Origin of the sequence: Pseudomonas sp. SWRI154 (genome assembly GCF_014268645.1) — a bacterium.
Taxonomy (GTDB): domain Bacteria; phylum Pseudomonadota; class Gammaproteobacteria; order Pseudomonadales; family Pseudomonadaceae; genus Aquipseudomonas; species Aquipseudomonas marvdashtae.
This window is the reverse complement of record NZ_JABWQW010000002.1, coordinates 1-112,790: the sequence shown is the minus strand read 5'-3', so window position 1 is coordinate 112,790 and position 112,790 is coordinate 1. Positions and strand designations below refer to the sequence as shown.

At 61.0% G+C, this 112,790-nt stretch carries 111 protein-coding genes (1 of these 111 running past the window's edge); 59 read left to right on the top strand and 52 right to left on the bottom strand.

Annotated features, from left to right (window positions below; genetic code table 11):
* The 4 genes in view from HU806_RS02510 to HU806_RS02495 are tightly spaced (at most 7 nt apart) and all read right to left on the bottom strand, a layout consistent with a single transcriptional unit that may run on beyond the window.
* Nucleotides 1–162, bottom strand: the 5' portion of a protein-coding gene (locus HU806_RS02510; protein ID WP_186609746.1) for a (2Fe-2S)-binding protein. Its footprint begins 129 nt before the window's first position; the window shows 162 of its 291 coding nt (coding positions 1–162); its start codon is at nt 160–162; the stop codon falls past the left edge of the window.
* Between the two features lie 7 nt (nt 163–169).
* Complete coding sequence (locus tag HU806_RS02505) at nt 170–964, bottom strand: ABC transporter permease (protein ID WP_186609745.1); 795 nt, start codon at nt 962–964, stop codon at nt 170–172.
* A gap of 6 nt (nt 965–970) precedes the next feature.
* Nucleotides 971–1,840 (bottom strand): ABC transporter permease, encoded by an 870-nt coding sequence (locus HU806_RS02500; RefSeq protein WP_186609744.1) that lies wholly within the window; start codon nt 1,838–1,840, stop codon nt 971–973.
* Entirely contained in the window at nt 1,837–2,862 is a 1,026-nt protein-coding gene (locus tag HU806_RS02495) for an ABC transporter ATP-binding protein (RefSeq protein WP_186609743.1), read from the bottom strand. Before HU806_RS02495 ends, HU806_RS02500 begins: the two co-directional genes overlap by 4 nt.
* A gap of 243 nt (nt 2,863–3,105) precedes the next feature.
* On the opposite strand from HU806_RS02495, the gene HU806_RS02490 reads away from it, so the two are divergent.
* Complete coding sequence (locus tag HU806_RS02490) at nt 3,106–3,942, top strand: IclR family transcriptional regulator (RefSeq protein WP_186609742.1); 837 nt, start codon at nt 3,106–3,108, stop codon at nt 3,940–3,942.
* 15 nt (nt 3,943–3,957) lie between these two features.
* Here HU806_RS02490 and HU806_RS02485 read toward each other — a convergent pair whose 3' ends face one another.
* Nucleotides 3,958–4,710, bottom strand: coding sequence for an anti-sigma factor family protein (locus HU806_RS02485; protein WP_186609741.1), 753 nt, complete (start codon nt 4,708–4,710; stop codon nt 3,958–3,960).
* Nucleotides 4,707–5,213, bottom strand: a complete 507-nt coding sequence (locus HU806_RS02480) for a sigma-70 family RNA polymerase sigma factor (protein WP_186609740.1) — start codon at nt 5,211–5,213, stop codon at nt 4,707–4,709. The genes HU806_RS02485 and HU806_RS02480 overlap by 4 nt, the downstream gene beginning before the upstream one ends.
* 167 nt (nt 5,214–5,380) lie before the next feature.
* Between HU806_RS02480 and HU806_RS02475 the strand changes: the two genes are divergently transcribed.
* Nucleotides 5,381–6,463 (top strand): catalase family peroxidase, encoded by a 1,083-nt coding sequence (locus HU806_RS02475; protein WP_186609739.1) that lies wholly within the window; start codon nt 5,381–5,383, stop codon nt 6,461–6,463.
* Complete coding sequence (locus tag HU806_RS02470; protein WP_186609738.1) at nt 6,460–6,996, top strand: cytochrome b; 537 nt, start codon at nt 6,460–6,462, stop codon at nt 6,994–6,996. Before HU806_RS02475 ends, HU806_RS02470 begins: the two co-directional genes overlap by 4 nt.
* Before the next feature lie 48 nt (nt 6,997–7,044).
* Here the strand turns inward: HU806_RS02470 and HU806_RS02465 are convergent, their stop codons facing one another.
* Together HU806_RS02465 and HU806_RS02460 are read right to left on the bottom strand one after the other, a co-directional pair.
* Entirely contained in the window at nt 7,045–8,196 is a 1,152-nt protein-coding gene (locus HU806_RS02465) for a M14-type cytosolic carboxypeptidase (protein ID WP_186609737.1), read from the bottom strand.
* Between the two features lie 489 nt (nt 8,197–8,685).
* On the bottom strand, nt 8,686–9,027 hold the full coding sequence (locus tag HU806_RS02460) for a DUF6124 family protein (protein WP_186609736.1): 342 nt from the start codon (nt 9,025–9,027) through the stop codon (nt 8,686–8,688).
* 128 nt (nt 9,028–9,155) lie between these two features.
* On the opposite strand from HU806_RS02460, the gene HU806_RS02455 reads away from it, so the two are divergent.
* Nucleotides 9,156–9,803, top strand: coding sequence for a LexA family protein (locus HU806_RS02455; protein ID WP_186609735.1), 648 nt, complete (start codon nt 9,156–9,158; stop codon nt 9,801–9,803).
* A 28-nt stretch (nt 9,804–9,831) separates the two neighbouring features.
* On the opposite strand, the gene HU806_RS02450 is transcribed toward HU806_RS02455, so the two are convergent.
* The 7 genes from HU806_RS02450 to HU806_RS02420 form a co-directional block, all read right to left on the bottom strand.
* Complete coding sequence (locus HU806_RS02450; RefSeq protein WP_186609734.1) at nt 9,832–11,787, bottom strand: acetyl-CoA carboxylase biotin carboxylase subunit; 1,956 nt, start codon at nt 11,785–11,787, stop codon at nt 9,832–9,834.
* Nucleotides 11,787–12,602 (bottom strand): gamma-carboxygeranoyl-CoA hydratase, encoded by an 816-nt coding sequence (locus HU806_RS02445; RefSeq protein WP_186609733.1) that lies wholly within the window; start codon nt 12,600–12,602, stop codon nt 11,787–11,789. Before HU806_RS02445 ends, HU806_RS02450 begins: the two co-directional genes overlap by 1 nt.
* Before the next feature lie 14 nt (nt 12,603–12,616).
* Nucleotides 12,617–14,224, bottom strand: a complete 1,608-nt coding sequence (locus HU806_RS02440) for a carboxyl transferase domain-containing protein (protein ID WP_186609732.1) — start codon at nt 14,222–14,224, stop codon at nt 12,617–12,619.
* Nucleotides 14,225–14,235: 11 nt separating this feature from the next.
* Nucleotides 14,236–15,399 carry an isovaleryl-CoA dehydrogenase gene (locus HU806_RS02435; RefSeq protein WP_186609731.1) on the bottom strand — a complete coding sequence of 388 codons (1,164 nt, stop codon included), beginning with the start codon at nt 15,397–15,399 and terminating at the stop codon, nt 14,236–14,238.
* A 757-nt stretch (nt 15,400–16,156) separates the two neighbouring features.
* On the bottom strand, nt 16,157–17,056 hold the full coding sequence (locus HU806_RS02430) for a hydroxymethylglutaryl-CoA lyase (protein ID WP_186609730.1): 900 nt from the start codon (nt 17,054–17,056) through the stop codon (nt 16,157–16,159).
* A 57-nt stretch (nt 17,057–17,113) separates the two neighbouring features.
* Nucleotides 17,114–17,515 carry a MerR family transcriptional regulator gene (locus tag HU806_RS02425; RefSeq protein ID WP_186609729.1) on the bottom strand — a complete coding sequence of 134 codons (402 nt, stop codon included), beginning with the start codon at nt 17,513–17,515 and terminating at the stop codon, nt 17,114–17,116.
* 102 nt (nt 17,516–17,617) lie between these two features.
* A complete protein-coding gene (locus HU806_RS02420) occupies nt 17,618–18,550 on the bottom strand; it encodes a LysR family transcriptional regulator (RefSeq protein ID WP_186609728.1) in 933 nt (310 codons plus the stop codon).
* 178 nt (nt 18,551–18,728) lie between these two features.
* On the opposite strand from HU806_RS02420, the gene HU806_RS02415 reads away from it, so the two are divergent.
* Nucleotides 18,729–19,958 (top strand): acyl-CoA dehydrogenase, encoded by a 1,230-nt coding sequence (locus HU806_RS02415; protein ID WP_186609727.1) that lies wholly within the window; start codon nt 18,729–18,731, stop codon nt 19,956–19,958.
* An 80-nt stretch (nt 19,959–20,038) separates the two neighbouring features.
* Here HU806_RS02415 and HU806_RS02410 read toward each other — a convergent pair whose 3' ends face one another.
* The 6 genes from HU806_RS02410 to HU806_RS02385 all read right to left on the bottom strand — a co-directional run bounded on the left by HU806_RS02410 (nt 20,039) and on the right by HU806_RS02385 (nt 26,179).
* The gene (locus HU806_RS02410; RefSeq protein ID WP_186609726.1) at nt 20,039–20,908 is read right to left on the bottom strand and encodes an oxaloacetate decarboxylase; all 870 of its coding nucleotides are present in this window, start codon (nt 20,906–20,908) and stop codon (nt 20,039–20,041) included.
* 668 nt (nt 20,909–21,576) lie between these two features.
* Nucleotides 21,577–22,236, bottom strand: coding sequence for a transposase (locus tag HU806_RS02405; RefSeq protein ID WP_186609725.1), 660 nt, complete (start codon nt 22,234–22,236; stop codon nt 21,577–21,579).
* On the bottom strand, nt 22,233–23,006 hold the full coding sequence (locus HU806_RS02400; protein ID WP_186609724.1) for a hypothetical protein: 774 nt from the start codon (nt 23,004–23,006) through the stop codon (nt 22,233–22,235). Before HU806_RS02400 ends, HU806_RS02405 begins: the two co-directional genes overlap by 4 nt.
* A 201-nt stretch (nt 23,007–23,207) precedes the next feature.
* On the bottom strand, nt 23,208–24,242 hold the full coding sequence (aruG, locus tag HU806_RS02395) for an arginine N-succinyltransferase subunit beta (RefSeq protein ID WP_186609723.1): 1,035 nt from the start codon (nt 24,240–24,242) through the stop codon (nt 23,208–23,210).
* Nucleotides 24,243–24,303: 61 nt separating this feature from the next.
* Entirely contained in the window at nt 24,304–25,320 is a 1,017-nt protein-coding gene (astA, locus tag HU806_RS02390) for an arginine N-succinyltransferase (protein WP_186609722.1), read from the bottom strand.
* A 106-nt stretch (nt 25,321–25,426) separates the two neighbouring features.
* Nucleotides 25,427–26,179 (bottom strand): N-formylglutamate amidohydrolase, encoded by a 753-nt coding sequence (locus tag HU806_RS02385; protein WP_186609721.1) that lies wholly within the window; start codon nt 26,177–26,179, stop codon nt 25,427–25,429.
* Nucleotides 26,180–26,600: 421 nt separating this feature from the next.
* Here HU806_RS02385 and HU806_RS02380 point away from each other — a divergent pair, with 421 nt between their 5' ends.
* Both HU806_RS02380 and cobF read left to right on the top strand, forming a co-directional pair.
* Nucleotides 26,601–27,179 (top strand): histidine phosphatase family protein, encoded by a 579-nt coding sequence (locus HU806_RS02380; RefSeq protein WP_186609720.1) that lies wholly within the window; start codon nt 26,601–26,603, stop codon nt 27,177–27,179.
* A complete protein-coding gene (gene cobF / locus HU806_RS02375) occupies nt 27,176–27,931 on the top strand; it encodes a precorrin-6A synthase (deacetylating) (protein WP_186609719.1) in 756 nt (251 codons plus the stop codon). The genes HU806_RS02380 and cobF overlap by 4 nt, the downstream gene beginning before the upstream one ends.
* 81 nt (nt 27,932–28,012) lie before the next feature.
* Here cobF and ftrA read toward each other — a convergent pair whose 3' ends face one another.
* Nucleotides 28,013–28,972, bottom strand: coding sequence for a transcriptional regulator FtrA (gene ftrA, locus HU806_RS02370; protein ID WP_186609718.1), 960 nt, complete (start codon nt 28,970–28,972; stop codon nt 28,013–28,015).
* A gap of 101 nt (nt 28,973–29,073) precedes the next feature.
* Here ftrA and HU806_RS02365 point away from each other — a divergent pair, with 101 nt between their 5' ends.
* From HU806_RS02365 to HU806_RS02350, 4 genes are all read left to right on the top strand, one after another.
* A complete protein-coding gene (locus tag HU806_RS02365; protein ID WP_186609717.1) occupies nt 29,074–29,508 on the top strand; it encodes a rhodanese-like domain-containing protein in 435 nt (144 codons plus the stop codon).
* A gap of 252 nt (nt 29,509–29,760) precedes the next feature.
* Nucleotides 29,761–30,540, top strand: coding sequence for an L-arginine-binding protein AotJ (aotJ, locus tag HU806_RS02360; RefSeq protein ID WP_186609716.1), 780 nt, complete (start codon nt 29,761–29,763; stop codon nt 30,538–30,540).
* Nucleotides 30,541–30,644: 104 nt separating this feature from the next.
* Nucleotides 30,645–31,757 carry a M14 family metallopeptidase gene (locus tag HU806_RS02355; RefSeq protein ID WP_186609715.1) on the top strand — a complete coding sequence of 371 codons (1,113 nt, stop codon included), beginning with the start codon at nt 30,645–30,647 and terminating at the stop codon, nt 31,755–31,757.
* A 65-nt stretch (nt 31,758–31,822) separates the two neighbouring features.
* A complete protein-coding gene (locus HU806_RS02350; RefSeq protein ID WP_186609714.1) occupies nt 31,823–32,539 on the top strand; it encodes an alpha/beta hydrolase in 717 nt (238 codons plus the stop codon).
* Between the two features lie 12 nt (nt 32,540–32,551).
* Here the strand turns inward: HU806_RS02350 and HU806_RS02345 are convergent, their stop codons facing one another.
* Nucleotides 32,552–33,139: a DcrB/PsbP domain-containing protein gene (locus HU806_RS02345; RefSeq protein ID WP_186609713.1), complete on the bottom strand. Its 588-nt coding sequence runs from the start codon at nt 33,137–33,139 to the stop codon at nt 32,552–32,554.
* A 116-nt stretch (nt 33,140–33,255) separates the two neighbouring features.
* Entirely contained in the window at nt 33,256–34,191 is a 936-nt protein-coding gene (locus tag HU806_RS02340; RefSeq protein WP_186609712.1) for a LysR family transcriptional regulator, read from the bottom strand.
* 145 nt (nt 34,192–34,336) lie between these two features.
* Here HU806_RS02340 and HU806_RS02335 point away from each other — a divergent pair, with 145 nt between their 5' ends.
* Nucleotides 34,337–34,801 carry a DMT family transporter gene (locus HU806_RS02335; RefSeq protein WP_186609711.1) on the top strand — a complete coding sequence of 155 codons (465 nt, stop codon included), beginning with the start codon at nt 34,337–34,339 and terminating at the stop codon, nt 34,799–34,801.
* A gap of 1 nt (nt 34,802) precedes the next feature.
* The gene (locus tag HU806_RS02330) at nt 34,803–35,255 is read left to right on the top strand and encodes a DMT family transporter (protein WP_186609710.1); all 453 of its coding nucleotides are present in this window, start codon (nt 34,803–34,805) and stop codon (nt 35,253–35,255) included.
* A gap of 5 nt (nt 35,256–35,260) precedes the next feature.
* Here HU806_RS02330 and HU806_RS02325 read toward each other — a convergent pair whose 3' ends face one another.
* Complete coding sequence (locus HU806_RS02325; protein ID WP_186609709.1) at nt 35,261–35,530, bottom strand: hypothetical protein; 270 nt, start codon at nt 35,528–35,530, stop codon at nt 35,261–35,263.
* A gap of 156 nt (nt 35,531–35,686) precedes the next feature.
* Between HU806_RS02325 and selD the strand changes: the two genes are divergently transcribed.
* Complete coding sequence (gene selD, locus HU806_RS02320; RefSeq protein WP_186609708.1) at nt 35,687–36,721, top strand: selenide, water dikinase SelD; 1,035 nt, start codon at nt 35,687–35,689, stop codon at nt 36,719–36,721.
* Nucleotides 36,721–37,824, top strand: a complete 1,104-nt coding sequence (gene mnmH, locus HU806_RS02315; protein ID WP_186609707.1) for a tRNA 2-selenouridine(34) synthase MnmH — start codon at nt 36,721–36,723, stop codon at nt 37,822–37,824. Before selD ends, mnmH begins: the two co-directional genes overlap by 1 nt.
* Before the next feature lie 88 nt (nt 37,825–37,912).
* On the opposite strand, the gene HU806_RS02310 is transcribed toward mnmH, so the two are convergent.
* Nucleotides 37,913–38,587 (bottom strand): histidine phosphatase family protein, encoded by a 675-nt coding sequence (locus HU806_RS02310; protein WP_186609706.1) that lies wholly within the window; start codon nt 38,585–38,587, stop codon nt 37,913–37,915.
* Nucleotides 38,588–38,911: 324 nt separating this feature from the next.
* On the opposite strand from HU806_RS02310, the gene HU806_RS02305 reads away from it, so the two are divergent.
* The 4 genes from HU806_RS02305 to HU806_RS02290 all read left to right on the top strand — a co-directional run bounded on the left by HU806_RS02305 (nt 38,912) and on the right by HU806_RS02290 (nt 42,720).
* Complete coding sequence (locus HU806_RS02305; RefSeq protein ID WP_186609705.1) at nt 38,912–39,610, top strand: glutathione binding-like protein; 699 nt, start codon at nt 38,912–38,914, stop codon at nt 39,608–39,610.
* An 8-nt stretch (nt 39,611–39,618) separates the two neighbouring features.
* Entirely contained in the window at nt 39,619–40,464 is an 846-nt protein-coding gene (locus HU806_RS02300; RefSeq protein ID WP_186609704.1) for a PhzF family protein, read from the top strand.
* A 108-nt stretch (nt 40,465–40,572) separates the two neighbouring features.
* Nucleotides 40,573–41,547, top strand: coding sequence for a porphobilinogen synthase (hemB, locus tag HU806_RS02295; protein WP_186609703.1), 975 nt, complete (start codon nt 40,573–40,575; stop codon nt 41,545–41,547).
* A 78-nt stretch (nt 41,548–41,625) separates the two neighbouring features.
* Nucleotides 41,626–42,720 (top strand): DUF1615 domain-containing protein, encoded by a 1,095-nt coding sequence (locus HU806_RS02290; RefSeq protein WP_186609702.1) that lies wholly within the window; start codon nt 41,626–41,628, stop codon nt 42,718–42,720.
* Nucleotides 42,721–42,957: 237 nt separating this feature from the next.
* On the opposite strand, the gene HU806_RS02285 is transcribed toward HU806_RS02290, so the two are convergent.
* Complete coding sequence (locus tag HU806_RS02285; RefSeq protein WP_186609701.1) at nt 42,958–43,275, bottom strand: hypothetical protein; 318 nt, start codon at nt 43,273–43,275, stop codon at nt 42,958–42,960.
* A gap of 201 nt (nt 43,276–43,476) precedes the next feature.
* Between HU806_RS02285 and HU806_RS02280 the strand changes: the two genes are divergently transcribed.
* On the top strand, nt 43,477–44,106 hold the full coding sequence (locus tag HU806_RS02280; RefSeq protein ID WP_186609700.1) for a glutathione S-transferase family protein: 630 nt from the start codon (nt 43,477–43,479) through the stop codon (nt 44,104–44,106).
* Here the strand turns inward: HU806_RS02280 and HU806_RS02275 are convergent, their stop codons facing one another.
* The 5 genes from HU806_RS02275 to HU806_RS02255 all read right to left on the bottom strand — a co-directional run bounded on the left by HU806_RS02275 (nt 44,107) and on the right by HU806_RS02255 (nt 48,060).
* The gene (locus HU806_RS02275) at nt 44,107–44,643 is read right to left on the bottom strand and encodes a PqiC family protein (RefSeq protein WP_186609699.1); all 537 of its coding nucleotides are present in this window, start codon (nt 44,641–44,643) and stop codon (nt 44,107–44,109) included.
* Nucleotides 44,644–44,660: 17 nt separating this feature from the next.
* Nucleotides 44,661–46,316, bottom strand: a complete 1,656-nt coding sequence (locus HU806_RS02270; protein WP_186609698.1) for a PqiB family protein — start codon at nt 46,314–46,316, stop codon at nt 44,661–44,663.
* Nucleotides 46,297–46,968, bottom strand: a complete 672-nt coding sequence (locus tag HU806_RS02265; protein ID WP_186609697.1) for a paraquat-inducible protein A — start codon at nt 46,966–46,968, stop codon at nt 46,297–46,299. The genes HU806_RS02270 and HU806_RS02265 overlap by 20 nt, the downstream gene beginning before the upstream one ends.
* Complete coding sequence (locus HU806_RS02260; protein ID WP_186609696.1) at nt 46,953–47,549, bottom strand: paraquat-inducible protein A; 597 nt, start codon at nt 47,547–47,549, stop codon at nt 46,953–46,955. Before HU806_RS02260 ends, HU806_RS02265 begins: the two co-directional genes overlap by 16 nt.
* Before the next feature lie 70 nt (nt 47,550–47,619).
* Nucleotides 47,620–48,060, bottom strand: coding sequence for a CBS domain-containing protein (locus tag HU806_RS02255; RefSeq protein ID WP_186609695.1), 441 nt, complete (start codon nt 48,058–48,060; stop codon nt 47,620–47,622).
* A 231-nt stretch (nt 48,061–48,291) separates the two neighbouring features.
* Between HU806_RS02255 and HU806_RS02250 the strand changes: the two genes are divergently transcribed.
* Entirely contained in the window at nt 48,292–50,655 is a 2,364-nt protein-coding gene (locus tag HU806_RS02250; RefSeq protein ID WP_186609694.1) for a DNA polymerase II, read from the top strand.
* Between the two features lie 139 nt (nt 50,656–50,794).
* On the opposite strand, the gene HU806_RS02245 is transcribed toward HU806_RS02250, so the two are convergent.
* Nucleotides 50,795–51,616: an aldo/keto reductase gene (locus HU806_RS02245; RefSeq protein WP_186609693.1), complete on the bottom strand. Its 822-nt coding sequence runs from the start codon at nt 51,614–51,616 to the stop codon at nt 50,795–50,797.
* A 110-nt stretch (nt 51,617–51,726) separates the two neighbouring features.
* Nucleotides 51,727–52,875 carry an aldose epimerase family protein gene (locus HU806_RS02240; RefSeq protein WP_186609692.1) on the bottom strand — a complete coding sequence of 383 codons (1,149 nt, stop codon included), beginning with the start codon at nt 52,873–52,875 and terminating at the stop codon, nt 51,727–51,729.
* Nucleotides 52,876–53,172: 297 nt separating this feature from the next.
* On the opposite strand from HU806_RS02240, the gene HU806_RS02235 reads away from it, so the two are divergent.
* From HU806_RS02235 to HU806_RS02220, 4 genes are all read left to right on the top strand, one after another.
* Nucleotides 53,173–53,922, top strand: coding sequence for a hypothetical protein (locus HU806_RS02235; RefSeq protein ID WP_186609691.1), 750 nt, complete (start codon nt 53,173–53,175; stop codon nt 53,920–53,922).
* 99 nt (nt 53,923–54,021) lie between these two features.
* Nucleotides 54,022–54,807, top strand: a complete 786-nt coding sequence (locus HU806_RS02230) for a sulfite exporter TauE/SafE family protein (RefSeq protein WP_186609690.1) — start codon at nt 54,022–54,024, stop codon at nt 54,805–54,807.
* Nucleotides 54,808–54,875: 68 nt separating this feature from the next.
* Nucleotides 54,876–56,234, top strand: coding sequence for an erythromycin esterase family protein (locus tag HU806_RS02225; protein ID WP_186609689.1), 1,359 nt, complete (start codon nt 54,876–54,878; stop codon nt 56,232–56,234).
* 135 nt (nt 56,235–56,369) lie between these two features.
* Nucleotides 56,370–56,918, top strand: coding sequence for a DUF4174 domain-containing protein (locus tag HU806_RS02220; protein WP_186609688.1), 549 nt, complete (start codon nt 56,370–56,372; stop codon nt 56,916–56,918).
* Nucleotides 56,919–56,954: 36 nt separating this feature from the next.
* Here the strand turns inward: HU806_RS02220 and ampC are convergent, their stop codons facing one another.
* Complete coding sequence (ampC, locus tag HU806_RS02215; RefSeq protein WP_186609938.1) at nt 56,955–58,103, bottom strand: class C beta-lactamase; 1,149 nt, start codon at nt 58,101–58,103, stop codon at nt 56,955–56,957.
* 226 nt (nt 58,104–58,329) lie between these two features.
* Between ampC and HU806_RS02210 the strand changes: the two genes are divergently transcribed.
* Together HU806_RS02210 and HU806_RS02205 are read left to right on the top strand one after the other, a co-directional pair.
* Nucleotides 58,330–59,208, top strand: a complete 879-nt coding sequence (locus HU806_RS02210) for a Dyp-type peroxidase (RefSeq protein ID WP_186609687.1) — start codon at nt 58,330–58,332, stop codon at nt 59,206–59,208.
* 98 nt (nt 59,209–59,306) lie between these two features.
* On the top strand, nt 59,307–60,053 hold the full coding sequence (locus tag HU806_RS02205) for an SDR family oxidoreductase (RefSeq protein WP_186609686.1): 747 nt from the start codon (nt 59,307–59,309) through the stop codon (nt 60,051–60,053).
* Nucleotides 60,054–60,076: 23 nt separating this feature from the next.
* Here the strand turns inward: HU806_RS02205 and mapR are convergent, their stop codons facing one another.
* From mapR to HU806_RS02190, 3 genes are all read right to left on the bottom strand, one after another.
* Entirely contained in the window at nt 60,077–61,486 is a 1,410-nt protein-coding gene (gene mapR, locus HU806_RS02200; RefSeq protein ID WP_186609685.1) for a GntR family transcriptional regulator MpaR, read from the bottom strand.
* A 53-nt stretch (nt 61,487–61,539) separates the two neighbouring features.
* A complete protein-coding gene (gene ccoG / locus HU806_RS02195; RefSeq protein ID WP_186609684.1) occupies nt 61,540–62,952 on the bottom strand; it encodes a cytochrome c oxidase accessory protein CcoG in 1,413 nt (470 codons plus the stop codon).
* 200 nt (nt 62,953–63,152) lie between these two features.
* Nucleotides 63,153–63,389, bottom strand: coding sequence for a DUF3203 family protein (locus HU806_RS02190; RefSeq protein ID WP_186609683.1), 237 nt, complete (start codon nt 63,387–63,389; stop codon nt 63,153–63,155).
* Between the two features lie 134 nt (nt 63,390–63,523).
* Here HU806_RS02190 and HU806_RS02185 point away from each other — a divergent pair, with 134 nt between their 5' ends.
* Complete coding sequence (locus HU806_RS02185; protein WP_186609682.1) at nt 63,524–64,024, top strand: MgtC/SapB family protein; 501 nt, start codon at nt 63,524–63,526, stop codon at nt 64,022–64,024.
* A gap of 68 nt (nt 64,025–64,092) precedes the next feature.
* On the opposite strand, the gene HU806_RS02180 is transcribed toward HU806_RS02185, so the two are convergent.
* Nucleotides 64,093–64,257, bottom strand: coding sequence for a hypothetical protein (locus tag HU806_RS02180; RefSeq protein WP_186609681.1), 165 nt, complete (start codon nt 64,255–64,257; stop codon nt 64,093–64,095).
* Between the two features lie 208 nt (nt 64,258–64,465).
* Here HU806_RS02180 and HU806_RS02175 point away from each other — a divergent pair, with 208 nt between their 5' ends.
* From HU806_RS02175 to glgB, 3 genes are all read left to right on the top strand, one after another.
* Nucleotides 64,466–66,463, top strand: a complete 1,998-nt coding sequence (locus HU806_RS02175) for an alpha-1,4-glucan--maltose-1-phosphate maltosyltransferase (RefSeq protein ID WP_186609680.1) — start codon at nt 64,466–64,468, stop codon at nt 66,461–66,463.
* 191 nt (nt 66,464–66,654) lie between these two features.
* Nucleotides 66,655–69,999 (top strand): maltose alpha-D-glucosyltransferase, encoded by a 3,345-nt coding sequence (treS, locus tag HU806_RS02170; RefSeq protein ID WP_186609679.1) that lies wholly within the window; start codon nt 66,655–66,657, stop codon nt 69,997–69,999.
* Between the two features lie 11 nt (nt 70,000–70,010).
* Nucleotides 70,011–72,245 (top strand): 1,4-alpha-glucan branching protein GlgB, encoded by a 2,235-nt coding sequence (glgB, locus tag HU806_RS02165; RefSeq protein WP_186609678.1) that lies wholly within the window; start codon nt 70,011–70,013, stop codon nt 72,243–72,245.
* A gap of 162 nt (nt 72,246–72,407) precedes the next feature.
* Here the strand turns inward: glgB and gudD are convergent, their stop codons facing one another.
* Both gudD and HU806_RS02155 read right to left on the bottom strand, forming a co-directional pair.
* Nucleotides 72,408–73,751 (bottom strand): glucarate dehydratase, encoded by a 1,344-nt coding sequence (gudD, locus tag HU806_RS02160; RefSeq protein WP_186609677.1) that lies wholly within the window; start codon nt 73,749–73,751, stop codon nt 72,408–72,410.
* A 29-nt stretch (nt 73,752–73,780) separates the two neighbouring features.
* Nucleotides 73,781–75,127, bottom strand: a complete 1,347-nt coding sequence (locus HU806_RS02155; protein ID WP_186609676.1) for an MFS transporter — start codon at nt 75,125–75,127, stop codon at nt 73,781–73,783.
* 335 nt (nt 75,128–75,462) lie between these two features.
* On the opposite strand from HU806_RS02155, the gene HU806_RS02150 reads away from it, so the two are divergent.
* The gene (locus HU806_RS02150) at nt 75,463–76,176 is read left to right on the top strand and encodes a FadR/GntR family transcriptional regulator (protein WP_186609675.1); all 714 of its coding nucleotides are present in this window, start codon (nt 75,463–75,465) and stop codon (nt 76,174–76,176) included.
* Nucleotides 76,177–76,440: 264 nt separating this feature from the next.
* Here HU806_RS02150 and HU806_RS02145 read toward each other — a convergent pair whose 3' ends face one another.
* The 3 genes from HU806_RS02145 to HU806_RS02135 are packed head-to-tail and all read right to left on the bottom strand — an operon-like array spanning nt 76,441 to nt 79,033.
* Complete coding sequence (locus tag HU806_RS02145; protein WP_186609674.1) at nt 76,441–77,622, bottom strand: acetyl-CoA C-acetyltransferase; 1,182 nt, start codon at nt 77,620–77,622, stop codon at nt 76,441–76,443.
* 11 nt (nt 77,623–77,633) lie between these two features.
* A complete protein-coding gene (locus HU806_RS02140; RefSeq protein WP_186609673.1) occupies nt 77,634–78,299 on the bottom strand; it encodes a CoA transferase subunit B in 666 nt (221 codons plus the stop codon).
* Nucleotides 78,300–78,334: 35 nt separating this feature from the next.
* Nucleotides 78,335–79,033 carry a CoA transferase subunit A gene (locus tag HU806_RS02135; RefSeq protein WP_186609672.1) on the bottom strand — a complete coding sequence of 233 codons (699 nt, stop codon included), beginning with the start codon at nt 79,031–79,033 and terminating at the stop codon, nt 78,335–78,337.
* Nucleotides 79,034–79,199: 166 nt separating this feature from the next.
* Here HU806_RS02135 and HU806_RS02130 point away from each other — a divergent pair, with 166 nt between their 5' ends.
* A complete protein-coding gene (locus tag HU806_RS02130; RefSeq protein ID WP_186609671.1) occupies nt 79,200–80,102 on the top strand; it encodes a LysR family transcriptional regulator in 903 nt (300 codons plus the stop codon).
* Nucleotides 80,103–80,116: 14 nt separating this feature from the next.
* Here the strand turns inward: HU806_RS02130 and HU806_RS02125 are convergent, their stop codons facing one another.
* Complete coding sequence (locus tag HU806_RS02125) at nt 80,117–80,944, bottom strand: NAD-dependent protein deacetylase (protein WP_186609670.1); 828 nt, start codon at nt 80,942–80,944, stop codon at nt 80,117–80,119.
* Nucleotides 80,945–81,122: 178 nt separating this feature from the next.
* On the opposite strand from HU806_RS02125, the gene HU806_RS02120 reads away from it, so the two are divergent.
* From HU806_RS02120 to HU806_RS02065, 12 genes are all read left to right on the top strand, one after another.
* Entirely contained in the window at nt 81,123–81,632 is a 510-nt protein-coding gene (locus tag HU806_RS02120; protein ID WP_186609669.1) for a ferritin-like domain-containing protein, read from the top strand.
* A 78-nt stretch (nt 81,633–81,710) separates the two neighbouring features.
* The gene (locus HU806_RS02115; protein ID WP_186609668.1) at nt 81,711–81,980 is read left to right on the top strand and encodes a hypothetical protein; all 270 of its coding nucleotides are present in this window, start codon (nt 81,711–81,713) and stop codon (nt 81,978–81,980) included.
* A gap of 25 nt (nt 81,981–82,005) precedes the next feature.
* Complete coding sequence (locus HU806_RS02110) at nt 82,006–82,254, top strand: metallothionein (protein WP_186609667.1); 249 nt, start codon at nt 82,006–82,008, stop codon at nt 82,252–82,254.
* A 453-nt stretch (nt 82,255–82,707) separates the two neighbouring features.
* On the top strand, nt 82,708–83,085 hold the full coding sequence (locus HU806_RS26785; protein ID WP_186609937.1) for a con-10 family general stress protein: 378 nt from the start codon (nt 82,708–82,710) through the stop codon (nt 83,083–83,085).
* A 267-nt stretch (nt 83,086–83,352) separates the two neighbouring features.
* Nucleotides 83,353–84,234: a manganese catalase family protein gene (locus HU806_RS02100; protein WP_186609666.1), complete on the top strand. Its 882-nt coding sequence runs from the start codon at nt 83,353–83,355 to the stop codon at nt 84,232–84,234.
* Nucleotides 84,235–84,340: 106 nt separating this feature from the next.
* The gene (locus tag HU806_RS02095; RefSeq protein WP_186609665.1) at nt 84,341–85,270 is read left to right on the top strand and encodes a ZIP family metal transporter; all 930 of its coding nucleotides are present in this window, start codon (nt 84,341–84,343) and stop codon (nt 85,268–85,270) included.
* Nucleotides 85,271–85,423: 153 nt separating this feature from the next.
* Nucleotides 85,424–85,924, top strand: coding sequence for a YciE/YciF ferroxidase family protein (locus tag HU806_RS02090; protein ID WP_186609664.1), 501 nt, complete (start codon nt 85,424–85,426; stop codon nt 85,922–85,924).
* Nucleotides 85,925–86,179: 255 nt separating this feature from the next.
* Nucleotides 86,180–86,833: a hypothetical protein gene (locus tag HU806_RS02085; RefSeq protein WP_186609663.1), complete on the top strand. Its 654-nt coding sequence runs from the start codon at nt 86,180–86,182 to the stop codon at nt 86,831–86,833.
* Complete coding sequence (locus tag HU806_RS02080; RefSeq protein ID WP_186609662.1) at nt 86,833–87,264, top strand: phage holin family protein; 432 nt, start codon at nt 86,833–86,835, stop codon at nt 87,262–87,264. The genes HU806_RS02085 and HU806_RS02080 overlap by 1 nt, the downstream gene beginning before the upstream one ends.
* The gene (locus HU806_RS02075; RefSeq protein WP_186609661.1) at nt 87,261–88,070 is read left to right on the top strand and encodes a DUF3618 domain-containing protein; all 810 of its coding nucleotides are present in this window, start codon (nt 87,261–87,263) and stop codon (nt 88,068–88,070) included. Before HU806_RS02080 ends, HU806_RS02075 begins: the two co-directional genes overlap by 4 nt.
* 116 nt (nt 88,071–88,186) lie before the next feature.
* Nucleotides 88,187–89,593, top strand: a complete 1,407-nt coding sequence (locus HU806_RS02070) for a saccharopine dehydrogenase NADP-binding domain-containing protein (RefSeq protein WP_186609660.1) — start codon at nt 88,187–88,189, stop codon at nt 89,591–89,593.
* A gap of 243 nt (nt 89,594–89,836) precedes the next feature.
* Nucleotides 89,837–90,856 (top strand): hypothetical protein, encoded by a 1,020-nt coding sequence (locus tag HU806_RS02065; RefSeq protein WP_186609659.1) that lies wholly within the window; start codon nt 89,837–89,839, stop codon nt 90,854–90,856.
* Between the two features lie 4 nt (nt 90,857–90,860).
* Here HU806_RS02065 and HU806_RS02060 read toward each other — a convergent pair whose 3' ends face one another.
* The gene (locus HU806_RS02060) at nt 90,861–91,055 is read right to left on the bottom strand and encodes a hypothetical protein (protein ID WP_186609658.1); all 195 of its coding nucleotides are present in this window, start codon (nt 91,053–91,055) and stop codon (nt 90,861–90,863) included.
* Between the two features lie 139 nt (nt 91,056–91,194).
* On the opposite strand from HU806_RS02060, the gene glsB reads away from it, so the two are divergent.
* Complete coding sequence (gene glsB, locus HU806_RS02055; protein WP_186609657.1) at nt 91,195–92,103, top strand: glutaminase B; 909 nt, start codon at nt 91,195–91,197, stop codon at nt 92,101–92,103.
* Nucleotides 92,104–92,160: 57 nt separating this feature from the next.
* On the opposite strand, the gene HU806_RS02050 is transcribed toward glsB, so the two are convergent.
* A complete protein-coding gene (locus HU806_RS02050) occupies nt 92,161–92,490 on the bottom strand; it encodes a hypothetical protein (RefSeq protein WP_186609656.1) in 330 nt (109 codons plus the stop codon).
* A gap of 676 nt (nt 92,491–93,166) precedes the next feature.
* Nucleotides 93,167–95,113 (bottom strand): DNA topoisomerase III, encoded by a 1,947-nt coding sequence (locus HU806_RS02045; RefSeq protein WP_186609655.1) that lies wholly within the window; start codon nt 95,111–95,113, stop codon nt 93,167–93,169.
* Nucleotides 95,114–95,354: 241 nt separating this feature from the next.
* Between HU806_RS02045 and HU806_RS02040 the strand changes: the two genes are divergently transcribed.
* From HU806_RS02040 to HU806_RS02025, 4 genes are all read left to right on the top strand, one after another.
* A complete protein-coding gene (locus HU806_RS02040) occupies nt 95,355–95,762 on the top strand; it encodes a response regulator (RefSeq protein WP_186609654.1) in 408 nt (135 codons plus the stop codon).
* Between the two features lie 106 nt (nt 95,763–95,868).
* A complete protein-coding gene (locus HU806_RS02035; RefSeq protein ID WP_186609653.1) occupies nt 95,869–96,390 on the top strand; it encodes a sigma-70 family RNA polymerase sigma factor in 522 nt (173 codons plus the stop codon).
* Complete coding sequence (locus tag HU806_RS02030; RefSeq protein ID WP_186609652.1) at nt 96,387–97,346, top strand: FecR domain-containing protein; 960 nt, start codon at nt 96,387–96,389, stop codon at nt 97,344–97,346. The genes HU806_RS02035 and HU806_RS02030 overlap by 4 nt, the downstream gene beginning before the upstream one ends.
* Nucleotides 97,347–97,446: 100 nt before the next feature.
* On the top strand, nt 97,447–99,924 hold the full coding sequence (locus tag HU806_RS02025) for a TonB-dependent siderophore receptor (protein WP_186609651.1): 2,478 nt from the start codon (nt 97,447–97,449) through the stop codon (nt 99,922–99,924).
* 43 nt (nt 99,925–99,967) lie between these two features.
* Here the strand turns inward: HU806_RS02025 and HU806_RS02020 are convergent, their stop codons facing one another.
* Together HU806_RS02020 and HU806_RS02015 are read right to left on the bottom strand one after the other, a co-directional pair.
* Nucleotides 99,968–101,590, bottom strand: coding sequence for an MFS transporter (locus tag HU806_RS02020; protein WP_186609650.1), 1,623 nt, complete (start codon nt 101,588–101,590; stop codon nt 99,968–99,970).
* Nucleotides 101,591–101,714: 124 nt separating this feature from the next.
* Entirely contained in the window at nt 101,715–103,358 is a 1,644-nt protein-coding gene (locus HU806_RS02015; RefSeq protein WP_186609649.1) for a GMC family oxidoreductase, read from the bottom strand.
* A gap of 131 nt (nt 103,359–103,489) precedes the next feature.
* Here HU806_RS02015 and HU806_RS02010 point away from each other — a divergent pair, with 131 nt between their 5' ends.
* The 9 genes from HU806_RS02010 (at nt 103,490) to HU806_RS01970 (ending at nt 111,655) form a co-directional block, all read left to right on the top strand.
* A complete protein-coding gene (locus tag HU806_RS02010; RefSeq protein WP_186609648.1) occupies nt 103,490–104,374 on the top strand; it encodes a LysR family transcriptional regulator in 885 nt (294 codons plus the stop codon).
* Nucleotides 104,375–104,464: 90 nt separating this feature from the next.
* The gene (locus HU806_RS02005) at nt 104,465–105,211 is read left to right on the top strand and encodes a GntR family transcriptional regulator (protein ID WP_186609647.1); all 747 of its coding nucleotides are present in this window, start codon (nt 104,465–104,467) and stop codon (nt 105,209–105,211) included.
* Nucleotides 105,212–105,213: 2 nt separating this feature from the next.
* Nucleotides 105,214–106,953, top strand: a complete 1,740-nt coding sequence (locus HU806_RS02000; protein ID WP_186609646.1) for a fumarate reductase/succinate dehydrogenase flavoprotein subunit — start codon at nt 105,214–105,216, stop codon at nt 106,951–106,953.
* Between the two features lie 25 nt (nt 106,954–106,978).
* The gene (locus HU806_RS01995; protein WP_003180418.1) at nt 106,979–107,224 is read left to right on the top strand and encodes a 4Fe-4S dicluster domain-containing protein; all 246 of its coding nucleotides are present in this window, start codon (nt 106,979–106,981) and stop codon (nt 107,222–107,224) included.
* A 126-nt stretch (nt 107,225–107,350) separates the two neighbouring features.
* Nucleotides 107,351–108,757: an ABC transporter substrate-binding protein gene (locus HU806_RS01990; protein ID WP_186609645.1), complete on the top strand. Its 1,407-nt coding sequence runs from the start codon at nt 107,351–107,353 to the stop codon at nt 108,755–108,757.
* Between the two features lie 39 nt (nt 108,758–108,796).
* A complete protein-coding gene (locus tag HU806_RS01985) occupies nt 108,797–109,579 on the top strand; it encodes an ABC transporter permease subunit (RefSeq protein ID WP_186609644.1) in 783 nt (260 codons plus the stop codon).
* Nucleotides 109,579–110,427 (top strand): ABC transporter ATP-binding protein, encoded by an 849-nt coding sequence (locus HU806_RS01980; RefSeq protein ID WP_186609643.1) that lies wholly within the window; start codon nt 109,579–109,581, stop codon nt 110,425–110,427. The genes HU806_RS01985 and HU806_RS01980 overlap by 1 nt, the downstream gene beginning before the upstream one ends.
* Complete coding sequence (locus tag HU806_RS01975; RefSeq protein WP_186609640.1) at nt 110,424–111,386, top strand: HEAT repeat domain-containing protein; 963 nt, start codon at nt 110,424–110,426, stop codon at nt 111,384–111,386. Before HU806_RS01980 ends, HU806_RS01975 begins: the two co-directional genes overlap by 4 nt.
* On the top strand, nt 111,383–111,655 hold the full coding sequence (locus tag HU806_RS01970; RefSeq protein ID WP_186609633.1) for a DUF971 domain-containing protein: 273 nt from the start codon (nt 111,383–111,385) through the stop codon (nt 111,653–111,655). Before HU806_RS01975 ends, HU806_RS01970 begins: the two co-directional genes overlap by 4 nt.
* Before the next feature lie 264 nt (nt 111,656–111,919).
* Here HU806_RS01970 and HU806_RS01965 read toward each other — a convergent pair whose 3' ends face one another.
* Together HU806_RS01965 and HU806_RS26420 are read right to left on the bottom strand one after the other, a co-directional pair.
* Entirely contained in the window at nt 111,920–112,336 is a 417-nt protein-coding gene (locus tag HU806_RS01965; protein ID WP_186609631.1) for a hypothetical protein, read from the bottom strand.
* The coding region (locus HU806_RS26420; protein ID WP_238350103.1) for a hypothetical protein at nt 112,333–112,790 on the bottom strand (458 nt) is incomplete at its 5' end. The genes HU806_RS01965 and HU806_RS26420, both read right to left, overlap by 4 nt.

The window sequence follows — 112,790 nt, the reverse complement described above, 5'->3', positions numbered from 1 at the left end:
GGCCCGGGGCTCGGCGCTGAAATCACTGCCGCGCAGGTGTTCGCTGCTGGTCAGCACGGCGGTCAATACCGTATCGCCGAGCAGGCCGCTGGCCGGTTCGCCATCAAGGATGAAGTCCAGGGCCGGGCGGTCGCCTTCGGCCAGTCGTTTCAGCAGCGCCATGGTGCCCTCATTGTTTGCCTACCAGGACCCGGTCCAGGCCGTAGACCCGGTCGAGCAGAATCATGGTCAGCGCGGTTAGCGCAATGACCAGCGCCGACACCGCCGCCATCATCGGGTCGATGGATTCGGTGGCGTAGACGTACATGCGCACCGGCAGGGTTTGGGTGGCCGGCGAGGTGACGAAGATCGACAGCGTGACCTCATCGAAACTGTTGATGAACGCCAGAAGCCAACCGCCAGCCACGCCCGGCAGGATCATCGGCAAAGTAATTTCCCTGAACAGCGTGAAGCGTCCGGCCCCCAGCGATTGCGCCGCCTGTTCGGCGCTACGATCCAAGCCGATGGCGGAGGCCAGCACCAGGCGCAACACATACGGCGTGATCACCAACACATGAGCGAAGATCAACCAGGCGAAGCTGCCGTTCACGCCCATCAATGCGAACAACCGCAGCAGCGCCACGCCCAGCACCAGGTGCGGAATGATGATCGGCGAAAGAAACAAACCGTTGAAAAAATCCCGTCCGGGAAACTCCAGCCGGGTGATCGCCAACGCCGCCGGCACCGCGATCAAGGTCGCCAGCGAGGCTGCGCAGAACGCCAGGATCAGGCTGTTGTAGAAGGCATCGACGAAGTCCGCGCGTTCGAAAACGGCGCGGAACCAGCGCAGGGAAAATTCCGTGGTGGGCAGGCTCAGGGTGTTCTCCGGGGTGAAGGCGACCAGGCAGACCACCACCAGCGGCGCCAGCATGAACATCACCACCAGGGTGTGAAACAACAGGGCGAAAGGACCGTTCCTGGACATGGTGAATTACCCCAATGACTTCTTGTAGCGGCCTTCGATCATGCGGTTCCACGACAACATGATCAGCAGGTTGAGCAGCAGCAGCGCGACGGCAATGGCTGCGCCCATGGGCCAGTTGAGTTCCGACAGGTACTGGTCGTAGATCAACGTGGCGACCATTTTCAAGCGACGTCCGCCGAGCAGGCCCGGGATGGCGAAGGAACTGGCGGCGAGGCCGAACACGATCAGCGTGCCGGACAACACGCCGGGCATGATCTGCGGGAGCACCACTTTGCGGATCACCGTGAACTGGCTGGCACCGAGGGAAAGAGCGGCTTGTTCGGCAGCCGGGTCGAGTTTTTGCAACGAGGTCCAGACCGGAATGATCATGAACGGCAGCATCACGTGCACCAGGGCGATGACCACGGCGAACGGCGTATAAAGAAGCTTCATCGGCGAGCCGCCCAGGGCCTGCAGAGTCTGGTTGACCAGGCCATCGGCACCGAGCAGCAAGCTCCAGCCGAAGGCCCGCACCACCACCGATATCAGCAACGGCGTAAGGATCAGGATCAGGAAAATCGAACGCCAAGGTGTGCCCATGCGGCTGAGGATGTAGGCCTCGGGTACGCCGATCACCACACACAAGACGGTGGTCAGCGCGCTGATCCAGAACGTGCGCAGGAAGATTTCATAGAAATACGGGTCGCCCAGCAGGCTGGTGTAATGCTCGAAGGTGTAGGCCTCGCTGTTGATGCCCGAGCCGTAGTCAAAGACATTGAACGACAACACCAGGGTCAAACCGAGGGGAATCACCAGCAGGCCCAGGTACAAGGCCAAGGCTGGGGCCGACATCAAATAGCCTTGGCGGCCCCGGCGCATCGCGTCGATCAGTTTCATGCCGGCACCTCGTCCACGCTCAGCACCCGCAGCAGCGCAGGATCCCAGTCAAGGCCAACCACGGTGCCCTCGCTCAACGGCGCCGAGCCGTCGTTGCGGCGCACCACGCTGAGCTCGCCCAATGGCGTGGCAACGCTGTACAGCCATTGGCTGCCGAGGAAAAAGCGGCTGGTGAGGGTGCCTTGCAGTCGGCCCGACCCGGGGGCGCACAGGTCGATTTTTTCCGGACGCAGGCTCAGGGTCAGCTCGCCTTGGCCGGTGCTGCTGACCTGCGCGATTGCGGCATTGTCACGCGTACCGGCCAGCAGGTTGGCTTTGCCGACGAACCCGGAGATGAACTCGGTGCGAGGGTGTTCATAAAGGGTATAGGGCGCGTCGATCTGGGTGATGCGCCCAGCCTGCATCACCACGACCCGGTCGCTGATCGACAGCGCCTCAGACTGGTCGTGCGTCACCATCAAGGTGGTAATGCCGACTTCACGCTGGATGCGGCGGATCTCGAACTGCATTTCTTCGCGCAGGTTGGCGTCAAGGTTGGACAGCGGTTCATCGAGCAGCAGTACCGGCGGTTCGATCACCAACGCCCGGGCCAGTGCCACGCGCTGGCGCTGGCCGCCGGAGAGTTCCCTTGGATAGCGCTCGGCGTGCAGGTCCAGGCGCACCAGCTTGAGCACCCGATCGACCCGCGACTGCAATTGGGCACCGGGCACTTTGCGCATGCGCAAGCCGAAGGCGACGTTGTCCTTGACGGTCATGTGGGGAAACAGCGCGTAGCTTTGGAACACCACACCCAGGCCTCGGCTGGCGGGTTTGGCGTGGGTGATATCGCGTCCGTCCAGCAGGATACGACCGCTGCTGGCTTCAACGAAGCCGGCGATCATTTGCAAGGTCGTGGTCTTGCCGCAACCAGAAGGGCCCAACAGCGAAACGAATTCGCCTTTCTCCACCGAGAGGTTGGTGGCCACCACGGCATCCAAGTCGCCGTAACGTTTGCTCAAGTCTTCAAGTTGCACGAAAGCCATGACTGCGCTCCACCTGAGATTGTTATGCGTCGCCGCAAGGCGCGCTTTTTTATGGGCAGATACGAAAGGGTGCTGCGGGGTGCGTTGGCGCTCGACCTCAAGTCGGCTGCCGCTGTTGTTCGAATCGCCCCTGTATGGACGCAGAGTAGGACGAAGACTAGGATGGGCTCAATGGACTATTTCACTGAAGCAATGACTATTTTCATTTTCATTCGGTGAGTAAATTACCTTACGAGAAAATACATGGCTGATTCCACTGAACGGAATAACGAAAAAGGTGAAGTCGGAGTCGGCTCGGTCTCCCGGTTGTTTGCCGTGCTGCGCAGCCTCGGGGAGACCGTTGAAGGCGGGGAGCGGGTGACGCAACTGGCCCAGCGCATTGGCCTGTCACAACCGACCACGCACCGCTTGCTGCGCGGCCTGATGGACGAAGGCATGGTCGAGCAGGATGCGCGCAGCAAACGGTATCGCCTGAGCTTGGACTTCTTCGCCCTGGCGGCCCGTGCGGGCAACACCGGCAACCTGCGCGAACTGGCCAGGCCTGCCATGTTGCGGCTGTCGGCGTCATTGGGGGATTCGCTGTTTCTGCTGGCGCGCTGCGGCTTCGATGCGATTTGCCTGGATCGCAGTGAAGGTCCGTTTCCGATCCGCACCTTCACCGGCGACATCGGCGGTCGAGTGGCCTTGGGCGTGGGCCAAGGCAGCCTGGCGATCCTGGCGTTCCTGCCGGAGGAGGAACGCGAGACGGTGATCCATTACAACCTGCCGCGACTCAAGGATTTTCATCTGTACGACGAAGTCTTCTTGCGCACGGAGGTCGAGAACGTCCGCACGCTGGGTTACGCCGGGCGCAATACCGGCGTGCTGCAGGGCATGGCCGGGGTGGCGGTGCCCATCCTCGATCGTGAAGGCCGGGCCGTTGCAGCGTTGAGTGTGGCGACGATCAGCGACCGGCTCGGGCCGGATCGCCTGCCGACGGTGGTGGAGATGCTCAAGCGCGAAGCCGCCGTGATCGGGCCGCGAATCAACCCCTTCGACCCACTGCTGCGCAGGCCTTCGCAGGTGTTCAGGCAGGGCTAAGTCGCGGTTTTGAAATCAGAAGTCCAGCGTCTGCTTGAGCTTTTGCGCGGCGGGCGTATCGCTGGGGATGACCATCGCGTAGTTGTACCCCGGCCCGGACCAGTATTGCGCCTGCAATTCACCTTCGCGCCGGCTGCCACGGGGCAGCAGGAAGTTTTTCGGGCCCGGTGGGCGCACGTAGAAGCTGATCTTCTGGCCGCTCGGGTCCTGATAAATCACCATGGCCGCCGCGCCTTGTTCGGTGCTGAGCAATCGTCCGCTGACCGGCTTGAAGCCCGCTGCCGAGAGGTCCGGCAGGCGATCGGCCTGGGTGAAGTAACGGTCGAGCCAGCCCTGCATGCTCTGCTCGTCGCCCGTCTGGTAATCGGCTGGGAGGATGCCCAGCTGGGCAATCAACCGGTATGCCTGCAAGGCGTCAGCCATAGGCGCGGCAGCGCTCAGCAGAGTCATTTGCCGTGCCTGCCAGCCACCGAATCCGCCCAGGCCGACGGCCAGCACCAGCACTGCCGCGCTGGCGAGGTGGCGACGGGCGCGATGCCTCAGGCGTTGACGGATGATCGCCGGGTCCAAGTCTGGATTGGGTGGCTGTTGCAAGGCTGCGCTCAGGGTCGCGCGCAAGTGTTGCGCGTCCTGTTGCCAGGCCTGCACGCGCTTGGCGGCAGCGGGGTTTGCGGCTAGGTAGGTTTCCACTCGCCGCTGGTCGTCCGCGTTCAATTGATGATCGATGTAGGCGTGCAGGTCGTTGTCACTGGGAGGCATGCTGATCATTTGAGTATCCGCAGGGCAGGGCGGGCAATTTCGCCTTCGCTGAGTTGATGCAACTTCTGGCGGGCGCGGGACAGGCGCGACATCACGGTGCCGGTCGGCACGCCGAGGATGTCGGCGACTTGCTGGTAGCTCAAGCCTTCCACCGACACCCACAACAGCAGCGCACGCTGTTCGGTGGGCAGTTGATCGAACGCCTGGAGTGACGATTGGGCGATGACGCTGCGTTCGGCCGAAGGATGTGCCTCGTCGCGGCCGGTGAAGAATTCCAGCATGCGCGCGTAACGTCGGGAACGGCGGTGGGCATCGAGGAATTGCCGATAAAGAATCGAAAACAGCCAGGCTCGAAGGTCGCCGTCCGGGCGCTTGTCGGTCCACTTTGACAAGGCCCGTTCCAGGCACGCCTGCACCAGGTCGTCGGCATTGCTGGGATTGCGCGTCAGCGACACGGCAAAGCGTCTCAGCCGTGGGATGAGCAGGCGCAACTGGTCGTCGAGTTCGTTCATGGGCGTGCGGCTTCGTTGGGCAGTCACTGTGTGGGGACTGGAAAGACGATCCAGCGGCGAGATTATTCCAGCGCAGGAAAAATAAATACGGAGCGTGGGAATAAATCCGTCGGGCTTTCGTCTGACGGGTCCTGTCCATAAACGGCCTTGTGCCACGGAGTCTGCAAATGGTTGACCCTTCCTCCGAACCGAGTCGGCCGCCATTGAGCGGCGCCAGCCTGACACTGCGCCTGACGGGCATTGCGCTGGTCGTTGCCGCGCTGGCCGGGGCGTTTGCCTACGTCAATGGCACCCTCGACCCACAACGCCTGACGCCCAAGGCTTTGGTCAACGTCTTGGAAACGAACAATGGGGTTCATCCGGGCTTTAGGCGTAATCACTCCAAAGGCGTCTGTGTCGCGGGTTATTTTGAAAGCAGCAGCGAGACGCGCACTTACTCCAGCGCACGCGTGTTCAACGATGCGCGGACGCCGGTGGTCGGCCGTTTTGCATTGCCCAGCGGTAATCCTTACGCACCGGACGGCAGCGTGCCGATCCGCAGCCTGGCGCTGCGTTTTACCCAGGCCGACGGTCAGCAATGGCGCACGGGTATGAACAGCATGCCGGTGTTCCCGGTGGGAACGCCCCAGGCTTTCTATCAGTTGCAACAGGCTCAATCGCCGGACCCGGCCACTGGGAAACCGAATCCGGCAGCCGTGCCCGCGTTTTTTGCCGCGCACCCTGAGGCGATGCCGTTCCTGCAATGGGTCAAGACCGCGAAACCCTCAGCCAGCTATGCCACCGAAACCTATAACGGCATCAACGCGTTCTATCTGGTCAACCCGAAAGGTGAGCGTCAGGCCGTGCGCTGGGGGGTGGTGCCGGTCAGCCAGGACGCTGCAGATGCGACGCCTCCCCAAGGCACCGATTTCCTGGAACAGGACCTGACGAAACGCTTGGCGGCCGGACCGCTGCGCTGGCAGCTGAACATTACCTTGGCCAACCCGGGCGATCCGGTCAACGACGCCAGCAAGGCCTGGCCCGATGACCGCAAGGTGATCAATGCCGGCACCTTGGTGCTGGAGCGTGCCCAGGCGCAGGACAACGGTGAATGCCGCGACATCAACTACGACCCGTTGATTCTGCCCAAGGGTATCGAAGGCTCTGACGACCCGCTGCTGGCCGCGCGCTCGGCTGCCTATGCCAGTTCTTATCTGCGACGTACCAGCGAAGTCGGCCAACTGCCCGCCGCCCAGGAGTCCCGCCAATGAACGCTCCCCGACATTTCACAGCGCTGGCCCGGCTGCTGCATTGGCTGATGGCCTTGATGATTATCGCGATGCTGTTCATCGGCGCAGGCATGGTTGCCTCGGTGTCCGAGCGCCATGAATGGCTGCTGCAATTGCACAAACCCTTGGGCATCGCGATTCTGCTGTTGGTGGTGGTGCGCCTGGTGGTGCGCTTCACCACACGCACGCCACCGCTTCCGGCTGATCTGCCGGGTTGGCAGGCGTTGGCGGCCAAGGCTTCGCATGTCTTGTTGTACGCGTTGATGCTGATTCTGCCGCTGTTGGGCTGGAGCATGATTTCGGCAGCGGGAGATCCGGTGATGCTCAGCGAATCGCTTCGGCTACCCTCCATCCTGCCAGCGGATGCCCAGACCTTTGCCTTGTTGCGCAAGGCCCATGGTTACCTGGCGTATCTGCTGTTCCTGACGGTGCTGGTGCATCTGGCGGCGGCGCTTTTTCACGGCTGGGTACGCCGGGATGAGGTGTTGGACAGCATGTTGCGCGGCAAGAGCTGACGCATGATCCGTGGCGAGGGGGCCCGCTCCCGCGCCACGGGGATCGAATCAGCGCAATTCGTCGACCATGTCCTCAATTGTGCTCAAGACATCCTTGCCCAGTTGCATCGAGCGCTTGCCGGACCAACCCGTGCGTGGGTTCGGGTGATCGTCGTGGTCCTTGAACGGCATTTCCAAGGTCAGGGACAGGCAGTCATATTCCTGGCCGACGGCATTGCAGGCCAGGGTCATGTTGGCCTGGCCCGGTTCGTCGCGTGTGTAGCCGTAGGTGGTCTGGAAGTCTTTGGTCTGGCGCTTGAGATGGCCGCGAAAGCGTTCTTCGAGTCCGGCGATGCGTGGCGTATAGCCTGGGTTGCCTTCACAACCGGCGGTGAAGACGTGGGGGATTTCTTCATCGCCATGAACGTCGAGGAACAGATCGACGCCGTACTTTTCCATCTGCTGCTGTACAAAAAACACCTCGGGGCTGGTTTCCGGATTGGCGTTCTGCCACGCCCGGTTGAGGTCCTGGCCCTTGGCATTGGTGCGCAGATGACCGTGGAAAGCGCCATCCGGGTTCATGTTCGGCACCAGGTACAAATCGGCCTTGGCCAGCAACCGGTTCAGTTGCGCATCGTCTTGATGCTGGAGGCGTTCGATGACGCCCTCCATGAACCACTCGGCCATGTGCTCGCCGGGATGCTGTTGGGCGATGATCCAGACTTTGCGCCGGCCTTCGGTACCGCTGCCTTTGCGCAGTAATTGAACATCGCGCCCTTCGACGCTTTTACCCGTTGCCAACAGCTCGGTGCCGGCCTTGTGCAGGGCCTGTTCGATCAGCCAGTCGTGACGCCCGCGGCTGTAGGGTTCGAAGTAGGCAAACCAGGCGTGCGGCTGTTCGGCTTCCAAATGGAAGCGCAGGGCGTCGCCCTCGAATTGGGTAGGAATACGGAACCAGTTGACGTGATCGTAGGAAGCGACGGCCTGGTAGCCGGTCCATGCCTGGTTGTAGGCCGATTGACTGGCATTGAGCAGGCGAAAGGAATATTCCTGGCCGACATGCAAGCCGCTGACCTTGAAGTGGAACCACTGGAAATGCGTGCTGCGGGTGTCGGGCCTGATCTTCAGCAGCGATTGCAACGGGTTGCTGATGTCCACGACCTCAATGTTGCCGCTGTCGAAATTGGCGCTGATATCAAACGAGGATTTTGCCACGGTCACGGTTCCTGCAGAGGATGTTCATGGCCGATACTTTACACGCTAGGAAAGGAAAACCGGGACGATTTGCACGTTGGGATGAGGGGGCGTCCTCCCTGGACGCGAAGCCAGATTAGAGAGTCCTTGATTGATTCTCAAGTGCTGCCTGTCGATCGTTAACGCGCATGTGATGCAGGGACTTTTGTTATCGAATATTCATTTGCTATCATCGCCGCCATCGATTTAGCGACATCTGAAGACTTCATTAGCCTGAAGACATAAGCCGAAAAAACGGCAAAAAAAAGACCCGGCAAAAAGCCGGGTCAAAAACCGTGATTAGCCTGATGAGGAGATATTCCAGAAGTCCGACCTAAGGTCTTCTGGCCTATCGACTGATCTCGCGACCAGCTGATGCAATAATAATCATTATCATTTGCAAGTCAAATGATTTTATAGCATCGATTGAAAATTATTTTCCGTGCCCACGTTCGTGGCGCCCGGTCCTGGCGGCACCTAGCGAGTAGGGTAACCGTCCAACGAGCGGTCAAGCATGACCTTGACCAGGTCAATCATATGCACCACCGAAAACGCCAGGTCGCGGCTCGAACCCGTGAGTTGGCGGGCGGATTCGTTGGCAGTGGCGGCGGCGCAGCGCAGTAGGTCGCAGGCATGCACCAAGGCTTCTTCGCCGCTGATGTTACGGTTGACGTCGAAGAAACGATGTTCTTCCTGGGCGTCGGTAATACTCGGTTTCAAGTAGTAATCCAAGGCGCGTTGAGCCGCTGGGCAATCCTGAAAAGAGGGAAATGTACTGTCGGAAGGTATCGTGGGCTCGTTTTTGTTGGGCGTTTCCATGGTGTCAAGTTTCTCCGTGCAGGTTTGAAATCCTGGGCCCAGCTTAGTACGCGACGTAATTGTGACGATAAATTAAATACTACAATTTGTGTTTTGATGGGCGTGGCCATCCACGTATCGTGCCGCTCATGGATAAATGGATAGAGTTGGTCAAGGCCAAGATGAAGGAGCTGCACATCACGCAGGTGGTGCTTGCAGAACGTTTGGGAATGTCCCAGGGCGGCGTCGGCCATTGGCTGACCAAGCGCCGGCAACCCAGTCTTGAGGACATGAACAGGGTGCTACAGGAATTGGGGCTGGAGTTCCTCGAGGTGGCAATGGTCATCCGCGAGCCGGATACCTCCACCGACGAGGGCATGGCCCTGGCGCAAAAGTACAACCCGTACTTCCGCTACCCAGTCAGCGACTGGCGCGACATCACTGTCGTTCGCGAAGGTGATCTGGCTGACTACGGACAGTCCCGCTACGAACTGACGGACTACCATGCCCAAGGCGATGCATTCTGGCTGGTGGTGGTGGGCGACGCGATGACCGCGCCGAGCGGGCTGAGTATTCCCGAGGGCATGTCGATCCTGGTGGACCCGGCCATTGAAGCGGCACCCGGTAAATTGGTCGTCGCTCAATTGCCCGGCAGCAGCGATGCGACCTTTCGTAAATTGATTGAAGAGAGCGGGCAGCGTTATCTGGTTCCGCTCAATCCTACTTACCCGAAGACCCTTTACACCGAGCAATGCCGCATCATCGGCGTGGTCGTGCAAGCCACCATCAGGTTCTGACCGCATCGGCCCGGGAACGGGCCAATGCCTATTCCTCGAGCGCCACCAGCGCGCTGCCTTCGCTGACCATTTCGCCTTCCTGGCAGTACAGCGCCTTGACGATGCCGGCCTTGGGCGCCCGGATGCTGTGCTCCATCTTCATCGCTTCCAGCACTACCAGTTGCGTGCCAGCTTCCACTGCCTGGCCGGCACTCACCAATACCCGAACGATGCTGCCATTCATCGGCGCGACCAGCCCGCCCTGGTGACTGTGGCTTGCTTCGGCCGCGGCCGCGGCCAATGGGTCATAGGCATCGACTCGATGCAAGTCGCCTTTCCACCGCAGGTACAGGCTGTCGCCCTGGCGAATGGCGCGATGGCTGCGACGCAGGCCGTTGTTCTCGATGACCAGATGCTCATTCCTGAGTTCGGCGCAACGGGCGGTCACGTCCAATGTCACGGCGCGATCCTGGCCGTCGCAGCTCAAGTGCAGAGTGATTTCGCCAGGCAGCCCCAGACGCAGCCCGGCCGTATCGGCCCAGGGGGAATTGACATCGTCGGCTCGGACATGTGGCGTCAGGCTCAAGGCGAAGCCCTGGGCCGCTGCGTGCCAGAAGTCGTCGTCCAGTTCGCCAGGCTCTGGCAGTAATTGCGCCTGGTAGCGTGGGATAAATCCGGTGTCTAGCTCCGCCGCCGCGAAAGCGGGGTGACCGATGATGCGACGGAGAAAGCCGATATTGGTTTTCAGCCCGCCAACAGCGAACTCGTCGAGCATCGCCAGCAGCCGCAAGCGCGCCTGTTCGCGGTTCTCGCCCCAGGCGATCAGCTTGCCGAGCATGGGGTCGTAGAACGGCGAAATCTCGTCGCCTTCTTCAATCCCGCTGTCGACCCGTCGGCCTTCTCCTTCGGCGGACTCACGATACAGCGACAAGCGCCCGGCGGCTGGCAGGAAGTCGTTGGTTGGGTCTTCGGCGTACAGCCGTACCTCGATGGCATGGCCGCGCAACGGCACTTGTTCCTGAGTGATGGGCAGCGGCTCACCCTGGGAAACGCGGATTTGCCAGGCCACCAGGTCCAGCCCGGTGATGGCTTCGGTGACGGGGTGCTCGACCTGCAGCCGGGTGTTCATTTCCATGAAGAAAAACTCGCCCCGCGAATCCAGCAGGAACTCCACCGTGCCCGCCCCGACATAGCCGATTGCCTGGGCGGCACGCACGGCGGCTTCGCCCATCGCCCTGCGCGTCTGTGCACTCAGCCCGGGCGCCGGCGCTTCCTCCACGACTTTTTGATGCCGACGCTGGATCGAGCAATCGCGTTCGTTCAGGTACAGGCAGTTGCCGTGCTGGTCGGCGAACACCTGGATCTCCACGTGACGCGGCTTGAGCAGGTATTTTTCCACCAGCATCCGGGAATCGCCGAACGAAGATTGCGCTTCACGCTGGGCTGAGGCCAATGCTTCGGCCAGCTGGCTGACGTCCTCGACGACCTTCATGCCTTTACCGCCGCCGCCTGCGGTAGCCTTGAGCAGTACCGGGTAGCCGATGCGCTCGGCGGCATCGCGGAACGTGTCCAGGTCCTGGGCTTCACCGTGATAACCGGGCACCAGCGGCACGCCAGCGGTTTCCATCAAGGCCTTGGCCGCGGATTTGCTGCCCATGGCGTCGATGGCCGAGGCGGGGGGGCCAAGGAAGATCAGCCCGGCTGCTTCGATAGCCCTGGCAAACCCAGCGTTCTCCGAGAGAAAACCATAGCCTGGATGAATCGCCTGGGCGCCACTGGCCTGGGCCGCGGCGATCAGCTTGTCGATTTGCAGATAGCTGTCGGCGGCCTTGCTGCCACCGAGGTCGACGCGGATGTCAGCTTCGCGGCTATGCCGTGCGTCACGGTCGGTGGCGCTGTGCACAGCGACGGTGGTCAGGCCCATGGTCTTGGCGGTGCGCATGACGCGGCAAGCGATCTCACCGCGGTTGGCGACCAGAAGCGTGGTGAGGACAGGGGCGCTCATCAACGCGGCTCCTTGTTGGTTGACTCGGGTTGCCAGTTCGGCGCGCGCTTTTGCAGGAAGGCTCGCAGGCCCTCCTGGCCTTCGGCGCTGACGCGTATCCGGGCGATGGCGTTTTCGGTGTAGCGTCGCAACGCCGGGGTGAGTGCGCCGTTGCCGACTTCGCGCAACAGTTCCTTGCTGGCGCGCATCGCCGCCGGGCTGTTGAGAAGCAGGTTGTCAATCCATTGCCCGAGCTGACTGTCCAGCGCCTCGGCCGGGTAACTTTCCGACAATAAACCAATCTCCTTCGCACGTTGTCCGCCGAAGCGTTCCGCCGTCAGGGCATAACGCCGTGCCGCCCGTTCGCCGATGGCTTGCACCACGAACGGGCTGATTACCGCAGGCGCCAGGCCAATTCGCACCTCGGACAGGCAGAACTGCGCTTCGTCGGCGCCGATGGCCATGTCGCAGGCGCTGATCAGACCCAGCGCGCCACCAAACGCTGCGCCCTGGACCACGGCGAGCGTCGGAATCTTCAACTTGGCGAGGTTGTACATCAACTCCGCCAGCTCCCGGGCATCGTCGAGATTGGTGTGGTAATCAAGTTCGGCGGACTGTTGCATCCAAGCCAGGTCAGCGCCGGCGCTGAAGTGTTTACCTCGGCCACGGATCAACAGGAAGCGCAGGTTCGAATCGCCGCCGACCTGGTCCAGGGCGAGGATCAACTCACGGATCATTTCGGCGTTGAACGCGTTGTTCTTCGACTCGCGGCTGAGCCACAAGGTGGCGAATCCGCGCGGGTCGGTGTGCAGTTCGAGCGTGTTGTACTGGTTCATGGGTGTTTCCCCGGTTACATCCTGAACACGCCGAAGCGGCTCGGTTCGATGGGTGCGTTCAGCGATGCGGACAAGGCCAGGCCCAGCACATCGCGGGTTTGCGCCGGGTCGATGACGCCGTCGTCCCACAGCCGCGCGCTGGAATAGTAGGGATGTCCTTGTTCTTCGTACTGGTCGAGAATCGGTTGCTTGATCTCGGTTTCCTGGGAGGCGCTGAACGACTGGCCGCTGCGTTCGGCCTGCTCACGCTTGACCTGTACCAGCACGCCGGCCGCCTGTTCGGCGCCCATCACGCCGATTCGTGCGTTCGGCCACATCCACAAAAAGCGCGGATCATAGGCGCGTCCGCACATGCCGTAGTTACCCGCGCCGAAACTGCCACCGATGATCACGGTGAATTTCGGTACCCGGGCACAGGCCACGGCGGTGACCAGTTTGGCACCGTGCTTGGCGATGCCGCCGGCTTCGTATTTCTGCCCGACCATGAAACCGGTGATGTTTTGCAGGAACAGCAACGGTATCCCGCGCTGACAGGCCAGTTCGATGAAGTGCGCGCCTTTCTGCGCAGCCTCGGCGAACAGGATGCCGTTATTGGCCAGGATCGCGATGGGGTAACCGTGCAAGTGGGCGAAGCCGCACACGAGGGTCGTTCCGAACAGTGCCTTGAATTCATCGAACACCGAACCGTCCACCAGTCGCGCGATGATCTCGCGGACATCGAACGGCTGCTTGGCGTCGGCCGATACCACGCCGTACAGCTCGTCGCTCGAATACAGCGGGGCGATGGGCGTGCGTTGCTGCACATCGCCAAGCTTGCGCCAGTTGAGGTTGGCCACGCTGCGGCGGGCCAGTGCCAGGGCGTGTTCGTCGCTGTCGGCGTAATGGTCGGCGACGCCGGAAATCTTGCAGTGCACATCGGCACCGCCCAAGTCCTCGGCGCTGACCACCTCGCCAGTCGCCGCTTTTACCAGCGGTGGGCCGGCAAGAAAGATCGTCGCCTGCTGGCGGACCATGATCGCCTCGTCGGCCATCGCTGGCACGTAGGCGCCACCGGCGGTGCAGGAGCCCATGACCACGGCAATCTGCGGGATGCCTTGGGCACTCATGTTGGCTTGGTTGAAGAAGATCCGGCCAAAATGCTCGCGGTCCGGGAACACTTCGTCCTGGCGTGGCAGGTTGGCGCCGCCGGAGTCAACCAGGTAAATGCACGGCAGGCGATTTTGCTGGGCGATGGTCTGGGCGCGCAGGTGTTTTTTCACCGTCAACGGATAGTAGGAGCCACCTTTGACCGTCGCATCGTTGGCGACAATCATGCATTCGATGCCTTCCACGCGGCCGATGCCGGCGATCACGCCAGCAGCCGGGACGTCTTCGCCATACACCTCGTAGGCCGCCAATGGACTGATTTCGAGAAAGGGTGAACCTGGGTCCAGCAGTCGGTTGATGCGTTCACGCGGCAGTAGCTTGCCCCGTGAGGTATGCCGTTCCTGCGCCTTGGGGCCGCCGCCTTGCTGGACGTGCGTGAGCAAGATGCGCAGCGCCTCGACCTGTCCGAGCATGGCATCGCGGTTGGCGATGAACTCCGGCGAGCGTGGATTGAGCTGAGTGTGCAGCGTGGCCATGGTCAGCTCCGTTAGCGAGTTTCGTTAAACAGTTCGCGGCCGATCAGCATCCGACGAATCTCACTGGTGCCGGCACCGATTTCATACAGCTTGGCGTCACGCAGCAAACGCCCGGCCGGGAATTCGTTGATATAACCGTTACCGCCCAGGATCTGGATCGCGTCGAGGGCCATTTGCGTGGCGCGTTCGGCGCTGTAGAGGATCACCCCGGCGGCGTCCTTGCGGGTGGTTTCACCGCGTTCGCAGGCCTGGGCCACCGCATAGAGATACGCGCGGCTGGCGTTGAGCTGGGTGTACATGTCGGCGACTTTGCCCTGGATCAGCTGGAATTCGCCAATGCTCTGGCCGAACTGCTTGCGGTCATGAATGTAGGGCACGATCAGGTCCATACAGGCCTGCATGATGCCGGTAGGGCCGCCGGAGAGGACCACGCGTTCGTAGTCGAGACCGCTCATGAGGACTTTCACACCGCCGTTGAGCACGCCGAGGATGTTTTCTTCCGGCACCTCGACGTCATCGAAAAACAGCTCGCAGGTGTTGGAGCCACGCATGCCGAGCTTGTCGAATTTGTTGCTTCGGCTGAAGCCTTTCCAATCGCGCTCGACGATGAAGGCGGTAATGCCATGGGCGCCTTTTTCCAGGTCGGTCTTGGCGTAGATCACATAGGTGTTGGCGTCTGGCCCGTTGGTGATCCAGGTCTTGCTGCCGTTGAGCACGTAGCGATCGCCGCGTTTGTCGGCCCGCAGTTTCATCGAGACGACGTCGGAGCCGGCGTTCGGTTCGCTCATCGCCAGTGCGCCGACGTGTTCGCCGCTGATGAGCTTGGGCAGGTATTTTTTCTTCTGCTCATGGTTGCCGTTGCGGTTGATCTGGTTGACGCAAAGGTTGGAGTGAGCGCCATAGGAGAGGGCGACCGAGGCCGAGCCGCGGCTGATTTCTTCCATGGCGACCACATGAGCCAGGTAGCCCAGGCCGGCGCCACCGTATTCTTCCGCTACGGTGATGCCCAGCAGACCCATGTCTCCGAACTTGCGCCACATATCAGCGGGAAACAGATTGTCGATATCGATCTGCGCCGCCCGAGGCGCCAGCTCTGCCTTGACGAAGGCGTGCACTTGATCGCGCAACATGTCGATGGTTTCGCCGAGGGCAAAATTCAGGGATGGGTAGCTCATGGGGCACCTTTTTGGCTTTTTTATCGGCTGTGGTAGGTCGTAGGACCGTTCTCACCTTTACGTTAACGTAAATGTGGGATGAAGAGCTGTCAATGCTCTTTACGTTAACGTCAACTTGAGCCAGATTAGGTGCGCTTGGTTATAGGGGGGAGAAACTTGGGCCTGACCGAAAACGACCGGCTCTTGAATAGGCTGGCTGGCACATCGCAAATCCAAATACGGAAAAGCACAAAGGGGAGCCGAAGCTCCCCTTTAATTTTGTCGTCGCGTGCTCTTTTTTTATTATTGAGGGGCGGCCTGTTGTTGTTTTTGGTAGCCGTGACCCTTTACCGCTGTTTTTGGCGATCCCCATCCGGGATCAAGAGCAAACGTATTTTTTTGAGCGCTGACCTGCTTTTTCGCCTGGCGATCCAACCGATTCGGGAGCTACCTGAAGGTAGTTTTATTGTTCTCTGCCCGGTTGCGGGTTGCTCCTGGAAGCACCCTGAAAAGCACATCTTCTCCAAAAAAATCTGTTAGCTGCGTCTCTGCCGTGTTGTTCTTGTTATGTCAGAGTCGTTTCGTCTTGTTTTTATTGGTGTGTCGCTTTTTTTTTATTTTTGTTGTGCAAGAGATATAGCAGGTGCCGTGCCAACTTTTAAAAATATATGAAAATCAATGGGTTGCAGATTGTCACTGAAAAAGCTGGCGCGACAAACCTGACAAATTGTTTCCGTGTTACTCGTTTCACCCCTGTTACAAGCGGGGCGGTAACACCTCACTGTGCCAGCCGAGCCTTGGCGACACGCGAACCGGTCGGGCGACCTAGCACCTCGCAGATCTGTCGGCCCGCGGCGATCAAGGCGTCCAGGTTGATACCGGTCTCGATGCCCAAGCCATTGAGCAGGTACAGCACGTCTTCCGTCGCTACGTTACCGCTGGCCCCCTTGGCATATGGGCAGCCGCCCAAGCCGGCAATGGAGCTGTCGAACACTGCGATGCCCTCCAGAAGGCTGGCGTAGACGTTGGCCATCGCCTGGCCGTAGGTGTCGTGGAAGTGTCCCGCCAGTTTTTCCCGCGGCACGTGCGCTGAAACCACTTCGAACATCCTGCGCGTTGCGCCAGCGGTACCGGTGCCGATGGTGTCGCCCAGGGACACTTCGTAGCAGCCCATGGCGTATAGCTCCCTGGCAACCCAGGCCACTTGCTCTGGCTTGACTTCGCCCTCGTAAGGACAGCCCAGCACGCACGACACGTAACCGCGCACGCTGATGTCGTTGCGTTTCGCCGCTTCCATGATCGGGGCGAAGCGCTCCAGGCTTTCCTTGATAGAGCAATTGATGTTGCGCTGGGAGAACGCTTCGGACGCCGCGGCGAATACCGCCACTTCCTTGACCCCGGCCGCCAGCGCGTCCTCGAAACCGCGCAGGTTTGGCGCGAGGGCGCCGTAGGTGACACCGGGCTTGCGTTGGATTTGCGCAAACACCTCGGCGGAGCCGGCCATCTGCGGCACCCATTTGGGCGAAACAAAACTGCCGACCTCGATGTAACCAAGGCCGGCAGCGCTCAGTGCATCCACCAGGCGCACCTTGTCGGCGACGCTGATGGGCTGTGCTTCATTCTGCAGCCCGTCGCGAGGGCCGACCTCGATCAGGCGTACAAAGGAGGGAAGGGACATGGCGATTGACCTGTTAGTGAAAGGCGATAGTTCGCTGCGGCAGCGGGCTTGGCGACGTTATTGGACGCTTTCCTCACCCTTGATCGTCTGCTCCAGCGCCTGGATGCAGCGTTCTTCGGCGGTGTCGAGTTCCAGCTTCATCTGTTCGATGTCCAGCAGTTGTTGTTCGAGTTGTTCCCGGCGCTCGACGATTTTCGCCAGCATGCTGTGCAACTGCTTCTGATTGCCGCTGCTGGGATCGTAGAGTTCGATCAACTCACGGCACTCGGCCAGGGAAAAACCGATGCGCTTGCCCCGCAGAATCAGCTTCAGGCTGACTTTATCCCGGGGCGAATAGATGCGCTCCTGGCCACGCCGTTCCGGGCTCAACAGGCCTTGTTCTTCATAGAAGCGGATGGCGCGGGTGGTGATGTCCAATTCGCGGGCGAGGTCGGAGATGCTGTAGGTCTGGCTGCTCATGGAAGCGCTCGAAACAAAAGAGGTTGGCGCTAAGCTAATGGCAGCTTGACGTTCACGTCAAGCTGCGGGGTTTGCTCGCGAACGTTTACGCCGGCTATCGCTTCACACCACTTTGTCGAGCTTCTTCTCATGGGCCGTGACTTGCTGGCACAGTTCGATCATCTGTTCGCGCATCCAACGGTTCGCCGGGTCCTGATCAGTGCTTTCGTGCCAGTAGAGGTGGGTTTCCACCGGCGGTACGTCGTTGACCGGAAGCAGGAAGGCATGCAAGTCGTGACGGCGAGAAAAGCGCTCGGGAACCGTCATGACCATGTCGGTCTGCTGAAGCACTTGGGACGCCATTAGATAATGCTGCGAGCGCAGGGCGATCTTGCGCTGGATGCCCATTTTGCCCAAGGCCAGGTCGACATAGCCCAGACCGTTGCGGCGGCTGGAAATGTGCACATGGGTTTGGGACAGGTAATCGTCGAGGCTGATTTTATCCTTGCCTGCCAACGGGTGCCCCTTGCGCATGGCGCAGACGTAGCGGTCTTCCATCAGCTTGACGTGCCGCACCTGCGGGTCGGTATTGAGCGGCGCGTCGACGGCGAAGTCCAGGCGCCCGGCGGCCAGTTCCTTAGTGGTTTCACGGCGCTTGGAGAGGAAACTTTCGATGGCCACGGTCGGCGCCAGGCGACGCAGGCGCTGGAACAACGGGGGCAGGATCACGCCTTCGGTGAGGTCGGTCATGCTGATGCGGTAGGTCTTGACGGCCTGCAAAGGGTTGAAGATCCGGCTTTCCTGCACCGACACCCGCAGCAGCGACAGGGCGTTGCGCACCGGCCCGATAATGTTCTGCGCCATCGGCGTAGGCACCATGCCTTGGGCGGTGCGTACGAACAGCGGGTCGTTGAAGGTCTCGCGCAAACGCGCCAGGGCATTGGACACGGCCGGCTGAGTGATGCCAACGATCTGCCCGGCGCGGGTCAGGTTGGCTTCGGTGTAGATCGCATCGAAAACAATGAAAAGGTTAAGGTCGACCTTGCTCAGATTCATAGCGCTGCACTCTTATTCTTGGGCTTGTTATGAGGTGCCGGGTGGCAATGCGAATCAGTGAAACATATATCGGTGATGAATGTTAATACACGCCGAGAATAGGTTAGGTAAATTTTCGTAGCTGAACTAGCATCGATTTCATGACCTAAAAACAACCTCTGCCAAGAAGGTGCTGCCCATGGATTTTGCCTATTCCCCCAAGGTTCAGGAACTGCGTGAACGCGTAACGGCGTTCATGGATGCCTATGTCTACCCGGCTGAAGCCGTGTTCGAACGGCAAGTGGCTGAAGGCGACCGTTGGCAGCCCACTGCGATCATGGAGGAACTCAAGGCGAAGGCTCGGGCCGAGGGGCTGTGGAATCTTTTCCTTCCGGAGTCCGAGCTGGGAGCCGGCCTGACCAACCTGGAATACGCGCCGCTGGCGGAGATCATGGGACGTTCGTTGCTGGGGCCGGAGCCGTTCAACTGTTCGGCGCCGGACACCGGCAACATGGAAGTGCTGGTGCGTTATGCCAACGAAGAGCAAAAGCAGCGCTGGCTCGAGCCGCTGCTACGGGGCGAGATTCGTTCGGCCTTTGCCATGACCGAACCGGACGTTGCCTCTTCTGATGCCACCAACATGGCTGCCCGTGCGGAGCGCGACGGCGATCAGTGGGTGATCAATGGCAAGAAGTGGTGGACATCAGGTGCTTGCGATCCGCGCTGTAAAATCCTGATCTTCATGGGCCTGAGCAATCCCGACGCACCGCGTCACGCCCAGCATTCGATGATCCTGGTACCCGTTGATACCCCTGGGGTGAAAATCGTTCGGCCGCTGCCGGTGTTCGGCTATGACGATGCGCCCCACGGTCACGCCGAAGTGCTGTTTGATAACGTGCGGGTGCCGTACGAAAACGTCCTGCTGGGCGAGGGGCGCGGCTTTGAAATCGCCCAAGGTCGCCTGGGCCCGGGTCGGATTCATCACTGCATGCGTTCCATCGGCATGGCCGAACGGGCGTTGGAGTTGATGTGCCAGCGCGCCATCAGTCGTACGGCGTTTGGCAAACCGCTGGCGCGCCTGGGGGGCAACATCGACAAAATTGCCGATTCGCGGATGGAGATCGACATGGCTCGCCTGTTGACCTTGAAGGCGGCTTACATGATGGACACTGCAGGTAATAAAGTGGCGAAGAGCGAAATCGCCCAGATCAAGGTCGTTGCGCCGAACGTCGCCCTGAAGGTAATCGACCGGGCGATCCAGATCCACGGCGGCGCTGGGGTTTCCAACGATTTCCCGTTGGCCTATATGTACGCCATGCAACGCACCCTGCGCCTGGCCGACGGTCCGGATGAAGTCCACCGCGCCGCCATCGGCAAGTTCGAGATCGGCAAGTACGTGCCCAAGGAAATGCTCCGCAGCGGGCAGTGAGGATCACTTCAATCAGCCTACGCCATCATGAGCCTGCTCGTGATGGCGTACTTATATTACCTACCGGTCACTGATCGACCCTACTCCTTGACGCTCATGTATTCCTCGGCCCAGCGGATGTATTCCTCTGGCTGGGTGTAGGTGTGGGTCAGTTCGGTGGCGCTGAGGTCCGAAGCCTGCGTGAAGATCTGCCGCTGTTCCCGCAGGCTGTCATAAGTGGCCTTGATCGCGGCGAAATAGGCGCCGTGGCCATCGATGGTGACGCGTACGCCCAGCTCGGCGAGACGTTTGTCGTCACGCAACAGCGGGTTTCCGTAAGTGACCAGCATCAATGGCACGCTCAGGTTCTCGCTGATCTTTTCCAGGTGTTCGAAGTCCTGCACGCCCACCATGCAAATCCCGTCAGCGCCGGCGCGTTCGTATTGCTGGGTGCGGCTGATGATTTCCTGGACTGGCAGGATCCCGGCGTTGGTGCGGGCGATGATCGCCATTTCCGAATCGACTCTCGCTTCCAGCGCCGCGCGGATCTTGCCGACGCCTTCGGCCACGCTGATCAGGTCAGTGGATTTGCGGCCAAATTGCGCCGGGAGCAAGGTGTCTTCAATCGTCAACGCAGCTACGCCGGCACGTTCAAGCTCGATGATGGTGCGCATCACGTTGAGCGCGTTGCCATAGCCATGGTCGGCGTCGGCAATCACTGGCAGTTGAGCCACGCGACCGATGCGGGTGGCTTGTTCGGCGAACTCGCTGAGGGTGATCAAGGCAAAGTCCGGCGCGCCCAATACCTGCAATGAGGCGACTGAGCCGCCCAGGATACCCACTTCAAAACCCAGGTCGGCGGCAATGCGCGCCGACATCGGATCAAACACCGAGGCGGTGTGGTAGCACGTTTGGGAAGCCAGCAGTTGGCGAAAGTTACGACGCAAATCTTGATGGGAAAGCCTGGACATATGAGTTCCACCAATGGGAATGGAAGGGCTTGAGCAAAGATGTCAACGCCGAATGTCCAAAGGCTATCACGTGGCAGGCGAAAAGATGATGACGAATGCGCATGGGCCATGCTTTTCATTGCACCCAAAAAGGGCCGCAGACCGAGAAGGTCTGCAGCCTGGCAGAATGGTTATATCTACAAGCTACTGATCTTGGGTAGTTGTGCTCAGGATTTGCTTGATCTCATGGATATTCCCAACGTTGAAGCGGAATGACCATTCCGGGAGTTGGCATGGGGCCTCGCTCGATAGTTTTGTCGCAGTATCCACTACCTGAGTCCCTGCGCGTAGCAAAGGAGCTTCATCCCAATTATTCATCTGGTTAGTCATATTTTTTCCTTATCAGACTATCGGGCAGTCGGATGACTGCCCGGGGTTAAGAGCAATGACAGCGTTTCTATAAAAGTGCCATCCTTTGCCCTTGTTTCACGGGGTGTCAGTCTTGGACCGTTGTGCTCCAGAACTTCTTGATTTCATGGATGTTTGCTACGTTAAGGCGAGGTGTGAACCATTCCGCGCAAGGGAGGCTTTCGTGTTGATTGGAGTATCCAACACATTGATACTCGCACGCAGCAGTGGGAGTTCCTCCCAGTTCCTCATCAGGTTTTTCATTTTTACTCCTCTTTTAGTTATAGGGCGGCCAAGGACTGCCCGGGATTGAGCAAAGATAGCGTATCGGTAAATAGCGCTGTCTCTTGCGACGCTATGCCAGGATAAAGCGGTTTGTAATTATCATCGAAACACCAAGCTTCATCGGCTCTGATCGAATGTTCTGGATGAATAAGCAAACTCAACGATGCGGACATTGACCGGGGCGCAATCTGTCTATGAATTTCCCGCAAGGCGGGCATGAATATGACTTCGCCTGGCGCCAGTTTTACGCTTCGCTCGGTGCCTAGTCGTGGCGCCTTACCCATTTGTAGCGGAAGGTCATCAAGAATTTCACGAACAATTGTCGTGTAACCATCTCCGCTATAACCGACCGCATACATGTCGAAATCATGATTGTGGTTGAGGTTGTAAATGAATGTTTCACTCTCGTCATGGGTCTCTACGGGTGCCCAGAATCCCAGGCGGAGAGTGAACTCATCATTGCTGTGCAATACAAACGCATAAGCATTGTAAAGGCTGTTACGAATGGCGAATCCGTCGGCCTGGATCACGGCATGGAGATGTTGACTCAGAATAGAGCGATTCGAGGCCAGTTGGCGCAGGTCTTCAATGACATCGGCTTTGTCGCGCAGCAGATCATATGTTTTTATGCGTTTTATGAAAGTGTCCAGCTTCATGCCGCGGCCTCCAGCGGATGAAGCAAACTGTCGAGGCGCGCACTCTTGTGTTTTTTCAACAGCGCAACGTGCGCCAGCGCCTTGTGCCGGTCGGCCTCATAGAGTATTTGGAAGGCCTTCCATACCACGGCCGGATGATAGTGATAGATCAGTTCCTCGGCAACTTTGACGGCCTCGGGGTCTTGGATTGTTTCGAGCAGCTCGAGGCTGGTCAAGTAACGGGCAGCGCTTTCGTCGTGGGGCAACCAGGCTATTTTGCGCAAGGTAATACGATCGAATACGTTGATGTCCGCAGCTCTGTTTGGCAGATTGATTCGACCTGTCAGCTTGGCCGGCTTAGGGCAGGTTTGTATGTAATCGAATAAGGTATGACGGCCGTCAATTATTAACGGGTTTTTCTTATCGATAATAACCCTGTCGGCTTTTTCGATCCGATGCTCGTTGAGCGTGTATCGCTGGATTTCGAAGGGTCGATCAAGGGCGAATAAAATGCTTTGGCCAGGTACCGAGTACAGCGGTGACGAGCTGGCGTCAAACGTGGCGGATTTGATGCTTATATTACCGATGCTCGTCTGGTGCAGTACCAGGGTTCCGGTATGCGCGTTGGCGATATTCATGATTGTCGCCCGCCGGAATGATTTCCTGGAGAATTCTGGTTTGTCGATCAATTGGGAAATCAATTGCTTTGTTTCTGACGTCATGTCCAATGTTTTGATTTTTTTCGCTATATGCGTTGGCGAAAATTTCTTGGTAATTAAATTTTTTATCATGATCGTTTTCGTTGCAGTGGCTCGGTGTTGGAAAGTATGGAGTTGGGTAGGTAGGAGAGCAACTTTGTAATTGTCGATAAGTATTGCTGGCCGGCTATCGGGGCTCTTTCGGGTATGTAAAGAGTTGTTTTTTATTTGCTTTAATCGCTTCGCCCTCACATTGCGCGAGGGGAGGGAGTGTCAGGACGGGTAACCGGGAAGTTACGCTGCCTCAGTCTGTCGCCTTTGTCTGGGCAAGGCCACGGCGCGAACCGTGTCACCGGGTTGCACTTGCAGGCGTTTGGCGGTGGCGCGGTCGACGAGCAGGCTTTCGCCGTGCTGGTGCGCCCGTGCGCTGGTGATGCGGCAGTTTTCCAGGCGACGGTTATGAATCAGCCAGATCGGAGCCTGTTCGTCGGGCGTGCCGATCATCAAGGACAGCGACCGGCTGTCGCGCACGCTACGGATCGTCGATATCTGCGCCTCGATCACCGGCCCGGCATCGAAAATATCAACGTACCCCTTATGGACGAAACCTTCGGCGTTGAGGATCTTTAGGGCGGGTTCGGTGTCCGGATGCGCCTTGCCTATTACAGCCTGGGCCTGTTTGGTGAGCAGGCAGGTGTACAACGGTTGACGTGGCATCAGCTCGGCGATGAACGATTTGTTGCCCATCCCAGACAACTGATCGGCGCAGCTGAAATCCTTCTTGAAGAAGTGTCGCCCCAGGCTATCCCAAAATGGCGAGCAGCCTTGTTCATCCGCTTGGCCTCGTAACTCGGCGATCAGCTTTTCTCCAAACAACCGGGAAAATTCGGCGACGAAGAGCAGGCGTGCCAGGGACAACAAGCGCCCATTGTGGCCGCGACGCAGCTCTGGATGGAGGAATAACGAGCAGATTTTCGATTGCCCGGTCATTTCATTGTTGAGGAACAACGTGGGGATTTGCCGTTGGATGCCCAGCTCAGGCGCCGAGCTGACCGTTACACCGACGCGATAGTTGTACCAGGGCTCCCGTAGCCCGACGGCGCCAGTCAGTGCGCTGATGCCCACCACTCGACGGTCATCGTCCTCAAGCACGAACAGGTAGTCAGCGTCGGCCCGCTCGACCTGCCCGGCAAAGGTGCGTTGGGCCCAGCGCACGCGGTGTGCCAGGCGCTCCTCATTGGCCGGCAGGCTGGTAAACCCCGGGCCGGCGCAACGGGCCAGTTCCAGCAGGGCGGGGAGGTCGGTCAGGGCAACCGGGCGAACTATCATGACGTGGCTCCTTCATCATTCCGGGCACGGTCTTGGCACGAGGTACGCAATCGAACGCGTTTCATAGGCTGACCACCCGGACCCGATCGCCTTCTGCGATACCCAGCGCTGCCAGCATGTCGGGGGTCAGGGACACCGACTCTTCGGCGTTGACGTCCAGCTCGGCAATGATGGCCCGGTAGTTTCCAAGGCCATCATTGCTGACCAGGTAACGACCGCGGGCATCGATCTGCCGGCTCTGTCGCACGATGGCTGAACGGCTGTGGGTGATTGAGCGAATGTTGTTTATCCGGGCATGCAGCGTCGGCCCGCCGTCAAAGATGTCCACGTAGCTATTCGTTTCGAAACCCTCGCGCTCTAAAATGTCGAAGGCTTCCTGGCCATCGGGATGCACCCGGCCGATGCAGGCCTGCGCCTCTGGCGGCAGCATGGGGACATAGATCGGATACTGGGGCATCAGTTCGGCGAGAAAGGTACGGCTTTGCAGGCCGCACAGACGTTCGGCTTCGGTGTAGGGCAGGTCGAAGAAATGCTGGCCGACGGCGTCCCAGAAGGGCGACTGGCCGTCTTCACTGCTGAAACCGACGATTTCGGTGATTACCGCCTCGGCAAAGCGCTGGGGATGAGCACCGATGAACATCAGCCGGGCCCGGGAGAGCAGCTCCGATTCAGGCGTGCGCACGCGTGCGGCGTCGATGTGGAAACCGCGTAGCAGCGTCTGGCCGTTGAGGTCCTGGCACAACGACAGCGCTGGTACGCCATGCTGGATGTTCAGCTCCCGGGACTCGCTGGAAAACGGCCGGTTGCGCAGGCTGTAGAACGGTTCATTGCAACCGGTAGCGGCGACAATCTCCGAGCAGCCCACCAGGCGGCCTGACGCCAGGTCCTGCAAGACAAAAAAGTAGTTCTCTGCCCCTGGGACCTGCACATCGGCGTCGAAAGAGGCGCACGAAGTGAGGATTCGCTCCCGCAGGCGATCAGTGTCGTCAGGAAGCGAAGTGACACCTACCAGGCTGTCGCGGGCCAGTTGTTGCAACTGCGGCAAATCGCTTAACTGAACTGGACGTAGGGCCAGCATGGATAGCACTCCTGTTCAAAAGAGCCCGCTCTCAGGTGACGGGCTTGACGATCACTGTCGATGTCCACGCGTTGTAGCTTGTAGCCGAAATTTCATCACCGTCGTGTTATAGCAGCGGAGCGAGATAAGCACTCCAGGTCCGCACTGACTCGGGGCTGCGCAACTGGTCATTGCGTACTTCGATCAGCACTGAGTCCAGGCCGCGGCCGTCGCCGTGTACCGGAACTGTCATGTCGCTCAAGGGACTGACTTTGTAGGGCTGGTTACCGGCCGCCCGCAACGAATGTCGCCCGAGCCCGTCGACAATGCGCTGGGCGTAGTCCCTGGCTTCGCCAAACAGCACGCCGGCCTCGAGGGCGCGCGGTTGTCCATAGAAAACCGGTGTAAAACTGTGGATACCCACCACTCGCACGGTGCGGTTTTCGCCCAGGCGTTGGTCGATCAAAGCCCGCAATTGATCATGAAATGGATGGAAGAGACACTGTTGGCGATATTCGCGCGTTGCGTCGTCCAGGGATTGGTTACCGGGAACCTGATAGATCTCGCTTTGTGCCGGAATGCTGTCGGCGACGTGAAGTGGGCGGTTCAGGTCGATCAACAATCGCGAGTAATTAGCGCACAGCAGGGTCGCTCCGAGGGTTTCAGACAGCCGCTCGGCGAGGGCCAAGGCCCCAATGTCCCAGGCAATATGTTCCTGGGCGGCCGTTTCATCCAGGCCCAGGTCGTTCAGCGCGTCTGGGATGAAGCGGCTGGCGTGTTCGCAAACCAGCAGCACGGGGTGCTCAGAGTCTTCCCGGAGCAATCGGAACGCTGGCTTGGTGTACAGACCCCATTCGGTACATTCAATGGATTCACGCATAGTGCTCACAAAGTTTGGCAGGCGACGGTGCCTGGGCCAAGGCCAGCTTCTGGGCCTTCAAGGCGAAACGGGTTTGCACCAACGGGCCAGGCACGGATCGATGATCGGGTCTCTGAAGAGAGGAACCATGCTCCTTGCCTGGGATAGATACTGAGTTCTTCCGTAACTTGGAAAATAGTATTTGGTTAGCAAGGGGCGCATGTCCAGAGGTTTTTATGATCCGTTTAAAAAGCCCTGAAATTATCCAGAAGCCTTGTAGGGCAAGGGCCTGGCTCGAGTAATCGAGGTATGTCAGGCATTGCTCCTGCCTGTGTAGGAGAAGACGCCTTTTGTCTTGAATAATTGATTTCATATAAGGTGCTGTACAAGAAAGCAGGGGACTCTCCCGGTCATCAACTACCAAAATGCCTGAGTATCCAGCGTGCAAGCAACCCGCCTGACCTTGATGTGCCATGCGCGCACCGCCGCCCAGAAACAAGCACGCTTCGGGCTGGATGAGCCGTTGGATGTGGCCTGGCTGGCGAAGCGTGCTGAGATAGGACGTGAATACCGGAACGTCCGCGGTCTGCTGTGCGGGCCGGAGCTGCGCACGCGCCAGACCGCCGCGTTGTTGGACAACCAGCCGCGGCTGGTACAAGCGTTGGCCGATTGTGACTTCGGTCGCTGGCGGGGATTGTCTGTCGATGAATTGCTCCAGACTGAGCCGCAACAGCTTCAAGCCTGGCGCGACGATCCGGATGCCGCGCCGCATGGTGGTGAATCCGTCTCTCGCTTGTGTCGCCGTGTCGGCGACTGGCTGGCCTCCCTGGAAAATACACCGGGCCACTGGCTGGCCGTCACCCATCCGTTCGTAATCCGTGCGGCCTTGATCAATGTCCTCGGATGTCCTGTCGCCATGGTCAACCGGATCGACATTGAACCGCTTTCTGTCATCGACCTGCGGTTCAATCACGTCTGGCGGTTACGCGCTCAGGGGCCAGCCAGAGAGGTGCTGGAATGAAGAAATTATCAGTGATCGGCATCGGCGCTGGCGATCCGGACCACCTGACGATGCAGGCGGTGAAGGCCTTGAACCGGGTGGATGTGTTTTTCCTGATGGGCAAGGGACCCGCCAAGGACAAGCTGCTGGACCTGCGGCGTGACATTTGCCGACGCTACATCGTCGACCACCCCTACCGTTTCGTCGAAACCCATAGCCCTGAGCGCCAGCGCAATGACTTGGACTATACGATCAGCGTCGAGGAACTGAATCGTGCGAAGCAGGACACCTTCGAAAGATTGATCAATGAAGAGTTGTCTGACGGAGAGCGCGGCGGTTTCCTGGTGTGGGGCGATCCGGCGCTGTACGACAGTACCCTGCGTATATTGCAGGCGATCCTTGACTCGGGACGTTGTGTTTTTGAATACGACGTGATCCCTGGCATCACCAGCGTCCAGGCCCTCGCAGCACGACACAAGGTGCCGTTGAATGACATTGGTGGCTCGCTGGAAATCACCACGGGCCGCCGGCTGGCGGCGGGGCAACTGGGCGATGCGGGCAGCGTGGTGGTGATGCTTGACGCCGAGGATGCGTATCGCCAGGTGAGCGATCCCGATACCCATATTTACTGGGGCGCCTACGTGGGAACGCCGGATGAGCGACTCATCGCCGGCCGGCTGGGCGACGTGGCCGATGACATCGAACGCACCCGCAAGGCGGCGCGCCAGGTCAATGGCTGGATCATGGATACTTATTTGTTGCGCAAGCGTTGATAGCGTTGGCGACTCGATCGAACCGTGGCGAGGGAGCTTGCTCCCGCTGGGTTGCGCAGCAACCCCGATGGATAGATGCGCTCAACCACGCCCAAACCGCTCCCGATACACCGATGGCGCCAGCCCCACCACACTGCGAAACGCCACGCGGAAGCTTTCCACCGAACGGTAGCCGCACACCTGCGCGATGATGTCGGTGTTGTCCTCGGTACTTTCCAACAACTCCCGGGCCCGCGCCAGGCGTTCATGTTGCAGCCAAGCCTTGGGGGACAGGCCACAGGCCTCGGTGAAGCGGCGCAGGAAGGTCCGTTCGCTCATGGCCGCATGGCTGGCCAGTTCGCGCACGCCCAGCGGTTCATGCAGACGTTCGCGAGCCCACTGCATGACCCCGGACAGGTCGCTGCGCGGTGTTCGGCTGACCGGCGAGGGAATGAATTGCGCCTGGCCGCCCGTGCGCTGCGTTGCCATGACCAGTCGACGCGCCACGGCGTTGGCGACTTGGGTTCCGAAATCACGTGCCACCAGATGCAGGCAGGCATCGATGCCTGCCGCGCTGCCAGCCGAGGTGATGACCTGGCCCGAATCGACGTAAAGCACATCGGGGTCTACAGCAATGGCCGGGTAGTGTTCGGCGAGTTCGTCGGTGTGGCGCCAGTGCGTCGTGGCACCCAAGCCATCGAGCAGTCCGGTGGCCGCCAGGACGAAAGCGCCGGAGCAGATCGACAGCAAGCGGGCACCGCGGGCGTGGGCGCGACGCAGGGCCTGGAGCAGGGCATCGGACGGTGGATCGCTGCGGCTGCGCCAGCCCGGCACGATAATGGTCCGGGCCGTGTCGAGCAGCTCCATGCCGCCATCGGCCAATACCTGGAAGCCGCCCATGGCGCGCAACGGCCCGTCATCGACGGCGACGATGCGGTGCTCATACCAGGGGAAATCGAACTCGGGCCGTGCCAGTCCGAAAATTTCCACGGCGACGCCAAATTCGAAGGTGCACAAGCCGTCATAAGCGAGGATTGCAACCAGGCCGGGGGTGGGCTGCATTGGCGGAAAATTCCCACAGAGTGTCGTGTGCGCCACTGTAGCGGTTCGCTTCGGGTGGATAAAGTCTCTTACAGCCCTTTCTGTCCCAGGAGACAACACCGATGACCAGTCCCGTGCGCGAAGTACCTGCTGCCCCGTCCGATCTTGCCCTGCAACATTTCAGTCGTCGCTTGATGTTCGAAACCGATTGTTCCGACGTGCATGCCAGCCAAGCGGCAGGCGATGCCGATTTTGTGCTGGTGGATGTGCGTGGCCCGCTGGCCTACGAACGCGGGCACGTGCCAGGGGCGATCAATCTGCCAACCCGTACGCTCACCGCCCAGGCGCTAGCCGCTTATTCCAAGGCCACGTTGTTCGTGGTCTATTGCGCCGGGCCGCATTGCAACGGTGCCAACAAGGCTGCGGTGCGCCTGGCGACCCTGGGCTATCCGGTCAAGGAAATGATCGGTGGCGTCATGGGTTGGCTCGATGAGGGTTTTCGCCTGACCGGCTCGGTGGAGCGCGTGGCGGAGAAGGCCATCAGCTGCGATTGCTGAGACTTTTTACAAGCAAGGTCATCCTGTGGGGAGGGAGCATGCTCCCCCGCCACAGGCGCTTATCTGACAGGATTTTCCTAGATCCCATCGTCCTCAGCCAAGCCTGAGGATTTTTATAATTATTTGTCGCCTCAATATAATTCCCCGCCTGAGCGCCCCTCTAGACTCCGCCCACTTCGGTTTTTCGTTGACCGAACGCTGTTTCCGAACCTGCCAATAACATCAAGAAAACCTGCGCACTCAGGAGCAAAAATGAAGAAGCTAGTCATGTTCGGTGCCCTGGCACTGTCCGTGTTGTCCCTTTCGGCCGTGGCCGAAGACGCCAAGCCGATCCGCCTCGGGATCGAGGCAGGCTATCCGCCCTTTTCGATGAAGACCCCCGACGGCAAGCTGGCCGGCTTCGATGTTGATATCGGCGAGGCGCTGTGTGAGCAGATGAAAGTCAAATGCACCTGGGTCGAGCAAGAGTTCGACGGGTTGATTCCAGCGTTGAAGGTCAAGAAGATCGACGCCATCCTGTCGTCGATGACCATCACCGACGACCGCAAGAAAAACGTCGACTTCACTATCAAGTACTACCATACCCCGGCGCGTTTCGTGATGAAGGAAGGCACCGACGTCAAGGATCCGCTGACCGAGCTCAAAGGCAAGAAAGTCGGTGTGCTGCGCGCCAGTACCCATGACCGCTTCGCTACCGAAGTGCTGGTGCCGGCGGGGATCAACCTGGTGCGCTACAGCTCCCAGCAGGAAGCGAACCTGGACATGGTCGCCGGTCGCCTCGACGCCATGCTGGCCGACTCGGTCAATCTCGACGAAGGTTTCCTGAAAACCGACGCCGGCAAGGGCTTTGCCTTCGTCGGGCCGACCTATGAAGATGCCAAATACTTCGGCGGCGGCGCTGGCATTGCGGTGCGTAAGGGCGATAAGGCCCTGGCCGAGAAATTCAACGCCGCCATCAGCGAAATCCGCGCCAACGGCACCTACAAGAAAGTGCAGGACAAATACTTCGCCTTTGACGTCTACGGGCATTAATCGCTGAAGCAACCAGGTGGCCCGCCGTTGACCCGGCCGGCCACCTTTTTCATGGGCGATTGTTTTACCCTGCGCCTGTCGAAAACCGATATCCGGGAGAGACTATGCAACGCATCGACCATATCCTGCCATGGAGCCATTTAGGCACGGAGCGCCGGCTCAGTGTGTTTCGTTACGGCCACGGTCCGCGCAAGGCATACATCCAGGCCAGTTTGCACGCCGATGAATTGCCGGGCATGCGCACGGCCTGGGAGTTGAAACAGCGACTCAACGACCTTGAAACCCAAGGGCTGCTCAAGGGCGTCATCGAGCTGGTGCCGGTGGCCAATCCCATCGGCCTTGACCAGCACCTGCAGAGTGCCCACATGGGGCGCTTCGAACTGGGCAGCGGCAAGAACTTCAACCGTTCCTTCGCAGAACTCAGCGCCCCGGTGGCGGAGCGCATCGGGAACCGGCTGGGGGATGATCCCGCTGCCAATATCACCTTGATCCGCCAGACGATGGTCGAGGTCCTCGATGACTTGCCCGCGGCGCCTTCGCAACTCGAAGGGCTGCATCGGCTGTTGCTTCGCCATGCCTGCGACGCCGACGTCACGCTGGACCTTCATTGTGATTTCGAGGCCGCGATCCATCTCTATGCCTTGCCGCAACAATGGCCGCAATGGCGCTCACTGGCTGCGCGGCTGAAGGCCAGGGTGGCGTTGTTATGCGAAGATTCCGGTGGCAGCTCGTTCGACGAGTCCTGTTCCACGCCCTGGTTGCGCCTGGCGAGGACTTTCCCGAATGCGGCCATCCCGGCGGCCAACCTGGCGACGACGTTGGAACTGGGCAGCATGAGCGACACCCGGGTCGACCAGGCCCAGGCCAATTGCGAAGCCATCCTTGAATTCCTGGCTGAACAGGGCTTTATCGGCGGCGACTGGCCGGCTGCGCCAGCGCAATGCTGTGAAGGTTTCCCGTTCGAGGGCACCCAGTACCTGTTCGCGCCGCATCATGGCGTGGTGAGTTTCCTGCGCGAGGCGGGGGAGTGGGTTGAACGCGGCGATCCGCTGTTTGAAGTGGTCGACCCGTTGAATGACCAGGTAACCGTTGTTCGAGCCGGGACCAGCGGGGTACTGTTTGCCCTGGATCGCGGACGCTACACCCAGCCGGGCATCTGGCAGGCAAAAATCGCCGGGCGCGAGCCGATTCGCGCGGGCAAATTGATCAACGACTGAGAAGTGCTGTCTACCTCACCGCACGGGTCGTTTGCGTGCGGTTATCACTCGATGGAGGAAGACAGATGCTCAAAGCGTTCGCCCTGTTCATGCTGCTGGTATCCGCCGGCGTGCAGGCCCAACCTGCGCTGCACACGGACTTGCCGCTCAATTACCTGGCTCGCGCCGATGAGCAGGCCAGGAACCGGCCGCTGGTGATTTTCCTGCACGGTTCGGGCAGCAACGAAGAAGACCTGCTGTCGCTCGCGGACGAGTTGCCCAAGCACTACAACTACCTCTCGGTAAGGGCACCCAAGTCCATGGGACCGGGGCGCTACCAGTGGTTTGCCAAGAAAGGCGAGGGCGCCTATGACGGTGACACGTCAGACCTGAAGGCCAGCGGCCAGATGCTGTTGGATTTCATCGAAAAGGCCCGGGCCAAGTACCCGACCGATGCGAGCAATGTGTACCTGGTGGGTTTCAGCCAGGGCGCGATGATGAGTTATGAAGTGGCGCTGCGACACCCCGAAGCCGTCGGCGGCATCGCCGCGATGGGTGGGCGCGTCCTGCCGGCGCTGCGGGCTGAATTGACGCCAGACGAATCGCGGCGGGTGCTGGCGGTGTTCATCGGCCACGGCACGGCGGACCCGATCATTCCCTATCATGACGGCACCGACGCCGACACGTTTCTCAAGACCCTGGCTCTTGAACCTGAATTTCACGCCTATCCGGGCCTCGGCCACAACATCAGCGCGCTGGAAGTGAAGGATCTGCGGGCCTGGTTGGAGCGGCTTAACCCATGAGCGTCAGCCCCGTCACTTTCCGCTGACGATCTGCTTCACCAGAGCCTCGTGACCGGCGCTATCGCTGGCCCTGGAAATGACCTGCACCACCGCCATGCGCGTACCGGAGGCGCCCAGCAAGGTCGTGTCGAGGGTTGGCCCGCCGCCCTGGATGGCGCGGGTGTCGAGCTGGCGCAGGCCCAGGCCGGAGGTCTTTTGGGTCAGGCTTTTTTCGCTCAGTATCTTGACGTCGGCCAGCGTCTTGTTTTTCTGGGCGGCGAAATCGGCCATGGAGGTGTCGAGGAACGGACCGTCATTATCCTTCACCGTTGTGCCATTGATCAGGGCGTTCTCGGCGATGATCACCACCGTTCGGGTGGTGGCGTTGCTGTACATCGTACCGGTCGCTCCGGCGGTGCCCTGGGCCGCGTCACCGGCGGACAGGGGGGTGGCGATGAAACCCTTGGGCAAGGTGAAGCTGAATTTGCCGCCGAGCATCGAAACCTTCTGGGCCGGTGCCTGCGCCGCGGCTTTGGGCTGAGCGGCCAGGGCAGGCAATACGACCAGGCTGGCGATCGCCGTCAGCAACAGGGTGGCGGCTTGTTTACGCAGCGATGACATTGAAACTCTCCACGGATGGTCGCGCTTGAGGGCCGATCATCCCATGGGCGTTGCCTCGGGTTCCAGCGCAAGACCGATTCCAATCGGGTCAAGTTCGATGGCGCCGCATGCAATCTTCAAGAACGATCCCAATACGGCACTTCGCCGAAACACTCCAGGAAAAAGTCGATCACCGTACGGACCTTTACCGACAGGCGCCGGCTGCCGGGCCAGAGAATGGCGATCTGCTGGGGTTCGAGGCTGTTGGACGTTTCGTAATCCGCCAAGACCGGCACCAACGTGCCGTTGCGCACGGCTTCGCCGATCAGCCACGACGGAAACATCACCAGGCCAAGGCCTTGCTCGGCGGCCTGGGTCAAGGTGTCGGCGTGGTTGCCAGTGATCGGCCCCCTGACGCTATAGGGCGTCCAGGCTTGACCCGGCTTGCGGAAAAACCAACGTTGTTGACCGGCCACGCCTTTATAGGCAAGGCATTGGTGAGCGGCGAGGTCCTGAGGCTTACGCGGCGTGCCGTGGCGGGCCAGGTAGGCGGGGCTGGCGGCAATCTGGAAACGGTGCGGCGCGACAATCCGCGCCTGCATGCCGGAGTCATGCAGCGGGCCGATGCGAAAGAGCAGGTCGGCACCTTCCTGCAGTGGGTCGATGTAACTGTCGGTCTGTTGGATATCCAGTTGCAGCTTGCGATAGCGTTCGCACAATTGGCCCAGCCATGGCGTCAGGTGACGCTGGCCAAACACCACGGGAGCGTTGATCCGCACCAGGCCCGCGGGTTCGCTGTGCTGTTCTTGCAGGGCCTGTTCAGCTTCCTCCAATTGGACCAGCACCAGTCGCGCATGATGCCCAAGCAGGCGACCGGCTTCGGTGGGCGTGACCGCACGGGTATGGCGATACAGCAGCTGCTGGTTCAGCGCCTGTTCCATCAGCTGGATCTGCCGGGAAATCGATGAGGGGGTCAGTCCTTCGCGCCGCGCCACTTCCGAAAAACTGCCGTGATCGAGCACCGCGACGAACAATCGTAGCGCCTTGAAACCCAATTCGTTGAGGCCGTGCATGAGAAATGTCCGCTGTGCGTGTTGCGCAAAAGTGTTGTCGCAATGCTCCCATTTATCGCACAACGGTGCCAGCCGATAATAGCCGTCATCTCGTTTCCAGGCAGGTCATCCAATGCAATCAACATCCACCAACGGGGCCGCGTCCATGACCACGGCCACACGACCACCAGCGTTCCTGCGCTGGCTATTGCTGCCGCTGGTCATCCTCGCAGGCATGGGCTTGTCGGTAGAGGCCGGGCTGTTGGGACCGCTCGGTGCCCAGGTCGGTCATTTATGGGCAACGCTGAGCATTTTTGGCGTCGGCTCGGCGCTGTTGTTCCTGCTGTTGCTGTTCAGCGGTCCGCAACAAGGGCCGGCGCTGAACGAGCTTGCGCGCTGGCAACTGATCGGCGGCTTGTTGGGGCCGATCTATGTAGTTGTGCTGACACTGGCCACCCCGCATATCGGCGTCGCCATGACCATGATCGCGATTCTCTCCGGCCAAGTCGGCAAGAGCGTGCTGATTGACCATTTCGGTTGGTTCGGCGCGAGCCGAAAGCGGGTCAATGGCGAGCGCTGGCTGGCGTTGGCGTTGATTGTCGTGGCCCTTGTCCTGATTGCCCGAGGTTGATATGAGCGCATTCTTTTTATTGTTGTTGGTGGTCGCCGCCGGTGCGGTGTTGAGTGTGCAAGCGGCGGTCAATGGGCGCCTGGGCCAGACGGTGGGCGTGTTGCGCAGTAGCCTGCTGACCTTCGTCGTGGGCACCGTGGTCACGGGTCTGCTGATCGTCTTTTTCGAACCGGCTCATGCGGTCAGCCTGCTGGACGTGCCCAAATGGCAACTGGGCGGTGCATTGTTCGGCGTCGTCTACATGATTGTCATGGTCGGGGCCGTGCCGCGCATCGGTACGGCGGTGGCGACGGTGGCAGTCATCACCGGGCAACTGGGCATGGGCATGCTGATCGACAACTTTGGCTGGCTGGGCAACCCGGCCATCGAGCTGTCCGCCAGCCGCCTCTTGGCGATGGCCTGCCTGGCACTGGCGCTGGTGTTCATGTATCGCAGCAATACGCGGCGCACCTGAACGGTTCAGTCGGGTTCGACGTCCAGTTGCAGGCTGTCATCGGCCAAGCGCTCGGTACGTCGGACAATGCCGCTGACGCGTCGGCCTTCAGCGCTGAACACCACGATCTGGGCTTTTGCCAGGTCCTCCGGCAGCGGTGGGCGCACATGCAGGGCAAACCACGGCGGCTCACCGTCATCGAGGCGCTTGACGTCGAACTGACAGTCGACGCTTTTGGTCTCGCGGCCGAACAGCGTATCGAGACCGTAATCAAGGTGGTTGCTGGCGGTTGGCATCGGCAATCTCCCGAGTTGAGTGTCTGGCTCTAATCAAGTGAGTCCTCCAGCGGCGGAAAAATTCCGTTGGATGGCCGGCGATCGATCGCGACGCGGGCGGTGAACGGTTGGCGTTGCTGTTAGAATCGCCCACCTTGACTTACGAGAGGTATGCCCATGAGCGAGCCGATTCGCCTGACTCAGTACAGCCACGGTGCCGGTTGCGGCTGCAAGATCTCGCCTCAGGTCCTGGAGGTGATTCTGGCCGGCAGCGGTGCGCAGAACCTTGACCCGCAGCTATGGGTCGGCAACGCCTCCCGTGACGATGCGGCGGTCTATGCCATCGACGAGGAGCGCGGCGTGGTCTCGACGACCGACTTCTTCATGCCCATCGTCGACGATCCGTTCGACTTCGGTCGCATCGCCGCCACCAATGCCATCAGCGACATCTATGCCATGGGCGGTGATCCGCTGATGGCCATCGCCATTCTCGGTTGGCCGGTCAATGTCCTGGCCCCGGAAATCGCCAGGGAGGTGATTCGTGGCGGTCGGTCGGTGTGTGACGAGGCGGGCATTCCCTTGGCCGGTGGACATTCGATTGACGCGCCGGAGCCGATGTTCGGCCTGGCGGTCACTGGCCTGGTGCAAAAGCGCCACATGAAACGCAACGATACCGCCACCGCCGGTTGCCTGCTGTACCTGACCAAACCCTTGGGCATCGGCATCCTCACGACCGCGGAAAAGAAAGGCAAGTTGCGCGCTGCCGACATTGGCCTGGCCCGGGACTGGATGTGCACCCTCAACAAACCCGGCAGCCGTTTCGGCAAGCTCGACGGCGTGACGGCGATGACCGATGTCACCGGTTTCGGCTTGCTCGGGCATTTGGTGGAAATGGCTGACGGCAGCCAGCTCACCGCCCGCATTCGCTATGACGCGGTGCCGCGCTTGCCGGGCGTTGAGTATTATCTCGATCAGGGCTGCGTGCCGGGCGGCACGCTGCGCAACTACGACAGCTACGCCAGCAAGGTCGGACGTGTCCAGGAACTGCACAAGCGCGTGCTGTGCGACCCGCAGACCAGTGGCGGCCTGCTGGTCGCCGTCACTCCCGAGGGCAACGAACAGTTCCTCGCGGTTGCCGCCGAACTGGGCCTTGCGCTGGCGCCGATCGGTGAGCTGGTCGAGCGACAGAGCTACGCGGTCGAGGTGTCTTGATGCCCAACGACATTACCGATTACCGCGACATCTTTCTCAACGATCGTCCGATGATGGACACCCGCGCGCCCATCGAATTTCACAAGGGCGCGTTCCCCGGCGTGATCAATCTGCCCTTGATGACCGACATCGAGCGGCAACGCGTCGGCACCTGTTACAAACAGCAGGGCCAACAGGCCGCTATTGTCTTGGGCCACCAATTGGTATCCGGTGAAACCAAGGCCCAGCGCATCCAGGCCTGGGCAGATTTCGCCCGGTCCCATCCCGATGGAGTGTTGTATTGCTTCCGTGGAGGCTTGCGTTCGCAAATCGTCCAGCAATGGCTCAAGGACGAGGCGGGCATCGACTATCCCAGGGTCGGCGGCGGCTACAAGGCCATGCGCACATTCCTGCTTGAAACTGTCGAGCAGGCCGCTGCCCAGTGCGACCTGGTCCTGCTGGGCGGCATGACCGGCACCGGCAAGACCGAAGTGCTGGCCCGACTGGACAATGCCCTTGACCTGGAAGGCTATGCCAATCATCGCGGTTCAAGTTTCGGCAAGCGCGCCACCGGACAGCCATCCAACATCGATTTCGAGAACCTGTTGGCGGTGGATGTGCTGAAAAAGCGTGCCGCCGGCATCGAACAATTCGTATTGGAAGATGAAAGCCGCATGGTGGGTAGTTGTGCCGTCCCATTACCTTTGTACCAGCGCATGCAGCAAGTGCCGATGGTTTGGCTTGAAGACAGCCTGGAGCGGCGGGTCGAGCGGATCCTGCGCGACTACGTGGTCAACCTGTGCGCCGAATTTATCGATGTGCATGGCGATGAAGGGTTCTCGCTGTTTGCCGAACGGCTGCTCGCGAGCCTGGACAATATTCACACGCGCCTGGGTGGCGATCGTCACCGGCGATTGATGGACATCATGGAAGCAGCCCTGGCCGAGCAGGCCAGTACCGGCGCCGTCGACTTGCATCGCGGCTGGATCGAAGGCCTGCTGCGTGAGTATTACGACCCGATGTATGTGTTCCAGCGGGAGAAGAAGGGCGGGCGAATCGAATTTGCCGGAGAGCACGCGGCGGTACTGGCGTATTTGCACGAGCGCGCTGCTCGGCAAGGGTGAACTCGACGCTCATCATCCCCGCCGAGCCGAAGCAGGCGCTGGCGGGCTCGTTCCCACGGGTGCTTTGCCCCTGGAAGCGGCCATCAGGTCAGGTCGGGCAAGTCTCTCGCCCGTTGTCCAGCCCTTGCTTGTAGCTTTGGCTGGTGAGGCTGGCCTTGCCGTTGTGCCAGGTCAGGGTCAGCACATACAGCGAATCGAAATCACTCGATGCCCAGTCATCGGTGATTGTCTGGCGCTTGCCCATCGCTTCACCCGCGACCTTATTGATCAGTTCCGGCAGGTAGCCGTGGGACCAGGCGGTATAGATGGTGGAGTTGTGGTACTTGTCATGCAGCAGCTCGTCAGCCAGGTCGCTGGTGTCGTTGGCCGAATATTCGATGTTCACCGGCAACCCGAGCTTGATGGCGCTGGGGCTGATGGTCATCAGCGGGCGAATATAGCTGTAGGAATTATCCAGCTCACCCTCTTCGACGTTTCGAGTCGGGTTGGCCGCGAACACATAGTCGGCCTTGCCGAATTTTTCCGGCAGCAGGGTCGCCAGGTCGATGGCCCGGTTCAGCCCCTGGCAATTGAGCTGGCCGAGCCCGCCGGCGGGTTTTTCGGCATGACGCAGGAACACCAGGGTCTGGATGCCGTCTGCGGGCTGGGCGCGGCTCACGCTGGACTCCAGCGACAGCACCAGGCCACAGGCCACAAGCAACGTCGGCAGCATCAGCCACGAACGGCGTTTGAGGTAACCGGTGAATCTCTGTGGGGTCATCATGGAATAGTGTCTTCGGTCTTCTCGATTCAGGCTGACAAACCTCGGCACCGCGAAGCTTGTGGCTCGGGTGTTTTCCATGTCGTTACGCCGCTTCGATTCCTCGGGGCATTTCTCTGAGTCCCTTTCTGCCCTTTGGTTCGACCCTGGCCGGCGCCATGCACTGTAGCGGCGTCCTTCCGGCAGGTGGGGCGAATGTTAGCGACAGGATGTTGCGGTTTTAAGAACAGGCAGTCCGGTCCCTTTCAGGGGACCATGATTGAGGCACCAAAACCCCACCAGCTGATTTATGCTCCAGTTTTCTGGCTGACACTTGGAATCCACCTCATGCCCGACCTGACCCCGTTTCCCATCACCCAAAAATGGCCCGCCCAGTACCCGGAGTGGATCCAGCTCTACTCGCTGCCGACCCCCAACGGGGTGAAGGTCTCGATCATGCTGGAAGAGACCGGCCTGCCCTACGAGCCGCACAAGGTCGACTTTGCCAGCAACGACCAGCTGTCCCCCGAATTCCTGTCGTTGAACCCCAACAACAAGATCCCGGCCATCCTCGACCCACATGGGCCAGGGGATCAGCCGCTGGCGTTGTTCGAGTCAGGAGCGATCCTGGTTTACCTCGCTGACAAGAGCGGCCAACTGCTGGCCCAGGAGTCGGCGGCGCGCTACGAGACGATTCAGTGGCTGATGTTTCAGATGGGCGGTATCGGTCCGATGTTCGGCCAGTTGGGTTTCTTCAACAAATTCGCCGGCAAGGACTACGAAGATAAGCGTCCCCGTGATCGTTACGTCGAGGAAAGCAAGCGCCTGCTCAAGGTGCTCGACGGGCGCCTGCAAGGGCGGGATTGGATCATGGGCGAGCGTTACACCATCGCCGATATCGCGACATTCCCATGGGTGCGCAACCTGATCGGCTTTTACGAGGCCGGTGATCTGGTGGGCATCCACGATTTCCCCAACGTGACTCGGGTGTTGCAGCGGTTCCTGGCGCGCCCGGCGGTGGCGCGCGGCTTGAAGATTCCGGAGTGATGCCGCCGATGACCCGCCGATTCGATTTCAAGCAGTTGGACGTCTTCAGCGAGACGCCGCTCAAGGGCAATCCGCTGGCGGTGGTACTGGGGGCCGACGGCCTCACCGATGAGCGCATGAGCGCCTTCGCCAACTGGACAAACCTCAGCGAGACCACGTTCCTGCTGGCGCCCCGGCACCCGGAAGCCGATTACCGGGTGCGTATATTCACTACCGCGACCGAGTTGCCATTCGCTGGACATCCGACCCTTGGCAGCTGCCATGCATGGCTGGAGGCCGGAGGGGTTCCGAAAGGGCAGGAGATCGTGCAGGAGTGTGGCGTTGGGCTGGTGAGAATCCGCCGCAGCGATTACGGGCTGGCGTTCCTGGCGCCGCCCTTGGTCAAGTCCGGCCCGCTGGAAGCCGGATTGGCGGAACGGGTGCGCAACGGGCTTGGCCTGGCGGCCGAGGCGATTGTCGCCGCGCAATGGGTCGATAACGGCGCCGGCTGGCTGGCCTTGATGCTCAAGGACCGCCAGCAAGTCTTGGCATTGAAACCCGATTATCATCAATTGCTGGATTTGGCCGTGGGGGTGATCGCGCCTTGGAACCCTGCCGTGGATGGCCATGCCGCGCAGTTCGAAGTGCGCGGTTTCATTGCCGGTGACGGAATGCCGGAGGATCCAGCGACGGGCAGCCTGAACGCCGGGCTCGCCCAATGGATGCTGGGCGAGGGTTTGGCGCCGTCCTCCTATGTGGTCAGCCAGGGGCTGACCATGGGCCGGGCCGGGCGGATTAATGTCGAGCAGATTGGCGATGAAGTCTGGATTGGTGGCGCGGTGGTGACGTGCATCAATGGCTCGCTGACGTTGTAAGCGGATTATTGCGGCGCGGGTAATACTCTGTTCTGTTGTCGGCGTTTGTGCCCTGCCGGGTCAGGGCATAAGCTTTGCCTCGCGAACAATCGTCTACCCAGGAGTCCCATGTCCAGCCAGTTCCCCGAAGCGCGTCCACGCCGTCTGCGCCGCAACGCCAGCTTGCGCAGCTTGTTCCAGGAAACCGAGTTCACCTTGAACGACCTGGTGCTGCCTATATTTGTCGAAGAAGAAATCAGTGACTTCGTGCCGATCAAGAGCATGCCGGGCGTGGTGCGCATTCCTGAATCCAAGCTGGCCGGTGAGATTGAGCGGTACGCCCGCGCTGGCATCAAGTCGGTGATGACGTTTGGCGTTTCCCATCACTTGGACAGCGACGGTAGCGACACGTGGAGCGAGCGTGGCCTGGTCTCGCGCATGGCCGGAATCTGCAAGGATGCCGTGCCGGAAATGGTCGTGATGTCCGATACCTGCTTCTGTGAATACACTGATCATGGTCACTGCGGCGTCCTGCACGGCCACGAAGTGGATAACGATCGGACCCTGGTCAACCTCGGCAAGCAAGCCGTGGCGGCTGCACGCGCGGGTGCCGATGTCATTGCGCCGTCGGCGGCCATGGACGGGCAAGTCCAGGCCATCCGCAAGGCTTTGGATGACGCGGGTTTCAGCCAGACGGCAATCATGGCCTACTCGACCAAATTCGCCTCGGCATTGTACGGCCCGTTTCGCGAAGCAGGCGGCAGCGCCTTGAAAGGCGACCGCAAAAGTTATCAGATGAACCCGATGAACCGTCGCGAGGCGCTGCGCGAGTCATTGCTTGATGAGCAAGAGGGCGCCGACGCACTGATGGTCAAGCCGGCCGGTGCCTACCTCGATATCATCCGCGACATTCGCCAGGCTTCGAACCTGCCGTTGTCTGCTTACCAGGTCAGCGGCGAATACGCGATGATCAAGTTCGCCGCCCAGGCTGGCGCCATCGACGAGGCCCGCGTGGTACGGGAAAGCCTTGGCGCGATCAAGCGTGCCGGAGCAGACCTGATTTTTACCTATTTTGCGATGGACCTGGCGTTGAGCGGGATCTGACCGACACCGCGTCCCATTGGATTTCTGCTGGCTTTTGATCGTATGGTTGCTCCCGAACACTGGATCTGACGGAGCACCATGCAATTCACTCGATTGATGATCAGTCTCACCGCACTGCTGGTACTGGCTGGCTGCGGCAGCCGGCAGGTCCAGGAGCCTGAGCGCCAGCCAGCCGAAGTCAAGGCGCAGATCGTTCGGCTATTGCCGGCCAAGACCGTTGATCGGGAAGGCTGGGCCACGGACATCTATGTGGCGTTTTCGGCACAGCAGATCCCGGCCACGACGCAAAATATCTGTTCGGTGCTTGCCGTGACCGAACAGGAATCAACCTTCCAGGCCGACCCGGCAGTGCCGGGACTGGGCAAGATTGCCCGTCAGGAAATCGACCGTCGCGCGGCGAAAGTACACATTCCTGGCCTGCTGGTCAGCGGCGCGCTCCAGGTGCGCTCGCCTAATGGAAAAAGCTACAGCGATCGACTCAATGCGGCGCGAAGCGAGAAAGAACTCAGCGCGATTTTTGACGACTTCATCAGCATGGTGCCGCTGGGCAAGACGCTGTTCGACGGCTTCAATCCGGTTCACACGGGCGGGCCGATGCAAGTCAGCATTGCGTTCGCCCAGGCCAACGCGCGCGATTATCCCTATACGGTGGATGGCTCGATTCGTCGCGAAGTGTTCAGTCGTCGCGGCGGGATGTATTTCGGTATCGCGCATTTATTGGGGTATCCCGTCAGCTACACCGAGCCGTTGTACCGCTTCGCTGATTTCAACGCCGGGTGGTACGCCAGCCGCAACGCGGCTTTCCAGCACGCCGTGAGTCGCGCTTCGGGCATTTCCTTGGCCTTGGACGGTGATTTGATCCTCCCCGATTCGATCATGCCCGGCAGTACGGAGCTGGCGGTGCGCACGTTGGGCAAGTCGTTGGGGATGCGCAACCCGACCATTCGTAATCAATTGGAGTTGGGTGACAGCCTGGCGTTCGAGGACAGCAAACTCTACAAGGGGGTGTTCGAATTGGCGGAAAAGGCTGAGGGCAAGCCGCTGCCCAGGGCGATATTGCCGGGCATTGTGCTCAAGAGCCCGAAGATTACGCGCAAGCTGACCACCGCCTGGTTTGCCAAACGAGTGGACGAACGTTACCAGCGGTGCATGGCGCGGTCTGCGGGTCGCTAACAGGATGCGTACGAAAAAGCCCGGCGGATAAGGCCCAATGCGGTTCATCTAAGAAGAATGACGACCCGTGGCGAGGGAGCTTGCTCCCGCTCGGCTGCGAAGCAGTCGTAAACCGGCGGATGCGGGGTGTCTGATGTTCCGCATTGGGCAGGTTTTAGGGCCGCTTCGCGGCCCAGCGGGAGCAAGCTCCCTCGCCACGGATTGTGTTGAGAACAACATCTGAGATTTCCTGGCGACTCATGCGTGGTTCTGAGCCAGACGGTCGGAGCCACCTTCGGCAACACGGTTTTCGATCAGGCGATCGGAGCCACCTTCAGCGACGCGGCGTTCCAGCAGACGATCGGAGCCACCTTCGGCAACACGGTTTTCGATCAGGCGGTCGGAGCCACCTTCAGCGATGCGGCGTTCCAGCAGGCGATCGGCACCGCCTTCGGCAACACGATTTTCGATCAGGCGGTCGGAGCCACCTTCGGCAACGATCGGGTGGGAGGAGGCGGCGAATACGTTGGCTGCCAGAACCGAGAAAGCGACGCTGAGAATGATTTGGCGTTTCATGGTGGTGTGCTCCGGGGTTGCAGTTATTGGGTGTGGGCTCATTGTTGCGCCGGGCACTGATCGTGAGAACTTCATTGACGTGATGGTGAACATCGACGGCGCTGATAGCTGGTTGGTTGGTTGGTTGTCGGTCAGGTTGATGGAACACGGATAGGCAAGCGGGGCTCTACCGGCAGAACCCCTTCGCAGGAGGCAAACGACATGTATCAGTTATTCGGCCACAGCCAGTCCGGTTCCTCGGCCGTGGAGATTGCCCTGGCTTTGTGTGGCGTGCCTTACCGCCGGGTGGACACCTATTCGACCGAGGACGACGAGGCGGCAAAAGAGCTCGAGGCATTAAATCCCCAGAAGCAGGTCCCGACCCTGCAACTGGCGGACGGCTCGGTGCTGACCGAGGCGGCAGCGATTCTGATTCACCTGGGCTTGTCCTTTCCAGAATCGAAACTGCTCCCGGAAGACCCGGTCCGTCGCGCGCAAGTCATCCGTGGCCTGGTGTATATCGCCGCCAATTGCTACACGCCCATCGGCATCATCGATTTTCCGCAACGCTGGTTGCCTGACGGCGACGAGGCTACCCAAGAGCGGCTGGTGGCGGGCACGAAACAACGCTTGTATCGCAATTGGGCGCTGTTTGCCGACCAGTTCCCGGCGACCCCTTTCCTTTGTGGGGCCGAGCCCGGGGCGCTGGATATCCTGGCGGCGGTGATCACCAAGTGGGTCGACACGCGCGAAGCGATGCTCAGCGCTCGTCCTGAGTTCTATGGCTTGCTGGAGCGCATCGACCACCATCCGCGGATCGCACCAGTGCTGTCATTGCATTGGCCGCAGTGATCAAGGGCATGCGTTACCAGAAGCGGCTTGCCTGACAAGGGCGACGAATTGCCGGACGTTGTTCTGGTGGCCCTTCACCAAGTCGTCAATACTGCCCGTCGCCGGTGTCTGCAGGCTGCTGCGGCAGGTGAGGGTACGGACGTCGTCGTCAAGGTTGCGCAAACGCCATTGCACGTCCATGCGGGCATAGCGCCCGGGGATCGAGTCGAAGCGTTGTACGTCTACCCGCAACAGCCGCTTCGGCGCCCCGGGGTTGCTCAGTTGTTCGTCAAGGCTGCTGCGAAGCTCATCTGCCAGGCTGGAACCCCACCATTCGGTTTCGAGGATGGCCAACCCGCTGTCGCCTTGGCGGATGACCATTTGGGTGCGATCCACCTGAGGAGGAACGCTGACGTGCTCGATCTGGATGTCCTCGCTGGCGTGGGCCAGGCCACCCGGTTGGACCGGGCTCAGGGTGTGATAGTGAATAGGGTCGCTGCGGCAGGCACCGAGCAGCAACGCCAAGGCAATCAACGAGCATTTCAGCGTCAGCGGCATCAAGCGTGCTCCTGTGATCATTCTTTCACCGGAAAGGTTAGATTCTGCGCCGGAGCGTCTTTCGGACGACCGCGCAGCAGCGATTCAGGGTGACGGCTCAGGTAGTCGGACAGCTCGCGCAGCGATCGTGACATCCGGCCCAAGTCGTCGAGGGTCTCGGTCAACTGTTCACGCTGGGGGGAGTCCTCCGCCAGGGTCGAGTTGGCCGATTGCAAGGTCTTGCTCACGTCCTGCAAGGTGTTTTGCACGCCCGGAAGGGTCTTGTTGTTGAATTGCGACAAACCTTTGCGCAGCTCCACGAGGTTACCGTCCAGGTTGCTGGCGATGCTTTCCAGCGGCAGCTTGTTGATTCGCTCGACCACCGTCTGGAGTTGTTCCTGCAACTGCTGGAGACTGCCGGGAATGGTCGGGATCCGGAGCGGCCGGGCGGAGGAGTCGAAGGCGACTTTTTCAGCCTTGGGGTAAAAATCCAGCGAAATGTACAACTGCCCGGTCAGCAGGTTGCCGCTGCGAGCCTGGGCGCGCAGGCCCCGTTCAACGAAACTGCCGACCAGGCGGGCAGCGGCGGCTTCGTCTTCCGGATCGTGGTTGAGCGACTTGAGCAGTTTTTCATGGGCCTTGCCGAGCAATTGTGGGTAGATCACGATTCCCACGTTGACGGGGAACGTGCGCTGTTTCTCGTCGAAGTCCAGGTTCATGGCGACCACCCGGCCAATCTCGATCCCAAGGAACTCCACCGGTGCGCCGACGCGCAAGCCACGCAAGGCCTGGTCAAAGCGCAGGGCCAGGTATTGCGCCTTGCCACTGGGTGGCGCCAGGGCGCTCTCCTGGTCGGCGAACAGCTCGAAGTTCTTGTTTTCGGCAGCGGGTATATCGTTGGGGCTGTATTCCGGCGCCCGGAAGGCAATGCCGCCAACCAGCAAGGCGGAAAGGGACTCGGTCTTGACCGCGAAACCATTGGCGCCGACGTTGACGTCCACGCCGCTGACGTTCCAGAACCGGGTGTTCTCGGTGACGTAGGTATCGTTTGGCGCGTTGATGAACACTTCGATGTTGACGCCTTTGCCATCGGCGTCGAGTGCGTAGGACACCACTTGGCCCACTGGAATCTTGCGCAGGTACACCGGCGAGCCGATGTCCAGCGAGCCGAGGTCCTGGGAGTGCAGGGTAAAGCGCTTGCCCGGTTCGCCGTAGGTGATCGGCGGCGGCGCCTCCAGGCCGGTGAAGGCTTTGGCGCGCACCTTCGAATGCCCGGCGTCGGCACCGATGAAATCCCCCGAGAGCAAGGTGTCGATCCCGGAAATCCCGCCCGCGCCGATGCGCGGCCTCACCACCCAGAACACCGAGTCTTCATGAGTAAAGGTGTCGGCAGTCTTGGCCAGCTTGACCGTGGCGGTGACGTTCTTCTGATCATTGCTCAGTTGCACGTCGGTAACCTGGCCAATCACCACGTTGCGGTATTTGACCGGGGTCTTGTTGGCGGTCAGGCCTTCGCCTGTCTTGAAGGTGATGGTGATGGTCGGCCCTTCCTGCAGCCAGTTGTGAACCACCAGGGACACGCCCACCAGTACCGCGATGATCGGCACGATCCACACCAGCGAGACCGACCAACGACGGGTGGTGACATGGGCACGGCCCGGTGCGGGCTGTCCGTCAGTGGCTTGCGACTTCATCCATGAGCTCCTCGGAGGGTTGGGTATCCCAGATCAGCCGTGGGTCGAAACTCATGGCCGACAGCATGGTAAACAGCACCACGAGGCCGAAGAACAGAATCCCCGGTCGTGGTTCGATGTCGCTCAGGGCCTGGAATTTGACCAGCGCCGCCACCAGGGCCACGACCAGCACGTCAAGCATCGACCAGTAGCCGATGACTTCGACCAGCCGGTACAACTTGGCACGCTGCACCTGCGCCCAGGTACTGCGCCGTTGCACGGTCACCAGCAGCAACGTCAGCACGACGAACTTGATGCCCGGCACCGCAATGCTGGCGATGAAGATGATCAGCGCGATGTCCCAGGCACCACTGTGCCAGAACTCGAGGACACCGCTGATGATCGTGCTGTCCGCGCCGTCACCGAGCATTTGGGTATTCATGACCGGGAGCAGGTTGGCCGGGATGTAGAACACCAGCGCCGCGAGCATGTAGGCCCAGGTGCGGGTGAGGGTATCGGGTTTGCGCCGGTGCAGGGCGGCATCGCAGCGCGGGCAGGTCTCGGGTTCGTCCGTCATGTCGCAGGCCAGGCCACAGCTATGGCACAGGCACAGGTTCAAATCCCTGGCTCGGGGCGGGTTCTCTCGCAGTGTAGCGTTCACTGGCTGTCCCAAAGGTCGCGGATATCACGACCGGCAATACGGATCATCAGCAGGCTCAAGGCGGCGAGGGCGAACAGGCCGATGCCCGGCAGCACGTCGAGCAACCCGGCAAGCTTGATGACCGCTACCAGCGCACCCAGCAGGCACACCTCCAGCATGCTCCACGGTCGCAGGGTTTCCAGGCTGCGCATGCACAGGTTGAAGGCCGGTGCCCGTCGATTGGCATGGGCGTAGCCCAATACCCATAGCAAAAGCGCAAGTTGGAGGGCGGGAGCAATGATGATCGCGACCGCAGCCACCAGGGCGATGAAGGTGATGGGGCCCTGGCTCAGGGCCAAGACGGAATCCCACAACGTAGCGCTGTTGCTCAGGCCCTGGAGCCGGATGCTCATCACCGGATACACGTTGGCGAAGGCCCACAGCACCGCCGCAGTGATGCTCAAGGCCAGGCGCTGTTCGATGGTCAGGCCGTTGTAGCGCTGGATCACCGCGTGGCATTGCACGCACGTGGCTTTTTGATGCGGGACCAGCGCAACAGGCTCGTACACCGCATCGCAATGCTCACAAATGATCAGTCGGTCGGTAACGGCCATGGGGATGCTCGGCAGGGACAACTCCTTCAATATAGAAGTGAGTTGGAAATGAGCAACCCGTCCGTGCCGATCATTCGCCGCGAATGTATTGCTCCAGTTGTCTGATCAGGTCCGCCTGCTCGGCAATGGCTTCCTTGACCAGGTCACCGATGGATAACAGGCCGACCAGCTTGCCATCCTCCACCACCGGCAAATGCCGCAGGTGCTTATCGGTCATGATGCCCAGGCAAGTCTCGACGGTTTGGTGAGGATCGATGGTAATGACCGGCGAAACCATGATGTCACTGACTTTCGTGCCCACCGAGGAGCGGCCATGCAAGACCATTTTGCGTGCGTAGTCGCGCTCGCTGATGATGCCCAGCACTTCGTCGTTTTTTACCACCAGCAGGGCGCCGACGTTTTTTTCCGCCATGCGCATCAGCGCCTGCAGCACCATGTCGTCCGGTGAAATGGTATGCACTTGCTGGTTCTTCTCGTCTTTTATCTTGAGCAACTGCGCGACGGTTTTCATGGGTGGCCTCGGGTAGCGTTTTTGCGGGTGGTTCAAGAATCGTAGACCCAACGGCGCAGAGCAAGCGATAAAGCGGCAGTCAGCCGTCCAAAAGCGTCATGACCAATGAAAATTCACTGATTTGATGTTGCGCGCTGTTGTGGCTCTCTCGCCACAAAAGCAGTTCCAGAGCAGGTGAAGTCCTCAGGTCACAGGTAGAATGAGTGACACGTAAAATCTGAGGTTTCAGCGGTGGATCTACAGCAGGGCTTCGTCCTGACCCGGCATTGGCGCGATACCCCGGCGGGCACTGAAGTCGAGTTCTGGCTGGCCACCGACGCCGGCCCCCGCCGTGTGCGCCTGCCGGTGCAGCCGTCGGTGGCGTTCGTGCCGCAGGTCCAGCGTGGACAGGTCGAGGCGCTGCTGCAGGGCGAGAAGGATGTCGAGTTGCGTCCCCTGGAGCTGCTGGATTTCGAGCATCGCCCGGTGCTGGGGCTGTATTGCCGGCAACATGCGCAACTGATGCGCCTGGACACCACGTTGCGCCGCGCCGGCGTCGAGGTGTTCGAAGCTGACATCCGGCCGCCGGAGCGTTACCTGATGGAGCGCTTCATCACCGCGCCGGTCTGGTTCGGCGGCACGCCGGCCGCGGATGGCCTGCTGGTCGACGCCCAGATGAAACCGGCGCCTGAGTACCGTCCACCGTTGCGACTGGTGTCCCTGGACATCGAAACCACCGCCCAGGGTGATCTCTATTCCATCGCCCTGGAAGGTTGCGGCGAGCGCCAGGTGTATATGCTCGGGCCGCCCAACGGCGACGACAGCGCTGTGGATTTCCAGCTCGAATATTGCGAATCCCGCACGTTGCTGCTGAAGAAACTCAACGAATGGTTCGCTCGCTTCGACCCCGATGCGATCATCGGCTGGAACCTGGTGCAGTTCGATTTGCGCGTGCTGCATGAACACGCCCGCCGGCTGGCGGTGCCGCTGCGCCTGGGGCGTGGTGGCGAAGAAATGCAATGGCGTGAGCACGGCGCGCGCAACAACCATTTCTTCGCCTCGGCGGCCGGGCGGTTGATCATCGACGGGATCGAGTCCTTGCGTTCGGCTACTTGGAGCTTTCCCTCGTTCAGCCTGGAAAACGTCGCCCAGACGCTGCTCGGCGAAGGCAAGTCCATCGACAACCCCTACCAGCGCATGGACGAGATCAACCGCATGTTCGCCGAGGACAAGCCGGCCCTGGCTCGCTACAACCTCAAGGACTGCGAGTTGGTCACGCGGATCTTCGCCAAGACCGAGCTGCTCAAGTTCCTGCTGGAGCGGGCCAGCGTCACCGGCCTGCCGGCGGATCGCAGCGGGGGATCGGTGGCGGCGTTCACGCATTTGTACATGCCGCTGATGCACCGCCAGGGTTTCGTCGCGCCGAACCTCGGCCAGCGTCCGCCCGAGGCGAGCCCTGGCGGGTTTGTCATGGACTCCCAGCCGGGACTCTATGAGTCCGTGCTGGTGCTGGACTACAAGAGCCTGTACCCGTCGATCATCCGCACCTTTCTCATCGACCCGGTGGGCTTGATCGAAGGCCTGCGCCACCCGGACGATGACGAGTCGGTGCCGGGTTTTCGCGGGGCGCGGTTCTCCCGCACCCGCCACTGCCTGCCCGCCATCGTGGCGCGCGTCGCCGAAGGCCGGGAAACGGCCAAGCGCGAACACAACGCGCCGCTGTCCCAGGCGCTGAAAATCATCATGAACGCGTTTTACGGCGTGCTCGGCTCCAGCGGCTGTCGCTTCTTTGATACGCGCCTGGCGTCGTCCATCACCCTGCGCGGACACCAGATCATGCAGCGCACCCGGCAGTTGATCGAAGCCCAGGGACACGTGGTGATCTATGGCGATACCGACTCGACATTCGTCTGGTTGGGCCGGGCTCACGGCCAGGAAGAGGCCGCGCGGATCGGCCGGGACCTGGTGGCTTACGTCAACCAATGGTGGGGCGATCATGTGCGCGACGAGTATGGATTGCAGAGTGCGCTGGAGCTGCAGTTCGAAACCCATTTCAAGCGCTTCCTGATGCCCACGATTCGTGGCACGGAGGAGGGCAGCAAGAAGCGCTACGCCGGCCTGGTGACCCGTGCCGACGGCAGCGACGAAATTATCTACAAGGGCCTGGAAACCGTGCGCACCGACTGGTCGCCCCTGGCCCGGCAGTTCCAGCAGGAGCTGTACGGGCGGATCTTCCATCGCAAGCCCTATCAGGACTACGTGCGCAATTATGTACAGCAGACGCTGGCCGGGGCGTTCGATGATCGACTGGTCTACCGCAAGCGCCTGCGCCGTCCGCTGGATGACTACGAACGCAACGTTCCTCCCCACGTTCGGGCAGCGCGGCTCGCCGATGAGTTCAACGAGCGCCAGGGCCGTCCACGGCAGTATCAGAACGGTGGCTGGATCAGCTACGTGATCACCGTCGCCGGACCTGAACCACTGGAAACCCGTAGTGCGCCAATCGACTACGACCACTACGTGACCAAGCAACTGCAGCCATTGGCGGATGCGATCCTGCCGTTTGTGGACGATGATTTTTCAACGTTGATCGGGGGGCAGATGGGGTTGTTCTGATCGCCATTGCTGGCTGCAGGGATGCTTTTGTGGCGAGGGAGCTTGCTCCCGCTGGGCTGCGCAGCGGCCCCTTTTGCGATCGTTTCGCGATCGAGCGGGAGCAAGCTCCCTCGCCACGAGAGCTTCGATTGCGTCAGGACTAAACCATCGCCAACCGCTGCTTGCCCTGTGGCTGCGGGAACATCAGGTCCAACGCCGCCAAATCCTGGGGCTCAAGCTGCAGGTTCGCTGCTTCGACGTTCAGGCGCACATGTTCAGGTTGCACGGCCTTGGGGATGGCGATGACATTGTCCTGGCGCAAGAGCCAGGCCAGGGCGATCTGCGCCGGCGTCGCGCGGTGGCGCTCGGCGATCTGTTGCAGGGTGTGATCCTTCAGCAAATGTCCACCCTGGCCGACCGGGCAGTAAGCCATGACCGGCATGTGCTGCTGTTGGCACCAGGGCAGCAGGTCGAATTCGATACCGCGTTCTTGCAGGTTGTACAGCACTTGATTGGTGGCGCAGGCCGGCGAGGCCAACTCCTCTAGGTCAGCGACGTCAAAGTTCGACACGCCCCAGCGCCCGATCTTGCCTTCTTCGCGCAGGCGTTCAAACGCTTCGACGGTTTCTTCCAACGGGTACTGGCCGCGCCAGTGCAGCAGATACAGGTCGATGTAATCGGTGTCGAGCCGCCGTAGGCTGCGCTCGCAGGCCAACGGAATGCCTTTACGACTGGCGTTGTGCGGATAGACCTTACTCACCAGGAACACCTGGTCGCGCAGCCCGGTGATCGCTTCGCCAACGACGTGTTCGGCGCCGCCCTCGGCGTACATTTCCGCCGTATCAATCAGCGTCATGCCCAGTTCGATGCCCAAGCGCAGGGCGGCCACTTCCTTCTTGTGATGGGACGCCTCCTCACCCAGGCGCCAAGTGCCCTGGCCGATTACCGGTACCGAAACGCCGGCCAATTCCACAGTTCTCATGCACGTCTCCTGCTCTGCGGGTCGATAAAGCGTGTGGCAGCAGGATAGACCAGGTGTTCCCATCCTGATCGTTCCCGTGTAACGGGCGGGAACGATCAATCGTGGGGAAGTTACTCGGCCGAGAACTTCAGCACCATGGCCTGGGTGTAGGTCTGCCCCGGGTCAAGTCGCGTTGAAGGGAAGGCCGGCTGGTTGGGCGAGTCCGGGTAATGCTGGGTCTCGAGAGTGAACGCACCCCAGTGCGAATAGACCTTGCCTTGCTTGCCCTTGACCGTGCCATCGAGGAAGTTGCTGGTATAGAACTGCACGCCGGGTTCGCTGGTATAGAGCTGCAAGCGCCGTCCGGACTGCGGATCCTGGACATCGGCGGCGAGTTTGCTCACGTCACCCTTGGCGTCGAGCACCCAGTTGAAATCGAAGCCGCCCTGTTTCGGCTCGGCAAATTTGAGCTGAGGGTGATCGGCCTTGATATGCGTGCCAATGGCAGTGGGCTTGGTGAAGTCCATCGGCGTCCCGGCCACAGGCGCCAGCTCGCCAGTGGGGATGAGCTTGGCCGTCACCGGCGTATAACGGGACGCGTGCAGGGTCGCGACTTGCTTGAGGATGTCGCCGTTGCCCGCGCCAGCCAGGTTGAAATAGCTGTGGTTGGTCAGGTTCAGCACCGTCGGTTTGTCGGTGGTGGCCTTGTAGTCGATGCGCAGTTCGTTCTTGTCGTTGAGGCTGTAGGTAACGTCCGTCTTCAGGTTGCCGGGAAAACCCATTTCGCCGTCCGCCGATACATACGTCAGGGTCACGCCCACCGAATCCTTGTCATTGCTCGGCTCGGCTTTCCATACCCGTTTGTCGAACCCTTGAGGTCCGCCGTGCAAGGAGTTGTCCTTATCGTTCTGCGGTACTTGGTAACGCTTGCCGTCCAGCTCGAAGGCGCCGCCGGCCAGGCGATTGCCGAAGCGGCCGATGGTCGCGCCGAAATACACATTGCCGTTTTTCTGGTAGCCCTGAACATCGTCGAAGCCCAGCACGATGTCGGCGGTCATGCCGTTTTTGTCCGGCACGACCAGCGATTGCAGGATCCCGCCGTAGGTGATGACGGTAGCCTCCATGCCATGGCTGTTGCGCAGAATATATTTTTCAACCGCGGTGCCGTCGTTGGTCTTGCCGAACGCAACGCGTTCGTTGGTCAGGCCCGCGGCCTGGGATGAGGTGGCGATCATCAGAGAGACTCCGAGGGCCGTGAGCAGATATTTGGATTCAAGCATGGTGTGACCTTCCTTCCTGTTGTTTTGTTGTTGTTTTAACGCGGGTCGAGTCCGTTACTTGGTCGGACAGCGATGAAGGTTTTTCTGTTCAGTAGTCTTTCTATTTGAGGCTTGCGAAGGGATTTATAGCCATAAATACAGAATTATCAATTAAAAAGTAAGACTAATTGAGCGAGACGAGCCTGGCCCGAGCGTGAGATTTGCTGGCGACCACTGCACTTTTGGGACTTTTGCCGCTCTATCCATGGCCAGGAAGCGGCGACCCCCACCGTTTCCCCATGCCCAGACCGAGATTCAATGGCCGGTGTTTTCCCTTTCGAAATGGTATTGCCACGGCGCTGCGGCTTGCTGCTGGCAGGGCTTTTGTTGCTGCTCAGCGGCGGCTGCAGTCAGCAGCAGGGCCAGGACATGGTCAATCAGTTCAGCAACGCCCGGCCCCAGGAATTCTTGCAGACCAGTGTCGACCGCATGGCCACGCTCTCGATGCATGACAACCTGGAAAGTCTGTACCTGCTGATGCACAAGCTTTACCTGCGCAACCCTGAAGAGCTGCGTAAGTCGGGCTTCCTGGATGCGCGTATCGCCGTCAAGCAGGTGCGCCAGGCCATCGAGCAGCAACAACCTTTGCCAACCCTGGGCAACAAGAAGGATCTCGCCGCCCTGAGCTACGCCATGAGCCCGGAGTTTCTCGGCGATCGGGTCGGTGCGTTCATCTATGCCATCGGCAGCATGCTGGTGACGGCCCATGGCAATCGGCTCGAGTTCTATATGACCGATACCATTGACCCGCGCTTCGTCAGCAACGCGGCGCGCAATATCGAGAAAGCCACGTGGTTGCTGGGCCAACGACAGAACAAGGACGGCACGCCGATGTTGTTTTCCAATGAGATTTCGGAGGAGGGCAGTAACCTGAGCTTCGCCGTCGAGTTCGGGAAAATAGTCGCGCGGCTGGACCTGCTGACACAGATGCTCGACGAGCGCTACCGGCGCATAGGGCTCAATTACGCGCAGAGCTTGCTGTTCCTCAATTTCCTGCCGGTCCAGTAGTAATGGAATAAAGATAGATCACATCGATATAGGGAGTTATAAGAAAAATCGCTATGCTCGCGGCCAGATTTTTCACGCGGTCGCGCTGAGACGGGTTTGATGGATTTCGGTAATGTCGGTTTAGTCGTAGCGGGCCTGGTGGTCGGTTTCATCGTTGGAATGACCGGCGTGGGTGGCGGATCGCTGATGACCCCCATCCTGTTGTGGTTTGGTATCAACCCGGCGACGGCGGTGGGTACGGACCTGCTGTACGCGGCGATCACCAAGTCCGGCGGCGTCCTTGTCCATGCCAGAAATCGCAATATCGACTGGGCGATTACCGGTTGGCTGACCCTTGGCAGTGTGCCGGCGGTCGGGCTGACCCTGTGGTTTCTCAGCAGCCTGGACGGCTCGCCCGACGCGATGAACGCGGTCATCAAGCAAGCCTTGGGCTTTGTGCTGTTTGCCACCGCCCTGGCGATCCTGTTCAAGAAACGCCTGTTGCAATTCGCCCATGACCGCGCCGGCGGCCATTACAACCCCAGCGGTTCGCGGCTCAACGTACTCACCGTCATCACCGGCCTGGTGTTGGGCACGATGGTCGCGTTGACCTCCATCGGCGCTGGCGCCCTGGGCACCGTCGCGTTGTTTATCCTTTATCCGTTCCTCGTCACCAAGCGCCTGGTGGGCACCGAAATCGCCCACGCGGTGCCGCTGACCCTGGTCGCTGGCCTGGGCCATGCGAGCATGGGCAACATGGACTGGCACATCCTGGGCTTTCTGCTGATCGGTTCGTTGCCGGGCATCTACCTGGGCAGCCACTTGTCGGGACGCATTTCCGACGAACTCCTGCGCCCTTGCCTGGCGGTGATGTTGGCGCTGATCGGCGTCAAACTGGCGTTCTGATTTGCTCGGAGTCATGCGCAAGTCGCCATAGTCATACCTGTAAACCAGGTACTGATGAGGCCACGATCATGAACAGCCCAGCCAGAGATCTGCTGCAACGTCTACGCCGTCGTCGCGCCGAACCGCGCAGCGACATTGCCGACATCTTGCGTCATCACGCCGAGCCGCTGCCCGCCGAGGACAGCCCGGCCTTTGACCAGATGTTCGATCGCTTCGCCGACGCCAAAGTCGTACTGATCGGCGAAGCCAGCCACGGCACCCACGATTTCTACCGCACCCGCGCCGCCATCACCCGGCATCTGATCGAGCATCACGGCTTCGCCATAGTCGCCGTCGAGGCCGACTGGCCCGACGCCGGGCAAGTCGACCGTTGCGTCCGCGACCTGGGCCCCTCGGCCTGGAAACAGCAGGCCTTCGCCCGTTTCCCGAGCTGGATGTGGCGCAACAGCGATGTCCAGGCGTTCGTCCGTTGGTTGCGGGACTACAACCTCGGCCAGCCTGCCCCTCGACGCGTGGAGTTCCGCGGCCTGGACGTCTACAGCCTGCGGCATTCCATCGACGAGGTGCTCGATTACCTCGACAAGAGCCATCCACATCTGTCCCGTGACGCCCGACACCGTTATGGCTGCCTGACGCCGTGGCACGACGATCCGGCGTTGTACGGCCATTTCACTGAACGCGGCAACCTGGCGACGTGCGAGGACGCCGTGGTCGAGCAGCTCAACAGCTTGCTGGCCGAGCGCCTCGACCCGTTGATCAAGGATGACGAAGGATTCTTCAATGCCGTCCAGAATGCTCGTGTCGTGCGCGCCGCCGAGCAGTATTACCGAGCGATGTACCGCGGCGGCAAATCGTCCTGGAACCTGCGGGACAAGCATATGTTCGACACCTTGCAAAGCCTGTTGGAGCATCGTGGGCCGGATGCAAAAGCGGTGGTCTGGGCACATAACTCCCACATCGGCAATGCCGCCGCGACGCGCATGGGCTGGGAAGGGGAGTTCAACATTGGCCAACTGTGCCGCATGGCTTATGGTCGCGACGCGGTGTTGCTGGGCATGGGCACTGACCATGGCAGCGTGGCGGCGGCCGATGACTGGGACGCGCCGATGAAAATCAAGCCAGTCGTGCCAGCGCTGGCCGGCAGTTGGGAGCGGGAGTTTTTGCTGGCAGGCGTGGGCGCATCGCTGACCGACTGGCGAACCGCGCCCGACGAAGACTTGTTGGACGCGTTGTCGGAGCCGCTGCTTGAACGCGCCATCGGTGTGATCTACCGCCCTGAGACCGAACGCCAGAGCCACTATTTCGAGGCAGTGCTGGCCGAACAATTCGATGCCTGGCTCTGGTTCGAACAGACCGAAGCCGTCACGCCGTTAGCAGCGCCTCACCCGCAGGAAAACGAGGAGGACACTTTTCCGTTCGGCCTTTGAACGCCTTGTGTCACGGTTGCGCTATGGGTCCGGTCGCCTAAGCTTCAAGGCAGGCAGCTGCGTATCGGGCGACTCTCGCGGAACAATCGCCGCCATGTGCAATCAGTACAGCGTAAATATCAAAAGGAGAGGCGCATGCTTATTCGGTCGTTGACCTTCGCTACCCTGCTGGCCATCGCCGGCCCCCTGTTCGCCGCCGATGGCGATTCACCCCTGGTGGCGGAAGTCGGCAAGTCTCGCCCGCTGATCGTCATCGCGCCCAGCTCCGTCGACCCTGCGTGGGTCAACCTGAAGAAAGCCTTGGATGAGCCGGCGGGCAAGCAGGGTTTTTCCGAGCGCAACATGGTGCTCTACACCGTGCTCAACACTATCGGGCAGCGTGATGGCAAGGACCTTGATCCGCAGAGCACCATGGCGCTGATTCGCGCTCTCAAACTGGGGGCCGGTGCGCAGACCAAGATCATCCTCGTGGGCAAGGACGGGGAAAAGAAGCTTGAACATTCGGGTGCGATCGAATTGAAGGAGCTGTTCGACACCGTCGATAAACTCCCCGCAACGGAAAAAGAAGCGACCCCTCCGGCGCCCCCCCCCGCGCCGGAACCCGAGCCGGCCAAGGACGCGAAAGGTGCCAAGCCGGGCAAGGCAGCCAAGCCAGCGGCTGCGCCGAAACCGTTGGATGATTGATTTCTGATAGCGATGAGGTCCCTGTGGCGAGGGATCTCACTGCTCTTGCAACGCCATCAGAATCTGGTGCGCGGCCTTCACCCGTGCTTCGATCGGGTAGTTTTTATTCGCCAACAGCACAATCCCCATACCTTTCCCAGGGATGAAAGCCGCGTACGCACCGAAACCATTGGTGGACCCGGTCTTGTTGATCCAGGCACCGTCCGGCGCGGGCTGGGGTGGGTCGAGCGGATCGACTTTTTGCGGGGTCAGGGCCATCCCTGGCGTGTTGCCAGCGAGCAGGTTCTCCAGGGTGAACGGGGCGGGGTAGAACTCCCAGCCCAGTCCCTGGGTTATTGATCCGGCCTTGTAGAAACCTGTTTGTGTCGTGGCGATGGCTTGCTTGAGATCAGCGTCCAGCTGGTCAGGTTGCAGGTTGGCCTCGACGAAACGAATCAGGTCCGATGAGCTGGTCTTCACCCCGTAGGCCTCCGAATCCATCGCGCCGGGGCCGACCCGCACGGGCTTGCCATCCTTTGCGTAGCCTTGGGCATATCGGCCCAGTTGGTCCTGCGGCACCCGCACGTAGCTGTGCTTGAGGCCCAGCCCGGGCATCAACGTTTGTTCCATCACCTCGTCAAACGGTCGCCCCAGGCTGCGGGCCGCCAGATGGCCGAACAAGCCGATGCTCGGGTTCGAATACAGCCGCTGGGTGCCGACCGGGTAGAGCGGTTTCCAACTCTGGTAGTAACTGAACATCCGGTCGGGACGGTCGGCATCGTCGGGAAACTGCAACGGCAGGCCGCCCGGGGTGTAGGTGGCGAGGTCGAGCAGGCGGGTGTTTTCCACGGCACTGCCGCGCAGTTCGGGGGCGAAGCGGCCGGCGGGGTCCGTCAGGGACAGTTTGCCTTGGGCCTGGGCGTAGGCGCCAAGCGTCGCGGTGAAGACCTTGCTGATCGAGCCGACTTCGAACAGGGTCTGGTCAGTCACCGCTTTTTTCGTGTCCTTGGAAGCAACGCCATAGTTGAAGTACTGGCGTTGACCGTTGCGTGTGATCGCTACCGCCATGCCGGCGATGTCCTGTTGTTTCATCAAGGGCTGGATGACCGCGTTGACCCGGTCTTCAATACGCTCCTTGGCAAAGCTTGGGGTGGTTACGCAGACGAGGAAAAACGTCCCGGCGAGTAACGATTTGGCAATTTGCATCATGGACCGCTCTTGTTGGCCTTCCTTGAGGGGGGTCAATCTAGGACGTTTTCCGCTACGCGGCAATTGGTAGTGGTTGGGCAGGGGTTTGTTTGCGCCTGGTCTGACAGGACAGTGCGCATGCTCCTACAAAAAAGCTTAATGGCTCAAAATGACGGGCCTCAAGCGAAACCACACAAAGCGGCGGCCGCCGGGTAAACTCGCGGCTCTTTCCAAAGGAGTTCCCATGAGTTACTACCAGCCCGGCATTCTCGCCACCCCTGTTCCGCCTCAGGCTCGTCATCTGTTTTTTGCCCTGGAATCGGTCGAGGCACTGCCGGCTGCGCTCGACAAATTGCTCCTTCAATTGGACGGCCGCGCGGTGGTCGGCCTTGGCGAATCGCTGGTCCAGGCGCTGGGTGGCCAGGTCGAAGGCTTGCGGGCTTTTCCCGCGCTGGCCGGTCTCGGCGTCGACAACCCGTCGACCCAGCATGCGCTCTGGTGCTGGTTGCACGGCGAGGACCGGGGCGAGCTGCTGCACCGCAGTCGCGCCATCGAAGCGGCATTGGCGCCGGCGCTGCGCCTGGTGCAGATGAACGAAACCTTCCGCCACATGACCGGGCACGACCTGACCGGCTACGAAGATGGCACCGAAAACCCCCATGACGAAGCGGCCATCGCCGCCGCCCTCGCCCAGGGCAACGACGGGTTGCGCGGTGGCAGTTTTGCCGCGATCCAGCAGTGGCAACATGATCTGGATGGTTTCGCGGCGATGCAGCCCCATGAGCGGGACAACATCATGGGCCGTCGCCTGAGCGACAACGAAGAAATCGAAGACGCGCCGGAATCGGCCCACGTCAAGCGCACGGCCCAGGAAAGCTTCGCCCCGGAGGCCTTCGTCGTGCGCCGTTCCATGCCTTGGATCGAAGGTGATCGCGCTGGCCTGATGTTCCTCGCGTTCGGTTTCTCCCTCGACGCCTTCGAGGCGCAACTGCGCCGAATGAGCGGGCTGGAAGACGGTATCACCGACGGCCTGTACCGCATGAGCCGACCGATTACCGGCGGTTATTACTGGTGCCCGCCGCTGCTGGACGGTCGCCTGGACTTGCGCGCACTCGTTCGCTAGGGCGTGTGCCTCGGCCCGGTAAGCGGGCCGCGTTGTGCAAAAACACAGGCGAACGCTATTCTTGGGCCCGATGTGTTTGCGTGAAACGGAGAAGCAGCGTGGATAAAATCATCGTCATCACCGGCGGCGGTCGCGGGATCGGGGCGGCCACGGCGCTGTTGGCTGCCGACCTGGGCTATCGGATCTGCATCAATTACCAAGCCGACGAAAATGCGGCCCAGGATGTACTTGAACAGGTCCGGGCCAAAGGCGCGCAGGCTATCGCGGTACGGGCCGACGTGAGTATCGAGGATGAGGTGGTCGGCCTGTTCAACCGCGTAGACGCCGAGTTGGGGCGCGTCACCGCACTGGTGAACAACGCCGGTACGGTTGCGCACAAATCCCGACTCGATGAAATGTCCGAGTTCCGCATTCTCAAGATCCTGAAGACCAACGTGTTGGGGCCGATCTTGTGCGCCAAGCACGCAGTGCTGCGCATGTCGCCCCGGCATGGCGGGCAGGGCGGCAGCATCGTCAACGTCTCGTCAGTCGCCGCCCGCCTCGGCGCGCCGGCTGAATACGTGGACTACGCGGCCTCCAAGGGCGCGTTGGATACTTTCACGGTCGGACTCTCCAAGGAGGTGGCCGGCGAAGGCATTCGCGTCAACGCGGTCCGTCCTGGCTATATCTATACCGATTTCCACGCCCTCAGTGGCGACCCGGATCGCGTCAGCAAGCTGGAATCGGCGATTCCCATGGCACGGGGCGGACGCCCTGATGAAGTGGCCGAAGCGATTATCTGGCTACTGTCGGACAAGGCTTCGTATGCGACCGGGACGTTTGTGGACCTCGGCGGCGGGCGCTGAGCTGCTCAGCGCTGGCGATCGATTCAGAACGACCTGATGATCCGCCCCAACGTCTCCATGGCCTTTTCCGAAACGTCGGTCCAAGGGCCGCCATAATTCAGGCGAATGCAATTGCTGAAGCGCCGGGTCGCTGAAAAGATCGGTCCCGGCGCGATGCTGATGCCCTGCGCCAGGGCCATCTGGAACAGCTTCAGCGAATCGATCTGCTCCGGCAGTTCCAGCCACAGGAAATAGCCGCCCGCTGGCTGGCTCACGCGGGTCTGGGCCGGAAAATAGCGGGCAACGGCGGCGAGCATGGCGCTTTGCTGCTCCTCCAGGGCGTAGCGCAATTTGCGCAGGTGACGGTCGTAGCCACCGTGTTGCAGGTAGTCGGCAATGGCGGCCTGGGCTGGCATCGAGGCGCACAACGACGTCATGAGCTTGAGCCGTTCGATTTTCTGCGCATAGCGCCCGGCGGCGACCCAGCCGATGCGATAGCCCGGGGCCAGGCTCTTGGCGAACGAACCGCAATGCATCACCAGCCCTTCGGTGTCGAACGCCTTCGCCGGTTTGGGCGCCTGTTGGCCGTAATAGAGTTCGGCATAGACATCGTCTTCGATCAGCGGCACCTCATGACGACGCAGCAGCTCGACCAGCGCCTGCTTGCGCGCTTCGGGCATCGTCGCGCCAATGGGGTTCTGGAAACTGGTCATGCACCAGCAGGCCTTGATCGGATGGCGCGCCAAGGTCTGTTCCAGCACTTCAAGGTCGATGCCATCGCGCGGATGCACAGGGATTTCCACGGCCTTGAGCTTGAGCCGTTCCAGCACTTGCAGGCTGGCGTAGAACGCCGGCGCTTCGATCGCCACCAAATCGCCCGGTTCGGTCACGGCTTGCAGGCACAGGTTCAACGCCTCTAGCGCGCCGTTGGTGACCAACAATTCCTCCATCGGCAACATCAGCCCACCGACCATGTAGCGCAGGGCAATCTGGCGGCGCAGCTGAGGGTTGCCCGGTGACATGTCGGTGACCACCACGCTAGGATCCATGTCCCGCGTGGCGCTGGACAACGAGCGTGACAGGCGCTGCAGCGGAAACAGCAGTGGGCTGGGAAAGGCCGAGCCGAACGGTACGGTGGCGGGGTCCTTGATCGAGTCGAGCACTGAAAATACCAGTTCGCTGACATCGACTTCGGTGGACTCATGAACCGGGCTGCTGATCACCGGTTCGCAGAACGGGCTGGGCCCATGATTGTTGACGAAGTAGCCGGAGCGCGGCCGGGCGCGAATCAGGCCTCGGCGCTCCAGCAGGTAATAGGCCTGGAACACGGTGGACGGGCTGACGCCATAGGTCTGGCTGGCATAGCGTACCGACGGTATCCGCTGGCCGGGCCCGAGCATGCCGGAGTGGATCAGTTGCGCGATGTCGTCGGCGAATTGTTCGTAGCGTTTCATGGCGGGCCCGGTCTGGAGCGGCTTTCATTATGGGAGCGAGGCATCTTAAGGCTTCACCGATTCATCGGTGCGACAAAACGGCTTTTTGCTTCGCTGTAGACATCAGGCGCGTCACTGTCGGCGACCTTGAAGGTCACTTCCTCGGAACCTTTGCCAGGACGCCCGCTGAGCATCGCCACCGACACCGGCACGTCGACGATCTCCCCCGGCGCGAGGCTCAGTTGGGTCCGGCCTTGCAGGACGAAGCCGTCGCCGTTCACCAAGGACAGGTGATACGACTGGCGTTGCTGGGTCTTGTTGATGATCTTCAGGCTGTAGATGTTCTCGATCTGGCCTTGGCTGTTTTCACGAAACAGGCCGCGGTCCTTGCTGACGTCCAGCGACACCATCGGCCGTTCCACCAGTGCCAGGGCCAACGCGCCGATCATGACCAGCAATACGGCGGTGTAGCCGATCAGCCGCGGTCGCAACAGGTGGGTCTTGCCCCCTTGCAACTGGTGTTCGGAAGTGTATTTGATCAGGCCGCGGGCGTAGCCCATTTTGTCCATGATCGAATCGCAGGCATCGATGCATGCCGCGCAACCGATGCACTCCATTTGCAAGCCGTCGCGGATGTCGATGCCGGTGGGGCAAACCTGCACGCACATCTGGCAGTCGATGCAGTCACCCAGGCCGATGGCGGCCGGATCTGCCTCACGCTTGCGCGGGCCACGGTTTTCGCCACGGGCCACATCATAGGAAATGGTCAACGTGTCCTTGTCGAACATCACGCTCTGGAACCGCGCATAAGGGCACATGTGCATGCACACGGCTTCGCGCAGCCAGCCGGCGTTGAGGTAAGTGGCAGCGGTGAAAAACAGTATCCAGAACAAACTGACGCCGGCCATTTGCAGGGTCAGGAGTTCTTCGGCCAGCGGACGGATCGGGGTGAAATAGCCGACAAATGTCAGGCCAGTGAGCAGGCTGATGGCGAGCCACAATGTGTGCTTGGCCCAGCGTCGCAGCAGTTTGTCCGGTCCCCAGGGCGCGGCTTGCAGCTTGATCCGCTGGTTGCGGTCACCCTCGGTGATTTTTTCGCACCACATGAACAGCCAGGTCCACGAACTCTGCGGACAGGTGTAGCCGCACCACACGCGCCCGGCGAACACGGTCATTGCAAACAGGCCGAACGCGGCGATGATCAGCAACGCCGACAGCAGGATGAAATCCTGTGGCCAGAAGGTCGCGCCAAAAATATGGAATTTGCTTTCGCCAAGGTCCCAGAGCACGGCCTGGCGACCGTTCCAGTCCAACCACACCGTGCCGAAGAACAGCAGGAACAAGACACCGGCACCGCTGATGCGCAAGGTGCGAAACAAACCGGTGAAGCTGCGGGTATGGATCAGGTTGTCGGTGGTCCGGGCCCTGATCCTGGTCGGCGCGGGATCGTAGGTCGGTATCAACTGGACGGGAATTCGTTCGCTCATGGTCGGTCGCTCATCAGCCGCTATCTGGCCAGAGCACTATGAGCATCGAACTGTTTGCATAACAGACTCAGGTAGCCGGATAAAAACCGTATCAGATACCGCGAAACCCAGGCGCTGCGACACTTTGATGCACCCAGGAAATCACAGACATACTCCTGTGGCGAGGGAGCAAGCTCCCTCGCCACGGCCGTCGGTGGGATTCAGATCGCCGAGCCGCTGTCCGTGGCCTTGAGGTGCTTGCGACCGTCAGCCGCTCCGGCCACGGTCAGGGCGTCCGCCTCCGCCTCCGTCAGGTAGACCCGCCCACTGTTGAGTTCCACGGCCGACATGGCTTTGTCCGGGTCGGTGATGATGGTCAGTTCGCTGGCCGGACGCTGTTCCTGGCCGTTGGGGGTGTCGAAACGACAGGTCTGGTTGTGATCAATATGCACAGTCATGGTGGTGCTCCTTCCTGATATCTAATCGTTAGGCGCCCGGCGATCGGCAGGGTTCGTTGCGGCTGATCAGCGGTCGGGCGCACGTCTGGCAACGCTTGTGGTCCATCATTTATCGACGTGAGAGAGGAAGGTCCATGGAATCGTGGTGGGATGAAGTCTGGGTAACCCTGCAAGCGGAATTTGCCGACATCACCGATACCGAGCAAATGACGCGCGTAACGGTGCGCCTGGTGATGGCTGCACTGCTAGGGGGCATCCTCGGGTTCGAGCGTGAACACAAGGGCAAGGCCGCGGGCGTGCGTACCCACATGCTGGTGGCGCTGGGGGCTGCGCTGTTCGTGTTGGTGCCGCAGATGTCCGGCTCCCAGGCTGACGCCATGAGCCGCGTGATCCAGGGCGTTGTGGCCGGCATCGGCTTTCTGGGCGCCGGCACTATCCTGAAAAACGCTGACGGCGATGAAAGCCACGTCAAGGGCCTGACCACCGCCGCCGGCCTGTGGATGACGGCGGCCATCGGCGTCGCTGCCGGGCTGGGGCGCGAAGCGACGGCGGTGCTCAGCACGGTGTTGGCGCTGGCTATCTTCAGCGTGATGCCGGTGATTGTCCGGGCGTTGGAAAAGAACGACAAGGTGTAAGCCAGGTCTTCCTGGCTTGACGCTCCGGCAGGTTTCACGTCGTTCCCGAGAGTTGCGACTAGGCTACCTCACACACGCTCCGGCGGCGCCTCGCTCGGCGGATCGCCGTGGGGCGGTTGCGGGTCGAGCGGTGGGTCTTTTTCCGGTATTGGCTCCGGGTCGGGACCCGGTGGCGGCAGGTTGGGGTCATCGATATTCGGATCGGGTGTTTCGGCCGGGATGGGAATGCTCATGAGGCGGCTCTCCGGAGGGGATGTGGCTTGAGTCGTGCTTGTTGGGTTGACCATGCCTCGAGGGATTTGATTCCCCGGAGCCGGGCAGTAAATCTCGCTGAACTTTTGGTCGCCGGTCCGGTTCGGAGCTTAAGTGAGTTTAATCAGGGACCCGTTGGGCCTTTACCGCCACAAGCGCGTCCATGGGGCGTAAAAGGAGCGATGCTCGATGACTGCCGAACAGCCGACCGACCTGGCGTACAACCCGCATTTGCCGTTGTCACAGGCCTTGTTGTTGCCACGTATTGCAATTGAAAACACCATGCCGGTGATCGACGGCGGGCAGTTTGCCGCCAAGGCCCTGGCGGGGCGGGATGTGACGGTGACCAGCAAGGTGTTCGCCGATGGCCACGACAAGCTGGCCGTGCGGATTCGCTGGCGCGCCCTGGAAGATGAGATCTGGAACAGCGAGGTCATGGCCGAGCTGGGTAACAACAGCTGGAGTGGGCAGTTCAATGCGCCGGTGCAGGGTCGCTACGTGTTTTGCATCGAGGCCTGGCTCGATCAATTCGCCAGCTTTTGTTACGAGCTGCAAAAGAAATACGCCGCCGGGGTGCCCATCAGCCTCGAGCTGCAGGAAGGCCGCAATTACGTGCAACAGGCCGCCGAGCGTAGCGATGGCGAACTGAGGGAACAGCTGACCGAGCTGCATCATGAGCTTTCAGGCCTGTTGCCAGAAGAGCAGGTCGCATTGTTCCTCGAGCCTCGTAGCGCCGACCTGATGTCCCTGGCCGATCATCGGCCTTACTTGAGCATCAGCCCCGAGTACCCGTTGGACGTGGAGCGTGAACTTGCCGAGTTCGCCAGTTGGTACGAGCTGTTTCCGCGCTCGATCACCGATGATGCCAGCCGCCACGGCACGTTCAACGACGTCCATTCGCGCCTGGCGGTGATCCAGGACATGGGCTTCGATGTGCTGTACTTTCCGCCGATCCATCCGATTGGCCGCAGCTTCCGCAAAGGTCCGAACAACTCTCTCACCGCAGGTCCCGACGATCCGGGCAGCCCGTATGCCATCGGCAGCGAGGAGGGCGGGCACGAGGCGATTCATCCGCAGTTGGGCACCCGCGAAGATTTCCGCCGCCTGGTGGCCGCTGCCGCCGACCATGGCCTGGAGATCGCCCTCGACTTCGCCATCCAATGTTCCCAGGACCACCCGTGGCTCAAGCAGCACCCGGGCTGGTTCAGCTGGCGGCCGGACGGCACGATCAAATACGCGGAGAACCCGCCGAAGAAGTATCAGGACATCGTCAACGTCGATTTCTATGCCGCCGATGCCATTCCCAGCCTGTGGCTGGAGCTGCGCGACATCGTGGTGGGCTGGGTCAACGAAGGCGTGAAGATATTCCGCGTCGATAATCCCCACACCAAGCCTTTGCCGTTCTGGCAGTGGCTGATCGCCGATGTGCGATCGCAATACCCTGAAGTGATATTCCTGGCGGAAGCGTTCACCACGCCGGCGATGATGGCGCGCCTGGGCAAGGTCGGTTATTCCCAGAGCTACACCTATTTCACCTGGCGCAATACCAAGGCTGAACTGGCGACCTATTTCACCGAACTCAACGAATCGCCGTGGCGCGAATGCTACCGGCCGAATTTCTTCGTCAACACGCCAGACATCAACCCGGCGTTTCTCCATGAGTCGGGGCGTGCGGGTTTCCTGATACGCGCGGCGCTGGCGACCATGGGGTCGGGCCTGTGGGGCATGTACTCGGGTTTTGAACTGTGCGAATCGGCGGCGGTGCCGGGCAAGGAAGAATACCTCGACTCGGAGAAATACGAGATCCGTCCACGGGACTTCACCGCGCCGGGCAACATTATTGCCGAGATCGCCCAGCTCAACCGAATCCGCCGGCAGAACCCGGCGTTGCACACGCACCTGGGCCTGAAGATCTACAACGCCTGGAACGACAACATCCTTTATTTCGGCAAGCGCACCGCCGATGGCAGCAATTTCATCCTCGTGGCGGTGAGCCTTGATCCGCATAACGTCCAGGAAGCCAATTTCGAGTTGCCGCTGTGGGAAATGGGCCTGCCTGACGATGCCCAGACTCAAGGCGAGGATCTGATGAACGGACATCGCTGGAGCTGGTACGGCAAGTATCAGTTCATGCGCATCGACCCAGCGTACCAGCCGTTCGGGATCTGGCGGATCAGCGTGGCGTGAAACGCAAGCGATTGCACTGATCGCTCTTGTGGCGAGGGAGCTTGCTCCCGCTTGACCGGGCTGGCGCTCCAGTGCGAAGCGCTCATCGCTTTTTTTGGGGCCGCTACGCAGCCCAGCGGGAGCAAGCTCCCTCGCCACATGGATCGCGCCAGCCAGCTCAACGGCTTTATCGATTTCTTCAGGAGTTGCAAATGGCCAAGAAACCCCGGTCTGCCACCTTTATAAACGACCCGCTCTGGTACAAGGACGCGGTTATCTATCAGGTCCACGTCAAATCCTATTTCGATTCCAACAACGACGGGATCGGTGATTTTCCCGGCCTGATCGAGAAGCTCGACTACATTGCCGACCTGGGCGTCAACACCATCTGGCTGCTGCCGTTCTATCCCTCGCCCCGGCGCGATGACGGCTACGATATCGCCGAGTACCGTGGCGTCAGCCCCGACTATGGCACCATGGCCGACGCGCGGCGCTTCATCGCCGAGGCCCACAAGCGCAACCTGCGGGTGATCACCGAGCTGGTCATCAATCACACCTCCGACCAACACCCCTGGTTCCAGCGCGCACGCAAGGCCAAGCCGGGCTCGAAGGCGCGGGACTTCTACGTCTGGTCCGATGACGACCACAAATACGACGGTACGCGGATCATCTTCCTCGACACCGAGAAGTCCAACTGGACCTGGGACCCGGTCGCCGGCCAATACTTCTGGCACCGCTTCTATTCGCACCAGCCGGACCTCAATTTCGACAATCCGCAAGTGCTCAAGGCCGTGCTGTCGGTGATGCGCTACTGGCTCGACATGGGCATCGACGGCCTGCGCCTGGATGCGATTCCGTACCTGATCGAGCGCGACGGTACCAACAATGAAAACCTGCCCGAGACCCACGACGTCCTCAAGCTGATCCGTGCCGAAATCGACGCCAATTATCCTGACCGCATGTTGCTGGCCGAGGCCAACCAGTGGCCGGAAGACACTCAGCTGTATTTCGGTGACGTCGATGCCCAGGGCCTGAACGGTGACGAGTGCCACATGGCATTCCACTTCCCGCTGATGCCGCGCATGTACATGGCGCTGGCCCAGGAAGACCGCTTCCCCATCACCGATATCCTGCGCCAGACCCCGGAGATTCCGGCGAATTGCCAATGGGCGATTTTCTTGCGCAACCACGATGAGCTGACCTTGGAGATGGTCACCGACAAGGAGCGCGATTACCTGTGGAATTACTACGCGGCCGACCGCCGGGCGCGAATCAACCTCGGGATTCGCCGGCGCCTGGCGCCGCTGATGGAGCGTGACCGTCGCCGCGTGGAATTGCTCAACAGCCTGCTGCTGTCGATGCCCGGCACGCCGACTTTGTACTACGGTGATGAAATCGGCATGGGCGACAATATCTACCTGGGCGACCGCGATGGCGTGCGCACGCCGATGCAGTGGTCCATCGACCGCAACGGCGGTTTCTCCCGCGCCGACCCGGCGAGCCTGGTGCTGCCGCCGATCATGGACCCGCAATACGGCTATCTGTCGGTGAACGTCGAGACCCAGGCCGGTGACCCCCATTCGCTGCTCAATTGGACCCGACGCATGCTGGCGGTGCGCAAGCAGTCCAAGGCCTTCGGTCGCGGCACGCTGAAGATGCTCTCGCCAAGCAATCGCCGGATCCTCGCCTATACCCGTGAATACACCGGGCCGGACGGCAAGCATGAAATCATCTTGTGCGTGGCCAACGTATCGCGCAGCGCCCAGGCCGCCGAGCTGGATTTGTCGGCCTATGCCGGCATGGTCCCGGTGGAGATGCTCGGCGGCAATGCCTTCCCGCCCATCGGCCAGTTGAACTTCCTCCTGACCCTGGCGCCGTATGGCTTCTATTGGTTTGCCCTGGCGGCGGAAAACCAGATGCCGAGCTGGCACGTGGAGCCCGCCCAGAGCCTGCCGGACTTCACCACCCTGGTACTGAAAAAACGCCTGGAAGAATTGCTTGAGGCGCCGTCGCGCACCACCCTGGAGCAGGGCATCCTGCCGAACTGGCTACAGAACCGCCGCTGGTTCGCCGGCAAGGACAGCGCCATCGAGAAAATCGACATTGTCTACGGCGTGCGTTTTGGCGATCCGCAACACCCAGTGCTGCTCAGCGAAATCGATGTCACTAGCGCGGGCCAGACGCTGCGCTATCAGTTGCCCTTCGGTCTGTTGGCCGAGGACCAAGTGGGCCCAGCGCTGCCCCAGCAACTGGCCTTGTCGCGGGTTCGCCGAGGCCGTCAGGTCGGGCTGATCACCGATGCGTTCACCCTCGAAAGCTTCGTGCGCGCGGTGATGCGAGGCATACAGGACAGCACGGTGCTGCCTTGCGCCGAGGGCGAGTTGCGTTTCGAACCCACCGAGGGCCTGGCGGCACTGAACCTGGGTGCCGAGCCGGAGGTGCGTTACTTGTCTGCCGAACAGTCCAACAGTTCGGTGGTGGTCGGCGGCAGCCTGGTGCTCAAATTGATCCGCAAGGTCGCGTCCGGCGTGCACCCGGAACTGGAGATGAGCGCTTACCTGACCGCTGCGGGTTTCAGCAATATCTCGCCGCTGCTGGGGTCGGTGATTCGTCGCGACGCCCAAGGCGAGGACGCACTGCTGATGATTGCACAGGGCTATCTGAGCAATCAGGGCGATGCGTGGGAATGGACCCAGAACAACCTTGAACGTGCCTTGCGCGATGAGCTGGCGGACGCCATGTCCGAACAGGAACAGCATTACAACGCCCTGGGCGAGTTGAAGGACTTTGCCGGCATGCTCGGCCAGCGCCTGGGAGAAATGCATCGGGTACTCGCCGAGCCCACCGACAACCCGGACTTCGCGCCGCAGGCTACCAGCGCCAAGGAAGCCCAGGCGATTGGCAAGGACGTCGTCGCGCAGGTGGAAAACGCTTTGCGCTTGCTCAAGCAGAACCAGGGCCAATTGAACCCGGCGGACCAGGCGATGGTCGCACGCTTGCTGGAACACAAGAAAACCGTCCTGGCCCACGTCCAGGACCTCGCCGGCAAGGCCGCCGGTGGCTTGCGCATCCGCGTCCATGGCGACTTGCACCTGGGGCAGGTGCTGGTGATCAAGGGCGATGCCTACCTGATCGACTTCGAGGGCGAGCCGGCGCGGCCGCTGCATGAGCGACGCGGCAAGCACAGCCCGTACAAGGACGTCAGTGGTGTGCTGCGTTCCTTCGACTACGCGGCGGCGATGGCGATTCAGCTGCACACCGTCGACACCACGGCCGATGCCGATGCGGCGCGCAAACGGGTCGCCGAGCGTTATTTGACTGAGGCGCGCCAGGCATTTGTCCAGGCATATCGGCTGGCGGCAGCTAGTCTTGCCCATGAGTGGAAAGATGCTGAAGGCGAAAACGCCGCGCTGGCGTTGTTCGGCCTGGAGAAGGCGGCCTATGAGGTGGCTTATGAAGCCGAGAATCGCCCCGCCTGGCTGCCCGTGCCGTTGCACGGTCTGTACGGGTTATTGAGTGGGCTGCAACCCTTTTCCGATTTAGCCGGACCGATTTAGTGGAGAGAATCATGAGCGTCTCGAACAAGCAATCCCAGGGGCAGGCCAAAGAGTCCTTGCTGCCGGCCCCCCATGACATCGACGCGCTGGTGCGCGCCGAGCATCAAGACCCGTTTTCGATCCTGGGGCCCCATGGCGATGGCGCGGGCGGACAATTCATCCGCGCGTACCTGCCCGGCGCACTGAGCGTGCACGTGCTCGCCCGCGACAGCGACGAAGAGTTGGGCGAGTTGCAGATCACCGAAACCCCGGGCTTGTTCGTCGGCCATTTCGACCGCGCCCAGCCGTACCTGCTGCGCACCCGCTGGGCGGGTGGCGAGCAAGTCGCCGAAGACCCCTACAGCTTCGGCCCGCTGCTGGGGGAAATGGATCTCTATCTGTTCGCCGAAGGCAATCACCGCGACCTCAGTTCCTGCCTCGGTGCGCAACTGACCACGGTCGACGGCATCGACGGCGTGCGTTTCGCCGTCTGGGCGCCGAACGCTCGGCGAGTATCGGTGGTCGGGGATTTCAACGTCTGGGATGGCCGTCGGCACCCGATGCGCATTCGTTATCCGTCCGGTGTGTGGGAAATCTTCATTCCGAGGCTGGGCCCGGGGGAGGGCTACAAATATGAAATCCTCGGCGCCCACGGCATCCTGCCGCTCAAGGCTGACCCGGTGGCACTGGCCACCCAGATGCCGCCGGATACGGCGTCCAAAGTCGCCGCGCCACTGAAAATCGAATGGCGTGACGATGAATGGATGCAAAGTCGCCGTGAACGCCAGCTGCCAGGCGCGCCGTTGTCGATCTACGAATTGCACGCCGGTTCCTGGCAGTGCGAGATCGACGAGGCGGGCGAAGTGGCCCGGCAATACAACTGGCACGAGCTGGCCGATCGGCTGATCCCCTACGTCAAGGACCTGGGGTTTACCCATATCGAACTGATGCCGATCATGGAGCACCCGTTTGGCGGCTCGTGGGGCTACCAGCCGCTCTCGCAATTTGCGCCGACGGCGCGGTTCGGCTCGCCTGAGGATTTCGCTGCGTTCGTCAACGCCTGCCACCAGGCCAATATCGGTGTGATCCTCGACTGGGTGCCCGCGCATTTCCCCACGGACACCCACGGCCTGGCTCAATTCGACGGCACTGCGCTGTACGAATACGGCAACCCGCTGGAAGGCTTTCACCAGGATTGGGACACGCTGATCTACAACCTGGGCCGCACCGAAGTGCACGGCTTCATGCTGGCGTCGGCGTTGCATTGGCTCAAGCATTTCCACGTCGACGGGCTGCGGGTGGATGCCGTCGCCTCGATGCTGTATCGCGACTATTCGCGCAAGGCCGGCGAATGGGTACCCAACCGCCACGGTGGTCGGGAAAACCTCGAAGCCATCGATTTCCTGCGCCACCTCAACGATGTGGTCGCCCTGGAAACCCCCGGCGCGCTGGTCATCGCCGAGGAGTCCACGGCGTGGCCCGGCGTCAGCCAGAGCACGCAGCAGGGCGGGCTGGGTTTCGCCTACAAATGGAACATGGGCTGGATGCACGACTCGCTGCATTACATCCAGCAGGACCCGGTGTACCGCGCCCACCATCACAACGAGCTGAGTTTCGGCCTGGTGTACGCCTGGTCGGAGCGGTTCGTCTTGCCGATTTCCCATGACGAGGTGGTCCATGGCAAACGCTCGCTGATCGACAAGATGCCCGGCGATCGTTGGCAGAAGTTCGCCAACCTGCGCGCCTACCTCAGCTTCATGTGGGGCCATCCGGGCAAGAAGTTGTTGTTCATGGGGTGCGAGTTTGGCCAATGGCGCGAGTGGAACCATGACCAGCAGCTGGACTGGTACCTGATGCAATACCCCGAGCACCGTGGGGTGCAGAAGCTGGTGAGCGATCTGAACCGACTCTATCGCGAAGAGCCGGCGCTGCATGACCAGGACGACGCGCCGCAAGGCTTCCAATGGTTGATCGGTGACGATGCGGTCAACAGCGTCTATGCATGGCTGCGCTGGAGCAAGGATGGCCGGCCGGTGCTGGTGGTCGCCAACTTCACCCCGGTGCCGCGGGAGGCTTACCGAGTGGGCGTGCCGTTTGGCGGACGATGGGTAGAGCTGCTCAACAGCGATGCCGACACCTACGCCGGCTCCAACTATGGCAATGGCGGCGGTGCCTCCACCGAGGAAGTGCCGAGCCACGGCCAGGCGCTGTCGCTGGAACTGAACCTGCCGCCGTTGGCGGTGCTGATCCTGCGGCCGGAGGGTTAGCGGGTACCTAAAACCCCAAGGCAAATGATGACTGTGGCGAGGGAGCTTGCTCCCGCTGGGCTGCGTAGCGGCCCCTTTCGGCGGTTGCTGCGCACTGGAGCGCCAGCCCGGCCGAGCGGGAGCAAGCTCCCTCGCCACAAGCATGTGTCTGACACTGACTCTTCAGCGCACCAGGCACGGCTGCTTGTTGTTGAAACTCCAGCCCGGAATCAGATACTGCATCGCCACCGAATCATCCCGCGCCCCGAGTCCCATGCCCTTGTAGAGCTCATGGGCCTTCGCCAACTGGTCCATGTCCAGCTCAACCCCCAGCCCCGGTTTCTTCGGCACCTGCACGCAGCCGCCCTTGATCTGCAGGGGCGCCTTTGTCAGGCGCTGGCCGTCCTGCCAGATCCAGTGGGTGTCGATGGCAGTGATATCGCCCGGCGCCGCAGCGGCCACGTGGGTGAACATTGCCAAGGAAATATCGAAGTGGTTGTTGGAATGCGAGCCCCAGGTCAGGCCCCATTCATTGCACATCTGCGCCACCCGCACCGAACCTTGCATCGTCCAGAAATGCGGGTCGGCCAGTGGGATGTCCACCGACTGCAAGGTAATCGCGTGGCCCATTTCACGCCAGTCGGTGGCGATCATGTTGGTGGCGGTCTTCAGGCCCGTGGCGCGACGGAACTCGGCCATGACCTCGCGGCCCGAATAACCGTTCTCGGCACCGCACGGGTCTTCGGCGTATGCCAGCACTTCATGCTGGTCACGGCACAGGCGGATGGCTTCCTTCAATGACCAGGCGCCGTTCGGATCCAGGGTGATACGCGCTTCGGGAAAACGCTCAGCCAGGGCCGTGACCGCTTCGATTTCTTCATCGCCACTGAGCACGCCACCCTTGAGCTTGAAGTCCTGGAAACCGTAATGCGCTTGGGCCGCTTCGGCCAGGCGCACCACCGCATCGGCGTCCAGGGCCTTTTCGTGGCGCAGGCGGAACCAGTCGTTATCGGCCTGCGGCTCGCTGCGGTAGGCCAGGTCGGTCTGCTGGCGATCACCGACATAAAACAGATAGCCGAGCATTTTCACTTCGTCGCGCTGCTGGCCTTCGCCGAGCAGCGCGGCAACCGGCACGTCCAGGTGCTGGCCGAGCAGGTCCAGCAATGCGGCTTCCAGGCCGGTGACCGCGTGGATGGTGATACGCAGGTCGAACGTCTGCAAGCCACGGCCACCGGCATCGCGGTCGGCGAAAGCCTGGCGCACGCTGTTGAGGATTTTCTGGTAGGTGCCGATGGGGCTGCCGACCACCAGTGAGCGGGCATCTTCGAGGGTCTGGCGAATGCGCTCGCCACCGGGCACTTCGCCCACGCCGGTGTGCCCAGCGTTGTCCTTGAGGATGACGATGTTGCGGGTGAAGAACGGACCATGGGCACCGCTGAGGTTCAGCAGCATGCCGTCGTGGCCAGCCACCGGCACGACCTGCATGCTGGTGATGATCGGGGCTTTGCTGATTTCTGGCGTAGTCATCGTTTGCGTGTCCTTGAATAATTTAATGATCAGACGTGGCTGGCAGCCGGGCTGGTCGGCGTGGTGATCGTTTTGGGCTTGGGCGTGTTGCGCGCGGCAAACACGATGATCGCGGCAATGATCGACGTGGCTGCGAGGCCATAGAGCCCGCCCTGGATCGAACCGGTGTGCTGTTCAAGCAAGCCGAAGGTGGTGGGGGCGACGAATCCGCCAAGGTTGCCCACCGAGTTGATCAGCGCGATCACACCCGCGGCGATCCGCGCATCCAGGTAAGCCTGGGGAATCGGCCAGAACAGCGACGAGGCCGACTTGAAACCCAGCGCCGCGAAGCAGATGGCGACGAAGGCAAATATCGGTCCGCCGGTGGTGGACATGAACATGCCCGCCGCGGCGATCAACAGGGCCGTGGCGACCCAGGCCTGCTGGAACTTCCACTTGGTCGACAGCGAGGCGAAGGCGTACATGCCGACGATCGACAGCAGCCAGGGAATCGAGTTGAACAACCCGACCTGAATATCACTGAGCTCGCCCATTTTCTTGATGATGCTCGGCAGCCAGAAGGTTGCGGCGTAGATCGTCAGCTGGATGAAAAAGTAGATCAGGCAAAACAGAATGATCTGGCGATCCTTGAGCAACTGGCCGATGGACAGTTTGATCGGCGTCGCCGCTTCACGGGCTGCCTGTTCATCATCGATGGCCTTGACTAGCGCGTCCTGCTCGTCCCGGCTCAGCCACTTGGCGTCGTGGGGCTTGGAGTCCAGCCAGAACCAGACGAACACGCACAGGCAGACGGAAAACATCCCTTCGATGAAGTACATCCACTGCCAGCCGTGCATGCCCAGGCCGTTGATTTGCAGGAGCAGTCCGGACAGCGGGCCGGAGATCAGCGACGCAATGGCCGAGCCGCTGAGGAAAATGGCGATGGCTTTGCCACGCTCGGCCCCTGGCAGCCAGCGCGTGAAGTAATAAATCACTCCAGGAAAGAAGCCTGCCTCGGCCACGCCCAGCAAGAAACGCAGGATGTAGAAGTGGGTTTCGTTCTGGATGAAGGCCATGCACGCGGCGACCAGGCCCCAGGTGAGCATGATGCGGGTCAGCCAGATACGCGCGCCGATGCGTTGCAAGAGGATGTTGGAAGGAACTTCGAACAGCGCGTAGCCGATGAAGAACAGGCCGGCACCAAAGCCGTAGGCCGCGGCACCGATGCCTAGGTCGTGCTCCATGTGGGAGCGGACAAAGCCGATGTTCACGCGGTCGATGTAGTTGACGATAAACATGATCACGAACAGTGGCAGGATGTGGCGCTTGACCTTGGATATGGCCGAAAGCAACACGGGATCCCCGCCGGCATTCGCCTTGAGGCTGGATGTAGTCACTGGATTTTCTCCCACTCGTTATTTTTATGCGGGGCATCGTGCAGGTGCCGATGTTGCTAGACATCATACAACTTGGATTTTTTTAAAAACAAGTGATTTTTAAGTCCGATTGGGTTGGGTGTCCTGGCTTCTTATGCCGTGAATACGGGCTTTAGTTGAGTTTCATGAGGTTCTTTCGATCGGGCGAGGACGTTTCGGATCGTTTTGTTTTACGGGATTTTTGATTGAAAACAGCGTTAGATTGAGTGTTGTCATACAAGTTGGGGCTGTAGAAACGAGCCATTCCGATGCCGTCGGTGATAGGATCGACATGCCTGTTTTCGAGGATCCGGCACATGCAGCAAACCACCGAAGCGCCCTTGCGCAAGCGCACCCATAACCTGGCCCATGACTTGGTGACAAAGTTGAGCCAGAGCATCTTGCTTGGGCAGTTGAAGCCTGGAGAAAAGCTGCCATCCGAAGGCGCCATCGTGCGGGAACACGGCGTGAGTCGCACCGTGGTGCGCGAGGCGATTTCCAAGTTGCAGGCTTCGGGGTTGGTGGAAACCCGGCACGGCATCGGCACCTTTGTGCTGGAGCAGACCGGGGAGCAGGGGCTGCGCCTCAATGTCGATACCGCGGCCGGCGTGCGGGGCATTCTGGAACTGCGCCTGGGCTTGGAAACCCAGGCCGCCGCGTTGGCCGCCCAACGTCGCAGCGAGCAGCAACTGCAGCAGATGCGCCAGGCGTTGGATGACTATCAGCGCTTGCTCAGCAACAACGACAGCTGTGCCGAAGCCGACCGGCGTTTCCATCTACTGATTGCCGAAGCCACGGAAAACAGCTGCTTTGTCGAGATCATGCAGCACTTGGGCAGCTCGATGATTCCGCGCACGCGGGTCAATGTGGCCGAACGCGGCCAGGCAGACCTGGGCAAGCTGGCGCAGTTGGCGAACCTGGAACATGAGGCGATTTTCAACGCGATCAGACGCCAGGACCCGGACGCTGCCCGTGCGGCCATGTGGCTGCACCTGACCAACAGCCGCGACCGATTTGGTGCGGGCACCTGACCCATCACCCACGCCACGCCATTGCAAATCCCTGTGGCGAGGGAGCTTGCTCCCGCTGGCCTGCGCAGCAGGCCCCTGGCATCCTTGCAGGCAGACCGCACGTACCAGCTTTGCGACTGCTGCGCAGCCGAGCGGGAGCAAGCTTCCTCGCCACGGGTTCGGCGCAGGCAAAAAAAACCGGCGCAACCCAGGTTGCGCCGGTCTGCTGCCAGTGGTTACGCGGATATCGTGGGTCCGCGCAGCCACCGTTGTGCCTGTTGTCGGTTACGCCCGTTCCAGCGCCAGGGCCACGCCCTGGCCGCCACCGATGCACAATGTCGCGAGGCCTTTCTTGGCGTCGCGCTTGATCATTTCATGCAGCAGCGTCACCAGCACCCGGCAGCCCGAAGCGCCGATGGGGTGGCCCAAGGCAATGGCGCCGCCGTTGACGTTGACCTTGGCCATGTCCCATTCCAATTCCTTGGCCACCGCCAGCGACTGGGCGGCAAAGGCTTCGTTGGCTTCGATCAGGTCCAGTTGCTCCAGCGTCCAGCCGGCCTTGTCGAGGCAGCGGCGGGTGGCCGAGACCGGGCCGATGCCCATGATGGCTGGGTCGACGCCGGCGTTGGCGTAGGCGCTGATTTTCGCCAGCACCGGCAAGCCCAGTGCCTTGGCTTTTTCCGCGCTCATCAGGATCACGGCGGCGGCACCATCGTTCAGCGAGGAGGCATTGCCCGCAGTCACGCTGCCGTCCTTCTTGAAGGCCGGCTTGAGCTTGCCCAGGGATTCGGCGGTGGTGCCGGCGCGCGGTTGTTCGTCGGTGGCGAACGCCACCGGGTCGCCCTTGCGCTGGGGAATCATGATCGGCGTGATCTCATCGGCGAAGCGGCCACCTTCGATGGCGGCGATGGCTCTCTGCTGGGAGCCGGCGGCGAAAGCGTCCTGCGCCTCGCGGCTGATGCCGTATTTGTCCACCAGGTTCTCGGCGGTGATGCCCATGTGGTAATCATTGAACGCATCCCACAAGCCATCGGTGATCATGCTGTCGATCATTTTCGCGTGGCCCATGCGCAGGCCGGTGCGGGCGGCCGGCAACACGTAGGGCGCCAGGCTCATGTTCTCCATGCCGCCGGCGATGATGACGTGGGCGTCGCCACAGCGAATCGCCTGGGCGCCCAGGTGCAAGGCCTTGAGGCCTGAGCCGCAGACTTTGTTCAGGGTCAGGGCCGGCACGGCATGGGGCAGGCCCGCGAGGATCGATGCCTGGCGTGCCGGGTTTTGCCCGGAACCTGCGGTCAGCACTTGGCCAAGAATCACTTCATCGACCTGTTCGCCGGACAAGCCGGTCTGTTCCAACAGGCGGCGAATCACCGCCGCGCCGAGTTCCGGCGCGGGAATGGCAGCCAGCGAACCCTGGAAGCTGCCGATGGCGGTGCGGGTTGCGGCGACAATCACGACTTCTTGCATCGAATCTCTCCTCACTGGGCAGCGAATTGCATTTCCGGCACGTGGTCCGGCACGATCAATTTGCCGGCGGTCTTGGCGACGATTTCCTCGACGCTGACGCCTGGCGCACGTTCTTTCAAGATGAAGGCGCCGTCCTGGATTTCCAGGTAGGCGAGGTCGGTCAGCACACGCTTGATACAGCCTGCGCCGGTCAGCGGCAGGCTGCAGCGCGGCAGCAGTTTCGACTCACCGTCCTTGGACGCGTGGGTCATGGTGACAATGATGTTCTCGGCACCGGCCACCAGGTCCATCGCGCCGCCCATGCCCTTGACGAGTTTGCCGGGGATCATCCACGAGGCAATATTGCCTTCGACGTCCACCTCGAACGCGCCGAGCACGGTCAGGTCGATGTGGCCGCCACGGATCATCGCGAAGGACTCGGCGGAAGAGAAGATCGAAGCGCCGATGCGTGCGGTGACGGTTTGCTTGCCGGCGTTGATCATGTCGGCATCGACTTCGGCTTCGGTGGGAAACGCGCCCATGCCGAGCAAGCCGTTTTCCGATTGCAGCATGACCTCCATGCCTTCGGGGATGTAGTTGGCGACCAGGGTCGGAATGCCGATGCCGAGGTTCACGTAGTAGCCGTCCTGAATTTCGCGGGCGACGCGCTGAGCCATTTGTTCGCGGGAAAGTGCCATGGTGTTATTCCTTCATTCGGGCCGGGGGCGGGGGATCACTTGCGCACGGTGCGCTGTTCGATGCGCTTTTCGAACGTGCCGCAAATGACCCGGTCGACGTAGATGCCAGGGGTGTGGATCTGCGCCGGGTCCAGTTCGCCGGGTTCGACGATTTCCTCGACTTCCACCACGGTGATCTTGCCCGCCGTGGCGGCGAGCGGATTGAAGTTCTGGGCGGTGTGACGATAGATCACGTTGCCGAAATGGTCGGCTTTCCAGCCTTTGACGATGGCGAAATCGCCGGTGATGGACTCCTCCATCAGGTACTGGCGGCCATGGAATTCACGCACTTCCTTGCCTTCGGCCACGGGCGTGCCGACGCCGGTGGCGGTGAAAAACGCCGGGATGCCTGCGCCACCGGCGCGCATTTTTTCGGCGAGGGTGCCTTGGGGAGTGAGCACGACTTCGATTTCGCCGCTGAGCAATTGCTGCTCGAACAAGGCGTTTTCGCCCACATAGGAGGCCACGACCTTGCGGATCTGCCGGTCTACGAGCAGCACGCCGAGGCCGAAACCGTCGACGCCGCAGTTGTTGGATACCACGGTGAGGTCCCGGGTGCCCTTGCGCTTGATCTCGGCGATCAGGTTTTCCGGGATACCGCACAGGCCGAAGCCGCCAGCGATGACGGTCATGCCGTCCGTCAAGCCTTCCAGCGCTTCCTCATAAGAGCTCACGCGTTTGTCGAAACCTGCCATAGACACCTCTTTTATTCTTGAATGGGGTCGCAATGAAAGCAGTGTTGCGCCAAGTCATATATTTGTTAAGTTGATTTTTAGATTGGATTGATTGATAAAACTCAATAGTGGCTGACATTCGCTTGCAGCTTGAAACTAACCACTTGCCGCTGGGAGCGTAGCGACCATGACCCTCAAGCAAATCCGCGCATTCCTCGCCGTGGCCCAGAGCCTGAGCTTCGCCGTGGCGTGCGAGCGGTTGCATCTTTCCCAGTCGGCCCTGAGCTTGACCATCAAGGCGCTGGAAGAGGGGCTTGGTGGTCGTTTGTTCAGTCGCAATACCCGTAATGTCGCGTTGACGCCGGAAGGCGAATCGCTGCTGCCCTTGGCCCGTCGATTGGTCGCCGACTGGGACAACGCCGAAGACGAGATGCGCCAGCGTTTCACCTTGCAGCGCGGTCGCGTGACATTGGCGGCAATGCCGTCGTTTGCCGGCAACCTGCTGCCGCCAATCCTGAAGACCTTCCGCGCCCGGTTCCCGAATGTCAATGTCACGGTCAACGACGTGATCAACGAGCAAGTGCTGGAAATGGTTCGTGATCGTCACGTGGAACTGGGCGTGGCGTTCGAGCCGCTGCAGAGTTCGTCGCTGGTCTTCACGCCGTTGTACCTCGATCGTTTCGTTGCGGTGGTGCCGTTGGATTCGCCCTTGGCCCAGCTCGCCGAGATCGATTGGAAAGCGTTGCTGGAGCATCCGTTCATTACCCTGCAACGACCCTCCACCGTGCGGGTCATGCTCGAAGAGCACCTTCAGGCCCGGGGCATGAAACTGCCGGTGGAGTTCGAGAGCCATCAGTTGGCGACCGTTGGGCGGATGGTTGCCAGCGGCCTTGGCGTGAGCGCCGTGCCGGCCTTGTGTGTCGGCCAGATGCACGAGCTGGGCGCGCGCTGCATCACGCTCAGCGATCCGGCGATAGAGCGGGCCATCGGCGTACTGACCAAGCCGGGGTATGAACTGTCGGCGGCGGCCCAGGCGTTGTTCGATACGTTCAAGGACCAGGACTTGGCTGCTCGGCTGTCGACTCGATAAATCGCCAGCGGTCGTCAGATCAGCAAGGGCAACAGCTGCTCACATGGCGCCTCGACCTTGAGGTCCAGCAGGTCATCGGCGCGGGTCTTGCCCCGATTGATCGCCAGCAGCGGCTTGCCTTGTTCCTTGATTGCCCGGCACAGGCGAAACGCCGAATACGCCATCAGCGAAGAACCCACCACCAACAATCCATCCGCTCGTCCGACGGCTTCGGTGGCGCGGGTCGCCGTGGTGGCGGCGACGTTTTCGCCAAAGAAAACCACATCGGGTTTCAAACGCTCGCCGTCGCAATGAGGGCAGCGGGGAATCTGGAAGCGCGCTTCGAATGCCGGATCCAACAAGGTATCGCCGTCGGGTGCCTGCACCGCATCGACGCCGGCCAGGTAAGGGTTTTGTGCCTCCATCAATAATTGTATCCGCTGCCGCTCGCTCCGCTGGCTGCAATCCAGGCACAGCACCCGGTGCAGGTTGCCGTGCAGCTCGATGACCTGTTGGCTGCCGGCCTGGTCGTGCAGGGCGTCGACATTTTGGGTAATCAGGCCGCTGATGCGTTCTTGTCCCTGCAATGCCGCCAAAGCTTCGTGGGCCTGGTTCGGCCGGGCTTGACGCATGCGCGGCCAGCCCAGCATAGCCCGCGCCCAATAGCGCCGCCGTGCGTCGGGCCTGGCGAGGAACTCCTGATACATCATCGGCTGACGGCCCCGTCGCACGCCGTCGCTGTCGCGGTAATCGGGAATGCCGGAGGGTGTGCTGATGCCCGCGCCGGTCAACACCAGGAAGCGGCGTCCGGCCATGTACGCCTGAAGCTGTTCGATAGGGTCACGGTGAAGATCGTCGGGCATTTGCGTTCTCCGCTGGGCTTGAATCCTGAGGTTAGCATCGGGCTCGCTGTACGCCTTTCGTCGCCCTCCCTGGGTCTTTCTTCAAACTTTCCCGGCGCGCGGAACATCCACCTTATGTGCGGTATTTCAGATTTTTTCGCACAACAGTGCGCTATGGATACTGAATAAGGAGAACGCAATGGCAACCCCTAAAGACAACCTGCTGGACTGGCTCAACGATGCTCACGCCATGGAACAGCAAGCGGAGAAAATGCTCAAGGCCCAGGCCGAGCGCCTGGAACATTACCCGGTACTCAAGGCGCGGATCGAACAGCACATCGAAGAGACCCTCGGGCAGCAGAAACTGGTCGAGCAATGCATCCAGCGCCTGGGCGGCAGCCCTTCGATGCTCAAGGACATGGCCGGCAAGCTGATGGCGTTCGGCCAAGCCATGGGCGGCATGGCGATGAGTGACGAAGTGGTCAAGGGCGCCATGAGTGGCTACGTATTCGAGAACCTGGAAATCGCTTCCTACACCGTACTGATCGAGGCGGCGAAAGTAGCTGGCGATGTGGAGACCCAGAGGGCCTGCGAGCAGATCCTGCCCCAGGAGATCGCCATGGCCGAATGGCTGCGCGATCACTTGCCGGAAATCACCCAGGCGTTTCTCCAGCGTTCGGCCAATCCGCATACCGAAGCCAAGCGCTGACTTGAGTGCAATGCAAGAGGCGCGGCCAGGCCTGTTCCGGCCGCGCCAGACCTGCCGTCAAACGCAAAGAGGACAGGTATGAAGCAGACCACCGGTGAGGTAAGAGCCATCAATCGACAGAGCGCGAGGGTGGGTGTCTATGTGGCACAGGAGGACGGCCATACCGTCCTCGAGCTGGGACCGGCCAATGATGTCGATATCGGCGATGTCATGGAGTGGGACAGCGGAACGGCCATTGGCACCCAGACTTATCGCAACCTGACCAAAGGTTGGACCGACGATGTGTACGTGGCAAAGCACGGCGTGGCGGCGGCGAACCTTGAGGTCCAACTGCTGGTGGGATCCTGACGACCCGGACCCCAGGAGGACGAGCATGAGTGAATTACGTTGTGGTTGCCCCGGCTGCCATTGCGATGTGGATCCGGAGCGGGTGTTCAATCACGACGGCGAGGCCTATTGCAGCCAGGCCTGCGCTGAACAACACCCCAACGGTGAACCGTGTCCGGCGCCGGATTGCCATTGCGAGCGCAGTGGCAAGGTCGGCGAAAGGGACATCACCAACAATCAACTGGATGAAGCGCTGGAGGAAACGTTCCCGGCCAGTGACCCGATTTCACCCTGAACAGAGCTATATCCGGGTATCGGCGACAGGGTACCCGGACACCGCAAGCCGGTCAGTGCGGTGGTGCAAGACAACACCGGCAGCCCGCGAGTTTTGGCTTCCTGGAACGGCGCGAGGCCAGGGTGACGAGACCGGTGCAATGGGGTGCCGGCGTCACCCGGCCCTTGGCGGACAGCGTGGAAAGACACGCACTGTTTTGCAATCGGGCACTATCAATCCCAGCGCAGCGGTTCTTTGGATGAACGACGGTAAAGATAATTTATCAATAGCCGCTTGTTTGATAGCCCTTGGAAATAGGCCCAGTGGCGGCAAATTAGCTGCCAACAAAAAGTTTGGGTTAATTTGACCGTTCGTCGCCACGTGAAGAACTTAATTCAAACCTTGGACGTGTCAGGTTTTCCGAATAATACGAGCCAACGAGGTTCGCAAATAGCAACTAACGAGGTGAATGAAATGGCAAACACAGGTAATAACAACCCTGGCAATTTCGCTAACGATCGTGAGAAAGCGTCGGAAGCTGGCAAGAAAGGCGGACAAGCATCGGGTGGCAACTTTGCCAACGATCCAGAACGCGCAGCTGAAGCCGGCCGCAAGGGGGGACACATGTCCGGTGGTAATTTCGCCAACGACCCGGAACGTGCCGCAGAAGCCGGTCGCAAAGGCGGGCAGGCTTCGGGCGGGAACTTTGCCAATGACCCTGAGCGGGCCTCGGAAGCCGGCAAGAAGGGCGGACAGGCGTCGGGCGGCAATTTTGCCAACGACCGGGAAAAAGCCTCCGAAGCTGGTAGGAAAGGCGGCGAAAACAGCCACGGTGGCGGTCGTAAATCGTAATGTCCCGTGGTCTTCAGGTCTCATGCCATTGGCATGGGACCTGTTCCAGCCGCAACAATAAAGTGTTAATCGAGTCGGGCATGATATGCCCGGCTTCGTTGATTTGTTGCTGTCGAAACAAGGGCGATCCTATATAAAGCTGCAACTACCGTTCGTCTTTTGTCCTGAATAAAAAATAAATTTTATCCATTTAACTTTTTCTGACTTTCATGAGCCTGCCGTCGGCAGTGTTACTCATGACCTGCGTCCTGACCGAGGAGTTTAATCATGTTCATACATAACAAACGACTGCAATATACCGTGCGTGTCGCTGAGCCTAATCCAGGGCTCGCCAATCTGTTGCTCGAGCAGTTTGGTGGTGCCCAGGGTGAACTCGCGGCCGCATCGCGTTATTTCACCCAGGCCTTGTCCGAGGACGATCCGGGTCGCAAGGACTTGCTGATGGACATCGCCACCGAAGAACTCAGCCACCTCGAGGTGATCGGCTCGATCATTGTGATGCTGAACAAGGGGGCCAAGGGCAAGATGGCCGAGGGCGTCGAGCAGGAAGGCCAGCTGTACCGCGAGATCCACGGTGCCGGCAATGACTCGCACATTACCAGTGTCCTGTACGGCGCCGGTTCGCCGCTGACCAATTCGGCGGGTGTGCCTTGGACCGCCGCCTATATCGATACGATTGGCGAACCGACGGCGGACATGCGTTCCAATATCGCTGCCGAGGCCCGGGCGAAAATCGTTTATGAGCGGTTGATGAACGTCACCGACGACCCTGGCGTGAAAGAGGCCCTGGGTTTTCTGATGACCCGCGAAATCGCCCACCAATTGTCGTTTGAAAAAGCCCTGCACGCTATCCAGCCCAACTTCCCACAAGGTAAATTGCCTGGCATGCCGGAGTTCACCAACGTGTACTTCAATATGTCCCAGGGCGAACCTTCGGTACGCGGTCCTTGGAACCAGGGCGACGATTGGGAATTTGTCGAGAACCCAACGCCGGCAGTCGACGGTGGCGATGGCCTGGCGAGCGTGCAGTTGAGTGAAAAAGACGAGGCGTTGCTGATGGACATGAAGGCGCGGACGATGTCCAACCCTGAAAGCGACCCTACGACGGGTGCCGACTTGGGCTCGGGAATGCAAAGTGACAAACTGTAGGACGCCGGCGAGGGGGCGTGCCCCCTCGCCTGAAATCATCGCCTGACCGTTGCGCCTTGGTGCACGGCGGTTGGGCGCCGCATGGCTAAATCGACAAGGATATTTGATGGACCAGCCCACCTCCCGGATCCGATCGCCCTGGCGTACCTGGCTTGATCCTGTGCAAAACAACTTGTTCCTGGGGCTGGCCTTCTGGCTGGGGTTGGCACTGGTCGCCGCGCTGCTGCTCTATAGCGGCTATAACGCATTGGTCGGCGCCGACCGCCAGAACCTCGGGTACGCGGCGCTGGGTGGTACGTCCGGTTTTGCCGCCACGGCCCTGGGCGCGCTGATGGCGGTGGCGCTGCGCGATATCTCGTCGCGGACCCAGGACATCATGCTGGGTTTCGCCGCGGGCATGATGTTGGCCGCCAGCTCGTTCTCGCTGATCTTGCCGGGCATTGACGCCGCGCAGACCCTTCTCGGCAATCAGTTGCTCGCCGCCCTTGTCGTCGTGATCGGGCTCGGGCTAGGCGTCGCGCTGATGATCGGCCTCGATCGCTTCGTGCCTCATGAACATGAGTTGAGTGGTCGGCGAGGGCCCGAAGCCAAGCGTATCAACCGGGTCTGGCTGTTTGTCCTGGCGATCACCTTGCACAATCTACCGGAAGGCATGGCAATCGGCGTCAGCTTTGCCAACGGCGACCTGAAGGTGGGTCTGCCCCTGACCACCGCCATCGCCATCCAGGACATTCCCGAAGGGCTGGCGATTGCCATGGCGTTGCGCGTCACCGGCATCAGTACCCTGCGTGCCGCGCTCATCGCGGTCGGCTCGGGATTGATGGAGCCGCTGGGCGCGGTGATTGGCCTGGGCATGTCGTCCGGCGTGGCCTTGGCTTATCCCATCAGCCTGGGGCTGGCGGCGGGGGCGATGATCTTCGTCGTGTCCCACGAAGTCATTCCCGAAACCCACCGCAATGGTCACGAGACGCCAGCGACCCTTGGCTTGATGATGGGGTTCGCGGTGATGATGTTCCTCGACACCGCGCTGGGCTGAAAACGCGCCCGCGACCCTCCGTCCAGGCTTGCACAGATTTGTTGAACATCCGCAATTTCCTCCGGGTCAGTGTTGATGACAGGTGAGGCGCGCTTCACTTCTTCAATCGAGAGGCGCCAGACGCGGCGCCTTCTGTGACCGGAGGATACTGAGATGGCCAGAACATCAGTCACCGACCTGTTCATTCACGAACTGTCCGACGTCTACAGCGCTGAAAAGCAGATCACTCGCGCCTTGCCGCGCATGGCCCGGGCCACTACCAACCCGCTGTTGGCACAAGCCTTCAACGATCACTTGGAAGAAACCCAAGGTCAGATCGAGCGCATCGACACCCTTGTCGAGGTGGCGGGCATCAAGCTCAAACGCATGAAGTGCGTCGCCATGGAAGGGTTGGTGGAAGAGTCCAAGGAACTGATCGAGGAAATCGAGAAAGGCGCGGTGCTCGATGCGGGGCTGATTGGCGCGGCGCAAAAAGTCGAACACTATGAAATCGCCAGCTACGGCACGCTGATCGCCATGGCCAAGCATTTGAACCTGGGTAACGAAGTGGTCGGCTTGCTGTTGGCGACCCTCGAAGAAGAAAAAGCCACCGACGAGAAACTTTCCAAAATCGCCGAGCAGGGCGGCAACCAGGCGGCGACGATGGAGTCTTGAAGTCGACTGACGAGCTCTTGTGGCGAGGGAGCTTGCTCCCTCGCCACGGGTTCGGTGTTGGATCGGGCATTGGTGTTCACCTCCAATGCCCTTTTTTATAGGCGAAACCCAGCCAAACGGCCCCACCGACCGCACAGCGTCCGGGATTGAAACTCAGTGGAACTACGCTTCCACGCACTCCGTCATTTGTTCTGAGAGGCATCGCTACGGCGGTGCCTGTTGTTGAGTTTTTCATCACGGAGGCGATGGACAGACATGACTATCCCGGACAACAACCCCGAGCGACAAAGCGGCACTTCAAGTCAGGGTCGACCTGACGAGTCCCTTAACCACATCAAGGAGGACGTGAACGAAGCCATCGGCAGCGCCCGCGAAAAGGCCGATGCGCACTTCGGCCAATACCGCGATACCGCGGCGGACCAGATCGATGCCTTGGCGCGTGGCGCCAAGTCGGCCATGTCGGAACTCGAAGCCAACGACACCCTTGGCCTCTCGCATTACTTGGCGGACATGGCCGATAGCATGAGCGGTCTGGCCGGCAAGCTGCGCAACAAGAGCGCCGAGGAGTTGCTGCACGACGGCTCTCGCCTGGCACGGGATAATCCCGGTCTGTTCCTCGCCGGCAGCATCGCCGTGGGCTTCGGCCTGTCGCGGTTCCTCAAGGCCGGCGCCTCGCCGGTTGCCACTGAAGTCGACGACCCTGCCGCTGGGAATTCGAATCCACCGGCCGGCGGTTTCGGTGCCCAGCGCCCCTTCGAGCCCACCCCAGACCCCATCGGTCCGGGTGCCGCAACAAGCAGCGGCCTGGCCACCGGCGTTACCCCGACTTCACCCAGCGTCCAAGACCATCCCAGTGACTCAGCCACCGGCTCGCTGCCGGGTTCGGCCAATACCAGAGGAGAATTGTGATGAACCGACCAGACCCAGATCTGCAGCGCCCCACCGAGACCACGGCGTCCGAGAACGATGCGTCGGTCATGGGCTTGCTCCGGCAACTGACCCATGAAGTCCCTTCGCTGTTCACTAAGGAATTGGCGCTGGCCAAGGCTGAGTTCCAGGCCAGTCTCAACTCGCTGAAGGCGGGCATCGCCGGAGTGGCCGGCGGCGCGATGGTGCTGCTGGCCGGTTTTATCATCCTGCTGATGGCAGTGGTGTATGGCCTGAGTACGATGATGGCGCCGTGGCTGGCCGCGCTGATCGTCGGTGTGGTGGCGATGATCATCGGCTTCGTCATGGTCCAGTCGGGCAAGAAGCAGTTCGAACCGTCCCACTTCAAGCCTGACCGAACGCTCGATGCCTTGAACAAAGACCAGGAAGCCCTGCGGAGGAAAGCCTCATGAAGGATGAATTCAAAACCGAATCCGAAAAGAGCCCGGAAACCATCGAGCGCGAGATCGATGAGCAGCGCGCCCATATCAGCCACATCGTCGATGCCTTGGGCAGCAAGTTCACCCCGGGGCAAATGCTCGATCAGGCACTGGGCCTGGTGAAGGGCAATGGCGCGGAATTTTTCGGCAACCTCGGCACCACGGTGCGCAATAACCCGGTGCCGACTGTGTTGACCACGGTCGGCTTGTGCTGGTTGATGCTCGGCCAGAACCACCCGCCGCGGGTCGGCTATCGCGTCGGACCCGACCAGGACGGCAGCGGCTGGAGCGAGGGACTTGCCGGTGGCCTGGGTAGCGCCAAGGATCATTTGCATGACACCACCGATTCGTTGCGCGAAGGCTTCCACCATCTCAAGGACAAGGCTTCGCACCTGGCCGACGGCCTCGGTGCCAGCGCCCGTCATGCTCGCCACAGCGCCCATGAAACGGGGGCGCGAATGAGCCAGGGTACTCAGGACCTGGGCGAGCAGTTCAGTCGCCTGCTCAAGGAGCAACCGCTGATGCTGGCGGCCGCGGGTATCGCCTTGGGCGCCATGCTGGGGGCTGCGTTGCCTGGCACGTCGACCGAACAGCGGGTGATGGGCAGGACCAGCGCCGACCTGGCCGACAAGGCCAAGCAAAAGGCGCGCGAGGGCTATGAAACGGTGCGCGATACGGTGAGCAAGACCACCGAGCATCGTGACGAGCCAGCCACCCCGCCAGCCACTGGACACGCGCATTCCGGCGCGGATCTGTCCGGCGGGTTGGGTACCTCGTAAGCGAGCGCAAGAGGCGGTGCGGGATGTTCCCGCGCCGTACCTGTCAAGGTTGGCAGGAGCCTCGGCTGTTGTGCGGTTATTTCATCTGAAGTACACCGTTCCCAAGGAGGCAGCACATGAAACATCAGGTCCCGTTCAGCGGCCATCTGGTCTTCATCGGCTTCGGCTCCATAGCCCGAGCCACGTTGCCCTTGCTACTCAGGCAGGACCATATCGAGGTCGAGCGCATTACCGTCATCGCACCGGTGATCGAGCAGGACATCTGGTTCAAGGAGCGGGGCATTCGTTTTGTCCGCAAGGCGCTGACCGAGCAGACCTTTGTACAGACGCTGGATCGCTTCGTGAAACCCGGGGACTTCATCGTCAACTTGTCGGTGGAGGTCAGCTCATTGGCCGTCATGGCGTACGCCTTCGACAAGGGTGCCCTGTACTTGGACACCTGCGTCGAGCCCTGGGCCGGTGGCTATGACGATCCGCACCTGGACCTTTCCCACCGCACCAACTATGCGTTGCGCTATCAAGTACTGGACCTGCGCAGGAAGTTGGGCAAAGGCCCGACGGCGGTCGTTGCCCATGGCGCCAATCCAGGCTTGATTACCCATATGCTCAAAGCTGGACTGATGGAGTTGGCGGTGCAGCTGGACCATCCGTTGCCCCAAGACCGCGAAGGCATCGACTGGGCGCGGTTATGCATGGAGATGGGCATCAAGGTCATCCATTTTGCCGAACGCGATACCCAGCGTTCGCAGCGTCCCAAGGAGGACGATGAGTTCGTCAACAGCTGGTCGGTGGAAGGCTTCATCAGCGAGGGCAGCCAGCCGGCGGAACTGGGGTGGGGCAGCCATGAGCGCAGTTGGCCGACCTCAGCCCGGCGTCATCGCTTCGGCACGCGCAACACGATTTATCTCGAACGCCCGAGTGCCAGCGTGCTGGTCAAGACGTGGACGCCGTTGGGCGGTCCCTGCCTGGGGCTGATGATTACTCATCATGAAACCGCATCGACGGCTGACCTGCTGACCGTCAAGGAACAACGCAGATTGGTCTATCGACCGACGCTGCATTACGCCTATCACCCTTGCAATGACGCGCTGCTGTCGATTCATGAGCTGGTCGGTCGCGGCTGGGAAGCGCAAACCCGGCAACGCATCCTCAATGGCGAAATCGACAGCGGCGGCGCCGACGCCCTCGGTGTCTTGCTGATGGGCCATGAGCTGAATGCCTACTGGTTCGGTTCGGTGCTGAGCATCGACGAAGCCCGGGCGCTGGTGCCCTTCAACAACGCCACCAGCCTGCAAGTGGCGGCGGGGGTGCTGTCGGGCATCGTCTGGGCGGTAGAGCATCCGGACCGTGGCATCGTCGAGCCCGAGCAAATGGATTACCAGCGTGTACTGGAAGTCGCACGGCCTTACCTCGGCACGCTGGTGGGCCAGCGCACCGACTGGACGCCCAGCGGTTCGAACCGTAAAACCTCTACGGGCGGGGCGGCGGACGATTGGCAATTCGAGCATTTCACCCGGTTTTAACTGCCGCGACCGCGACCGCGACCGCGACTCGTGGCGAGGGAGCTTGCTCCCGCTGGGTTGCGCAGCAACCCCAATGCAGGCGACCCGGTCAATTTGACTCATTGGATCGCCCGGTCGAGGGGCCGCTACGCGCCCCAGCGGGAGCAAGCTCCCTTGCCACGGTTTTTCGGTGTTCCGCCTGGTTCTGTTTCCATGGATCTATACTCAGCTCCGTGGATGACAGGATTCCAAGGTGGCGCAATCGTGCGGCGTTCGCTGATGCTGGCTGTGATGCTCGTCCTGGCGGGGTGCGCCACGTCGCAGCGCGGTCAGCAGGTCGCCCCGGTGGCGATCCCCGAGGGCACTTGGCGACAGGTTGATCGACAGATCATTGCCGCGTCGAAAAGCGCCACCGAGCAAGCCGGACTCTATGCGCGCGGCTCCATGGAGCATTGGCGGGTGCTGGTGTATGAGCGCACGGAGGCCGAGTTCATACCGTGGTTCAGCAGTTATTGGACCCAGGAGTGGCTGGCCGTGAAGGTCAGTTGGTACTCGGCCAGCGCAAAGGGCGAGGCGGATTCGTCGGCCAAGCGCCTGGCGGTTTACCTGCAGGAGCAGTATCGCGAACAAGTGCTGGAACCGGTGGCGGTGGAGATTGATCCCGAGGCGATCAGGGCCAACGCGACGGCTTACTACCTGCGCCTGTTGAATCAGCAGGTCCAGGTGATCGCGCAACGGCATCGAATCCCCCTCGAACTGATGAATCGGCGCCTGCACGGAATCCGGGCGATCAACCTCGGGCCGCCAGCGGCGCGCAACGCGTCGCTGTACGAGGTGGTCCACACCGAACCGCTCAATACACTGCCGGCCTATGCGGCGTTGATCGATCACGTCGACAAGGCCGCTGACACCGGTTCTGGCCCCTCGGATGCGGTGATTGCCACGGTGGCACAACGCACCAGCGAAAAGATCGAGGCGCAATTCGCGTCGCGAGGGGCGACCGGTGCGGCGGCGGCCGTGGCGGGGAAAGCTGCGGGAGCGTTGATCTCGGTGGGCGTGGCGAGCATCCGCGCGATCATCCACGAGGGCGAACGGCCGGAAATGGAGGCGCACATTCGTAAAAGCCTGAGCGCGGCGTTCGACGAGGCCTGGTTCAAATCCCTCAAGCACCCTCTCAGCGGAGTGATGGCGCCGGTGTATTACCTGGGCGGGGAAATCGATAGCAACCTGGTGGAAGCGGACCTCAACAATCGGCCTGCGAATCTGCCAGCCCTGACGCCCTAGTCGGTCACTCAGACCCCAGCGTCACGCGGCAGCCCTTGCGATGGCGGATCTGTTCGTCCGAGGGGCGCTCCCTAATGAATTCAAAGCGTGGCTCGCCTTCGCTGTAGATCACCAGCCAGCCCCATTCCAATTCGTTTTCATCCTGCCCTGGCCGGGGCGGCGCGGCCCACCAGGGTTCTTTTTGCATGATCTGGCGCATCGTTTACCTCCTGCCGGTTGATCCGTTGAACTATAGACTGCGCGATTTTCATCCCGCTCAGTGTGCTCTGCCCCCGTCCAACGGCGTCTAGCGTCTGTATCCCCGCACTCGAACGGGGAATGACTGGACCCATGCGCACATGCAAGCACTGTTGAACGAGATCCTCGATGCGGTTCGCCCTCTGATCGGCCAGGGCAAGGTAGCCGACTACATTCCCGCCCTCGGCACGGTGCCGGCCAATCAGTTGGGCATCGCCGTCTACAGCAATGACGGTGAGATGTATTGCGCAGGCGATGCTGAAACGCCGTTTTCGGTACAGAGCATTTCCAAGGTGTTCAGCCTGGTGCAGGCGATCGAGCATTCCGGCGAAGCCATCTGGGAACGCTTGGGTCACGAGCCGTCCGGCCAGCCGTTCAACTCGCTGGTGCAACTGGAATTCGAGCGCGGCCGACCGCGTAATCCGTTCATCAACGCCGGTGCCCTGGTGATCTGCGACATCAACCAATCTCGCTTTGCCGCTCCGGCGCTGTCGATGCGTGATTTCGTACGTCGCTTGTCGGGCAACCCCCAAGTGATGGTGGACGGCAAGGTCGCCGAGTCGGAATACCAGCACCGCGCGCGAAACGCGGCGATGGCCTACCTGATGCAATCCTTCGGCAACTTCCACAACGACGTGGAAGCGGTGTTGCGCAGCTATTTCAGCCACTGCGCGCTACGAATGAACTGCATCGACCTGGCCCGGGCGTTCTGCTTCCTGGCCAATGATGGCTTCTGTAAGCACAGTGGCGAGCAGATCCTCAGCGCTCGCCAGACCCAGCAGGTCAACTCCATCATGGCCACCAGCGGCCTGTACGACGAGGCGGGCAACTTCGCCTATCGCGTCGGCCTGCCGGGCAAGAGCGGCGTGGGCGGTGGGATTGTCGCCGTGGTGCCGGGGCAGTTCACGGTCTGCGTCTGGTCGCCGGAACTCAACGTTGCCGGTAATTCCCTCGCCGGTATGGCGGCGCTGGAACTGCTCAGCCAACGGATCGGCTGGTCGGTTTTCTGATGATAAAAAAAGGGCCCGCTCCTGATTCAGGAGCGGGCCCTTTGGTTTTATGGATTTTCAGCAGAGGCGGTCGATGACCCGAACCTCAGCGCTGTCCTGCACCGCCGGCCAGGCCTGGGTCAGCGTGTGTAGCACGCGACTCATGAAGTCCTTGTCGGCGGCGGCTTTCTTGCCGACGTAGCCCTGGCCACGGCGGTACATCTTCAGCCGGGCACACAGGTCTCGCTGGTGCTTGTCGAACTCGTCTTCCTGGGTGAAGGGCGAGAGGCAATCCATATGGACCTGGCCGTTCTTGCTGATCCACAGGATGTGACTGTCCAGGCTGTCTTTGTGTGCTGCGAACATGCGAGCCAGTTCATCAATAGATGGTTGATTATTCAGATTCATGTGTAAGCCCCTTGACCATTTGGTTGATCTGTCTGGTGGTTCGCAAAACTTCGCTGTTCGGTGATTGGTTGCCTGTCGCCGAAACCAGGCCGTCAGCGTTCGTCCGTCGAGTTTCGACGGGGTCGTGCATCAGTTGTGTAGTGTTATCGAAGGGCTGCTACGCAAATGCGCTACAACGAAGAGAAACAGCGAAGAATCTTCAGGCCAGTATCGACTTTGAGGGTCGAGCCCATGCGTCATGAGGATTGATCGCCAGCGTTTCTCGTCCTTGTCACCGGACGGTCATGCCAGGTCAGCATCTTCAATCTGCCTTGTGGGCAGTCCCTTTATCGAAAAAACAGCTCGGCGGTCAGACGAGCTTGCTCAAACATTTACCTGTACTCCCGATCGGGGAGACGTCTGCATCATGCAAGGGCAAATCGGAGGCGTCAACGGTTTTGTAGTGATTATTTTTGGTCACTACATATTGTCGGACAAAATGGTTTGGGTATGAAAAAGCGGCTGCGAGTGGTTTCTCGTGGCGAGGGAGCTTGCTCCCGCTGGGGCGCGAAGCGGCCCTCAAAAAGGCATGCGCGATGTATCAGATATAGCGCGTGTGGTTCCTTGGGGCTGCTACGCAACCCAGCGGGAGCAAGCTCCCTCGCCACGGGGATCGCATGGCCTTCTGCGACAGGGCTCAGGTGGCCTTGGCCTTGCTCGCCTTGCGCGGTGCGCCGTCAGTTTTGCGCTTGGCCGGCTTGCGTTTTTTCTTCCATGGCGCGGCCCCGCGCCCGGCGGGGCTGGCCGGGCCGCTGATGGTCAGGCGCATACCCTGACAGCGGGCGACGTGCTTGCTCATCCAGGCGGCTTGCCGGGTGACGAATTCTTCCAGGCTCATTTCGCCGCTTTGCACCATGTCCAATGCTTGTTCCCAGATCGCGGTGGTACCTGGATCTGCAATCGCGCGAGGTACGGCGTCGATCAGGCTGAACGCTGCCGGGGTGGCGGACAAGGCCTTGCCGTTCTTCACCAGGTAACCGCGGTCGAGCAGGCCCTGGATGATCGAGGCGCGGGTCGCTTCGGTGCCGATGCCGGTGGTGTCCTTGAGCTTCTGCTTGAGCAACGGATCCTGCACCAGCTTGGCGACGTTCTTCATCGCCTTGATCAGGTCGCCCTCGGTGAACGGCTTGGGCGGCTGGGTCCACAGGTCCCTGGGCGTAACCGCATCCACCTTGCAGTCACCGCCCTCGGCCAGCGCCGGCAAGGTCTGCGGCGCGGGTGCCTCGCGGCCCCGTGCCGGTGCGAGTGCTTCGGGCAGGGCGCGCTTCCAGCCGGGTTCGACGACCTGCTTGCCGACGGCGCGCAGGTCCTGGCCGGCACAATCGAAGTCGGCCTGGGTCCGGTCGTATTCATGGTTGGGCAGGAACTGCGCCAGGTAGCGCGCGCGAATCAGCGTGTAGACGGCGCGCTGCTTGCCGGCGAGCTTGTCGAGGTTTTTCGCCGCAGCCGTGGGAATGATGCCGTGGTGCGCGCTGACCTTGGCGTCGTTCCAGGCGCGGGATTTGCGTTGGGGTTGCAGGTGATCGCGCAGCGGTGCAAGGCCCGGGTCGGCCTGGGCGAGGGCGGCCAGGATGGCAGGTGCTTCGCTGTGCTGGCTCACTGGCAGGAAACCGCAATCGCTGCGGGGATAGGTGATGAGCTTGTAGGTTTCGTAGAGCGACTGGGCGACGTCCAGGGTCTCCTGGGCGCCAAGGCCGAGCTTCTTCGAGCAGACTTCCTGCAAGGTGCCCAGGTCGAACGGCAGCGGCGCCGCTTCGCGCAGGCGTTCGGTGCGTACCTTGATGACCCGGGCTGTGGCAGCGTTGCCCATGGCCTGGGCGGCGTCTCGGGCCAGGGCCTGGTTCAGGCAGCGTTCCTGGTCGTCGCAGGCGTCCGGATCGGCGCGCCATTGAGCGGTGAAGGCGGTGCCGGCGTCGCTCAGTTGCACGTCGATGGCCCAGTAGGCGACCGGTACGAAGTTGGCAATGCTGCGGTCGCGATCCACCACCAGACGCAAGGTCGGCGTCTGCACGCGGCCCACCGGCAAGACGCCTTGGTAACCGGATTGGCGACCCAGGAGCGTGAACAGGCGACTCATGTTCATGCCGATCAGCCAATCGGCCCGTGAGCGACCGAGGGCCGAATGGTACAGGTTGAAAGTTTCCGCGCCGGGCTTGAGCGCGCCGAGGGCCTTGCGGATCGACGCGTCGTCCAGGGCCGACAGCCACAGTCGTTGGATCGGCCCGCGATAGCGGCAATGCTCGACCAGCTCCCGGGCGATCATTTCGCCCTCGCGGTCGGCATCGGTGGCGATGATCAGTTCCGTCGCCTCCCCCAAGAGCCGCTTGACCGCTTTGTACTGCCCGGCGGTTTTCGGCTTGACCGTCATTTTCCATTGCGCCGGCACGATGGGCAGGTCGGCCAGCACCCAGCGCTTGTAGCGCGCGTCGTAGGCGTCGGGCGGGGCGGTCTCCAGCAGATGGCCGATGCACCAGGTGACCGTGACGTTCGCGCCCAGCCAGCAACCGTCGCCGCGCCGCGTGGCGCCCAGCACGGTGGCGATGTCCTTGGCCTGGGACGGTTTTTCACACAGGTACAACCGCATAACGCCTCTTCCTAAGCAGGTTTCATGGGGCCGTAGCATGGTCAGGGATCGGCGCCGGAGCAAGCTTTATCTGTATGGATATACAGATAAGACGTTGCGCGGCGTTGCAACAGCCCGCTTGGCTTGTCGCTCGGCAACTGAATAGGCAAGCAGAATGAATTTCTCGCAAGGCCATAGCTCATAACTTGCAGAGCGATTGAAACCGCAGAGCAAGTTAATGGAATCAAGGAGAGTCACTTTCATGAATTCGATGCCGAAGGGCAACGGACAGGCGACCACGCGTTTGATTCTCGTTGTTGAGGATGATCCGACCATCCTGGAGTTTTTGTGCGAAATCCTCGAGGAAGAAGGGTTTGTCGTCGAGCCTCGGGAAAGCGCCGATTCGGCACTGACCTTTCTCGAGGAGAGCGCCGATTACGTGGACCTGTTACTCACTGACATCACCATGCCTGGGGAAATGGATGGTGCGGACCTGGCCAATCTCACGGGAGATCGCTGGCCGCAGATACCCTTGCTGATCATGTCGGGCTTCGAGACGCCGGAGAGCGCGGGGATCAAGCATCACGCCTCGTTCATCGCCAAGCCGTGGGCGCTGGGGCAGATGCTGGACCTGGTGGAAAATACGGTGAAAGATCACTCGGTGCATTGATCGAGACAGGCGCCAGGGCGAGGCGTTTATTCACGTTTAGGTTGCAAAACGGCGGTTGCCCCTATGACAATGCGAGTCATTATCAGTCGCGAATTATTCCATTGTCATGTCCGCCAACGATCTGTCCCTACGCAGCGCCGTCAACGATCTGTATTGCGACCATCACGGTTGGCTCCAGGGATGGCTTCGCAAGCGCCTCGGTAACACGTTCGATGCGGCGGATCTGGCCCAGGATACTTTCGTACGCGTGATCAAGGCGCGCTCCGCGCTGGATATCCGCGAACCGCGACCTTACCTGTCGATGATCGCCAAGGGATTGCTGATTGATCTTTTTCGCCGCCGCTCCCTTGAACAGTCCTACCTCGAAGCCTTGGCGGCGATGCCTGAGTCACAGCAACCGTCGTTGGAAGAGCAGGCGATCCTGTTCCAGGCCCTGATGGAAATTGACCGGTTGTTGCAGGGCTTGGGTCCCAAGGTCAAGCAAGCGTTCATCCTGTCGCAATTCAACGGCCTGACCTACCCGCAAATCGCCGAGCGCCTCGGCGTCAGCGTGCGCACAATCAACAATCACATGGCCAAGGCCATGGAGCACTGCTGCCTGATGCAGCTCCAGTTGCAGCTCCCATGAGCCTGTCGCCCGAGCAATTGCAGGCCATTCGTGTGGCGGCGCAATGGTACGCCCAGCTTCATTCCGGCATCACGACGGACGCGGAACGGGCGGGATGGCGCGCCTGGCTGGCTGCGGACCCCTTGAATGAGCAAGCGTGGCAGCGCGTGACGGCGGTCTCCGAGCAAATGTCCAGCGTGCCGGGTGCATTGGCCGCCCCGACCTTGAGCACCAGCCCCGGCCGATCCCGTCGGCAGGTGCTGCGAAGCGCCTTGTTGCTGACCTCCGCCGGCTGCCTGGGCTGGTTGAGTTGGCGCAGCGAGACCGCACAGAACCTGCTTTGCGACTTCCGTACGGGCGTCGGCGAGCGGCGAGAGGTCCGGTTGGCGGACGGCAGCAGGGTGTTGCTCAACACCGATACATCGGTCGACGTTCGTTTCGACGGACAGCAACGGATCTTGAAGCTGCTGTGGGGCGAAATCATCGTGACGACTGCGGCCGATCCCTCGCAGCGTCCATTCAAGGTGTTCACCGACCAGGCCGAGGTGCTTGCCTTGGGAACACGCTTTATCGTGCGAGCCGACAGTCAGGGCGGGGAGGTCTCGGTACTTGAAAAGGCGGTGGAGGTCAGGCTGCTCGGTGGTGGGCCGGCAGTCCGAGTCGACGCCGGAAGACAGCTAGGCTTCGACCGTCAATCGCTCGGTACGCTGCGGGCCAACGACGTGTCGGTCGGTGCCTGGCAGCAAGGCAGCGTCATCGCCATTGACCGGCCGCTGGCGGCGTTGCTCACGGAGCTTTCACGCTATCGCCTGGGAATACTGCGTTGTGATCCGGCTATCGGCGACTTGAAAGTCTCAGGTGTTTTCCCCATCGACAATACCGACCTTGCCCTGGCAGCCCTGGAGACCGGCTTTTCGTTGCGAGTGACGCGATACAGCCGATTCTGGGTCCAGGTGTCTCGCGGCGAACGAGGCTGACGCGCACGCGTTGATGCGATTAAAAATCTTTTGCACTTTTCGTCGGCATCGTTCGGCTCATCCCTCAGTGAGTTTCTTGATTGTTTGGGGGAGGGGACGCATGTCTTGCGTGAACACGCCAGGTCGTCTGGCGATTGCAATGAAAATCGGTTTGTTGGCTGCTACGTCTTCCTGTGCCTGGGGGGCGTCAGCCAATCCCGTTCCAGAGGCCCCGGCGCAGCAACGCGCGGTGCAGGCTTACGATATTGGCGCAGGCTCGCTCGTCGATGTGCTGACGCGTTTCTCCAGCCAGGCCGGTGTCGCCATTTCGTTCGATGCCGCACAGCTGCGGGGCTGGCAATCGCGCGGCCTGAACGGTTTTTTTGGCGTGGACGAGGGCTTCGCTCGCATCCTGGGCGACAGCGGCCTGCAAGCCGAACCCCAGGCCAACGGGACCTATCGGCTTCGTGCCGCACCCTCGCGCGGTTCGGCCATGGAACTGGGCACCACCACCATTGACGGACAGTTGCTCACGGCAACCACGGAGAACAGCGGCTCCTACACCACCGGGGCGGTCACCATTGGCAAAGGCGAGCACTCGCTGCGCGAAACGCCGCAATCGGTGACGGTGATCACCCGCAAGATGCTCGACGACCAGAACCTGAACACCATCGAGCAGGTGATGGAGAAAACGCCCGGCATCACCGTCTACGACTCGACCATGGGCGGTAAATATTTCTATTCCCGCGGGTTCAGGATGTCGGGTCAATACCAGTACGACGGCGTCCCGCTGGACATGGGCAACAGCTATGTCCAGGCCGACAGCTTCAGCAGTGACATGGCCTACTACGACCGCGTCGAAGTCCTGCGCGGTGCGGCCGGGATGATGAAGGGCTCGGGCGGTACTTCGGGGGGCGTCAATTTTGTTCGCAAGCGCGGCCAGGCCACGCCCCAGACTGAACTCAGCCTCTCGGGTGGTACTTGGGACAACTACCGCGGGCAAGTCGATACCGGCGGTCCGCTGAACGACGCCGGCACTGTACGGGGCAGGGCGGTGATTGCCGAGCAGAGCCGGCGTTATTTCTACGACGATGCCCAACGCAAGGATCAGGTCTACTACGGTGCCCTGGACGTCGACTTGACGCCCGACACCACGCTCGGCCTGGGCGTGGCCTATGAGGACGTCGACGCGAGCCCGTGCTGGGGCGGTCTTGCGCGCTACCGCGATGGCAGTGATCTGAAGCTCAGCCGTTCCACCTGCCTGGACCCGTCGTGGAATACCTGGCGCAGTCAACGGACCACGGTCTTTGGTGACCTGCGGCATTCGCTCAACGACGACTGGGCGGTGAAGGTCGCAGGTGTCTATACGAAAAATACCCAGGACATCAAATACGCGTTCGCATCAGGTTCGGTGGCGCCCGGCTCCTCCACCACCAACTTGCTGGGCAGCATGTACGACTACGACCAGGTCGACTACGGTCTTGACGCCTATCTGGACGGCACCTTCGAAGCCCTCGGTCAACGACATGAATTGATTCTCGGCGTCAACGCCAGTCGTTCGGACAAGGACGATTTCTACTCGGTCGCCTTGTTGCCGCAGAAGCAGAACGTATTCGATCCGGACCGGCACATCCCGGAACCGGACGACAGTTACTTCATTGAAAATTCGACCCGCGGCGGACCGGTCAAAACCGTCACCGAGCAGCAGGGCGTGTATTCGACCCTGCGCCTGAAGCTGGCGGACCCGTTGACCTTCGTCGTGGGCAGCCGGGTGAGCTGGTACAGCTCCAAGAGCGACTCGGTGTTTCTCACGGGCGGTACGGAACACGCCAGGAGCACCGAGACCGGCCAGGTCACGCCCTTTGCCGGCGTGTTGCTGGACCTCAACGAGAACCTGACGGCCTACGCCAGTTATTCGGACATCTTCACGCCCCAAGGCAACTACCGCTCGCAAAGTGGCTCGGCGCTCAAGCCACTGGTAGGTGAAAGTTATGAACTGGGGATCAAGGGAGAATGGTTCGAGGGGCGCTTGAACACGGCCTTCAACCTGTTCCGCACTGTGCAGAAAGACCAGGCCCAGACGGATTTCAACTCGACCTGCGCCTCATCGGATGGCTATTGCTACGAGAACGCCGGCAAGGTTCGCGCCCAGGGTTTCGAAGCCGAGATCAGCGGCGAAATCATCGAGCGACTGCAACTGCTCGCCGGTTATACCTACACCCAGACCAAGACCCTGGAAGACATCGACACCAGCCTCAATGGCGGTTCGTTCAACAGCTATGTGCCGCGTCATGTGCTGCGCCTGTGGGGCGATTATGCCTTGGGCGGGGCCTTCGAGCGCTTCAGCGTCGGCGCCGGGGTCAACGCGCAGAGCGATAATTTCCGTGTATCGCCGGTGAGCGGTGAAAAAATCACCCAGGCCGGTTATGCGGTGTGGAACGGTCGTATCGGTTATCGCATCGATGACACCTGGTCCGTGGCACTCAATGGCAACAACCTGTTCGACAAGCGCTACTACACCACCATCGGGACCGAGGGCTTCGGTAACTATTACGGTGAGCCGCGCAATTTCACCGCGACGGTGAAGGCGCGCTTCTGAAAACCATGGCGAGGGGCATCTGCTCCCTCGCCATACTCGGGTTTCAGTTGGTATCCAAATCCACGTTCCTGGTTTCCCGCAGGCAAATCATCCCCACCACCAGGCTCACGCCGGTGATCACCACCGGGTACCACAGCCCATAGAAAATATCCCCGGTATAGACCACCAGCGCGAACGACACGGTGGGCAGGAAGCCGCCGAACCAGCCATTGCCGATGTGGTACGGAAGGGACATCGAGGTGTAGCGGATGCGGGTCGGGAACAGCTCCACCATCAGCGCCGCCAGCGGGCCGTAGCACATCGCCGAGATGATGATCAACGCGACGATCAGGGCGACGATCATCGGCCGATTGATCTGCTGGGCGTCGGCCTGTTGCGGGTAGCCCGCCAGCGTCACTGCGCCGCGCAGGGCGGCTTCGTCGTAGCCTTCGAGTTTCACGTCACCGACGCTGACTTGCACGATGCTGCCGGCAGGCGCCGCGACGCTACTGTAGGGCAGGCCCTGCTTGACCAGGAAGGTCTTGACCTTGTCGCAGGGGCTGTCGAAACGCGCCTTGCCCACCGGGTCGAACTGGAAGGTACAGGTGGCCGGATCGGCGACCACGGTGATCGGTGCCTGGCGGCTTGCCAGGTCGATGGCCGGGTTGGCGTAATGCGCAAGCGTCTTGAAGATCGGAAAGTACAACGCCGTCGCCAGCAGCAGGCCGATCATCAGCACCGGCTTGCGTCCGACCTTGTCCGACAGCCAGCCAAAGAAGATGAAGAACGGTGCGCCGATGATGACGCTGACGATCAGCAGGCTATTGGCGAGTGCCGGGTCCATCTTGAGGAATTGGGTGAGGAAAAACAGCACATAGAATTGCGCGGCATAGAAGGTCACCGCTTGCCCGGCGTTGATGCTGAACAGGGCGATCAGCACCACTTTCAGGTTCTCCCATTTGCCGAACGATTCGCGGATCGGCGCCTTGCAGCACTTGCCTTCTTCTTTCATTTTCAAGAACGCCGGCGATTCGTGCAGGCTCAGGCGGATCCAGGTGGAAATGCCCAGCAGCAGGATCGACAACAGGAACGGAATGCGCCAGCCCCAGACTTCGAACTGGTCACCGGTGAAGTAACGGCACCCCAGCACCACCAGCAGCGAAAGCAGCAGCCCCAAGGTGGCGGTGGACTGAATCCAACTGGTGTGGAAACCACGCCTGCCCATCGGCGCGTGCTCGGCGACATAGGTGGCCGCGCCGCCGTACTCACCGCCCAAGGCCAGGCCCTGAAGCATGCGCAACACCACCAGGATGATCGGTGCGGCGATGCCGATGCTGGCGTAGTTGGGCAACAGGCCGACGCAGAACGTGGCCAGGCCCATGAGCACGATGGTTGCCAGGAAGGTGTATTTGCGCCCGATCATGTCGCCCAATCGACCAAACACCAAGGCGCCGAACGGACGCACGATGAAGCCGGCGGCGAAGGCCATCAAGGCAAAAATGAACGCCGTGGTGTCGTTCACCCCGGCAAAGAACTGCTTGCTGATCACCGCCGCCAGGGCGCCGTAGAGAAAAAAGTCGTACCACTCGAACACCGTCCCCAGGGACGAGGCGAAGATGACTTTCTGCGTTTCCTGACTGGTGCCGGCGCTGCGCGTGGCTTCCAGGGGCTGAACATGCTCAGACATAGCGGTATCCCTCACAGTGATTGTTTTTGTTGTTCCACTGCAACGCCGGGTGGGGCGTCTCCTGACTTGACACGTTTTCCTTGGTTTACATTTATTCCCTTGCCACGGGGGCTCTTGGTGTTTTTCAGACCGTGGCGGGCTGCTTTTGTGTCGTGATGCTGGTGATCGCTGGCGCAAGCATCATCTGCGCGGCCTTCTCGGCAATCATCAGCGTCGGCGAGCAGGTGTTGCCCGAGGTGATGCGCGGCATGATCGAGGCGTCGGCGATGCGCAGGCCCTTGATGCCATGCACGCGCAGTTGCGCATCCACCACGGCGTCGGCGTCCGGGCCCATGCGGCATGTGCCCACCGGATGGAAAATCGTCGTGCCGATGCGCGCGGCGGCCTGGTGCAATTCTTCTTCGGTTTGCAGGCTGGGGCCGGGCAGGTATTCCACCGGCTTGAAGGCGCCCAGGGCCGGGGAGGCGACGATGCGTCGGGTCAGGCGAATGGCGTCGGCGGCGACCCGCAGGTCGTCGGGATGGCTCAGATAATTGGGCTGGATCAACGGCGCGTCATGGGGATCGGCTGAGCGGACGTCTACGCGACCGCGGCTCATCGGACGCAAGTCGCACACCGACGCGGTGAACGCCGCAAAGCTGTGCAGCGGTTCGCCGAAGCGCTCCAGGGACAACGGTTGTACGTGGTACTCAAGGTTGGCCGAGGTCTGTTCCGGTCCCGAGCGGGCGAACGCACCGAGTTGGCTCGGGGCCATGGAAAGCGGGCCGCTGCGGTCGTACAGGTAGCGCAAGCCCATGCCCATCTTGCCCCACAGCGTGCCGGCGATCTGGTTCAGCGTGCGGGCGTTTTCCAACTGGTAGATCAGCCGCAACTGCAAGTGATCCTGCAAGTTGCCACCAACGCCGGGCAACTCGTGGACCACGCCGATGCCCAGGCGCTGCAACAGGCTGCGCGGGCCGATCCCGGAGCGCTGCAAAATGCTCGGCGAGCCAACGGCGCCGGCGCACAGGACTATTTCCTTGCGGGCCTTGAACGTCATGCTTTTGCCTTGCCAGCGGGCGCTGACGGCATGGGCGCGGTCGTCACGCAACAACACGCGGTCTACCTCGACCTCGGTCAATATCGTCAGGTTGGGGCGGTTGCGAATCGGTTTGAGAAAGGCCTTGGCCGCGTTCCAACGCACCCCGGCTTTCTGGTTGACCTGGAAGTAGCCACAGCCTTCGTTGTCGCCGCCGTTGAAATCGTCGACGCTGGGGATGCCGCTCTGCTCGGCAGCGGTGCGGAAGGCATCGAGAATCGGCCATGACAGGCGCTGGCGTTCGACTCGCCATTCCCCGTTCGCGCCATGAAAATCGGAGTCCCCCGCGAAGTGGTTTTCGCTCTGCCTGAACAGCGGCAACACGTCTTTCCAGGCCCAGCCGGGATTACCCTCGGCGGCCCAGCCATCGTAGTCCGCGGCCTGGCCGCGCATGTAGATCATGCCGTTGATCGACGAGCAGCCGCCTAGCACCTTCCCGCGCGGATAGCTCAGCGCGCGCCCTTGCAGGCCCGGTTGTGCTTCGGTCTTGAAGCACCAGTCGGTGCGCGGGTTACCGATGCAGAACAGGTAGCCGACCGGGATATGAATCCAGGGATAATTGTCACGGCCACCGGCTTCGAGCAGCAGCACCCGGTATTGCGGATTGGCCGAAAGCCGGTTGGCCAGAAGGCATCCAGCGGGGCCGGCGCCCACGATCACGTAATCGTATTCATCGACGACAGGTTGCATTCGCGACCTCATTTTTTGTTCTTGTGGGACTCATCCTAGTTGTTAGTTTTCGTCAAAAGAATGTTAGTTTTTGCGCAGTGGCTGTGCGTTTATAAACAGCCCTCACTTTCAGGCGTTTGCAAGGAAGGCTCATGTTCGATTGGAATGACCTGCGCTACTTCCTGGAACTGCAACGCAGCGGCCGCTTGTTGACCGCCGCGCGACGGCTCAACACTACCCATGCCACGGTGGCGCGGCACATCGAGGCCATTGAGAAAAGCCTCGGCACGGCGTTGTTTGTCCAGCATGCCCAGGGCTATGAACTGACCCCAGCGGGTGAAGCACTGCTCAAGCATGCCGAAGCCATGGAGAACGTCGCGCTGCTGGCCCAGGAGGACATCACCCAGTCCAGCGCACCCCTCGGCAAGATCCGGTTGGGCGTGACGGAAGGGCTTGGCATCATGTTCCTGGCCAGTCGCATGAATGGGTTGTTTGAGCGTTATCCTGGGTTGGAGGTGGAGCTGGTGGCCGTGCCGCGGTTCGTCAGCATCCTCAACCGCGAGGCGGAAATCAGTATTCACCTCGAACGGCCGGCGGCCGACCTGCTGGTGACGCGAAAACTTACCGATTACCGCCTGGCCCTGTATGCCAGCCAGGCCTACCTGGACCGCTCGCCGCCGTTGCACAGCCGCGAGGACCTGGCCCGTCACGCCTGGATCGGCTATGTCGACGACCTGTTGTTCAGCCAGGAATTGATGTTCCTCAACAGCTTTTGCCGCAAGCCCCGGGTCGTCTTCCACAGCACCAGTGTCATCGCCCAGCAGCAGGCCGCGCGTTCCGGCCTTGGGATCGCCGTGCTGCCGTGCTACATGGCCAGCAGCGATCCGACGCTGGTGCCTTTGCTGCCGGACGAAAGTATCTGCCGCAGCTACTGGATCAGTACCCGCCGCGAGCTGCACAAATCCGTCCGGCTACGCGTGTTGTGGGATTACGTGGTGCAGTTGTGCGAGCGTGAGCAGGGGCTGCTGCTGCCCTGACTCTAAGGTTATGTCTAAACGGTATTTCTCAAGCGTTGGAGGCTTTCCCTAAGATCACGTCATAACTCGTTATGACAAGTGACAGTAGCCATGCCTGACAACCTCCTTTCCCTCAGCAGCGTGCCACTGCACACCCAACTGCGCGACGTGCTGCGCTCGCGCATTCTCGACGCTCAATACCCCCAGGGCAGCCAGATGCCTTCGGAGAGTGAGCTGGGCGCGTTATTCAGCGTCAGTCGCATCACCGTGCGCCAGGCCTTGGGCGATTTGCAGAAAGAAGGGCTGATTTTCAAGATTCACGGCAAAGGCACCTTCGTCGCCAAGCCCAAGACTTTCCAGAATGTCAGCACGCTGCAAGGCCTGGCCGAATCCATGACCGGACGCGGGTTTGAAGTGATCAACCGACTGCGCAGTTTCAAGTTCATCGCGGCGGACAAGTCGGTGGCCGAACGACTGAAACTGGCGGAAGGGGACGTGGTGGCGCAGATCAAGCGCGTGCGGCTGATCAACCGTGAGCCGGTCTCCCTGGAAATCACCTACTTGCCCAAGGCCCTCGGCGAGCGCCTGGAAAAAGCCGACCTGGTCACCCGCGATATCTTCCTGATCCTGGAAAACGATTGTGGCCTGGCCCTCGGTCACGCGGACTTGGCCATCGACGCGGTGCTGGCCGACAGCGATCTGTGCCAGGCGCTGGAGGTCGAGCCGGGCTCGCCGATCATGCGTATCGAGCGCCTTACCCATGGCGCTGACGGCCTGCCGCTGGACTTCGAATACCTTTACTACCGCGGCGATGCCTTCCAGTACCGCTTGCGGATCGACCGGCAAAAAGGGACGTAGGCATGACCCGAAGCTCAAGAAATACCCTCGAACAGGAATACGACATCGTTGTCATCGGCGGTGGCACCGCCGGTCCCATGGCGGCGATCAAGGCCAAGGAACGCAACCGCGATTTGCGCGTGCTGCTGGTGGACAAGGCCAACGTCAAGCGCAGCGGCGCGATCAGCATGGGCATGGACGGCCTCAATAACGCGATCATCCCGGGCCATTCGACGCCCGAGCAGTACACCAAGGAAATCACCATCGCCAACGACGGCATCGTCAACCAGGCAGCGGTGTACGCCTACGCGACCCACAGCTTCGAAACAATCGAGCAGTTGGACCGCTGGGGCGTGAAATTCGAGAAGGACGAAACCGGCGACTATGCGGTCAAGAAGGTCCACCACATGGGCGCCTACGTGCTGCCGATGCCGGAAGGGCACGACATCAAGAAAGTCCTGTACCGGCAGCTGAAACGGGCGCGGGTGAACATTACCAACCGGTTGGTCTGCACGCGGCTGCTGACCGACGGGGAAGGCGCGGTCAACGGTGTGATGGGCTTCGATTGCCGCACCGCTGATTTCCATGTGGTAAAGGCCAAGGCCGTCATCCTTTGCTGCGGCGCGGCGGGGCGCCTGGGCTTGCCAGCCTCCGGCTACCTGATGGGCACCTATGAAAATCCGACCAATGCCGGCGATGGTTATGCGATGGCCTATCACGCCGGTGCCGAACTGGCGAACCTGGAATGTTTCCAGATCAACCCGTTGATCAAGGATTACAACGGCCCGGCCTGCGCCTACGTCACCGGCCCATTGGGCGGCTACACCGCCAACAACAAGGGCGAGCGCTTCATCGAGTGTGATTACTGGAGCGGGCAGATGATGTGGGAGTTCCATCAGGAGCTCGAAGGCGGCAACGGTCCGGTCTTCCTCAAGCTCGATCACCTGGCCGAAGAAACCATCCAGAACATCGAGGAGATCCTGCACAGCAACGAGCGGCCCAGTCGCGGTCAGTTCCACGCCAACCGTGGCACCGACTACCGCACGCAGATGGTGGAGATGCACATTTCCGAAATCGGCTTTTGCAGCGGTCACTCGGCTTCGGGCGTGTGGGTCAACGAGCGGGCCGAAACTTCGGTCAAGGGTTTGTACTCGGCGGGCGACATGGCCGCGGTGCCGCACAACTACATGCTCGGCGCGTTCACCTACGGCTGGTTTGCCGGCCAGAACGCGGCGGACTTCGTCGCTGGCAAGGATTTTTCAGCGCTGGATACTCAGCAGATCGAGCAAGAAAAGAACCGCGTCTACGCGCCCCTGGACCGCGAGCACGGCCTGCCGCCGGCCCAGGTGGAATACAAGCTGCGCCGTTTCGTCAACGATTACCTGCAACCGCCGAAGGTGACGAAGAAGATGCAGATTGGCCTGCAACGCTTCGGCGATATCCAGCGCGACCTGGACCAGATCAAGGCGCACAACGCCCACGAACTGATGCGCGCCATGGAAGTCGGCGTCATCCGCGACTGCGCCGAAATGGCCGCCCGCGCCTCGCTGTTTCGCGCTGAAAGCCGCTGGGGCCTGTACCACTATCGGGTCGATCATCCGCAACGCAACGACAGCGACTGGTTCTGCCATTGCCACTTGAAGAAGGGCGACGACGGCGCGATGACCTCGTTCAAGAAAGCCGTAGAACCCTACATCATCGCCCTCGACGCCGACGAACTGCAGGCCTATGACCGGCTGCGGGTCGGTGCCGATGCGGCGTGAACCCGTCACCCAGAGAGAAACGCCCATGGCCTATCAACCCCAGGAAATCTTTTTCCGCTCCAATGCCCCCGTCACCGTGGATGAGGACAAATGCATCGCCCACAAGGGCTGCACCGTCTGCGTCGATGTCTGCCCCATGGACCTGCTGGCGATCAACCCGGCGACCCAGAAGGCCTACATGGCGTTCGATGAATGCTGGTACTGCATGCCCTGTGAAAAGGACTGCCCGACCGGGGCGGTGAAAGTCGAAATCCCGTACCTGCTGCGCTGATTGAACGCAGCCGCCTGAATGCCATCCGGCCACCCCCGGACGCCGCTCCACAACACCCCTCGTTTCCCACCGCGCCCTGATCGCGGCGGAGACGAAATCCAATAAATGATTCGAGGGGACACACCCATGCTATTGCGTGCAGCACTCGCCAGTCTGGTACTGGCTTCATTGACCTTGCCGGCCCAGGCAGAAACCATCCGTATCGCCATCGGCACCCAGGACACCACCATCAATTGCGCCGCCGGCGGGTTGCTGATTCGTGAGCTTGGCCTGCTGGACAAGTACCTGCCCCACGACGGCGCCTACAAGGACGCCCAATACGATATCCAGTGGAAAAACTTCACCAGCGGCGCGCCGCTGACCAACGAGATGGTCGCCGGCAAGCTCGATTTCGGCGCCATGGCCGACTTCCCCGGTGCGTTCAACGGCGTGGCGTTCGAGACCGCCGGCAAGCATAGCCTGTTCATCAGCGTGCTGTCGGGCAGCATCCAAGGCAGCGGCAATGGCATCGTCGTGCCCAGCGCCTCGGGCGTGCAATCCCTGGCCGAACTCAAGGGCAAGACGATTTCCGTGCCGTTTGCCTCCACCGCCCATGGCATGTTGCTGCGCGCCGTCGCCGCCCAGGGCTGGGATCCGCTCAAGGACGTGAAGATCATCGCCCAGCCGCCGGAAGTCGCCGGTTCGGCGTTGCAGGCCGGCAAGATCGACGCCCACGCCGATTTCGTGCCCTTCGCCGAACTGTTCCCCAGCCGGGGTTTCGCCCGCAAGATCTACGACGGTGCCCAGGCCAGGACGCCGACATTCCATGGCGCGTTGGTCGACCAGGCCTATGCCAGGAAGTACCCGGAAATCGTCGTCGCCTATTTGCGCGCGACCATCGAGGCCAATCAATTACTGGCCGCCGAACCCGAGAAATACAGCGAGCTGATCGCCAAGGTCACTGGGGTGGACGCCGAGGTCAATTACCTGTTCCACGGGCCGTTGGGCGTACAGACCCGCGACCTGACCTGGAAGCCGGAATACCGCCAGGCCGTCGGCACCGCCATCGACACCCTCAAGCTGTTGAAGAAAGCCGATCGCGGCCTCGACCTCAATACCTTCATCGACGACCAGTACATCCGCGCGGCCTTCAAGGCGTCGAATCTCGATTACGCCGCGCAGTTGGGCAACTACGCCCAGACGCCTCTTGGCAGCCCCGATGCCTCGACCGGCCAGCCCATCACCGACGCCAGGCATGTGGCGCAGATCTGGGTGCGTGGCGAGCCGAAGGTACGTCATTACGCCTCGGCGAAAGCAGCCTTCACCGCGTTGGCCAGGTTCAGGCAGGAGGGCAAGGGCATCCGCGCCGTCTACGCCCAGGCCAGCGACAGCGGGATCAAGCTGCTGGCCGAGCAGGCGTGGTTCGCCAGCGACGGCAATGGCCGGCTCAGCGCATTCCTGTTGAAAGGCCAGGCCGAGCAATTTGCCGCACAGCAGGGCGGCAAGGTCCTGGATTTCACCGAGGCCACGACCCAGGCGGTCGCTGCCCGCTGATCGGCAACGACCTGTGGGATTCCGTCAGAGGAAAGAATTGTGCATTCATCAACCAAACGCTGGCTCCTGCGAGCCGCTTCCTTGCTGCTCTGCCTGTTGTTCTGGCAACTCGCCGCCGACGGTCATTGGGACCTCGGCCTAGTGACGTTCGCCAACGTCCCGCCCCCACTCGCGGTGATCCAGGCCGCACTCGGTCTGGGCGAGTCGGGCAATCTCGGGCGCCATCTGGGCAGCAGCCTGGGCCGGGTGTTTGCCGGGTACGGCGCGGCGGTGCTGGTCGGTGTGACGCTGGGCCTGGCGATCGGCCGGTCCAAGTGGGCCGAAGACTTGCTGCTGCCACCGCTGGAAGTGCTGCGGCCGATCCCGGCGGTGGCCTGGATCCCGCTGGCAATCCTGATGTTTCCCTCGTCGGAACTGTCGATGGTGTTCATCACGTTTACCGGCGCGCTGTTTCCCATCCTGCTCAACACCGTGCATGGCGTGGAGGGGGTGGACCGCCGGCTGATCGCGTCTGCCAGGAGCCTGGGGGCGGGGCGTCGGGCGATCCTGCTGGAAGTCATTCTGCCGGGGGCCGCGCCAAGCATCATCACCGGCCTCGCCATCGGCATGGGCACGTCCTGGTTCTGCCTGGTGACGGCGGAAATGATCGCCGGCCAGTACGGCATCGGCTACTACACCTGGGCTTCCTACACCGTGCAGAACTACGCCGATATCGTCGTCGGCATGTTGCTCATCGGTGTGCTGGGCATGGGCAGCAGTGTGTTGATCAAGCGCCTGGGCGGGCTGTTCACGCCCTGGCATCGACCACGAGGAAAAGCCTGATGAGCGTCATGCAAACGCCTGAAGGACGGATCGATATCCGTCAGTTGTCCATCGTCCTTGGCCAGGGGGCCCAGGCATTCGAAGCGGTACAGGGGCTGGATTGCCAGATCGAGGCGGGCCAGTTCGTCTGCATCCTCGGGCCGTCCGGTTGCGGAAAGTCCACCTTGCTCGGCGCGCTTGCCGGGCACCTGCAACAGAGCACCGGCACGCTGAATGTCGACGGCGCGCCGGTGACCGGCCCGTCGCTCCAGCGTGGCATGGTGTTCCAGCAGCACACGCTGTTTCCCTGGCGTAGTGTGCGCGACAACGTTGCCTTCGGCCTGAAGATGCGCGGCTTGGGCAAGGCCGAACGGCACCGGTCCGCTGACGAGATTCTCACTCAAGTGGGACTGGACGGGTTCGCCGGACACTGGCCGGACCAACTCTCCGGAGGCATGCAGCAACGAGTGGAAATCGCCCGGGTGCTGGTCAATCGTCCACGCTTGTTGCTGATGGACGAGCCCTTTGGCGCGCTGGATGCGTTGACGCGAATGAACATGCAAGAGCTGCTGCTGGACATCTGGATGCGTATCCGCACGACCGTCGTGTTTGTGACCCATGACATCGACGAGGCGCTGTTCCTGGCGGATCGCTTGCTGGTGATGAGTCCGCGTCCGGGCCGGATCATCGAGGATCTGCGCCTGGATTTCCCCCGGCCACGGACCACCGGACTGGTGACCAGCCCTGAGTTTTCCCAACTGAAACGCCATTGCCTCGCGTTGCTGCACCACGCAGACGGCCAGCCACTGCCGCGCCTCAATCCTTTGGGGCTGCCTCCTGAAAACTCCTTGCCGCGATTTGCCTTATGACCTCTCTATTTGAAAACACCGACAACGAAGACATCCTTGCCCTGCAAGCACGCCTGACCGATGAGGACGCCGGCGTTCGCCGTATCGCCCTGATCGAACTGGCTGACCTCGAAGAGCCCGAAGGCTTGCTGTGGCTGGTGGAATGCCTGGCGCGCGATCCCAGCGCCGAGGTGCGGGCCGAAGCCGCTCGGTTGCTCGAAGCCTGGGAAGACGCGCCGGTGGTCGCGGCCCTGTGCCAGGCGTTGACCGATTCGTCCCCAACCGTACAGGCCGCCGCTGCCCAAAGCCTGAGCCTGCTCAAGAGCGAGGCGGCGGGGAGGCTGATCTTGCCTTGGGTGGCCCACGCTGAGGTCGGCGTGCGCGTCGCCGCGTTCAGGGCTTTGCGCGAATTGCGCCTGGGCGATGCCGCACCGGCCGCGCTCGACGCCTTGGCCGATCCCGAGGCCAGCGTGCGTCGGGAGGCGGTTGGCGTGCTGGGCTGGCTTAAACACCTTGATGCCTTGCCCGCCCTGGCCCGGCTCGCCAGCGATGACCCGGACAGCGAAGTGCGCCGCGCGGCGACCGGCGCCCTTGGCCTGGCCTCGGATGAACAGGTCTTGCCGGCGTTGCGCCAGGCACTGCGGGATCCGGCCTGGGCGGTACGCGAAGAAGCCGCCACGACGCTGGGCAAGGTCGGCCACGCGGATGCCGGCCCGGCCCTGATCGACGCCCTGGAAGATGATTATTGGCAAGTGCGCCTGCGCGCCACCCGCAGCCTCGGTCGCTTGCGTTATGCCCAGGCGTTGCCGGCCTTGATCGAAACCCTCGGTCATCGCATCAGCAACCTGCGCAAGGAGGCGGCGCTGGCCTTGGGCGAGTTGCACGATCCTGGTGCCATCGCGCCCTTGCAGGCCGCCCGGGATGATGCAGATCCCGAAGTGCGCAAGGCCGTGCGCATTGCCTTGGCCCAGTTGCAATGAACCCGCTGGCCGTCGGCAATTCGCCGGAAAAAGGTCAGCTGCGGCTGAGCTGGCCCGATGGGCGTGAGCAGCGACTGGACCACGTTGAACTACGCAGGCAATGTCCCTGTTCCCAATGCCGGGCGTTTCGCCTGCAAGGGCTGACAGTTCTGGTTGATTCTCGAGTGCGGGTGGTTGAGGTCCATGCCCAGGGTTATGGGGTGCAACTGGTGTTCAGTGACGGGCATGAGCGGGGAATCTTTCCCTGGGCTTATCTGGCGCGGCTTTAACAATGGCGAGGAAGCTTGCGCCCGCTGGGCTGCGTAGCAGTCCCTAAACAGGGTGTTGGATATTGTTGAGGTGAGGTAGAGGCGGGCGTTTAGTTGTCCTTCGGTGAAAAAGGCCTTGCTTGGCAAGGCCTTTTAGAATCATTAGGCTTTTGACAAACAGTAGAAACTCATCTTCATCTCCGGTGTGTCAGTATTGTGGCGGATGAGCACGTAATCGCCCTGGGCACTCCCCTAATCCCGAGAAACTATCGACAAGTTGTTTGGCTACTCTGCTGCCAAAATGTTTTTATATTTTTCAAATATCGCTTCAGCATCAGCATCGCCGGATATGAGTTTTTCATAAAAAACTTTATCTGTTGCCCATTCAGTAAAAACCAACTGAGTTTGGTTTCTGCCAGTGCTGCTCTCTTTAAAGTTGAGTTGCCAATGGGTTGAAAGACGTGTGTCAGTGATTTGGAAAAAATCTGCTGCAAGAGGGATTGGATACTCATCTTGCTCGTCAATGCAAATATATAGCCATGGGCAGTTGTCTCGGAACTCTATTCCGTAAACGATATATTCTTTGTCGATCACGAGATCCAATTCGCCGTCGGGGAAGGAGATATATCGCTTTAGACGGGTGGCAGTTTCCGGGGTCAGCAAGCTGCTGTTTAGATTGTTTAATATGCATCTGGCTTTCATTTTTCAAAAATCCCAGGCGGTACCGAGGGGTCATTGCCCCATGGCTTTATGTTTGTACTATGCTTCTTAAATTTAAAATCCATTAGTTTTCCTGTGCTCGGGTCGCGAACATAATGCACTACAGAGTCATTCCCGTTTCGTGATTTTACTTTTAATTCCATTTTTTCCATTTTGTAATAATTCGGATCGTCCAGTTCTTCAATAATTACAATACCTTTGTTCGCTTTCGCAGACTCTAGGGCCATCTGGTCTTGGATGCTTTTAGGATCTCGACTCCATTTGTCTGGTTTTGGTGGTGCCGGAGGTGATGGCTCCCCCCCATCCACCCCAACCTTAGCCGCCGGATCCTGCTCGCCAACCGCAGGCTTTTTACACCCATCGCCCGGGCAAGTTTCCAACCCCAACGGATCCACCCACCCCGTCGGGTTCAGGGTGTACCGATACCCGTTGAGCC

Excerpts from the sequence above, each read along its gene's own strand:
- HU806_RS02000 (WP_186609646.1), top strand. The coding sequence starts at position 105,214 with ATGACCCGAAGCTCAAGAAATACCCTCGAACAGGAATACGACATCGTT.
- HU806_RS02385 (WP_186609721.1), bottom strand. The coding sequence starts at position 26,179 with ATGCGTGAATCCATTGAATGTACCGAATGGGGTCTGTACACCAAGCCA.
- HU806_RS01965 (WP_186609631.1), bottom strand. The coding sequence starts at position 112,336 with ATGAAAGCCAGATGCATATTAAACAATCTAAACAGCAGCTTGCTGACC.
- HU806_RS02425 (WP_186609729.1), bottom strand. The coding sequence starts at position 17,515 with ATGAGCAGCCAGACCTACAGCATCTCCGACCTCGCCCGCGAATTGGAC.
- HU806_RS02070 (WP_186609660.1), top strand. The coding sequence starts at position 88,187 with ATGAAACATCAGGTCCCGTTCAGCGGCCATCTGGTCTTCATCGGCTTC.
- HU806_RS02345 (WP_186609713.1), bottom strand. The coding sequence starts at position 33,139 with ATGTCATCGCTGCGTAAACAAGCCGCCACCCTGTTGCTGACGGCGATC.
- HU806_RS02270 (WP_186609698.1), bottom strand. The coding sequence starts at position 46,316 with ATGAAGTCGCAAGCCACTGACGGACAGCCCGCACCGGGCCGTGCCCAT.
- HU806_RS02415 (WP_186609727.1), top strand. The coding sequence starts at position 18,729 with ATGGATTTTGCCTATTCCCCCAAGGTTCAGGAACTGCGTGAACGCGTA.
- HU806_RS02005 (WP_186609647.1), top strand. The coding sequence starts at position 104,465 with ATGCCTGACAACCTCCTTTCCCTCAGCAGCGTGCCACTGCACACCCAA.
- HU806_RS02110 (WP_186609667.1), top strand. The coding sequence starts at position 82,006 with ATGAGTGAATTACGTTGTGGTTGCCCCGGCTGCCATTGCGATGTGGAT.
- HU806_RS02350 (WP_186609714.1), top strand. The coding sequence starts at position 31,823 with ATGCTCAAAGCGTTCGCCCTGTTCATGCTGCTGGTATCCGCCGGCGTG.
- HU806_RS02235 (WP_186609691.1), top strand. The coding sequence starts at position 53,173 with ATGGCCGGTGTTTTCCCTTTCGAAATGGTATTGCCACGGCGCTGCGGC.
- hemB (WP_186609703.1), top strand. The coding sequence starts at position 40,573 with ATGTCCAGCCAGTTCCCCGAAGCGCGTCCACGCCGTCTGCGCCGCAAC.
- HU806_RS02455 (WP_186609735.1), top strand. The coding sequence starts at position 9,156 with ATGGATAAATGGATAGAGTTGGTCAAGGCCAAGATGAAGGAGCTGCAC.
- HU806_RS02280 (WP_186609700.1), top strand. The coding sequence starts at position 43,477 with ATGTATCAGTTATTCGGCCACAGCCAGTCCGGTTCCTCGGCCGTGGAG.
- HU806_RS02150 (WP_186609675.1), top strand. The coding sequence starts at position 75,463 with ATGCAGCAAACCACCGAAGCGCCCTTGCGCAAGCGCACCCATAACCTG.
- HU806_RS02030 (WP_186609652.1), top strand. The coding sequence starts at position 96,387 with ATGAGCCTGTCGCCCGAGCAATTGCAGGCCATTCGTGTGGCGGCGCAA.
- HU806_RS02190 (WP_186609683.1), bottom strand. The coding sequence starts at position 63,389 with ATGACTGTGCATATTGATCACAACCAGACCTGTCGTTTCGACACCCCC.
- astA (WP_186609722.1), bottom strand. The coding sequence starts at position 25,320 with ATGCTGGCCCTACGTCCAGTTCAGTTAAGCGATTTGCCGCAGTTGCAA.
- ampC (WP_186609938.1), bottom strand. The coding sequence starts at position 58,103 with ATGCAAATTGCCAAATCGTTACTCGCCGGGACGTTTTTCCTCGTCTGC.
- HU806_RS02365 (WP_186609717.1), top strand. The coding sequence starts at position 29,074 with ATGACCAGTCCCGTGCGCGAAGTACCTGCTGCCCCGTCCGATCTTGCC.
- HU806_RS02310 (WP_186609706.1), bottom strand. The coding sequence starts at position 38,587 with ATGATGACCCCACAGAGATTCACCGGTTACCTCAAACGCCGTTCGTGG.
- HU806_RS02220 (WP_186609688.1), top strand. The coding sequence starts at position 56,370 with ATGCTTATTCGGTCGTTGACCTTCGCTACCCTGCTGGCCATCGCCGGC.
- HU806_RS02035 (WP_186609653.1), top strand. The coding sequence starts at position 95,869 with ATGTCCGCCAACGATCTGTCCCTACGCAGCGCCGTCAACGATCTGTAT.
- HU806_RS02435 (WP_186609731.1), bottom strand. The coding sequence starts at position 15,399 with ATGAGCTACCCATCCCTGAATTTTGCCCTCGGCGAAACCATCGACATG.
- HU806_RS02060 (WP_186609658.1), bottom strand. The coding sequence starts at position 91,055 with ATGCGCCAGATCATGCAAAAAGAACCCTGGTGGGCCGCGCCGCCCCGG.
- HU806_RS02040 (WP_186609654.1), top strand. The coding sequence starts at position 95,355 with ATGAATTCGATGCCGAAGGGCAACGGACAGGCGACCACGCGTTTGATT.
- aruG (WP_186609723.1), bottom strand. The coding sequence starts at position 24,242 with ATGATAGTTCGCCCGGTTGCCCTGACCGACCTCCCCGCCCTGCTGGAA.
- selD (WP_186609708.1), top strand. The coding sequence starts at position 35,687 with ATGAGCGAGCCGATTCGCCTGACTCAGTACAGCCACGGTGCCGGTTGC.
- HU806_RS02440 (WP_186609732.1), bottom strand. The coding sequence starts at position 14,224 with ATGGCCACGCTGCACACTCAGCTCAATCCACGCTCGCCGGAGTTCATC.
- HU806_RS02505 (WP_186609745.1), bottom strand. The coding sequence starts at position 964 with ATGTCCAGGAACGGTCCTTTCGCCCTGTTGTTTCACACCCTGGTGGTG.
- HU806_RS02500 (WP_186609744.1), bottom strand. The coding sequence starts at position 1,840 with ATGAAACTGATCGACGCGATGCGCCGGGGCCGCCAAGGCTATTTGATG.
- aotJ (WP_186609716.1), top strand. The coding sequence starts at position 29,761 with ATGAAGAAGCTAGTCATGTTCGGTGCCCTGGCACTGTCCGTGTTGTCC.
- HU806_RS02330 (WP_186609710.1), top strand. The coding sequence starts at position 34,803 with ATGAGCGCATTCTTTTTATTGTTGTTGGTGGTCGCCGCCGGTGCGGTG.
- HU806_RS02115 (WP_186609668.1), top strand. The coding sequence starts at position 81,711 with ATGAAGCAGACCACCGGTGAGGTAAGAGCCATCAATCGACAGAGCGCG.
- HU806_RS02180 (WP_186609681.1), bottom strand. The coding sequence starts at position 64,257 with ATGAGCATTCCCATCCCGGCCGAAACACCCGATCCGAATATCGATGAC.
- HU806_RS02085 (WP_186609663.1), top strand. The coding sequence starts at position 86,180 with ATGACTATCCCGGACAACAACCCCGAGCGACAAAGCGGCACTTCAAGT.
- HU806_RS02175 (WP_186609680.1), top strand. The coding sequence starts at position 64,466 with ATGACTGCCGAACAGCCGACCGACCTGGCGTACAACCCGCATTTGCCG.
- HU806_RS02020 (WP_186609650.1), bottom strand. The coding sequence starts at position 101,590 with ATGTCTGAGCATGTTCAGCCCCTGGAAGCCACGCGCAGCGCCGGCACC.
- cobF (WP_186609719.1), top strand. The coding sequence starts at position 27,176 with ATGAAGAAATTATCAGTGATCGGCATCGGCGCTGGCGATCCGGACCAC.
- HU806_RS02210 (WP_186609687.1), top strand. The coding sequence starts at position 58,330 with ATGAGTTACTACCAGCCCGGCATTCTCGCCACCCCTGTTCCGCCTCAG.
- HU806_RS02340 (WP_186609712.1), bottom strand. The coding sequence starts at position 34,191 with ATGCACGGCCTCAACGAATTGGGTTTCAAGGCGCTACGATTGTTCGTC.
- HU806_RS01995 (WP_003180418.1), top strand. The coding sequence starts at position 106,979 with ATGGCCTATCAACCCCAGGAAATCTTTTTCCGCTCCAATGCCCCCGTC.
- HU806_RS02325 (WP_186609709.1), bottom strand. The coding sequence starts at position 35,530 with ATGCCAACCGCCAGCAACCACCTTGATTACGGTCTCGATACGCTGTTC.
- HU806_RS02125 (WP_186609670.1), bottom strand. The coding sequence starts at position 80,944 with ATGCCCGACGATCTTCACCGTGACCCTATCGAACAGCTTCAGGCGTAC.
- HU806_RS02050 (WP_186609656.1), bottom strand. The coding sequence starts at position 92,490 with ATGAATCTGAATAATCAACCATCTATTGATGAACTGGCTCGCATGTTC.
- HU806_RS02475 (WP_186609739.1), top strand. The coding sequence starts at position 5,381 with ATGGTTGACCCTTCCTCCGAACCGAGTCGGCCGCCATTGAGCGGCGCC.
- HU806_RS02260 (WP_186609696.1), bottom strand. The coding sequence starts at position 47,549 with ATGGCCGTTACCGACCGACTGATCATTTGTGAGCATTGCGATGCGGTG.
- HU806_RS02240 (WP_186609692.1), bottom strand. The coding sequence starts at position 52,875 with ATGCTTGAATCCAAATATCTGCTCACGGCCCTCGGAGTCTCTCTGATG.
- HU806_RS02245 (WP_186609693.1), bottom strand. The coding sequence starts at position 51,616 with ATGAGAACTGTGGAATTGGCCGGCGTTTCGGTACCGGTAATCGGCCAG.
- HU806_RS02400 (WP_186609724.1), bottom strand. The coding sequence starts at position 23,006 with ATGATAAAAAATTTAATTACCAAGAAATTTTCGCCAACGCATATAGCG.
- HU806_RS02025 (WP_186609651.1), top strand. The coding sequence starts at position 97,447 with ATGTCTTGCGTGAACACGCCAGGTCGTCTGGCGATTGCAATGAAAATC.
- HU806_RS02480 (WP_186609740.1), bottom strand. The coding sequence starts at position 5,213 with ATGAACGAACTCGACGACCAGTTGCGCCTGCTCATCCCACGGCTGAGA.
- HU806_RS02255 (WP_186609695.1), bottom strand. The coding sequence starts at position 48,060 with ATGAAAACCGTCGCGCAGTTGCTCAAGATAAAAGACGAGAAGAACCAG.
- HU806_RS02015 (WP_186609649.1), bottom strand. The coding sequence starts at position 103,358 with ATGCAACCTGTCGTCGATGAATACGATTACGTGATCGTGGGCGCCGGC.
- HU806_RS01970 (WP_186609633.1), top strand. The coding sequence starts at position 111,383 with ATGAACCCGCTGGCCGTCGGCAATTCGCCGGAAAAAGGTCAGCTGCGG.
- ccoG (WP_186609684.1), bottom strand. The coding sequence starts at position 62,952 with ATGAGCGAACGAATTCCCGTCCAGTTGATACCGACCTACGATCCCGCG.
- HU806_RS02075 (WP_186609661.1), top strand. The coding sequence starts at position 87,261 with ATGAAGGATGAATTCAAAACCGAATCCGAAAAGAGCCCGGAAACCATC.
- gudD (WP_186609677.1), bottom strand. The coding sequence starts at position 73,751 with ATGACTACGCCAGAAATCAGCAAAGCCCCGATCATCACCAGCATGCAG.
- HU806_RS02305 (WP_186609705.1), top strand. The coding sequence starts at position 38,912 with ATGCCCGACCTGACCCCGTTTCCCATCACCCAAAAATGGCCCGCCCAG.
- HU806_RS02185 (WP_186609682.1), top strand. The coding sequence starts at position 63,524 with ATGGAATCGTGGTGGGATGAAGTCTGGGTAACCCTGCAAGCGGAATTT.
- HU806_RS02300 (WP_186609704.1), top strand. The coding sequence starts at position 39,619 with ATGACCCGCCGATTCGATTTCAAGCAGTTGGACGTCTTCAGCGAGACG.
- HU806_RS02490 (WP_186609742.1), top strand. The coding sequence starts at position 3,106 with ATGGCTGATTCCACTGAACGGAATAACGAAAAAGGTGAAGTCGGAGTC.
- HU806_RS02130 (WP_186609671.1), top strand. The coding sequence starts at position 79,200 with ATGACCCTCAAGCAAATCCGCGCATTCCTCGCCGTGGCCCAGAGCCTG.
- HU806_RS02285 (WP_186609701.1), bottom strand. The coding sequence starts at position 43,275 with ATGAAACGCCAAATCATTCTCAGCGTCGCTTTCTCGGTTCTGGCAGCC.
- HU806_RS02355 (WP_186609715.1), top strand. The coding sequence starts at position 30,645 with ATGCAACGCATCGACCATATCCTGCCATGGAGCCATTTAGGCACGGAG.
- HU806_RS02140 (WP_186609673.1), bottom strand. The coding sequence starts at position 78,299 with ATGGCACTTTCCCGCGAACAAATGGCTCAGCGCGTCGCCCGCGAAATT.
- HU806_RS02450 (WP_186609734.1), bottom strand. The coding sequence starts at position 11,787 with ATGAGCGCCCCTGTCCTCACCACGCTTCTGGTCGCCAACCGCGGTGAG.
- treS (WP_186609679.1), top strand. The coding sequence starts at position 66,655 with ATGGCCAAGAAACCCCGGTCTGCCACCTTTATAAACGACCCGCTCTGG.
- HU806_RS26785 (WP_186609937.1), top strand. The coding sequence starts at position 82,708 with ATGGCAAACACAGGTAATAACAACCCTGGCAATTTCGCTAACGATCGT.
- HU806_RS02410 (WP_186609726.1), bottom strand. The coding sequence starts at position 20,908 with ATGTCCAGGCTTTCCCATCAAGATTTGCGTCGTAACTTTCGCCAACTG.
- HU806_RS02090 (WP_186609664.1), top strand. The coding sequence starts at position 85,424 with ATGGCCAGAACATCAGTCACCGACCTGTTCATTCACGAACTGTCCGAC.
- HU806_RS02495 (WP_186609743.1), bottom strand. The coding sequence starts at position 2,862 with ATGGCTTTCGTGCAACTTGAAGACTTGAGCAAACGTTACGGCGACTTG.
- glsB (WP_186609657.1), top strand. The coding sequence starts at position 91,195 with ATGCAAGCACTGTTGAACGAGATCCTCGATGCGGTTCGCCCTCTGATC.
- HU806_RS01975 (WP_186609640.1), top strand. The coding sequence starts at position 110,424 with ATGACCTCTCTATTTGAAAACACCGACAACGAAGACATCCTTGCCCTG.
- HU806_RS02100 (WP_186609666.1), top strand. The coding sequence starts at position 83,353 with ATGTTCATACATAACAAACGACTGCAATATACCGTGCGTGTCGCTGAG.
- HU806_RS02405 (WP_186609725.1), bottom strand. The coding sequence starts at position 22,236 with ATGAAGCTGGACACTTTCATAAAACGCATAAAAACATATGATCTGCTG.
- HU806_RS02460 (WP_186609736.1), bottom strand. The coding sequence starts at position 9,027 with ATGGAAACGCCCAACAAAAACGAGCCCACGATACCTTCCGACAGTACA.
- HU806_RS02225 (WP_186609689.1), top strand. The coding sequence starts at position 54,876 with ATGAACAGCCCAGCCAGAGATCTGCTGCAACGTCTACGCCGTCGTCGC.
- HU806_RS02010 (WP_186609648.1), top strand. The coding sequence starts at position 103,490 with ATGTTCGATTGGAATGACCTGCGCTACTTCCTGGAACTGCAACGCAGC.
- HU806_RS02230 (WP_186609690.1), top strand. The coding sequence starts at position 54,022 with ATGGATTTCGGTAATGTCGGTTTAGTCGTAGCGGGCCTGGTGGTCGGT.
- HU806_RS02045 (WP_186609655.1), bottom strand. The coding sequence starts at position 95,113 with ATGCGGTTGTACCTGTGTGAAAAACCGTCCCAGGCCAAGGACATCGCC.
- HU806_RS02095 (WP_186609665.1), top strand. The coding sequence starts at position 84,341 with ATGGACCAGCCCACCTCCCGGATCCGATCGCCCTGGCGTACCTGGCTT.
- HU806_RS02275 (WP_186609699.1), bottom strand. The coding sequence starts at position 44,643 with ATGCCGCTGACGCTGAAATGCTCGTTGATTGCCTTGGCGTTGCTGCTC.
- HU806_RS02420 (WP_186609728.1), bottom strand. The coding sequence starts at position 18,550 with ATGAATCTGAGCAAGGTCGACCTTAACCTTTTCATTGTTTTCGATGCG.
- HU806_RS02335 (WP_186609711.1), top strand. The coding sequence starts at position 34,337 with ATGACCACGGCCACACGACCACCAGCGTTCCTGCGCTGGCTATTGCTG.
- HU806_RS01980 (WP_186609643.1), top strand. The coding sequence starts at position 109,579 with ATGAGCGTCATGCAAACGCCTGAAGGACGGATCGATATCCGTCAGTTG.
- HU806_RS02485 (WP_186609741.1), bottom strand. The coding sequence starts at position 4,710 with ATGATCAGCATGCCTCCCAGTGACAACGACCTGCACGCCTACATCGAT.
- HU806_RS01990 (WP_186609645.1), top strand. The coding sequence starts at position 107,351 with ATGCTATTGCGTGCAGCACTCGCCAGTCTGGTACTGGCTTCATTGACC.
- HU806_RS02080 (WP_186609662.1), top strand. The coding sequence starts at position 86,833 with ATGAACCGACCAGACCCAGATCTGCAGCGCCCCACCGAGACCACGGCG.
- glgB (WP_186609678.1), top strand. The coding sequence starts at position 70,011 with ATGAGCGTCTCGAACAAGCAATCCCAGGGGCAGGCCAAAGAGTCCTTG.
- mnmH (WP_186609707.1), top strand. The coding sequence starts at position 36,721 with ATGCCCAACGACATTACCGATTACCGCGACATCTTTCTCAACGATCGT.
- HU806_RS02145 (WP_186609674.1), bottom strand. The coding sequence starts at position 77,622 with ATGCAAGAAGTCGTGATTGTCGCCGCAACCCGCACCGCCATCGGCAGC.
- ftrA (WP_186609718.1), bottom strand. The coding sequence starts at position 28,972 with ATGCAGCCCACCCCCGGCCTGGTTGCAATCCTCGCTTATGACGGCTTG.
- mapR (WP_186609685.1), bottom strand. The coding sequence starts at position 61,486 with ATGAAACGCTACGAACAATTCGCCGACGACATCGCGCAACTGATCCAC.
- HU806_RS02290 (WP_186609702.1), top strand. The coding sequence starts at position 41,626 with ATGCAATTCACTCGATTGATGATCAGTCTCACCGCACTGCTGGTACTG.
- HU806_RS02445 (WP_186609733.1), bottom strand. The coding sequence starts at position 12,602 with ATGAACCAGTACAACACGCTCGAACTGCACACCGACCCGCGCGGATTC.
- HU806_RS02135 (WP_186609672.1), bottom strand. The coding sequence starts at position 79,033 with ATGGCAGGTTTCGACAAACGCGTGAGCTCTTATGAGGAAGCGCTGGAA.
- HU806_RS02120 (WP_186609669.1), top strand. The coding sequence starts at position 81,123 with ATGGCAACCCCTAAAGACAACCTGCTGGACTGGCTCAACGATGCTCAC.
- HU806_RS02470 (WP_186609738.1), top strand. The coding sequence starts at position 6,460 with ATGAACGCTCCCCGACATTTCACAGCGCTGGCCCGGCTGCTGCATTGG.
- HU806_RS02430 (WP_186609730.1), bottom strand. The coding sequence starts at position 17,056 with ATGTCCCTTCCCTCCTTTGTACGCCTGATCGAGGTCGGCCCTCGCGAC.